The organism is Streptomyces violascens (genome assembly GCF_014649955.1).
Lineage (GTDB): Bacteria > Actinomycetota > Actinomycetes > Streptomycetales > Streptomycetaceae > Streptomyces > Streptomyces violascens.
The window spans coordinates 111,843-226,421 of record NZ_BMUA01000011.1; the positions used below are offsets into that span (position 1 = coordinate 111,843).

Here is a 114,579-nt window from a genome sequence, read left to right on the forward strand (position 1 = left end):
AGAGCACCATGTACCGCGGCCGACCTTGAACTCTGGATGCACGAGGGGCCCTTGCCTTTCGCCAATTGGCGGTCGGCAGGGGTCTTTTGCTGCGCGCCGCCATCCTCTCCGCAACGTCCCCCACCGTCACACCACCACCCGTCCAGGCGCCCACACATGGAATCATCGGCATCCACTATCTGTGGTGAGTCACCCATTGGGGCCCGGGGCCCGTCCGGCGAGCCGGCCGCACCGTACTACCGAACGGAACGCCCGGCGACCTCGTGGCGTGGGTGTTCTCGATGTCCAGAACGCTGCGACGCCTTCGAGGCGGACGTACGTCGGCTGCTCAAGGAGGCCTCGCCGTCGGGGCGGTTCTCCGAGCGGCAGCCGAGCACCGAGGTTTTCGTCTGGCGGAAGGGCCTCGCCGAGGCGTGAGACGGGGCCGGCTGGGGCTGGCCAGGGAGCTGGCAGCGGCTTTCCCGGGGAGATGTCCGTTCATGCGAGCGCCTCCCCGTCGAGCTCCGTCAGGAGCTCCTCGCCCGCCGTCATCAATTCGGTGTATTCAGGCGCAAAAGAAGCAGTCTCGGTCCTCACGCGGGCCACTCTGATCCCCATGCGCAGAACCGCCGTTCTGCCTCGACCCGGATACCCCCGGAGGGGTCTTGAAGAAGAAGGCATCCACCTACCTTGCCGTACCGCTGGCGCTCGGGCTTGCGTCGGCTGCCAGTACCGGCGCCGCGCCGGCCGCCGCCCAGCCCCACCTGCCCTCGGCCCACCACGCCGCCGCGGCGAAACGCGTGGTCCTGACCAACTCGGACGACGGCCGGCCCGTCGTTCTGGCGGTCGGCGACGACGTCGAGATCCGGCTCACCGGCTCCCGTTCCCAGGGGCTCAACTACACCTGGGGCGTCCCGCAGGCCGGCGACTCCGGGGCGCTCCGCAGGACCGCCGGCGGCACCGCACCAACGGGCGGTGCCAGCGCCGTTTTCCACGCCGAGAAGCCGGGCGTCGTCATGATCGGCTCCACGCGGTCCTGCCGCCCCGACCCCGGCCGCGTATGCCCCGACGTCGTCGTGCCCTGGAACGTCACAGCGAAGGTCACATGAGAGACGGGAGCCGCCCCCCTCGCCATGAGCAGGCGGCTCCCGGTCGGCCCCGGCGACCTCCGCGCCGCAGAGCCCGGCCGATCGACCACCCGGCACCGCAACCGCCCACGGACGACTGCCACTTGGGCCATCCCAAACGGCGCACAGCACAACGCCCGGCCATGCACAATGAGGCATGACCACGATGCTTGTATCCGCCGCCGCCCGCCGCACCCTCCCGGTCGCCGCGACCGGCCCCCGTGTGGCGCTCGCCGCCCGCGCCGCCGCCCAGCACGCGGGGCTCACCCCCGTCGCCCTCGACCGCGTCACGACGGCGGGTGACACGGTGCCCTCCGCGTCCGCGTTCCAGTCGGCGTTGTAGTGGCGCCGTACGGCTCGTGATGGCGCCGTACGACTCGTAGCAGCGGTGCGGACCGGCTCGCAGGGGCGGCGCCACCCGACTCATGGTGGCGTCGTCCCACATACCTGCCCTCCTCACCACCTAGGATCGGGCTCGATGATTGAGACCATCGTGCTCGACATAGGCGAAACACTGGTACGCGACGACCGCTACTGGGCATCCTGGGCCGACTGGATCGGCGTGCCCAGACACACCCTCGCCGCGCTCGTCGGGGCCGTCGTCATCCAAGGGCGTGACCCCGCCGACGCGCTGCGCATGCTCAAACCCGGCATAGACGTCCGCCAGGCGTACCTGGCCCGCGAGACGGCGGGCCGTGGTGAGCACCTCGACGAGACCGACCTGTACGACGACGTACGGCCCGCCCTCGGCGGGCTCCGCGAGCTCGGCATCCAGGTCATCGTCGCCGGGAACCAGACGGCCCGCGCCGGCGAACTCCTGCGCGGCCTCGACCTGCCCGCCGACCTGGTGGTCACCTCCGACGAATGGGGTGTCTCCAAGCCCCAACCCGCTTTCTTCGAGCGGTTGTTGGAGGTGGCCGAGTCGGCTCCGCACGAGACCGTGTACGTCGGCGACCACCCCGTGAACGACGTGTTCCCCGCCAAGGCGGCCGGGCTGCGTGTCGCACACCTGCGGCGCGGGCCCTGGGGGCACTGGTGGGCGGACGATGCGGAGGTCGTCGCGGCGGCGGACTGGCGGATCGACTCCCTCACACAGCTCGCGTCGATCGTTGCCGACGACCCGTCAACACCTCTGTAGGCAAACGGAGTTGGCGGCACGGAGTAGAGCAGGGCAAGGCCCCACCCCCTGGCCTGGGGGGGTGGGGCCCTGTTGCTTCAGAGGGGCCGTTCCGCGGCGCTACAGGGCGCGGTTGCTGCGCCCGTTGCAGGAGGACCAGTCGCCGGACTGCGAGACAGGGATGGTGCGGTACGGGGTGCGCACCCGGTGGGGCGAGTTGCGGACCCCGTGATGGTGACCTGGCCCTTGCATCAGTAGCCGGCGCGGCCCGGGCCGTCAACCGGGGGTTGGAACCGGGGTAAACCCGGCCGGTATGCCCCCGGTTGGGGGCGGACCGCGGTCAGGGATTGTTGAACGTCACCTCGGGGTTGGCGGCGGTCGGCCCTGCGAGGACCGGCCGGTCGAGGCCCCGCAGCTGCTGGTCGAAGAAGGCACCCACGTACGTCCGGACGAGGGCGACCGAGCGCTGCGCGGGCAGCGGCGAGTGCGGGAGGCCGAAGTGGTCGGCGACGACCGGCTCGTCGGAGAACGTCATGTGCTCGGCTCCGGCGACGGTCAGCCAGCGCTTCCAGCCGTCGAGGGCGGGCCACGTGGCGTCCCACGTCTTGTCCTTGCCGCCTGGGCGGTGCATCTCGTCGTCGGTGCCCAGCATCAGGAACGGCCGCCCGCCGAGCCCCTTGGGCGGCAGCGTGTCCCAGAACGCCCCGTCCATGTTGACCCCGGCGTCGATGCGCCCGTCGCGCGCCATGGCGGCGAGCGCGGCGGCCCCGCCGATGGAGTGACCCGCCATGCCGATGTGCCGCTTGTCGATCGCGGAGGAGTACCGCCAGGCCGGGTGCTTTCCGGTGAGGTGGTCCAGGAGGTACGACGTGTCGGCCGCGCGCGTCGCGGTGACCGTGCTGCCGGGTGTGCCGTCCTGCATGGCCTTGCAGGCGACACAGGTCAGCAGGCGGTCGCCGGGGAAGCTCGTGCCGAACGACTCGTAGGCGTGGTCCACGGACGCGACGACGTAGCCGCGGCTCGCGAGGTCCTCGGCGAGGGTGGTGAGCGAATAGCGCGGGGCGCCGAACCCCGGTGAGAGCACGATCAGCGGATGGCCGCCCCGCGCGGGCCGCACGCCGAGCCGCGCGTGTGTCCTCGTACCGGTGACCTCGCCCGCCCTCGCGGGGTCGATCCCGAGCTCCTTCAGGAGGACCGGAGCCTCGGCGGAGGTGGTGTACGGGGCGGGGTCTGCGGTGCCGGGGTGGGCCGCCGGGTAGGTGAGGGTCACCATGAGCTCGCGGTCCTGGCTCGGCACCCAGGGATCGCGGCGGGAGTGGTCGACGAGGTGCAGGGTGTCGGCGCCGATCGCGTACTGGCCGGTCGGGCCAGGGAGTTCGATCCGCTGGGCTGCGTGTGTCGAGGCGGCGGGCGTAGAGGCCGCGGGAGGCTTCGGCGGGGCGGCCTGGGCCGTGGTCGCGGCGGCGAGCGGCGCCGCGAGGGCTAAGGACAGGGCGACGGCCGTGGCCGCGCGGGAGATTTTGACCATGGACGACACGCTAGGCGGACCGTTCGTCCGCACACGTCCGCCTCAGGTGCCGGAACATGTCCGACTCCGGTGTCGGGAGGGGGGCGATTTATACGCCCGGGGTTGGATGCGGGCCGTCTGGATGTCGTGGGCCCGGGCTGGATGGGGCGCGGATGGATTGCGGGCCATGGGATGCGGTCGGGGGCGCGGCGATTTCACTCGGAAGGGCAGTCCTCACCGCGCCGCAAGGACGCACCCCCGGCCCGATCCACGGTTGCGGTACGGGCCGGCGGCTCTCGCCGGGCGGCGGGATTTAGAGCTTGTCCATGCGGGTGTACGGGCTGACGATTCGGGCCTGGCGGGAGCCGAAGTCGACGAGCATCGCGACGCCGTCCTCGACCCCGATGATGGTGCCCAGGCCGAACTGGTCGTGTGTGACCCGGTCTCCCAGGATGAAGTGCTTGGCCGCCGGAGCGTCCGGGGCTTTGAAGGGGCTGGTGGGCAGGTGGCGCCGGGGCGCGGATGGCTTCGTCATCGTCACCCCAGTATGCGCCGCGAAACGGCCTGAAGGGCAGGCCCGCCGGATGACGATGGGGAATCGATCCGGTATCTGCGCCGACCGGAACGCATCCTGGTGCGAAAATCGTCACGAATTGACACGCAACCCCCGGGTTGCAAATCTGGAAACGACACCGTGAAACGAGCGTGCGTACGCACACCGCCGGAGGCCCGCGTGGACGACGTCTTCAGGGCGCTGGCCGATGCCAGCCGGCGGCGGCTGCTCGACCGGCTCCGGGCGCGGAACGGGCAGACGCTGCGGGAGCTGTGCGAGGGCCTCGCCATGTCACGTCAGGCGGTGAGCAAGCACCTCGCGGTGCTCGAAACGGCGCGCCTTGTCACGTCCGTGCGGCGCGGCCGGGAGAAGATCCATTACCTGAATCCGGTGCCGATCCAGGAGCTGTCGGAGCGCTGGATCGGCAAGTACGAGCGCGGCAGACTCGACGCGCTCGGCAGGCTGAAGTGCGGTTTGGAGGAGCAACTCGCCATGGAAAAGCCCGAGTTCGTCTACGTCATCTATATCCGGACCACCCCCGAGCGCCTCTACGAGGCCCTGACGGACGCCGAGTTCGCGCAGGAGTACTTCGGTGGCTGGGGACCCATGTCCGACTGGAAGGTGGGCTCGCCGGTGCTGTGGAAGATGGGCCCGGACGGGGCGTACGAGGATCTCGGCCAGGCGGTGATAGAGGCGGTGCCGGGGCGGAAGCTCGCGTACACCTGGCACCGGCTGCTTCCGATGCACCGTCAGCTCTTCGACACGGAAGGAGAGTTCGAGAGTGCGCGCACCGAGCAGTCGCAGGTCGCGTTCGACATCCAGCGGGCCGAGACGCCCGCGCTCGGGGTGAAGCTGACCATCACGCACGACGGCTTCGACAGCGTGGACAGCGAGATGCTCAAGGGTGTCAGCGACGGCTGGGTCATGATCCTCTCCACGCTCAAGACGCTGCTCGAACGCGAGGACAGCGCGCGTTAGCCCACCGCATGCGTCCGGCCTCCGCTCCCCAGTGCGGGGGAACGGAGGCCGGACCGTATGGGTGGCTCGGGAAGCCGTGGCTCAGGAGGCCTGGAGGGGGCGGATCGCCGTGGGGGCGTGACCCGGCTCGGTGGCCAGCTCCTCGAACTCGGAGACGTCGCTGATGTCGGCCGTCTTGCTCATCGCGATGTTGGTGATGCGCTCCAGGATCGCCTCGACGACGACCGGGACGCGGAACTCGGCGGCCAGCTTCTTGGCCTCCTCGAACGCGGGCAGCAGCTGGTCCGGCTCGGTGACGCGGATCGCCTTGCAGCCCAGGCCCTCGATGACCTTGACGTGGTCGACGCCGTAGACGCCCAGCTCCGGGGAGTTGATGTTCTCGAACTCCAGGTTGACCTGGAAGTTGATGTCCAGGCCGATCTGCGCCTGACGGATCAGGCCCAGGTAGGCGTTGTTCACGAGCACGTGGACGTACGGAATCTTGTGCTGTGCGCCGACCGCCAGCTCCTCCAGCATGAACTGGAAGTCGTAGTCGCCGGACAGGGCGACGACCGGGACCTCCGGGTCGGCGGTCGCGGCACCCAGCGCGGCCGGGATGGTCCAGCCGAGCGGTCCCGCCTGGCCACAGTTGATCCAGTTGCGCGGCTTGTAGACGTGCAGCATCTGCGCGCCGGCGATCTGGGAGAGGCCGATGGTGGTGACGTAGCGCGTCTCCGGGCCGAAGGCCTTGTTCATCTCCTCGTAGACCCGCTGCGGCTTCATCGGCACGTTGTCGAAGTGCGTGCGGCGCTGGAGGGTGGCCTTGCGCTCCAGGTGGGAGGCGACCCAGGCGGAACGGTCGGGCAGCTTGCCCGCGGCCTTCAGCTCCTTGGCGACCTCGACGAAGAGCTCCAGGGCGGCCTTGGCGTCGGAGGCGATGCCGAAGTCCGGGGCGAAGATCTTGCCGATCTGGGTGGGCTCGATGTCGACGTGGACGAACTTGCGGTCGCCGCGGTAGACGTCCAGCTTGTAGCCGGTGTGGCGGTTGGCCCAGCGGTTGCCGATGCCCAGGACGAAGTCCGACTCCAGGAACGTGGCGTTGCCGTAGCGGTGCGCGGTCTGGACGCCCACCATGCCGGCGTTCAGCTCGTGGTCGTCGGCGATGGTGCCCCAGCCCATCAGGGTGGGGATGACCGGAGTGTTGGTGATCTCGGCGAACTCGACCAGGAGGTCGGAGGCGTCCGCGTTGATGATGCCGCCACCGGCGACGATCAGCGGGCGCTCGGACTCCAGCAGGAACTGGATCGCCTTCTCGGCCTGGGCGCGGGTCGCGGCCGGCTTGTAGACGGGCAGCGGCGCGTACGTCTCGGGGTCGAACTCGATCTCGGTCAGCTGGACGTCGATCGGCAGGTCGATGAGGACCGGGCCGGGACGGCCGGAGCGCATCAGGTGGAAGGCCTGCTGGAAGACGCCGGGGACCTGCGCGGCCTCCAGGACGGTCGTGGCGGCCTTGGTCACCGGCTTGGCGATCGAGGCGATGTCGACGGCCTGGAAGTCCTCGGTGTGCAGCTTGGCGACCGGCGCCTGGCCGGTGATGCACAGGATCGGGATCGAGTCGGCGATCGCCGAGTACAGGCCGGTGATCATGTCGGTGCCCGCGGGGCCCGACGTGCCGATGCAGACACCGATGTTGCCCGGGTTGGAGCGCGTGTAGCCCTCCGCCATGTGGGAGGCGCCTTCGACGTGGCGGGCGAGCGTGTGGTTGATGCCACCGCCCTCCTTGAGTGCCTTGTAGAAGGGGTTGATCGCCGCGCCCGGCACGCCGAAGGCGTGGCTGACGCCTTCGAGCTTGAGGATCTCAACTGCCGCTCGGGCAGCGGTCATACGAGGCATGGGGTGCTCCTGCTTCGGCCGGCGGACTCGGCTCCGGCGGGCCGCTGGCCTCGCCACCTTCGAGCCTTATTCCGTAATGCGGAAGTTTCATTCTGCTATGTGGAAGCAATGTAGGACGGGTTGGCCAGCGCGTCAAGGGAGAGCCGGGATGCGCGAATCGGCCACGCCGCCGTCGCCGTTGATGGACCATGGACCGCGGAACCCCCGGCCAGGCCACTTCGGGGGACCGCGTCGGGCGCGGAGCGGAACCCGTCCGGGGTCGCGTCGTCATGGAGGTGGGGGCGGATGAACGGTGACGGCGTACCGGTGCGCTGCCCGACCTGTCGGCGCGAGCACGTCTATGTCCCGCCGGCCTACCCCTGCGTCTGCGGGGTCCCACTGGCACCGCCCATCCAGCGGGGCGCCGCTCCCTCGCCGATCACGCATCGCACCTGGACGGACGCCTGGGTCACGGTCCGGTGCCGGGCGTGCGGGCGGCAGAGCCAGTGGCCGCAGCCCGAGCTCGGCTGCTCCTGCGGCTGCGTCCTGAAGGTGCCGGTACGGCCCGTGACGGCGCCGCCCGCGCCCGTGCAGGTCCCGCGGCCGTCGGGGGCGGCGGCCCGCACGGCGTTCCGGCCGCTCACGATCCGTAATGCGAGGGACGCGGTGACCGCGGCCGGGCTCTATCTGACCTGGCTCGGCTTCAGGGACGTACTGCAGGCCGAGCCGCCCCCGGCCTCCGGCATCGACCTGCGCGGCCGGGGCCTGGTGGCCCGGGTGGACCCCACGACGCGGCCCGTCTCACTGAAGGCCGTCGAGTGCCTGTGGCTGCACGGGGTGACCACGTCGGCGCGCAGCGTCCACTTCTCGCTCGCCGGGTACGCGCAGGACGCCAGGGCGCGCGCCGACCAGCTGCGCGTCCCGCTGTTCGTCCTGGACCTGACGGGCACGCCCCAGCCGGTGAACGACGCGGCTCAGGAACTCGTCGCGACAGGCGCCTGATCAGGCGCCGTAGCCCTCCCGCAGCTCCACCTTGCGGACCTTGCCGCTCACCGTCATCGGGAACGCGTCGAGAATCCGCAGGTGGCGGGGGACCTTGTAGTGGGCGAGCCGCTCCCGGCAGTACGCGGTGACCTCGTCCAGGGTGGGCGGGTCCGCCGGGTCGCGCGGGATGACGCAGGCCAGGATCTCCTCGCCGTACTTCTGGTCGGGGACCGCGACCACCTGCACGTCGGCGATCTTGGGATGCCGGTGGAGAAACTCCTCGATCTCGCGCGGGTACACGTTCTCGCCGCCCCGGATGATCATGTCCTTGATGCGGCCGACGATCTCGACGTAGCCGTCCTCGCGCATCACCGCGAGGTCACCGGTGTGCATCCAGCGCCCCGCGTCGATGGTCTCGGCGGTCCGCTCCGGCTCGTCCCAGTAGCCGAGCATCACGCTGTAGCCCCGGGTGCGCAGCTCGCCCGGTTCGCCGCGCGGGACGGTGACGCCGCTCGCCGGGTCGACGATCTTCACCTCGACGTGCGGCATGACCCGGCCGACGGTGCCGGTGCGCCGCTCCAGGTCGTCGTCCGTGCGGGTCTGGGTGGAGACCGGGGAGGTCTCGGTCATGCCGTAGCAGATGGACACCTCGGCCATGTGCATCTCGGCGACCACCCGCTTCATGACCTCGGCGGGGCACGGCGAGCCCGCCATGATGCCGGTACGCAGCGAGGAGAGGTCGTACGCGGCGAAGCCGGGGAGGTTCAGCTCGGCGATGAACATCGTGGGCACCCCGTACAGCGAGGTGCAGCGCTCCTGCTCGACGGCCCGCAGCGTCGCCTCCGGGTCGAAGGACGCGGCCGGGATCACCATGCAGGCGCCGTGCGAGGTGGCCGCGAGATTGCCCATGACCATGCCGAAGCAGTGGTAGAAGGGCACGGGAATGCAGATGCGGTCGGTCTCGGTGTAGGCGAGCAACTCACCCACGAAGTAACCGTTGTTGAGGACGTTGTGATGGGAGAGTGTGGCCCCCTTCGGGAAGCCGGTCGTGCCCGAGGTGTACTGGATGTTGACCGGGTCGTCGCAGGACAACTCGGCCTCGCGCGCCGCCAGTTCCGCGTGTGGCCGCCCCACACCGTCGGCCATGAGGCGGCCCCATCCGGGGTCGCCGATGAACACGGTCCGCCGCAATGCCGGGCAGTTGCCGCGCACTTGCTCGACCATCGCCCGGTAGTCGCTCGACTTGTGGGACAGCGAGGCGAAGAGCACGGAGATCCCGGCCTGGCGCAGCACGTACTCAAGCTCGTGCACACGATAGGCCGGGTTGATGTTGACCATGATCGCGCCGATCCGCGCGGTGGCGTACTGGACGAGCACCCACTCGGGGCAGTTCACCGCCCAGATCCCGACCCGGTCCCCCTTGGCGACGCCGGTCGCGAGCAGCGCGCAGGCCAACTGCTCGACGTCCGCACCGAATTGGGCGTACGTCCAGCGCCGGCCGGAGGCCACGTCGACGAGGGCCTCGCGCTCCCCGTACGCCTGGACCGCGCGGTCCAGATTGCCGCCGATCGTGTCGCCGAGCAGGGCGGTACCGCTCACCCCATGGGCGTACGAGCCAGTCACCATCGCAGCGCGCCTCACTTCCTCAGCCGAGTCCCCCAGCATGCCCCGACCGGCCCTGACCTGCCTAGGCTTGCGCGGGGGGAAGATCGACTCGGCGGGCGTCCAGTTCGTCGAGCCAGCGGGTGAACAGGGCGTGGACGGGGCCGGGCTGGTCGAGGTGGACGTTGTGGCCTGCTCCGTCGAGGACGGCGTACGTCATGCGCGGGTAGCGCTCCAGGAGCGCCAACTGGTCGCGCCAGCCGACGACATGGTCCTGGCGGCCTGTCACCAGGAGGTGCGGGCCGTCGTGGGTGGCGAAGCGGGTCTCCGGGGTGGCGGTGAGCATGAGGGAGCGCGCGAGTTCGGCGGCATCGCCCTGGTGGTGGGCACGGAGGCCGGGCAGCACGTGGTCACGGAAGGCAGCCCACCCCTCGGGGGTCTGCCAAGCCGCGATGCCGGAGAAGGCGGCGAGGTCCTCGGGGTCCAGGGAGCCCAGGAGCGCCTCGTCCCGCTCCAGGACCTGGCGTTCGGGCAGGTCGCGCTGCGCAAACGGCAGGACCGGCGGGGCGAACAGGCACATCCCCAGGACCTGGTCGCCGCGTTCGGCCAGGACGTGCCGGGCCAGCTGGGCGCCGAAGGAGATGCCGGCGACGGCGAAGGGAGCGGACCCGAACTGCTTGTCCACGAAGGTCATCAGTGATTCCGCGACGGTGTCGGCGGTGACCGGGCCCGGCTGCCGCGGCGACCGGCCCGAGCCGGGCAGGTCGACGTAGACGCGGCGCCAGTCCGCCCGGTCGGCGAACGCCGGTTCCAGGGGCAGCAGGAGGCGGTGGTCGATGGTGAACCCGTGCAGCATCAGCAGAGGGGTTCCGTCGCCGAATTCGACATGGTTGAGCATCGGTGAGGTCATGACCACACCGTCCAACCCTCACATATATGTCAGGGTCAAGTCTGTGCCCTCGCCGCACAACCGCCCGGGTGCCCCATCGCGTCAACTGGGGTTCGGATTCGGACCGTTCACTCCTGGTCGCCGCGCTCCGGTCGGGGCGGCCCGGCAGCCGACGCACCGTACAGAACGATGTCCCACACCTCGGCGAGCTGACCGATGACATCCCGGGGTGCTTCGGCGCTCGGGTCGGGCCCGGTGTGGGCGCGCAGGCGGAGGTGGGCGTCCACCCCCGTGACGAGGTGCGCGGTGAGCACCGCCACCGCCTCCGGATCCACCGAGCGGCTCAACTGGCCTTCTGCCCCTGCCTGTTCGAGGAGGTCGTGCAATTCCGGCAGCCATGCGGCCGTCCAGTCGGCCGCCTCGCACGGGCGCTCCCGGGTCAGCCGGGCGGCCGCGCGGACCTCGATCTCCGCCTCCAGGAGCCGGGCGACCGCCAGAAGCAGGGCCCGCGCCAGGCGCAGCGGCGAGGCCGGGAGCGCGAGGACCTGGGCCACAGCGGCCCGGGTCATCGCGCTGCCCCGGTCCTGGAGTTCGTCGGCCAAGGTGGACTTGGCCGGGAAGTGGAACGTGAGGGCGCCCAGCGAGATCCCGGCCGTGGCACAGATCCGGACCAGCGATGTGCCGGCGTAGCCGTCCCTGTCGATCTCGACGGCGGCCGCACGGAGCACGGCGGCGCGGGTGCGGGCCGCGCGCATCTGCTTCACCACGGCCACCGGCCGGCGCGGCGCCCGGGACAGGGGTGCGCCGCGAGCGTACCCGCGGAGCAGGGGCGGGGCGGGCAGCCGGGCCGGAACCTCCTCATCGCCGCGCACCGTCGGGTGCGTATCAACCTCGAACGCCTTTCTCTGTACCGGACTGCACAAGACGGACACCTTCCCCCGCCCGAGTTCCCGGCGGCAACGCCGACTTGCCGAAGTCGCAGTGGCGATCGACCACTCTGGCCAAAAAACAGAGAAAGCGTTCGCTATATTTTGAGCGTCGTGCCGGCCGTCGACGCTCAGAGGGGGATTCACCATGGCCGTACCGCAGCGAGCAGTCCTGCAGCAGCCTCGGTTCGCGGACGACTGCATGCCCGACTTATCGGGCTTCACGGAGGACGTCTTCGGCTATCTGCCCCGTGTCGACCAACGCCGTTGGGCCGACGCCTACTTGCGCGGGCTGCTCACGACCCCGGGCAAGAAGACGGTCTCCCAGATGGCCAAGGTGGCTTGGCTGCCGCCCGGCGCGGCGCAGGCGCTGCAGCAGTTCATCAGCGCCAGCCCGTGGGACTGGAGCGCGGCGCGCGAGTCGCTGGCCCGCAAGGCGGCCGCCCGGCTGCCCGGTCACAGCCTGACGGTCGGCACGACGCTGGTGGAGAAGCGCGGCGAGCACTCGGTCGGTGTGCACAAGCGGTTCGTGCCCGAGGCCGGCCGGACCATCAACTGCCAGGTCGGGATAGGTCTTTTCCTCACCTCCGAGTCGCAGAGCATCCCCGTCGAGTGGTCCCTGCTGATGGACGAGGCGTGGTGCGGCGACGAGGTGCGCAGACGCCGGGCCCGGGTCCCCGACACCGTACGGGCCGAGCCCTCGTGGGCGCATGTCCTGGACCTGACGGACCGGCTCGCCGCGCTGAAGGTGTCCGGCCCGGCTCCGCTGGTCGTCGACCAGCACTGCGCGGTCGATGCCACTCGCCTCGCGGCCCATCTGCATCTGCGCGAGCGGGACTTCGTGCTCGAGGTCCGGCCCGACCAGCCCGTGTTGCCCGCGCTCCACGCGGCATCCGGCATCGGCACCCGGCCGAGCCCGGCGGCCCGGCCGGTCAGCGCCCAGCAGTTCATGCGCGAGGGCGGGGGGCGCCACCCGTACGTCGTCGGCGTAGAGCAGGGCGGCCGGACGCGGCGCGTACAGGTGTACTCCGCGCCGGTCCGGCTGCCCGGCAGCTCCCCGGCCGCGCCCAGCACCCAGCGCGTCCACCGGCTGATCGCCGAGCAGTTCCCGGCGGGGCGGCGCCCGGCCCGGTTCTGGATCACGAGCCTCGGGGAGCGCCGGACGGACGAGGTGCTCTCGCTGCTGCACAGGCCCTCGCTGACCCACGCCGTCGTGCAGCACCTGGAGGACGACTTCGGGCTCCTCGACTTCGAGGGGCGCTCCTTCCCCGGCTGGCACCACCACATGACGATGTCGTCCGCCGCCTACCTCTACCGCAGCTTCCGGCACGGCGCGCGACGGCCCGCCCGCCTGTGACCCGGCGGGCCCGGGGGCGCCCGGGCACCGCGTCCGCGAGCCCCCGGAGAAACGAACCCGCGCCCTCGGCGGCGCCCCCACGCAAAGGACGAACGATGACCGCGCCCCCCCGCCGCACCGACGAGGTGCGCCCGCCCGGCGACGCACAGGAACCGGCGGAGGAATCCGCCCAGGATCGCGCGCGACGCTCCGAGCACGACGCCCAGGGCTACCGGCGCCGGCTCTCCGCACAGGCGTTGCGCCTGACCCGCAGCCCCGAGGACGCGGAAGACCTCGCGTTCCCGGCGCAGGACCGCCGGCAGGTCCGCGCTCAGCGGTACGGGGGCCAGGCCGGCGCTGACGCCGGTCTGCCGGGCCATCGTTCCTATGAGCACGCGAGGTCCTCCTGCCGTCGGCGGCGAACGCCGGACACCGCGGCATCGGGCCGCGGTGTCCGGCGTCGGCGTTCCTCAGGCGGCACTGCCGCGTTTGGCGGGGAATCCGTGGGCGCGGGCGGCCAGGACCACGATGAGGACCGGCGCCAGCAGGACCAGGATGCTCCAGGGGAAGGAGGTCGAGCCGAGCAGGTTCAGCAGGATGCCGCCGACGATGCCGCCTCCGGCCATCGCCACGTTCCACAGCGTCACCAGCATGGCCTGGGCCGCGTCCGCGTGCTCGCCGCCCGCGTCGCCGACCGCGGTCTGCAGCAGGGTCGGGGCGCCGCCCCAGCCGAGGCCCCACAGGGTGACGGCGACGTACACCATGGCGGTGCTGTCAGAGAGGACGGCGAGGATGGCGGCCGCTACGGCGATCAGCAGGGTGCTCGCGATCATCAGTGCCCGCAGCCGGCGGTTGATCTGCGCGCCGACCACCCAGATGCTCACCAGCGAGGCCGCGCCGAACACCAGGAGCACCAGGTCGGTGGAGTTGCCCATGCCGAGCTCGTCGAGGAAGGTCGCGATGAACGTGTAGAGGATGGTGTGGGCCAGCACGAAGACCAGGGTCACGAACAGGACCGGGGTGACTCCGGGGACCTTCAGCGCCGCGGCCATCGGCGTCTTCTCACTCTGCCGCTGACCCGGGTAGTCCGGGACCAGCGCGCCGATCCAGGCGAGCAGGAGCACGGTGAGCCCCGTCATGACCAGGAAGGCGACCTGCCAGTTGACGGCCTTGCCCAGGAAGGTTCCGGCCGGAACGCCCAGGGAGAGTGCGACCGGGATACCGGCCATCGCGATGGCGATCGCCTTGCCCTGCAGGTGCGCCGGCGCCATGCGGCGGGCGTATCCGGCGAGCAGTGCCCAGGCCAGACCTGCGGCCACACCGGCGACGAACCGGGCCACCATCGTCACGGAGTAGTTGCCCGAGAGGGCGGTCACCGTGTTGGCCACGGCGAACCCCGCCATCGACACAAGGAGCAGCCGCTTGCGCCGCCAGGCCGCGGTCGCGGCGGTCAGGGGGATCGCGGTGAGGGCCGTACCGATGGCGTAGATCGTGACCGTCTGGCCGGTCGCGGACTCGCTGACGTGCAGGTCCGAACTCATCGCGGGCAGCAGGCCCGCGGGCAGCGTCTCGGTCAGGCTCGTGATGAAGACCGCCGTGGCCAGCGCGAGCAGCGCGAGCAGGGGCAGTTTCTGGTCACTCTGATTCTTGATCCCGGCCTTGGGATCAACTGGGGTCTGCTTCTCGCTAATTGACATGGTGTGAATGCTCGAACCATCACACCTATGTGAAGGTCAACGGGAAGAAATGTGAGGTCGATCACATGCGTATCGGAGAGCTGTCGGAACGCACCGGCACGCCCCGCCGACTCCTGCGCTACTACGAGGAACAGCGGCTGATCGTCGCCGACCGCTCCGCCAACGGATACCGCGACTACGACGAGTTCTACGTCGACCGGGTCCTGCAGATCAGAGGCCTCCTGGAGGCCGGGCTGCCGACGCGGATCATCAAGCAGATCCTGCCCTGCCTGGAAACCACCCGGACCATCCATGTCCTGGGCGCGACACCGGAGATGATCGCCACGCTGGAACGCGAGCACCAGCGCATGACCGAACGCATCCAGGGCCTGACCCGCAACCGCGACGCCGTGGCCGGCTACCTCGCCACGGTCCGGGGCGAGGGCCGGCCTGACCCCACCACCCCTTCCCCGCGGGCCGCTTGAGCGCCCGTGCCGCCCCAGGGTTGTTCGCCCCGGGGCGGCACACGCCGATGTCCCGACCGCAGGTCACCTTGCGGTCCGGGGCGGAGTGGACGGCGGGGGGATGCGCCGGGCCAAGGGGGCCGCACCGGGCTGAACAGAATGGAAATTCTGCCGCCGAGGGCGTTACGCCGCGGTCCACCCGCCGTCCACCGGCATGGCAGCGCCGGTGACGAAGGTGGCGCGGTCGCTGCACAGCCAGGCCGCGGCCTGGGCGATCTCCACCGGGTCGGCCATCCGGCGCTGGACGGAGCGGGCCACGAAGCTCTCCTCCAGTTCCGGCGTCCCGGCCAGCACCTCCTCCATCAGCTCGCTGCGGGTGCTGCCCACCACCAGTGCGTTGACCCGGATCCCCTGTCGGCCGTAGTCCGCCGCGGCCGCCCGGGTCAGGCCCAACACCGCATGTTTGGCGGCCACATACGCAGCCGATGCGCCGGTGGCCTGGAGGCCCGCGACGCTGGAGGTGTTCACGATGGAACCGCCGCCCGCTTCGAGCATGGCGGGGATCTGGTGGCGCAGACAGTTCCACACGCCGCGCACGTTCACGTCCATGGTCCGCTCGAAGATCGCGGTGTCCGTCTCGTGCAGCGGCGTTCCCGCCGTGGCCCAGCCCGCGTTGTTGAACGCCCCGTCCAGACGGCCGAACCGGCCCACCGCGACCTTGACCGCGTTGGCCACGTCCTCTTCGCTGACCACGTCACCAGGGGCGGTCTCGGCCTTGCCGCCCGCCTCGACGATGTCGTGGGCGAGCGCGTCCAGCCGGTCCGCGCGGCGCGCCATCAGGACCACGGCGGCCCCTTCCGCCGCGAACAGCCGCGCCGCGGCCTCTCCGATGCCGCTGGAGGACCCGGTGATCAGAACGGTCCTGCCCGCGAGCATGCCGTGCGCTTCAGTCATGGTTCTTCTTCCCTCCGGTGCCGGTTTCCCGGCCGGTACGTCTCTATGTGTCCGGTGTCGGTGGTGTCGGTACGTGCGTGGGGTCTGCGTGTGTGGCGTCTGTATGTGTGTGGTGTCGCCACATGTGGGCCGGGCCCGCCCTTTCGGTGCAGCCCGGTGGGCGGCCGGGCGTGCGGCCCTGATTGCGGCCGCGTGCGACCCGGCGTGCGGCAGCTCAGCGGAAGGCCTCCGCATGGCGGGTGGCCCAGGCCCTGAAGGTGCCCGGGGGTCGGCCGATGGCTTCCCGGACACCATCGGTGACCTGTTCCTTCGCGCCCGCCGCCTGTCGTTCGGCGCGCCGGCCAGCAGGGCGCGGGCCAGCGGCTCCCCCAGCCGGTTCCGCCACCCCCGCAATGCCTGATCCGGCGTCAATTCCTCGTAGCGCACGGGGAGCTGGAGTGCCTCACCGAGTTGATCCGTCTGTTCGCGCGCGCTCAGCGCCTGCTGCCCGGTCAGCGCGTGGATCCTGCCCGCCTGGCCGCGGCCCACCAGGGACCGGGCGGCGGCCAGCGCCACGTCCTGCGGGTCGACGCAGGAGTTGCGCGAGGATCCGTACAGTGCCCGCACGACTCCCTCCTTGCGCACTCCCCCGGCCCAGCCCAGGGCGTTGGACATGAACGCCCGCGGCCGCAGCAGCGTCCAGGTCATGCCGGACGCCCTCACCTGCTCCTCCGTCTCACGCTGCCAGCAGGTGATCCGGTCCCGGGCCAGCGGGTCGGACACCGCCGCCGCGGACAGTTTCACCACATGCCTGACTCCGCCCGCCCGGGCGGCAGCCAGCGCGTTCGTGTCGTGCGTGGGACTCAGCGGGTCGAAGGTCACGAGCAGGAGGGCGTCCGCTCCCTCCATCGCGTGGCGCAGTGTGGCGGGGTCCCCGAGGTCCGCGCCCACGATGTGTCCGGCTACTTTGTCCCGGGCGGCTCGCGCCGGGTCCCTGGTCAGCGAACGTACGTCATGGTTCGGCGCCAGGAGACGAGCCACCTTGCCGCCCACGGTGCCGGAGGCCCCGGTGATGACCACACGCATGTGTCGCTCGTCGCCGAAGCTGCCATCCGGCTCCAAGTCGCCCTCGCCTGCCAGGGTTTCAGGGGCGTCATCCGGCCATAGGGTGCGTTCGTTCACGAGACACGCCCCCGCTCCGCGTCCAGGCTGATGCGGCGCGCGGCGCTGGGCACGGCGATGCCGGGAAGCAGCAGTTCCCACATCCGTACCGTGCGCTCGACGAGGTCCTCGCGGCCGTTCACCAGGTTCGCGTACAGCTGGATGCCGGTACACGCGCCGACCACGAACTCGGCGATGTCCGCGGGCACCACCCCCGGCATGAGTTCCTTGTCGCTCTCGGCGTCGGCCAGGCACCCGACCATGATCTCGCGCCACTCCAGGAACGTGGACGCGTCGTGCATGCCGAAACTGCCCTGTTCCACGGCGAGTCGGACGCCGGCACGCAGCAACGGGTCGACGCGCAGCTGGTGCGCCCAGACCAGAGTGATGTCGACAAGTCGCTGCAGTCCGCGCGCGTTCAGACCTGGCTCGATCCTGTGCCTCTGCGCGTTCATCACCGCGACGGCGAGGTCCTCCTTCGACTTGAAGTGGAAGTACATCGCCCCGGCCGTCAGCCCCGCCCGCGCGAGGATCTGGTTGATCAGAGCCGCCGCGTACCCCTTCTCGTCGAACTCCTCGGCCGCCGCCCGCAGGAGCACTTCACGGGTCCTCAGCGCCCGCTCCTGTCTGATTTCCGCCATCGCTTCCGCTCCCGAATGGGTTCGACAAAAATAGAGAACGCCTTTTATATTATCGGCCATCGGCGCAGTGGTCCATGATCACACTGACGCACCGACCGTTGACGACTTATGCCCGGGGGGCCGCATGATGTCGGGAATCCAGCGCGCGCTCGCCGCGCCGCGCCGGCCGGACGCCGGCCTGCCGAACGCCACCGACTACCGCGCCTGTTGCGGCAGTTGTCCCCGATCCCGTCCCGGCTCCTGTCCCGGCTCCCGGCCGTAGCCCGCCAGTCGCTCCCGCCCGGCGCCCCCTTTCACCCCACGCATCCCCACCCCTGAGCCCGTCGGCCCCTGCTGCCGCCCGGCCGTCTGTGAGGAGTACCCCCATGCCGCCGCTACCCGCATGCCCCTCGCCCCCCGTCGCCACCGTGCCCAGAGAACTGGTCCACAAGACGAACCCCGACGAGGTGCTGCTGACCGGATGGCACCGCACCGCGCCCGACGCCTTCACGGTGCAGGCCCGCTGGCCCGACGACCACCCCTTCTACGAGGTGCGCCACGGATTGCACGACCCGCTGATCCTGAGCGAGACGATCCGTCAGATCTTTCCGCTGCTCTCCCACACCGCGTACGACGTGCCGTTCGGGCACCACCTGTTGTGGGACCACTACCGCTTCACTCTGCACCCAGCCGCCCTGGACGCCGCGTTACTTCCGCCCACCGTCGACCTGCATGTCACCTGCCTGGAAGCCGTACGCCGCGGTCGGCGCACCAGCGCTCTGACGCTGCTCGTCCGGGCTTTCCGCGGCGGCATCCCGCTGGCCACCGCCCACACCCGCTTCACCATTCAGACGCCTGCCGTCTACCGCCGCCTGCGCGCCCAGTACGCCGACGCCCATCTGTGGCCCGCACCGCAACTCGCCCTGCCTGTGCCGCCCAGACGTGTGGCTCGCACCCATGCCCGCGACGTGGTGCTGTCGCCCAGCCACACTCCTGGCCGACACCGGCTCCGCATCGACCCACAGCACCGCATCCTCTTCGACCACCCCGTCGACCATGTGCCGGGCATGCTGCTCCTGGAGGCGGCCCGCCAAGCGGCCCATCATCTGCACCACCCGGAACCCATCGTCCCCATGGCCATGGACTGCCAGTTCCACCGCTACCTCGAACTCCACGCGCCCTGCTGGATCGACACCCGGCAACTCCCTCCGGACGCGCACGGCCGACCCCGCACCACCCTGACCTTCCACCAGAACAACACCCCGCACTTCACGGCCACCCTCACCCACCAGCGCATCGACTCCTTGAGCAGCAGCTGGCACGGGTGACCGGCCGGGCCCTCCCCATCCACACACACCGAACCCGGCTGCCCCGCCCCACACGGAGCGGCCGGGTCCACAGGGAGGGGTACGCCAACTCCCTTACTGGGAAGGTCAGTTGATCTCGCGGCCAACCCCCGACCAGTACGGCTCGCGGAGTTTGAACTTCTGGATCTTGCCGGTGGCAGTGCGCGGGATGGCCTCGCGGAACTCGACCGAGGTCGGCGCCTTGTAGCGGGCGAGGCGCTCCTTGCAGTACGCGATGATGTCGGCCTCCGTCACCGTGGCGCCTTCCGCGAGGACGATCAGCGCCTTGATCGTCTCGCCCCACTTCTCGTGCGGCACGCCGATGACGGCGACCTCGGCGACCGCCGGGTGACTGAAGATGGCGTCCTCCACCTCGATCGAGGACACGTTCTCGCCGCCCGTGATGATGACGTCCTTCTTGCGGTCCGAGATCGTCAGGGAGCCGTCGCTCTCGTCGATCGTGCCGCCGTCACCGGTGTGGAACCAGCCGTCCTCCAGGGCCGCCGCGGTCTCCTCCGGCTTCTCCCAGTAGCCGTCGAGCACCACGTTGGAGCGGGCGAGCACCTCGCCGGAGTCGGACACCTTCAACTTGACGCCGAGCGCGGGCACGCCGGCCCGGGACAGGTTGCGTGCCCGCTCGGCGGACGGCAGTTCCTTCTCGGCGGGCCGGGTCCGGTTCATGGTGAGCAGCGGGGACGTCTCGGTGAGCCCGTAGATCTGGGTGAACTCCCAGCCCAGTTCCTCGTCCATCCGCTGGATCATCCGGGTCGGCGGCGGCGCACCCGCGCAGACGACCCTCACGCGATCACGGCCCGGGATCTCGCCCTGCCAGGATGCCGCCGCGTCCAGGACCATGTTCCACACCGCGGGCGCCCCGCACATCAGCGTGACCCCGTGCTCCTCCACCCGCCGCAGGATCTCGGCGCCGTCGACCTTGCGCAGCACGACCTGTTTGACGCCGAGTCCGGCCATCACGTACGGCATGCCCCAGCCGTTGCAGTGGAACATCGGCAGGGTGTGCATATAGACGTCACCCTCCCAGGCCCGGGTGTGCAGTCCGAAGGTGAGGCCGTTGACCCAGATGTTGCGGTGGGTGAGCTGAACTCCCTTGGGGAGGGCGGTAGTTCCCGAGGTGTAGTTGATCGTGGCCGTCGCGTCCTCGTCCGGGTCGGACCACGGGCGCGGCTCCACCCCGAACCGCATCAGCTCGTTCTCGGTCTGCTCGCCGAGCACGAACCGGTGGCGGGCCTTGACGGCGGACAGCGCGTCCTCGACCTCCGGGTCGACCAGCAGGACCGAGGCCCCGCTCTGGCGCACCACGTACTCGATCTCCTGCGGCTTGAGGCGGAAGTTGACCGGTACGCAGATCCGGCCGCTCATCGGCACCGCGAACAACAGCTCCAGCATGCGCGCCGAGTTGTGGCTGACGACCGCCACCCGCTCGCCCTCGCCGACGCCGAGCGCGTCGAGGCCCGCCTGCCAGGCGCGCACCCGCTCGACGACCCGCCCATAGGTGAGACCGTGCACCGGTGGGGCCGGCTGGTCCGGCTCGTCGACGACGCCGGTACTGGAGGAGAACCCCAGTTCTGCCCGGTCGAGGAAGTCCGAGACCGTCATCGGAATCCGCATCGTTCTGCTCTCCTGTATCCGCAACATCAGCAACAGCCGTTAAGTCGGGAGTCTGGTACCTACCGACGCGCGCAGCGGCCGAAACCCCGAATCGACCTGCCGGGACCGCCGGCCGGGGGCCACCTTTCAGTGTTTTGCGGTGCCTTTCAGCGCAGACGGTGCAGCGCCGCCTCGGAGGCCGGGCCGTCCGGCAAATAGGCGAGGAAGTGGTGGCCGGGTTCGTCGACAGCGGCGAGTTTGACCGAGCGAAGGCGCAGCTCGCCCGCCGCCGGGTGCCGGAAGTGCTTGACGGCCGGGCGGAAGGCGGCGGTCTCCCGCTCGTCGAGCCAGCGCGCGGCGCAGGGGTCCGCGCGGATCGCCTCGATGATCTCGGCGTACCGGGGATCGTCGGGGTGGTGGGCGGCCCGGGCCCTGAACTGGCCGAGCAGGGAACGGGCCTCGGCCTCCCAGTCGGCGAGCAGCGTCCGGCACGGCGGCCAGCGGAACACCAGCCACAGCATGTTGCGTCGCTTGGGCGGCAGCCGCGCGAGGTCGGTCAGGAGGGCCGCGTACGAGGCGTTCCACGCGAGCAGGTCCCAGTGCGGGTCGATGACCATCGCGGGATGCGGAAGCATCGCGTCGACCAGGGAGCGCAGGTTCGGCGAGACCCAGCTGGCCGGGGCGGAGCCGGTCGGCGGCGCGTCCTCGACGAACGACAGCACGTGCGCGGTCTCGGCCGCGTCGAGATGAAGCGCCCGCGCGACCGACCGCAGCACCTGCTCGGAGGTCCGCACCCGGCCCTGCTCCAGCCACGCGTACCAGGAAGGGCTGATGCCGGCGGACTCGGCGACCTCCGCGCGGCGCAGGCCGGGGGTACGGCGCCGCGGTGCGACGGGCAGCCCGAGGGCGGCCGGCGCCAGGCGTTCGCGGCGCGAGCGCAGGAACGCGCCGAGTTCGGCGCGAGGGTCCGGTGAGTGCGTCACGGTGTGAGTGATGGTAATCGGCTGAGCCCACACAGCCGTTGGCACCCCTGCTGAGCTGGGGGCATGACCACTTCACCGCCCCGAGAGGGGCTGCTGTGCGCCGCCGGGTTCGTCAGCAACTTCGACCGTTTCTCCATCGCTCCGATGCTGGTGCTCATCGGCTCCGCGTTCGGTGTACCGCTCGGCACGGCCGCGCTCGCCGCGAGCGCGTACACCCTGGGTTACGGGCTCGCGCAGCCGGCCTGGGGCATGGCGAGCGACCGGTTCGGCAGAGTGCGGGTGATGCGCCTGTCGCTCGCGGCGTCCGCCGTGGGGGCGCTCGCGTCCGCGGCGGCGCCCGGCGCCTCGTCCCTCATCGTGGCACGGGGGTTCACGGGGGCCTGTTTCGCGGCCGCCATCGCGGGCTCGCTGACGTATGTGGGCGACACGGTCGCGCCGGACGGGCGGCAGCGTGCGCTCAGCACATTGATGACGGCGTTCGCGCTCGGCACCGCGCTTGCCACCGTCGTCGCCGGGGCGCTGGCCCACTGGGTGAGCTGGCGCCTGGTGTTCGCGCTGCCCGGACTGCTCGCCGGACATCTGGCGCTCGCCCTGCGCCGCCTGCCCGAACCGGAACTCGCCCCGCGCGAGGGCGGCGCGCTGCGCACCGTCCTGCGCTCGCGCTGGCAGTGGTACGTGATGGGGGTGGCCCTCCTCGAAGGAGGCGTGCTGCTCGGCTGCTTCACCTATCTGCCGTCGGCCCTCGAGTCGCTCGGCTCGGCTCCGGCCACCGCGGGCGCGGTGGCGGCGCTGTACGGGGCGGCGGCGATGGGCGGGGCCCAGGTGGTGCGGCGGCTCGCGGGCCGGCTCGGCCCGGTCGCGCTGATCGTGGCGGGCGGCGCCCAGCTGACCCTCGCGTACGCCGTCGCCGCGCTGCACCCGTCGCTGGTGACGCTCGGGCTGAGCGCGCTGCTGCTCGGCGGCGGCTGGGCGTTCCTGCACTCCACGGTGCAGGCCTGGGCGACTCTGCTCGTGCCGACCGCCCGCGCGACCGGGGTCGCCTTCTTCGGCGTCGCCCTCTACCTGGGCAGCGCGCTGGGCACGGCCCTGGCCGCCGATTCCGCCCAACTGGGCTGCTTCCAGTGCCTGTTCGGGGTGGCTGCCCTCATCTCCGTACCGCTGACGGCACTAGCGGCGTACGGTCGGCGCCGTTACGGGGACGGCGGCCCGCCGCGCCGGGGTCCCCGGCGGGCAGGCGGCCGACGGGCGGGGGGCCGGTTGCCGTCCGACCCCCGTGCGGACGGCCCGGCCCGGCGGCGGTGAACCGGGGGTGTGCGGGGCTACTTGTCGGCGATCAGCGTGCCCGCCGCGCCCCAGCTGTCCGTGGGGACCTCGTGGATCCACACCTGAACGGTCTCGGCCGGGATCTTGTACGCGTCGACGAAGGCGTCCGTGACCCGCTTGACCAGTTCGCGCTTGAGCTCGACGTCGCGGGGACCCTGCTGAATGGTGACGATGGGCATGGCCAACTCCTGTGTGGGCGGCGGCTTCCCGGCTTTTCCGGGCCGCTCACCGGCGTGACCTCAGTCCATCGGATCCGCCGGGTCCGACCAAGAAGCGGACCGCGACCGCAGCGATCAGATTTCGTGATCGTCGCTGGTCAGCGGCTGGTCATGGGGGTCGTAGCGGAGAACTTCACGGGAGTCGGCGTGGAGGACGTCGTGGAAGTCGGCATGGAGGTTGAGCACGCCTTCAGGAGCAGCTCCACGGCGGCGGGTATGTGGTCGGCACCCACTGCCAGGCCGGTGGTCAGTGCGAGGCCGGGGGCGCGTACCGGGCGGAAGGCCACACGGGGGCTGTGCAGCACGCGGGCATGGGCCTCGTACACCACGGTCCACGACCGGCCGAGCCCAATGGTGGCCAATGTGTCCTGGAGCGAGCCGCTGACCGGGCCCGGCACCGGCTCGAAGCCCGCGGCGTGACAGGCGCCCACGACCAGGTCGACGAGCGCGGGGTTGTTGCGGCGGGCGGTGATGCACAGGGGCAGCGCGGCCAGGTCCGGGAGCGCTGTCTCGTCCTGGCTCGCGAGCGGATGGGCCGCGGGGAGGGCCACGACCAGCGGGTCCTCCCACAGGGGCAGGATGCGCAGGCCCGGCGCGGGCTGCGGGGAGCGGACGAACGCGGCGTCGAGCCGCTCGTCGGCGACCTGGGCCAGGCGGTCGCGAGTGGGCGCCGAGACCAGTTCGACGGCGATGTCCGGGGCGATCCCGGCGAACGCCGCCAGCACCCGGTCGAGGTGCTCGCCGAGCCCGGTGCTGGTGCCGAGCCGCAGGGTGGTGCGCTCGCGGACGGCGGCCCGGGCCCGCTCGGCGGCGGCCAGGACCTCGCGCGCCTCGGGCAGCAGCCGCTCCCCCGCGCCGGTGAGCCGCACGTGCCGGGGCGACCGGTCGAAGAGGTCGGTCCCCAACTCCCGCTCCAGGCGCCGCACTTGCTGACTGACCGCCGACTGGACGATGTGCAGCCGCTCGGCGGCCCGCCCGAAGTGCAGTTCCTCGGCGACGGTGACGAAGTAGCTGAGCTGCCGCAGTTCCATGCGGGGACTGTATCCAGGGGGTCCGGGGCGTCCTCGAACGGACTGGGGGACGGCAGCCGCTGGTATGGGCGCGGCCCACAGTTGTGATGTCCCTACTCTGGGCCCGCACCACACAGGTGAGGTTGAATGCCACAATGGTGTCCACCGATCGCTTCCTCGCCTTCGCCGCGATGTCCCTGCTTGTGATCGTGATCCCCGGGCCGAGCGTCCTGTTCGTGATAGGCCGCGCGCTCGCACACGGCCGCCGCACCGCACTCGCGACGGTCCTTGGCAACGTCCTGGGCTCGTACGTCCTGGTGGTCGCGGTGGCGCTGGGCATCGGCGCGCTGGTGGCGCGTTCGGCGTCGGTGTTCATGGCGGTGAAGCTGGCGGGCGCCGCGTACCTCGTGCTGCTCGGGGTGCAGGCGTACCGGCACCGCAAGGACATGCGGCTCGGGGTGGCCGCCATCGGCGAGACCGTCGCCGAGCTCCGGCCGGCCCACGGTGATCTGCGGACCGTCGCGGACGGCGTCCTGGTGGGCGTCACCAACCCGAAGGGCATCGTGTTCTTCGCCGCGGTGCTTCCGCAGTTCGTGGACCACAGCGCCGGGCACCTGCCCTCCCAGATGCTGCTGCTCGGCCTGGTCCCCATCACGATCGGCCTGATCACGGACACCCTGTGGGGCCTGGGCGCGGCGGCCGCACGCGGCTGGTTCGCCCGCTCGGAGCGCCGCCTGTCGCTGATCGGCGGCGCGGGCGGCTTCGCGATGATCGGGCTCGGCGTGACGGTCGCGGCGACGGGGCGGGCGGACTGAGGCGCCCTCGGGCGGCGTGGGCGCTCGGACTGCGCGAGCACCCGGACTGCGCTCGGGCCGCGCGAGCGCTTGAGCCTCCCAGCCGCTTGGGCCTCCTGACCGCTCGGATCCCCTGACCGGCTGGACCTCCTGACCGCTCGGACTTCCCGACCTGGTGAGCTGCCTGGGCTCTCGGGCCACCCGAGCGGTGTGCCGCCACCCGGTGGGATGAAGTTGTCGTACGGGGCCGCCGCCACCCGCTCGGCGGGCCCGCCCGCGCCGACCTGCGCCAGGAGCGCGTCAAAATCCGGGGCGTCGGGGTCAATGCCGCGTCATGGCGGGACACCGGGCCGGTGCCGGGGGCATAACTTCAGGCGTACGGGCGCATGACGCGTACGGCATCCGACTTCCACACCGGAGGACACCATGGACACCCTCGCCATCGAGGACGCCGACCCCGAAGAACGCCGCCCGGCAGGGCCGCTGTACGTGCCGGTTCGGCTCGGCTCTGCCGGAGGACATCAACTGCGCTTCCTGCGCGACGAGTTCGGCGCGCGCACTGCCGTCGGATTCACCAGCCCGGACCGGCTGAACGCCGTGCTGGGCGGCGACCAGACCTGGATCCGCCTCGCCGAACCCGCCCTGCGGGCGCTGTCGGCGCCGCTCGGAGTGACACGGGTGACGGTCGACCCGCTGCTCGCCCCGCCCGCCCCGCGCAGGCGGCACGGCCAGAGCGCGTCCGGGTGCGCGCGCCGGGACCACGCGCTGAGCCGCTAGTTCTTTCCAGTACCGGAGCCCTCTTCCGCTCCGGAGCTCTCATCCGCTCCGGAGCCCTCTTCAGTTCCGGAGCTGCCTTCAGTTCCGGTTCACGAATTCCCCGAACCGTACGTCGTACGAAGTGGCCGAGGTCATGCAGGCGAGCAGCCGCGCGCCCTCCTCGGCCACGGCGGCACGCTGGGCCCTGCCGAGCGTGCCGAACAGCTGAACCGTGAGGAGCGTGGGGCTGCCCTTGCGCTCCTCGATCCGCCAGATCCCGGCGAGGAAGCCGTCGACGAGCAGGGTGCAGTGGGCCTGGTTGCCGGTCCAGCTGCGCCCCTTGTACTCGGGCGGAACGACCCGACTGCGGTCGGCGTGCGAGAGCAGCAGGTTGTCGAACTCGGGCAGGAAGCGCGGCGGCGCCGGGGTGTCCCCGTCCGGCCGGACGGCGTCCGGGAGATCGAAGAGTTCGACGCCGTTCTCGTCCCGGAACACCGCGAGCCCGGGCCGCAGCCGCTCGAAGGCGGCGCCGAGCCGGGTGAGCCCCGACCAGGTCTGCATGTCCTTGACCGAGGCGGGCCCAAAGGCGCCGAGGTAGCGCAGCACGGTCTCGTCGGGGGCGGGCACGGGCCCGGGCGAACGGCCGAGCCAGTGCTCGACGCCGGTCAGCGCGACCGGCCCGCTGCGGCCCCACACCCCGCGCGGGGTGACCTGGACGAGCGGGACCACACAGCGGGCTGCGAGGGACAGCGCCAGGGGCTCCGCGTCCGGCCACACCTTCAGAAGCTCCTCACGCAGCTCCTTCATGCTGTGCGGCCGCTCCTCGACCAGCGTGCGGACGATCCCGCCGAGCCGCTCCAGGTCGACCCCGACGAGCCCCTTGCGGAACGCGTTCAGCTCCCGGTCCCGGGCAGCCTGCACGAGCGGGCGCAGCGTGAGCGCATCGTCCGCGGTGTGCGTGTGGATGGTGGACCGCAGGGTGACGATCCGCACCACCTCGCGCGCCTCCATCAGCTCCGAGAGCGCCTGCGGCCGGAACCCGGCGAGCCGCGACCAGAGGGCGAAGTACGGCGGCTTCACGTTCTGCGCCTGGAGCCCGAGGAGGTGAGCGACGGCGTCCTTGGCCGAGAACGCCTCGCTGCGGCGCAGCAGGAGCTGGCGGTCCAGGGTGGCGCGGTTGAGGGCGCGGCGCGAGAGGACGGGGTGGTGGTGCGCGCTGGTGCCGGTCTTGGGAGCCATGGGGAGCAGGCTACTCAGCAAGAGGACAGATTCTGTCCGCATTGCATGGCGCATCAGATTCTGTCCGCATTGAAGGGCGCATCGCGAAGGGGACGGCTCTCTCCGGGCCACCGGACCACTGCGTTTCGGACCTCCGGACAACCGGGCTGCCGAGCCACCGGGCCGGTGCCATTTGAGCCGTATATCCTGCGCAGAGGCATTCACAAGAGGTATTCGTCAGAGGTGTCAGAGGCATTCCGAGGGCGTAGAGGCGAACGTTTCGACCGCCCGCCGGGCCGGTTGCAGAGCGGGAGGTGAGATCGTGCCCGAGCGACGGGACCGCCCCGCGCGGACGCCGAAGAAGCACTCGTGGCGCAGGCAGGCCCCCGCCGGCGCCCCGGTCCCCGCCGAGCCGGTACCCCCCGCGACCGGTCACGGGAAGGCCGTGCCCGTACCGGCAGGGAACGGAACGAGCGGCAGCATCGTGCAGTCGGCCCTGTACCGCGACGGCCGGCACATCGCCTCGCCGGGCTCCCTCGCCGAGACGTTCCGCCAGTTGCGGGAGACCCCCGAGGGCATGGCATGGATCGGCCTGCAACGCCCGTCGGAGGCCGAACTCCTTTCCCTGGCTGCCGAGTTCGACCTGCACGAGCTGGCCGTGGAGGACGCACTGGAGGCCCACCAGCGCCCGAAGCTGGAGCGCTACGGCGAGACCCTGTTCGTGGTGCTGCGCGCGGCCCGCTACCTGGACGCCCCCGAGGAGGTGGACTTCGGCGAACTCCATGTCTTCGTGGGCCGGGACTTCGTGATCACGGTCCGCCACGGCGCGGCCCCCGATCTCTCGGCGGTCCGCCGCCGGATGGAGGCGAACCCCGAACTCCTGGCCCTCGGCCCGGAAGCGGTCCTGTACGCCATCCTCGACGCGGTGGTGGACGGGTACGCCCCGGTCGTGGCGGGCGTACAGAACGACATCGACGAGATCGAGACAGAAGTCTTCCGCGGCGACCCGGAAGTCTCCCGCCGCATCTACGAACTCTCCCGCGAAATGGTCGAGTTCCAGCGAGCGACCCGCCCCCTGGTCGGCATGCTGCACGCCCTGATGGCGGGCTTCGCGAAGTACGGCACGGACGAGGAACTCCAGCGCTACCACCGCGACGTCGCCGACCACGTAACCCACATCAGCGAACGAGTGGACGGCTTCCGCCAGGCCCTTACCGACATCCTCACGGTGAACGCGACGCTGGTGACGCAACAACAGAACGCGGAAATGCGAGCGTTGGCGGAGGCGGGGTTCGAGCAGAACGAGGAGATCAAGAAGATCTCGTCCTGGGCGGCGATTCTGTTTGCTCCCACGCTGGTGGGAACGATCTACGGAATGAACTTCCACGAGATGCCCGAACTCAGCTGGGGCTTCGGGTATCCGTTTGCCATTCTGCTGATGGCTGTGGTGTGCGTGAGTCTGTATTTCGTGTTCAAGCGGCGGGATTGGCTGTAGCGGCAGCCATGAGAGCGGCAGTGCACGCAGATGCTGTTGACTGAGTCCGGGGGGGTACACGCGCACTAGGGGAGGACCCATGGGAACCGAGAAGTGCCGCAGCGACGGGGGAGGATCTTCCCTGCACCGCACGTACGACGTGCTACATCGAAGTCCATGAGGACGGCACGGTCACGCACGGGAACGGCCACGCCGCGTACGAGCGGGCGGTCGCCGGCAAGTCCTGCCTGTTCGCGGTGTGGCCCGGTGATGACATGCGGCTGCGCAATCCACGACGAACCTCAGCGGCTGAGGCAGGTGAGGTCGTTCGCATACCGGGCCTACCGGCGAGAGTGTTGTGCGGCGCCAGGAGGGCGTGGGGGCGGCCCCGGCCCTCACGACAACAAGCGAATACCGCGGGGGCGGAACATGCGACGCAAAGGCCATGTCTTTGATCAGTTCGAACCGGCAGCCCGCACCACACTCGCGTTCCTGACGGATGAACTCGGCTTCGACAGGCCCCTGTTGTCGATGAACCTCCTGCGTACGCTGACCTACATCCGCGGACAGCAGAAGATCCAGGTGCACTACCACCTCGGCGGGCACGGCCTGTTCACCAACGTGACGACCGCCTTCCAAGGAACCGAATACTCGGCGTCGTAGTCGCAGCTGGTCTTCGCGGCCGGTCTGGGACATCGCAATGCGGTGACCGTATCCGCCAACAACCTTCGCATGATGGATAAATCGCTGGAATCACAGGCCCATTACCTGCGCCTGCTGGCGCCCACCCTGCATGATCCGGCCGCTGCGGCTGAACTCATGTGCAGGGCAGGGGCGAAGCAGTGGGTTGTGGGAGGGGGTCTTCCGGGAGCGGGCCCGGCCCACCCGCTGTGGCAAGGTCGAGCCATGTCCTTCGATCACAACGACCACTATCACCGTCTGCTGTTGCGCCAGGTGCCGCCCTACTGCCGTACGGCATTGGACGTCGGCTGTGGGACCGGGCGGTTCGCGCGGCGGCTCGCCGGGCTCGGTATCAAGGTCGATGCGATCGATCCGTCGGAGGAGGTCATCGCGGAAGCCATCACGGAGGCGCGCAGGACGGCCACCGGGCCGACACCAGGTGTCCGCGGCCCGCGCTTCCGGCGTGCGGATGTCACCGGAGTCCAACTCCCCCGGGCGCACTACGACTTCATCTCCTGCCTCGCCAGCGTGCACCACATGCCGTTCGGCACTGTCGCCGCCTTGCGGGACGCGCTCGCGCCGGGAGGTGTCCTCGTGATCCTCGGCTGCTATCCGGAGCGGACCCCGCTCGACTGGGTCTGGAGCCTGGCGGCCGTTCCGGTCAACGCCGTTGTCAGGCTGACCGTCTTCGTGCGGGACAAGCTCGGCTCTGCCGCGGCTCATCACAAGCAGACGCAGGCACCCGTGGCCCAGCCGACCATGCCCTTGCCCCAGATCCGCCGGGAGGCCGCGGCGCTGCTGCCCGGATGCCGCATACGCAGGCTCCTCTTCTGGCGCTATCTGCTCGTCTTCCGGAAGGCGGCTGACCGTACACAAGGAGGAGGCCGCTGACCCCGGCCTCGCGTCGGGTGCCCCTCACATGTCCTCCGCCCCCGACCCCACCTGAGTCGGCACACACCCCAGCGCCGGCCGCAGCGTGAGCACCATCGTCATGCCCCCGCCCGGGGTGTCCTCCGCCGCCAGCGTGCCTCCTATCGCCTCGGCGAAGCCACGGGCCACCGCCAGGCCCAGGCCCACCCCCGCGCCCCGCGGGGCGTCCCCGTAGCGTTGGAACGGGGCGAAGATGCGGTCCTTCGCGGCATCGGGGACGCCGGGGCCCCGGTCCACCACGCGGACCTCGACCCGGTCGGCGATCGTGCTCGCCGAGACGAGGACGCGCTCACCCTCGGGGCTGTATTTCACCGCGTTCTCCACGATGTTGGCCATCGCCCGCTCCAGGAGGCCCGGGTCCGCGCTGACCATCGGGAGGTCCTCGGGGATGTCCAGTACGACACTGTCCTCGGGGACGCCGCCCAGGGCCATCGGCACGACCTCGTCGAGGTCCGTCTCACGCATTAGCGGGGTGACCGTGCCGGTCTGGAGGCGGGACATGTCGAGCAGGTTGCCCACGAGGTGGTCGAGGCGGTCGGCACCCTCCTCGATCCCTTCGAGCAGCTCGGCCTCGTCCGCCTCGGACCACTCCACGTCGTCCGAGCGGAGCGATGTGACGGATGCCTTGATCGAGGCCAAGGGGGTGCGCAGGTCGTGGCTCACCGCGGCGAGCAGTGCCGTACGGATGCGGTCGCCCTCCGCGTACAGCCTTGCCTGGTCGGCCTCTTCCTTCAGGCGGCGACGGTCAAGGACCACTGCCGCCTGCGCCGCGAACGCGCCCAGGACCCGGCGGTCCTCCGCGGGCAGTACGCGGCCCGACAGGGCCAGCGCCATGTGGTCGCCCACCGGCATGTCCACGTCCGCGTCCTCGGGGCGCTCCACCGGCCGGGGGCCCACGCTTGCCGAGCACGTCCAGGGAGCGACCTCGCTCGTACGCTCAAGGAGCGCCACCGATTCCATCGCGAACGTCTCCCGGACCCGCTCCAACAACGCGTCCAGACTCGTCTCGCCGCGCAGCACGCTGCCCGCCAGGAAGGACAGGATCTCCGACTCGGCGCGCAGCCGGGCCGCCTGCTGGGTGCGGCGGGCCGCGAGGTCCACGACGGAGGCGACCGACACCGCCACCGAGCCGAAGATGACGATGGCCACGATGTTGTGCGGGTCGCTGATGGTCAGACGGTGGACCGGCGGGGTGAAGTAGTAGTTCAGGAGGAGGGAGCCGACCGCCGCCGACGCCAGTGCCGGCAGGAGGCCGCCGAGGAGCGCCGCCGCCACCGTCAAGGAGAGGTAGAGCAGCATCTCGTTGGCCAGGCCCAGGTCCGTGTCGATGCCGGTCAGGAGCAGGGTGAGCAGGACGGGGCCGATCACCGCCGCCGCCCAGCCCCACATCGAGCGGGCCCGGCCCAGTCGGGCGCCGCGTGCCACCGGCAGGCCCCGGCCCTTGGCCGCCTCCTCGTGGGTGACGATGTGGACGTCGAGGTCGGGGCCCGAGTCGCGGGCCACGATCGCGCCCACCCCGGGGCCGAACACGTACTGCCACGTGCTGCGACGGCTCGAACCCAGCACGATCTGCGTCGCGTTGACGCCGCGCGCGAAGTCGAGCAGGGCAGAGGGGACGTCGTCTCCCACCACGTGGTGGAAGGTGCCTCCGACGTCCTCGACCAGCGTGCGCTGGACCGCCAGTTCCCTGGGGGAGGCGGAGGCCAGGCTGTCGCCCCTCGCCACGTACACCGCAAGTACCTCGCCGCCCGCGCCCTTTTCTGCGAGGCGGGCGGCGCGGCGGATGAGGGTACGGCCCTCGGGTCCGCCGGTCAGGCCGACGACGATGCGTTCGCGCGAGCCCCAGATCTTGGAGACGCTGTGCTCGCTGCGGTATTCCTGGAGGTATTCGTCGACCCGGTCCGCCACCCACAGCAGCGCCAACTCCCGCAGGGCGGTGAGGTTTCCGAGCCGGAAGAAGTTGGAGCGGGCCGCATCCACCTTGTCCGGCTTGTAGATGTTGCCGTGCGCCATGCGGCGGCGCAGCGCCTGCGGTGACATGTCGACGAGCTCGACCTGGTCGGCCCGCCGCACCACCTCGTCGGGTACGGTCTCGCGCTGGCGCACTCCCGTTATCGACTCGACGACATCGCCGAGGGATTCCAGGTGCTGGATGTTGACGGTGGAAACGACATCGATGCCCGCGTCGAGCAGTTCCTCGACGTCCTGCCAGCGCTTGACGTTGCGCGAACCCGGGATGTTGGTGTGCGCCAGCTCGTCCACGAGGGCCACGGCGGGCCGCCGCTCCAGGACCGCGTCCACGTCCATCTCGGTGAACTGCGATCCCCGGTAGGCGAGTTCACGCCGGGGAAGCTGTTCGATGCCGTGCAGCATCACCTCCGTACGCGGCCTGCCGTGGTGCTCGACCAGCGCGACCACACAGTCCGTGCCGCGCTCCACGCGCCGGTGCGCCTCGGACAGCATCGCGTAGGTCTTGCCGACACCCGGCGCCGCGCCGAGGTAGATCCGAAGCTTGCCGCGTGCCATGGTTGCGATCTCCGGGTACGAGGTGCACGGGGGTTACGACATCCGCGAAGGGGTCAGACCTCGAAGCGGTAGCCCATGCCCGGTGCCGTGATGAGGTATCGCGGATGTGAGGGGTCCGCTTCGAGTTTGCGTCTCAACTGGGCCATGTAGACCCTGAGATAGTTGCTCTGCGTACGGTAGCTGGGCCCCCACACCTCCTGCAGCAACTGGCGCTGGCTGACGAGGCGGCCACGGTTGCGGATCAGGACTTCCAGGAGGTGCCACTCGGTCGGGGTGAGCCGCACGTCGTTCCCGGCGCGCTTCGCCTTCTTCGCGAGGAGGTCGAGGGTGAACGACTTGGTGGTGACGACTCCCCCGTCGGCGCTCTTCGTGGCCGGTTCGACCCTGCGGGTCGCGACCCGCAGCCGGGCCAGGAGCTCGTCCATGCTGAACGGCTTGGTGATGTAGTCGTCCGCCCCCGAGTCGAGGGCCTCGACCTTCTCGTCGGAGGTGTTGCGCGCGGAGACCACCAGGATCGGCGCCCGGCACCAGCTCCGCAGCCGGCGCATCACCTCGATGCCGTCCATGTCGGGCAGTCCGAGATCGAGCAGGACCGCGTCCGGGGGCTGCACGGCGGCGAGCTGGAGGGCGGTGGCGCCGTCCGCCGCCGCGTCCACGTCGTATTTTCGCGCCTTCAGGTTGATCTCAAGAGCCCGTACGAGCTGTGGTTCGTCCTCCACCACCAGCACCCGGGTCATCGGCGTGCCGCCTTCCTGTTGTGCGCGGTCTTCATGACGCTGCCTGGCGGTGCGGGAGCCGGAGCCCGGAGGTCCTCCGGGGCCGGGGCTCCCGCCCGCCGTCGTAAGTGGCTCACTTCTGCGTGAGTTCCTTGAGTGCGATGTTCAGCTTGAGGACGCTGACGCCCGGCTCGCCCATGAAGCCGAGGATCCGGCCGCTGGTGTTGTCGGTGACGAGCTTCTCGACCTGCTTGACGTCGAGGTGGTTCCGCTCGGCGACCCGGTGGACCTGGATCTTGGCGTACGCCGGGGAGATCTGCGGGTCGAGGCCCGAGCCGGAGGAGGTGACCGCGTCGGCGGGCACATCGGCCGGGTTCACCTGGTAGCCGGCCGTCGAGTTGTCCTTGACGACGGCGTCCTTGGCGTCCTTGACCTGCTTGATCAGCTTCTCGTTGTCGCCGGAGAGGTTGGTCGCACCGGAGATGATCAGCTGGTACTGGGTGTTGAGGGTGTTCGTGCCGAGCCCGTTGGAGGGGCGCGGCTGGAACCACTTGAGGTCCGGCTGCGCGGCCTCGTCGGCGTTGTTCGGGTCCTTCTTCGGGAGGTTGTACGTCTGCCCGATGAGCTCGGAACCAACGACCTTCCCGCCGGACTTGATCTCGGACCCGTTGGCCTTGTCGCTGAAGGCCACCTGCGCGATGCCGGTCACCACGAGCGGGTAGATCACGCCGCAGACGATGGTCAGGACCAGGAGGGCGCGCAGGCCCGCGCCGAGCAACCGGGCTGTGTTTCCAACAGAGTTGTTCATCTTGGGTCAGCCGATTCCGGGGATGAGGGAGATGAGCAGGTCGATGATCTTGATGCCGATGAACGGGGCGACCAGACCGCCCAGGCCGTAGATGCCGAGGTTGCGGCGGAGCATCTTGTCGGCGCTGGTCGGCTTGTACTGCACGCCCTTCAGGGCCAGCGGTACGAGGGCGATGATGATGAGCGCGTTGAAGACGACCGCGGACAGGATGGCCGACTCGGGGCTGTGCAGGCTCATGATGTTGAGCTTGTCCAGGCCCGGGTAGACGACCGCGAACATCGCCGGGATGATCGCGAAGTACTTCGCGACGTCGTTGGCGATCGAGAACGTGGTCAACGCGCCCCGGGTGATGAGGAGTTGCTTGCCGATCTCGACGATCTCGATGAGCTTGGTCGGGTTCGAGTCGAGGTCGACCATGTTGCCGGCCTCCTTCGCGGCCGACGTGCCGGTGTTCATCGCGACACCGACATCGGCCTGGGCGAGCGCCGGGGCGTCGTTGGTGCCGTCACCGGTCATCGCGACCAGCTTGCCGCCGGCCTGCTCGCGCTTGATGAGCGCCATCTTGTCCTCGGGAGTGGCCTCCGCGAGGAAGTCGTCCACCCCGGCCTCTTCGGCGATCGCCTTCGCGGTCAGCGGGTTGTCACCCGTGATCATGACCGTCTTGATGCCCATCCGGCGCAGCTCGTCGAACCGCTCCCTCATGCCCTCCTTGACGACGTCCTTGAGGTGGATGACACCGAGGACACGCGCCCCGTCCGCGTCTTCCACAGCCACAAGCAGCGGCGTGCCACCAGCCTCGGAAATCCGGTCGGTGAGCGCCTGGGCGTCCTGTGCAACACTGCCGCCCTGCTCCTTGACCCATGTGACCACCGAACCGGCCGCACCCTTGCGGACCTTGCGTCCGTCCACGTCCACGCCCGACATGCGGGTCTGGGCGGTGAAGGCCACCCACTCCGCGCCGGTCAGCTCGCCCTGGTGACGCTCGCGAAGGCCGTACTTCTCCTTCGCGAGGACCACGATCGAGCGGCCCTCGGGCGTCTCGTCCGAGAGGGACGAGAGCTGGGCGGCATCGGCGACCTCGGCCTCGGTCGTGCCCTTGACCGGCACGAACTCGGAGGCCTGACGGTTGCCCAGGGTGATGGTGCCGGTCTTGTCGAGCAGCAGCGTCGACACGTCACCGGCGGCCTCGACCGCCCTGCCGGACATGGCCAGTACGTTGCGCTGGACCAGGCGGTCCATGCCCGCGATGCCGATCGCGGAGAGCAGCGCGCCGATGGTGGTCGGGATCAGACAGACCAGGAGCGCGGCAAGGACGATCATGGACTGCTCGGCCTTCGCGTACATCGCGAAGGGCTGCAACGTCACCACGGCCAGCAGGAAGACGATCGTCAGCGAGGCGAGCAGGATGTTGAGGGCGATCTCGTTCGGGGTCTTCTGCCTCGCCGCGCCCTCGACCAGGTTGATCATCCGGTCGATGAACGTCTCGCCCGGCTTCGTCGTGATCTTGATGACGACGCGGTCGGAGAGCACCTTCGTGCCGCCGGTGACCGCCGAGCGGTCACCGCCCGACTCCCGGATCACCGGGGCCGATTCACCCGTGATGGCCGACTCGTCGACGGATGCGACACCCTCGACGACGTCACCGTCGCCGGGGATGATGTCGCCCGCCTCGCAGACGACCAGGTCGCCGATCTTCAGCTCGGTGCCGGGGACCTGTTCCTCGGCACTCCCGTTCAGGCGGCGGGCGACGGTGTCGGTCTTGGCCTTGCGCAGGGTGTCGGCCTGCGCCTTGCCGCGGCCCTCGGCGACGGCCTCCGCCAGGTTGGCGAAGATCGTGGTCAGCCACAGCCACGCGGCGATCGCCCAGCCGAACCAGTCCCCCGGGCTCTTGATGGCCAGGACCGTGGTGAGTACGGATCCGATCTCGACCACGAACATGACCGGAGACTTGATCATGATGCGCGGGTCGAGCTTCCTGACCGCGTCCGGGAAGGACTTGACCAGCTGCTTCGGGTCGAACATGCCGCCCCCGACCCGTCCGGCATCGGGCTTGTGCCCGCTGGGGAGGTCGCTGTGGGGAGCGCGCGTGGGTGTTGCGGTGGACATGGAGCCGGGCTCCTCAGACTTCTTCGTGTCGGTGGTCATGACGCCAGCCCCTCGGCGAGCGGGCCGAGCGCCAGCGCCGGGAAGTAGGTCAGGCCCGCGACGATCATCACGGTGCCGACCAGCAGGCCGGTGAACAGCGGCTTCTCGGTGCGCAGGGTGCCCGCGGTCGCCGGAATCGGCTTCTGCTCGGCGAGCGAGCCGGCCAGGGCCAGGACGAACACCATCGGGACGAACCGGCCGAGCAGCATGGCCAGTCCGATGCTGGTGTTGAACCACGGCGTGTTCGCGTTCAGACCCGCGAACGCCGAGCCGTTGTTGTTGGCGCCCGAGGAGTACGCGTACAGGACCTCGGAGAAGCCGTGCGCGCCCGAGTTCGTCATCGAGGTCAGCGTCGACGGCATCGCCATCGCGATGGCCGTGAAGATCAGCACGAGGGCCGGGGTGACCAGGATGTAGCAGGCCGCGAACTTGATCTCGCGGGTGCCGATCTTCTTGCCCAGGTACTCGGGCGTACGCCCCACCATCAGGCCCGCGATGAACACCGCGATGATCGCCATGATCAGCATGCCGTAGAGACCGGAACCCGTACCACCGGGAGCGATCTCGCCGAGCTGCATGCCCAGCATCGTGATGCCGCCGCCGAAGCCGGTGAACGAGGAGTGGAAGGCGTCCACCGCACCGGTCGAGGTGAGGGTGGTGGCGACCGCGAAGATCGACGAGCCGCCGACTCCGAACCGGTTCTCCTTGCCCTCCATGGCGCCGCCCGCGATGTCGAACGCCGGGCCGCCGTGGTGGAACTCGGTCCACATCATCAGGGCGGTGAAGCCGACCCAGATCGTCACCATGGTGGCGAGGATCGCGTAGCCCTGCTTGACCGAGCCGACCATCTTGCCGAACGTGCGGGTCAGCGCGAACGGGATGACCAGGATCAGGAAGATCTCGAAGAGGTTGGTGAACCCGTTGGGGTTCTCGAAGGGATGGGCGGAGTTGGCGTTGAAGTAACCGCCGCCGTTCGTGCCCAGCTCCTTGATCGCCTCCTGCGAGGCGACCGCGCCGCCGTTCCACTGCTGCGAGCCACCCATGAACTGGCCGACCTCGTGAATGCCGGAGAAGTTCTGGATCGCACCGCACGCCACCAGGACGACCGCGCCGATCACCGAGATGGGCAGCAGGATGCGGACGGTGCCGCGCACCAGGTCCGACCAGAAGTTGCCCAGCTCACCGGTGCGCGAGCGGGCGAAGCCCCGCACCAGCGCGACGGCGACCGCGATGCCCACGGCGGCGGACACGAAGTTCTGCACCGCCAGGCCACCGGTCTGCACGACGTGGCCCATCGCCTGCTCGCCCGAGTACGACTGCCAGTTCGTGTTCGCCACGAAGGAGGCGGCCGTGTTGAAGGCCTGGTCGGCCGGGATCGAGACGAACCCGAGCGAGCCGGGCAGCGAGCCCTGCAGGCGCTGCATCAGGTAGAGGAAGAGGACGCTCACCGCGGAGAACGCGAGGACGCCGCGCAGATAGGCGGGCCAGCGCATCTCGGTGGACGGGTTGGCGCCGATGGCCTTGTAGATCCACTTCTCGACGCGCAGGTGCTTGTCGGAGGAGTAGACCCGGGCCATGTAGTCGCCGAGCGGACGGTATGCGAGGCCCAGTGCCACGGCCAGAGCCAGGAACTGGAGCACACCAGCAAGAACAGGAGACATGGCGGGGCTCAGAACCTCTCCGGGTACACGAGGGCGAGGACGAGGTAACCCAGGAGGGCGACGGCCACGATCAGGCCGACGATGTTCTCGGCAGTCACAGCTTTGCCACCCCCTTGGCGATGAGCGCCACCAGCGCGAAGACCGCGATCGTGGTGACGACGAAGGCCACGTCGGCCATCGTGAACTCCTGAAAGAGGCTCGGAGAAGAACGGACACCCTGAGGAAACCTCTTCACCGGGCGCTTTCGGCCGCCGTTGACGCCCCTCTTACGGCCCGCAGGGACTCCTTGACGGGACTCATACGCCCCTGGCCCCCGGAGACGGCCGGTCGGTCACGGGTGGCCGTTTCGGCCGTATTGTCGCGGCGTTGACACGGGTGGCATTCGCTGTCAGAGAGCCGTAAATACCCATGGAATCGGGTGAGTTGGGCCCCGGCGGTGACCTAGGTTTGCGTCCGGCCGCTCACAGGCTGTGTCCGAACCCCCGTCCGGCTGCCGGACCCTCCAGAAGGTCGTGCATGTCTCCCGCCGCCCCCCAGCAGGCCCCGACCGTCCTGGCCCCCAGTGGCCCGCCGCCCAGGAATCCGCCGGGGCCGCGGCCGCACCGGCCGAAGCGGCCCGCCGGACTCTTCGAACCCGTACAGCTCCTGACAGCGTTTCCCGATGCGCTGCGCAAGCTGCATCCGCGGGATCTGGTGCGTACGCCCGTGTTGTTCGTCGTGGCCATCGGGGCGGCCCTGACCACGCTGTCCGCGCTCGTCCACCCGTCGGTCTTCACGTGGGTCATCGGCATGTGGCTGTGGCTCACGGTGATCTTCGCCAACCTCGCGGAGGCCGTCGCCGAGGGCCGGGGCAAGGCGCAGGCCGAGTCGCTGCGCCGGGCCCGTACCGACACCGTCGCACTGCGGCTGCGGGACAACTGGCGGGTGGGCACCGATCTGGACCACGCCAGGACCGAGGCCGTCGCGGCCACCGGCCTCAAGCCGTTCGACTTCGTGCTCGTCGAAGCGGGCGAGCTGATTCCGGCGGACGGGGACGTGGTGGACGGCGTCGCGGCGGTCGACGAGTCGGCGGTGACCGGCGAGTCGGCGCCCGTGATCCGCGAGTCGGGCGGTGACCGCTCGGGCGTCACCGGCGGCACGACCGTCCTCTCGGACCGCATCGTCGTACGCGTCACCTCACGGCCCGGGCACTCCTTCCTGGACCGGATGATCGCGCTGGTGGAGGGCGCGGCCCGGCAGAAGACGCCGAACGAGATAGCGCTGAACATCCTGCTCGCGGCGCTGACCATCATCTTCGTCCTGGTGGTGGTCACGCTTCAGCCGATGGCCGAGTACGCGAACGCCGCGCAGTCCACCACCGTCCTGGTGGCGCTGCTCGTGACGCTGATCCCGACCACGATCGGGGCGCTGCTCTCCGCGATCGGCATCGCCGGCATGGACCGGCTCGTGCAGCGCAACGTCCTTGCCATGTCCGGGCGGGCGGTCGAGGCGGCGGGCGACATCAACACGCTGTTGCTCGACAAGACGGGCACGATCACGCTGGGCAACCGGGAGGCCTCGGCGTTCGTGCCGATGCCCGGAATCCAGGAGACGCATCTCGCGGACGCCGCCCAGCTGGCCTCGCTCGCGGACGAGACGCCCGAGGGCCGCTCGGTGGTGGTGCTCGCCAAGGAACGGTACGGGCTGCGCGAGCCGGCCGAGGGCGATCTGCGCGGCGCCCGCTTCGTGGAGTTCAGCGCGCAGACCCGGATGAGCGGGGTCGATCTGCGCTGGGAGAACGGCGCCGTGTCCCACATCCGCAAGGGCGCGGCCGCCCAGGTGATCGAGTGGGTGGCGATGTACGGCGGTCAAGTCCCGGACCAGGCACGGCGGTTCGCGGATTCCATCGCCGCCTCCGGTGGCACCCCACTGCTCGTCGGCGTGCACGACTGGAACGGGCCCCGCGTCCTCGGGGTGATCCACCTGAAGGACGTCGTCAAGGACGGCATCGCGGAACGCTTCTCGGAACTGCGCCGCATGGGCATCCGTACGGTCATGATCACCGGGGACAACCCGCTGACTGCCCGGGCCATCGCCCAGGAGGCCGGCGTGGACGACTTCCTCGCCGAGGCCACCCCCGAGGACAAGCTCGCCCTGATCAAGAAGGAGCAGGAGGGCGGCAAGCTGGTCGCGATGACGGGCGACGGGACCAACGACGCACCCGCGCTCGCCCAGGCCGATGTGGGCGTGGCGATGAACACCGGGACCTCGGCCGCGAAGGAGGCCGGCAACATGGTCGACCTCGACTCGAACCCGACGAAGCTGATCGAGATCGTCGAGATCGGCAAGCAACTCCTCATCACCCGGGGCGCGTTGACCACGTTCTCGATCACGAACGACGTGGCGAAGTACTTCGCGATCATCCCGGCGATGTTCGCCTCGGCCTATCCGGGGCTCGGCGCGCTGAACGTCATGGGCCTGCACAGCCCGACGTCCGCTATCACCTCGGCGATCATCTTCAACGCCCTGATCATCGTGGCCCTGATCCCGCTGGCCCTGCGCGGGGTGCGCTACACCCCGGCCTCGGCGCACGACCTGCTGCGCCGCAACCTGGCGGTGTACGGGCTCGGCGGGCTTGTTCTGCCGTTCGTCGGCATCAAGCTCATCGACCTGGTGGTGTCGACGGTGCCGGGCCTGGGGTGACCGGTTGCCGGCCGGCCACCCCGTGGGCGTCAGGCGGCGCGGCGGACCCGGGCGGCCTTGCGGGCCTCGGCCATTTCGCGGGTCTCGCCCGTGCGGCGCGAGCCGCCCGAACGGCCGCCGCCGGCCTGGCCGCGGGCGGTGCCGCGGCCGCGGAACGGGGCCTGGCCCCGCTGCTTGGGGCGCTCCGCCGGGGCCGCCGCGGGGGTGACCGGGATGCCGGAGGGGGCCTGGGCGCCGGTGATGCGGCTCAGCTCCGCCTCGCCGGAGCGGACCTGGGTGATGGTCGGGGTGATCCCGGCGGCCATCATCAGGCGGCTCATCTCGCGGCGCTGGTTGGGCAGGACGAGGGTGACGACGCTGCCGGACTCGCCCGCGCGGGCGGTGCGGCCTCCGCGGTGCAGGTAGTCCTTGTGGTCCGTCGGCGGGTCGACGTTGACCACGAGGTCGAGGTTGTCGACGTGGATGCCGCGCGCCGCGACGTTCGTCGCGACCAGGACGGACACGGCACCGGTCTTGAACTGGGCCAGGGTCCGGGTGCGCTGCGGCTGGGACTTGCCGCCGTGCAGGGCGGCCGCCCGCACACCGCTCTGGAGCAGGTGCTTGGTGAGCTGGTCGACGGCGTGCTTGGTGTCCAGGAACATGATCACCCGGCCGTCGCGGGCCGCGATCTCGGTGGTCGTGGCGTACTTGTCGGCGCTCTGCACGTGCAGTACGTGGTGCTCCATCGTGGTGACCGCACCGGCCGACGGGTCGACGGAGTGCACCACCGGGTCGTGCAGGTACTTGCGGACCAGGAGGTCGACGTTGCGGTCCAGGGTGGCCGAGAACAGCATCCGCTGGCCGTCCGGGCGCACCTGGTCGAGGAGCTCGGTGACCTGCGGCATGAAGCCCATGTCGGCCATCTGGTCGGCCTCGTCCAGGACCGTGATGTCCACCTGGTCCAGGCGGCAGTCGCGACGCTCGATGAGGTCCTTGAGCCGGCCCGGCGTAGCCACCACGACCTCCGCGCCGGAACGCAGCGCACCGGCCTGACGGCCGATCGACATGCCGCCGACGACAGTGGCCATCCGCAGCCGCAGGGCCTTGGCGTACGGGGTGAGCGCGTCGGTGACCTGCTGGGCCAGCTCGCGCGTGGGCACCAGGATCAGGGCGAGGGGCTTCTTGGAGTCGGCGCGGCGCCCGGCGGTGCGGACCAGCAGGGCGAGGCCGAAGGCGAGGGTCTTGCCGGAGCCGGTGCGGCCACGGCCCAGGACGTCGCGGCCCGCGAGCGAGTTCGGCAGGGTGGCGCCCTGGATCGGGAACGGCTCGGTCACGCCCAGGCCGGTCAGCACGTCGAGGACCTCGGTCGGCATGTCCAGGTCGCCGAAGTTCGCGACCGGCGGCAGGGCCGGGGTGATGGTGACGGGGAGGGCGAACTCGCCCTGCGGTGCGGCGGGCCTGCGGCCGCCGCCGGAGCGGTTCTGCCCCTGGGGCCGAAAGCGGGCCCCGCGGTCGGCGCCGCTCTTACGGGCGGCGGAGTAGCGGTCGTTCGTGCGAGCTGAACGGTTCAAGGAGAACCTTCCTCGATATGGCACGTATCGAGGGAGCCCGGCGAAATGGAACCGCCGGGACATCGCAAGAACGAGCCGAAAACAGAAGTTGAATTCCGATCCGGCCGCACGAGGGCGCGTAAATTCCCCGCCCGTTGTCGGAATGCCGGGCAGCCGCCGCCCGGGAGGGCGGGCGGGCCGGATCGGGACAGCGGGCAGATGCACACCCCGGCCGTGGCCGGGACGGTTCGTCCGCTGCGTGGCGGGACGGCCGGGCGGCGCCCGGCGTCCCGCGGGCCGTGAGAATGCCGTCACGCAGTGACGGCGGGCCCGGTGGAACAGCAACGGGCTGGGGCCCGCACCCCAAGGTGCGAGCCCCAGCCGCGTGCAGAAAACGCTTCAAGCGTCAGGCAGGCGTGATGTTCTCGGCCTGCGGGCCCTTCTGGCCCTGCGTGACGTCGAAGTTCACCTTCTGGCCTTCCTGAAGCTCACGGAAGCCAGAGGAGGCGATGTTCGAGTAGTGGGCGAAGACGTCCGGGCCGCCACCCTCCTGCTCGATGAAGCCGAAGCCCTTTTCCGCGTTGAACCACTTCACGGTGCCAGTAGCCATGTCATATCTCCTTCGGGGCAATGCCCGGGGGTCCGCACTGTGCTGACCCCGTCGTTACCGCGATGATTGCCCCGTCCGGAAAAAGTACCGGAAATACAAAAGTGCCTGACGGCATAAAACCATCAAGGCACTTGAAGTCTTTGGGAACCACAACTGCAACTGGGATCAACAGTAGCACGGATCCGGCAAGACGGCACGGCAAATACTACTATTTTGCGCGCGCCGCCAGGAAGCCTCGCCGGATTTTGCGTAAATTTCCGTGGCCGTGGCGACAAAAATTCAGGTTCCCCGGCCCTGACGCCCGCCTCAACAGAGTGTCCGAAGTGGCCAGTTATGGGCCCTCGCACTTGATCTTCGGCGGAGTCCGCGAACACTGGGCGGTGCGCGGACAGGTTCCGCGCGTCCCTTGCCGCCGGAGAAACGAGAGCCACCATGACCACTGTTCTGATCACCGGTGCGACCTCGGGCATCGGCGCCGCCTTCACGCACCGCTTCGCGGGCTTCGGGTGCGCGCTCGTCCTGGTCGCCCGTGACGAGGAGCGGTTGCTGAAGACGGCCGCGGAGCTGCGGTCCCGGTACGGCGTACGGGTCGAGACGCTGGCGGCGGATCTGGTCGATCCGGCGCAGTGCCGCCTGGTCGAGGAGCGGCTGGCGGCGACCGAGGATCCGGTGGACGTGCTGGTCAACAACGCGGGATCCGGCCTTCCCGCGCCGTTCCCGCACAGCCCCGTCGACGACGAGGAGCGGATGCTCGATCTCCTGGTGCGGGCCCCGCTGCGGCTCACGCACGCGGCCGTGCCGGGGATGACCGCGCGCAAGCGGGGCGTCATCCTCAACGTCTCCTCGGTGGCGGGTCTGCTGCCCACCGGCACGTACGGCGCCGCCAAGGCGTGGCTGACGGCGTTCAGCGAGTCGCTGCGGGTCGATCTCGCCCCGCACGGTGTCCGCGTCCTCGCGCTCGTGCCCGGTTTCACGCGGACGGAGTTCCAGAAGCGGGCCGGGATGGACGTGAGCTCGCTTCCCGAGTGGGCCTGGCTGGATGCCGAGAAGGTCGTGGAGCAGGCCCTGAAGGATCTGCGCCGCAGGCGTCCGGTCAGCATCACGGGGCTCCAGTACAAGGCGTATGCCTTCGCCGTACGTCATGTGCCGCGCACGGTCGCCGCGCGGATGGCCCGCTCGCGTACCCCTGCGAAGTGACGCGCGGTTGGTAGCGTCGCGGCGTGGGTCATCTGCGCGGTCCGGACGGCGGCGGCGCCCCTCCCTCGGCCCGGGCGGTCGGGGCGCTGCGGGCGGCCTCCGCCGTGCTGGTGCTCGGGGTGGCGGTGCCCACCTGCCTGACGGCCGGTGCCGCCGGGCGGCCCGCTGTCGCGCTCGCCCTCGCCGTGATGCAGGCCGTGGCCCTGTGGTGGGTGGTGGGCCGGCCCGGCGCCGTACTCGCGGTGTGCGCGCTGCTCGGGGCCGGGATGTGGCTGCTGTTCCCGGCGCTGAGCCTGACGGGCGCGCTGCTCGGGGCGCAGCTCGCCCTGTGCGTCCTTTCTGCGCTGCGGCCGGTGCGGGAGTCGCGCCGGTGGCTGCTCGGGACGCTCGCGCTTGCCCCACTCGCCTATGCGGGCGGCAGCACGCTGGTCCTCGTCAGCTACGTACTGGCCGTGACGCTGGCCTGGACGGCCGGGCAGTGGCGCAGGGCCCAGCAGGACCGGCTCGCCGCCGAGACGCGGCGGGCGGTGGCCGAGGAGCGGGCCAGGATCGCCCGCGAGGTGCACGACGTGGTGGCCCACACCGTGTCGGTGATGGTGATCCAGGCGAGCGCCGCCGAGGACGTGTTCACGGCACACCCCGAGCAGGCCAGGCAGGCCCTGCGCGCCATCGAGGGCGCGGGGCGCTCCGCGCTCGGGGAGCTGCGGGTCCTGCTGCGTACGGAATCCGGCGAGGACAGTGGCGAGGGGCGACGGCCGCCGCGCGGGCTCGGGGACCTCGCCGAGCTGGCCGCGAACGCGCGGGCCGCCGGGCTCGCCGTCGAGCTGCACGAGGAGGGCCGGGCGATCTCTCCGCCGTCCGCCGTGGACCTGGCGGGGTACCGGATCGTGCAGGAGGCGCTGACCAACACGCTGCGGCACGCGGGGGCCGGCCGGGTGCGGGTGTCGGTGTGCCGCGACGAGGAGGCGGTGCGCATCGAGGTGAGCGACAACGGCCGCCCCGGCAACCGGAGTTGGCGCTCCGCGGGTTCGGGGCGGGGCCTCGCGGGGATGCGCGAACGGGCCTCGCTGCTCGGCGGCACCCTGGAGGCGGGGCCCGGCCGGGACGGAGGTTTCGAGGTGCGGGCGGTGCTGCCGATAAGGTTCGGCCCGTGACGATCCGGGTGGTGGTGGCCGACGACCAGGCGCTGGTGCGCGGCGGGTTCCGCCTGATCATCGACGCCCGGGACGATCTCGAAGTGGTCGGCGAGGCGGCCGACGGGCAGCACGCGGTGCGCCTGGTCGAGGAGTTGAAGCCGGACGTCGTCCTGATGGACGTACGGATGCCCGTGATGGACGGCATCGACGCGACGCGGGCGATCGTCGCCTCGGGCAGCGCGGCCCGGGTCCTCGTCGTCACGACCTTCGACCTCGACGAGCACGTGGTGACCGCGCTGCGGGCCGGGGCCAGCGGCTTCCTCCTCAAGGACATCCGGCCCGCCGAGCTCGCCGAGGCGGTCCGGGTGGTGGCGCGCGGAGACGCGCTGCTCGCGCCGACCGTGACCCGCCGCATGCTCGACCGCTTCGCGCACATCGCACCCGCCCCGCTCCCGGCCCCGGCCGGGCCGGCCGGGTTGTCGCCACGGGAGCTCGAAGTGCTCACTCTGATCGGTCAGGCGCTGTCCAACGCCGAGATCGCGGCTCAGCTCCATCTGTCGGAGGCGACCGTCAAGACCCATGTGTCGGCGGTGCTGCGCAAGCTGCGGCTGCGCGACCGGGTACAGGCGGTGGTCGCCGCCTACGACCACGGGCTCGTCGAGCCGCGCCGCGCCTGACCGGCTCACTCATCCCGTGGGCCGAGCCGGCCGCGCACTCATCCCGTGGGCCCAGTGCGGACCCATCCGCCGGGTGGATCCGCGCGCGGCGCGCAATCCCTAGCGTCGGATTCATGACGCACACCCTGTACGGCCGGATGTATCTCGCGGCCTACGACACCGCCGCCGGAGCCCTGTACGACCGCACCCGGACCGGCTTTCTGCTCCGCTTCGCGGTCCTCGCCGAACTGGCCTCGCTGGGCTGCATCGCCGACTCGGCGGGCGAGGTGAGGGTCACGGACACCGGCCGCGCCGGCGATCCCGTGCTCGATCACGTCCTGGACGGCGTCGGCGCGCACCGGCGCACCTGGAAGGCGTGGGTCCGCTCCGACCGCCGGGAGACCCTGGATCACGTCGAGGACCGGCTCGCCGCCCTCGACGTGATCAGGGTGGAGGAGCGGCCCGTCTTCGCCCGCGCCGCGCGGCGCGAGGTGAGGGTGCTGGACGCGGCGGGCGTACGCGCGCTGCAGACGGGGCTCATCGAGCAGCTGCGGGGCGAGGGACCCGTCGAGCCGTACGACGCCGTCGTCCTGGCGCTCGTCTCTGCGGGCGGGGTGCGGCACCTCGTGTCGCATGCGGACGCCCGCGCCCACAAGGACCGCCTCGACGCGCTGACCGGCCGGCTCGACGCGATCGCACCCGCCCTGGGCAGGGCCGTGCGCGGTCTCGGGACCACGCTGGTCGCCGCGCAGGGCGGGATGGGCGGCGGCTGACCGGGCTGCTCGGACGCCCTCAGCCGGAGTGGAGGATCCGGAAGCGACCGGGTTCCGCCGGGTCCCGGTCGACGACCTGGACCGGCGTCCAGGCCCACTGCCACACGCTGATGCCCGGCGTCCGGGAGAACCGGATCCTCCCCCGGGTGCCCTCGACCGCGACGCGCGGCCAGGAGGCGGCGATGCGCGACCGGTCCGTGCCGTGCGAGCGAAGGACCTCGGCGAGAACGGCGACCGTGTCGTAGCCCTCGAAGGCGACGAAGGAGGGTGCCTCGGCAAGACGCTCGCGCAGCACCACCTCGACTCGTGCGCCGAGCGGGCCGAGGCGCTCGGGCAGGTAGCGCAGGAACGGGATCGCGGCGCCGTCGTCGCCGAGGAGCGCCGCCCATGAGGCGAACTCCGGCTGCCCGGCCGGAGCACCGATCAGGACCTCGGCGAGGCGCCGGTCCCGACGTACGGCCTTGACGACCGGCACGGCCGGGTCCGGGTGGCCGACCAGAAGGAGGAGGGCTGTCGCGCCGCTGTCGACGAGTGCGTCGCACACCGCCTCGGGGGTGAGCGCGCCCGTGTCGAGTTCGACGACGGTGCCGCCGCGCGGAGCGAGATGGTCCCGCAGAATGCGGGTCCCCGATGCCCAGTACACGCTCGACTGGGTCGCCACGGCTGTCCGGCGGTGACCGGCGCCGAGGAGGAAGTCCGCGTAGATCCGCCAGCCGTGGGACTGCGCCGGGGCGAGACGCGCGACCCGGTCCGTCGGGCGGTCCGTGAGCGCGTCGAGTACGGCTGACGAGCAGAGGAACGGCAGGCCGAGGGCGTCCGCCCGGGCGGCGGCGGCGCGGGCGACCACGCTGTGGTACTCCCCCGCCAAGGCGGCCACACCCAGGCGGGCCAGTTCGTCCACGGCCGCCGCGGCCTTCTCCGGATCGGCCGCGGTGTCCCGGACCACCAGTTCGAGCGGCCGTCCACCGATCCCGCCGGCGTCATTGACCTCGCATACGCCCAACTCCAGCCCGGCGAGCAGGTGTTGACCCGCCTCGGCCCAGCCGGGCCGGGTCAGCGGGACGAGGGCGCCGATCCGGACGGCCGATCCGTCGGTGCGCCGCGCTCCGGCCGGCGATGGCGTGTTCACGGAGTCTCGTCTCCCGAGGGGCGATCCGGTTGTCGGCCGGATCGCCGAGTGGACGTCAGGTCGCGGGCTACTGGGCGGGGCCCGTCAGGCGATGGTCGCCGGGGTGTCCCGCAGGGTGACGTTCGCGTGGCTCTCCTGGAAGCTCTGGTCGGAGACCAGCGTCAGCCGGGCCGTGGACTGGAATTCCGGCAGCGTCACGGAGCCGCACGAGACCATCGTGGTCTTGAGCTTGGCGATGGTGGTGGCGAGACCCTCGTTGAGGTCGCCCGCGTACGGGACGTAGCCGTCGACGCCCTCTTCGAAGATCAGCCCCTGGCCGCCCTGGCCGTAGCGCTGCCAGTTGCGGGCCCGGTTCGAGCCCTCGCCCCAGTACTCCTTCACGAAGCCGTCCCGGGTGGGGAGTTTGGCGCCGGCCGCCTGGTCGAAGCGGGCGAAGTAGCGGCCCATCATGACGAAGTCGGCTCCCATCGCGAGGGCCAGGGCCACGTGGTAGTCGTGCACCAGGCCGCCGTCGGAGCAGATCGGCACGTACTCGCCGGTGCGCTCGCAAAAGGCGTCCCTGGCCGCGGCGACGTCCAGGACGGCGCTCGCCTGGCCGCGCCCGATGCCCTTCTGATCGCGGGTGATGCAGATGGAGCCGCCGCCCACGCCGACCTTGACGAAGTCCGCGCCCGCCTCGGCGAGGAAGGTGAAGGCTTCGCCGTCGACCACGTTGCCGCCGCCGACCGGGATCTCCGGGTAGTGCTTCTTCACCCAGCTCAGCGCCTGGGCCTGCCAGTCGCTGTAGCCGTCGGAGGAGTCGAAGCACAGGGCGTCCGCGCCCGCCTCCAGGAGGGCGGGGACGCGCTCCTGGTAGTCGTGGGTGTTGACGCCCGCGCCCACGCGCAGGCGCTTCTCGGCGTCCACGGCCTGGTTCGGGAACCGCTTGTTGTCCGCGTAGTCGGAGCGGAACACCAGGTACTGCAGGTGGCCGTCGGTGCCGAGGACGGGGAGGCAGTCGAGGCGCTGGTCCCACAGCCGCGCGTTGGCCTCGGAGAGCGTGGTGTCGGCCTCCGCGTGGGGCAGCTCCGCGATGGCGGTCATCCGGCCGGCCACCGGCCCGTCGAGGTCGTGGCGCTGGGGGTGGAAGTCGCGGGAGGTCACGAGGCCGAGCAGGCGGCCGGTGGCGGTGCCGTCATGGGTGACCGCGGCGGTGCTGTGACCGGTGCGCCGCATGACGGAGACCAGGTGGCTCAGGGTGTCGTCGGGGCGGACGTTGGTGTCGCTGGTGACGAACCCGGCCTTGAAGTTCTTCACCTGGCGCACGGCCGCGGCCTGGTCCTGGACCGACTGGTTGTGGTGCAGGAAGCTCAGGCCGCCGTTGCGTGCCAGCGCGATCGCGAGGTCCGGGGTGCTGACGGCCTGCATGATCGCGGACGTGAACGGGGAGCCGAGTTCGATCGCCGACCGCTCGCCCGCGAGGTGCCGTACCAGGGGTGTGCGCAGGTCGACGGTCGCGGGCGAGCAGTCCGTCCGGGTCCGGTTCGGCAGGAGCAGAAACTCGTTGAACGTCCGTGAGACCTCGGCGATGACCTGTGCCACTGTTCCTCCTGCTGACCCCGTCGGCCGGGGCCCGACTGCCCCGCCGTGAAGATCGCCCCCGTGTTCCAGGGCCCGGGCGGGCAGGAGTCGGCACGACGGACGTGGAGGTGCCACGCACTGCGGCAGAGCCCTGACCGGCCCGTGGAATCGAACGGGATGCGGTCGTGACCAGGCACCTTATCGGCTGCCGGGCCGCCGCACGAATCGCGGTCCTCCCGGACGGAGCCGCCGCGGGTGTCCGATCCGGGCGGCCGCGCCCGGGACATGACGGGCCGTCAGTTGAAGGCGCGTCAGATGGCGGGGAAGCTGAACGTGTAGCCCTGCTGGGCCAGCCAGGGCAGCACTTCCTTCAGGGCGGCCACCGTCTGGGCGCGCTCGCCGCCACCGTCGTGGAAGAGCACGATCGGGCCGTTCTTGACCTCCTGCTTCACCGTCTTCACGATCGCCGCGGTGCCGGGCTGCTTCCAGTCCTTGGTGTCGACGTTCCAGCCGAGCGGGCGCATCCCATGACCGGCCGCGATGTGCCGGTTGTCCGGCGTGAAGGCGCCGCCGGGGGCACGGAAGTACTGCACCTTGGCGCCGCCGGCCGCGTCCTCGATCATTTTCTGGGCGTCGAGGACCTCGGAGCTCTGGTAGGCGACGGGCTTCTTGTTCATGGCCTCGTCGTGGCTGACCGTGTGGTCGCAGAGCCGGTGGCCGGCCGCGACGATCTGCTTGACCATGCCGGGGTTCGCCTTGGCCTGCGGGCCGATCATGCAGAAGGTCGCCTTGACGTCGTACTGCTTGAGGACGGCGAGGATCTTCGGCGTCCACACCGGGCTCGGTCCGTCGTCGATGGTGATCGAGACGGACTTGCCGCCGCTCTCGGTCTCGTGGTCGATCACTTCGGATATTCCGGCGGCACCGGGCGGCGCGGCGGGGCCGGTGGCGTCGCCGGAGCCGTCCGAGCCGTCCGGCGCGCTGTCGTCACCGGATGCCGAGGAGCCGGGCTTGCCGCTCGCGCGGCCGGGCTTGTCGTCGGACTTTCCGGTGGACTTGCCGGTCGAGGACGAGTGGGCGAGCGCGGGGCCCGGGCCGTCGGCGGAGGTGTCGCTGCCGAGGAACACCGCGGCGGCCACGCCGCCCGTCAGGACCACGGCCGTCGCTGCGGCCATCACGATGCGGCGTGTGTGGGCGGTCAGTCGCGCCATGTTTTCCCCATCCCCTCGGTACGTGCCGGTTCGGCAGCGGAGCTTCACCGGTTGGCCACGATCGCACGATCGCGCTCGAATCCCGAAATGTGAATTCTCCGGCCGGGCATCGAGGGAAAATACCCGATTTCCGGCAACTTCCCCGGAGGGCAAGGGGGTTGACGCGACCTCAGTGATACGAGGGGTTCGGTGCAGGTGCCGCACGCCGGGACTTTGGTCCCTAACGTGCAGGCAAAGACCCCTTCAAGGGGGCTTCCGGTTCCCGCTCCGAGCAGGCAGTTCGCCGAAGGACCTTCGCCCCGGCCCCCGCCGCCCCGGTACGAGAGCCTCGTCACTTCTGCGCGAAATCCCCCCGTATTCTCCCCCGGCTGCTCAGAACTCGTCGACGGTGTGCGGCAGTTCCGTGGTGCGCAGCGCCGCGTCCAGGGCCGCCGCCGCGCCCGCGGTGTGCTCGGTCACCAGGCCCGCGAGGACCAGGCGGCGGACCTCGGTGCCGCCGAGGTAGCAGGCGGCCAGGTCGCGCACGTCGAGGGTGAGGTCGGCCGGGGCCGGGGTCGGCTCGTACGTGCAGGCGTGCGGGGAGGTCGTCAGGCGGAAGCGGCCCGCGTTGGCCGGGATGCGGTCGTCGCGGACCTCCAGGACGAGCGCCGCCTCGGCCGCCCAGGAGCGGGCGGTGAGCGCGGCGCCGACGTCCACGAGGCGGATCCACAGCGCCGGGAACTCGGCGACGGCCTTGACCTGGTCCCGGTCGGTGGCGAACAGGAGCAGCGGGTCGTCCGGGGCCAGGCCCCAGGCGCGGACGGTGCCGGTGAGGTCGATGCCGGCGAGGTAGTTCCACAGCGCGGCCTCGGCCGCCGGGGTGTCGGCTTCCAGCTCGGCGACCTGGACGGTGCCGGGCCTTGCGGGGTCGTCCTCGCGCCGGGTGCGGTAGACGGCGTACCCGGCGAGCGGCTCGTCGGCGGCACCGAGGCCGACGATGCGGGGCGGGCCGAGCTCCTCGTCGTCCTCGTCGGTCTCGGGCAGCCACTCGCCGCGCCAGCGCCGGGTGTCGCGGGCGATGCGCCCGGCCCGGCGGGTGCGGGTCGCCTCGTAGTAGGGGCCCAGCTCGTCGGGCGCGTCGCCGGGGTCGATCAGGCGCAGGGGGCGGCGGTCGGCCTCGATGCGCAGGGCGAGCGGGCGGGTCGAGTTGATCTCGACCGAGGTGCCGTAGGTGGCCGCTCCGAAGCCGAAGCGGCCGTAGATGGCGGCTTCGGAGGCCCACAGCGCGACGATGGGCCTGCCGTGTCCGGCGCAGCGGCGGAACACCTCGGCGATCATGCCGGAGAGCACGCCGCGGCGGCGGTGCGTGGGGGCGACCGAGACGAAGGTGAGCCCGGGGCAAGGGAGTTCACCGCCCGGCACGGACAGGGTGAAGCGGTGGGCGACGAGGAAGCCGGCGAGCGCTTCGCCGTCGTACGCCCCGACGCGGTCGCAGCGCAGCACCATCGCGCGGTGGTAGGCGCGCTTCTCCTTCTCGTCGGGGCGGTCGTGGAAGACGAGCCACCAGAGCTCCAGGGCGCGGTCGACGTCGGACTCGGGCACGTCGCGGAACTGCAGCTCGCTCATGCGGCGACCCTAACCCGGCCGAAACGGGGCGTCACTCGCATACCGCCCGGTTCGGCGACGGCGCCCCGGACGCCGCACATCCGCTTGCCCTCCGGTTAAGCGACTGAGCCGATGCGTCCGACCGGCGTGTCCTTGCCGTCGTGGTGGATCGGGGTGTGTGCGCCGGTCAGCGAGATTCCGCTGCCGCCGCGCCGGTTGGCGACGATCTCCGCGGCGATGGACAGGGCGGTCTCCTCGGGCGTACGCGCGCCGAGGTCGAGGCCGATCGGGGAGCGCAGGCGGTTGAGTTCGAGCTCGGTGACGCCCACGTCGCGCAGCCGCTCGTTGCGGTCGAGGTGGGTGCGGCGCGAGCCCATCGCGCCGATGTAGGCGACCGGCAGTTTCAGCGCGGTCTCCAGGAGCGGGATGTCGAACTTGGCGTCGTGGGTCAGGACGCACAGGACCGTACGGGAGTCGGTGTTCGTCCGCTGAAGGTACTCGTGCGGCCACTCCACGACGATCTCGTCCGCCTCGGGGAAGCGGGTCTTCGTCGCGAAGACGGGCCGGGCGTCGCACACGGTGACGTGGTAGTTCAGGAACTTGCCGACCCTGACCAGGGCGGAGGCGAAGTCGATGGCGCCGAAGACGATCATCCGGGGGGCCGGGACGCTCGATTCGACGAGCACGGTGAGCGGCTGGCCGCACAGCCGGCCGTCGGCGCCCAGCGAAAGGGTGCCGGTGCGGCCCCCGTCCAGCATGGCGGCGGCCTCGTCGGCCACGGCTCGGTCGAGCTCGGGGTGTCCGCCGAGGGCGCCCTCGTAGGCGCCGTCCGGATGGACGAGGAGGGCGCGGCCCATGAGTTCGGCGGGGCCGTCGGTGATGCGGGCGACCGCGGCGGCCTCGCCGCTCGCGGCGGTGGCGAGCGCGGCCGCGAACACCTCGCGGGCGGGCGAGGTGGTGCGGACCGGGGTGACGAGTATGTCGATGATGCCGCCGCAGGTCAGGCCGACCGCGAAGGCGTCCTCGTCGCTGTAGCCGAAGCGTTCGAGGACGGTCTCGCCGTCCTCCAGGGCCTGCTGGCAGAGTTCGTAGACAGCGCCCTCCACACATCCGCCGGAAACCGAGCCGATCGCCGTGCCGTCGCTGTCGACGGCGAGGGCGGCTCCCGGCTGCCGGGGCGCACTGCCGCCGACGGCCACCACGGTGGCCACGGCGAACTCGCGTCCCTGCTCGACCCACCGGTTCAGCTCTTCGGCGATGTCCAGCATGTTCGGTCTCCTTACGGATGTGTGGAGGGCGTCAGCGGCACAGCCGCTACTTGACGCCGAGCCAGCTCTCGATGGGATGGAGGGCGAAGTAGATGGTGAAGACGGCTGTCAGGGCCCACATGAACCCGCCGATCTCGCGCCACTTGCCCTGTGCTGCCTTGATCACGGTGTAGGCGACGACGCCCGCGCCGACACCGGCCGTGATGTTGTACGTGAACGGCATCAGAGCCACGGTGAGGAACACCGGGATGGAGACCGAACGGTCGCTCCAGTCCACGTGCTTGGCGGCGCTCATCATCATCGAGCCGATGACGACGAGGGCGGCGGAGGCGACCTGGGCCGGCACCAGCTGGGTGACCGGGGTGAAGAACAGGCAGGCCGCGAAGAAGAGGCCGGTGACGACCGAGGAGAGGCCGGTACGGGCGCCCTCACCGGCGCCGGAGGCGGACTCGATGAACACGGTCTGGCCGGAGGCGCCGGTGACGCCGCCGATCGCGCCGCCCGCACCGTCGATGAACAGCGCCTTGGACAGGCCCGGCATGCGGCCCTTGTCGTCGGCGAGCTTGGCCTCCTGGCCGACGCCGATGATGGTGGCCATCGCGTCGAAGAAGCCGGCGAGCACCAGGGTGAAGACGATCATGCCGACGCTGATGGCGCCGATGGAGCCCCAGCCGCCGAACTCGACGTGGCCGAAGAGGCCGAAGTCGGGCGTGGAGACCGCGCTGCCGCTGAGGCCGGGGGCGGTGCCGCCCCAGTCCGCGTCGGTCAGTCCCGCGGCCTTGGTGACCACGAAGGCCAGGACGCTGCCGGAGACGATGCCGATCAGGATCGCGCCGGGCACCTTGCGGGCCTGCAGGGCGAAGATCAGCAGCAGGGTGATCGCGAAGAAGAAGACGGGCCAGCCGACGAGCTGTCCGGTGGCACCGAGGGTGACCGGCGGTCCGTGCTCGGGGCCCTTGCCCACGAATCCGGCCTTCACGAGGCCGAGCAGGGCGACGAACATGCCGATGCCCATGGTGATCGCGTGCTTGAGCGCCAGCGGGATGGCGTTCATGATCATCTCGCGGAGGCCGGTGACGACCAACAGCATGATCACGACGCCGTACATGACACACATGCCCATGGCCTGCGGCCACGTCATGTTCGGGACCACCTGGGTGGTCAGGGCCGCGGAGACGTTCAGTCCGGCGGCGAGTGCGAGCGGGACCTTGCCGATGAAGCCCATCAGCAGGGTGCTGGCCGCGGCGGCGAGCGCCGTGGCGGTCACCAGGCCCGCGTGGCCCAGCGTGTGCTTGTCGACATCGGGCGTCGAGAGGATCAGCGGGTTGAGCAGGAGGATGTAGCACATCGCCATGAAGGTGGTGATGCCGCCGCGCACTTCCTGCGCCAGCGTGGATCCCCGCTCGGATATGTGAAAGTACCGGTCGAGCCAAGACCTGCCGGCCTGGGGACGGGAGCCGGAGCCCGCGTCCTCAGCGGTGGTCTTCGGCTCCACAGACTGCTGGGTCATGGTGCCTACTCCCAAGGTTCACAGGGGCACCCGCATAAGACTTGAGTCCTCAGGTCAGACAAGCTGCGGGATTTGGGATGATGCGTGGGCTGCACGACCCGGGGGACGGCCCGAGACGAACGGTGTCTGCTCCTGCCGGGGTACCGGAACCGGTACCGCAGTGCAGATGGCTACGGGTGTTGCTGGTGTGACTCGGTTTTGCTGGTGGTGCTGGTACTGCGGGTGTTGCCGTTACTGCGAGGACCGCGAGCGGTGCGGTACTTGACTGCTCCGGGCGGTGCGGGCGACGGAATTGTGACGTTCCTGGGAGGCACGCACCGCCCGGAGGGATCTGGGGATCCCCGGGGTGGGATCAGGCTCCGGTACCGGTGAGGTGCTCGGGGCGGACCGGGGTCTTGTTGAGCTCCAGACCGGTCGCCGCCCGGATCGCCGCGAGGACGGCCGGGGTGGACGAGAGGGTCGGGGCCTCGCCGAGACCGCGCAGGCCGTACGGCGCGTTCGGGTCGGCGAGCTCCAGGACGTCGACCGGGATGGTCGGGGTGTCCAGGATCGTCGGGATGAGGTAGTCCGTGAAGGAGGGGTTGCGCACCTTCGCGGTCTTCGGGTCCACGATGATCTCTTCCATCACCGCGACGCCGAGGCCCTGGGTGGTACCACCCTGGATCTGGCCGACGACGGAGAGCATGTTGAGCGCCTTGCCGACGTCCTGGGCGGTGGCCAGCTCGACGACCTTGACGAGGCCGAGCTCGGTGTCCACCTCGACCACCGCGCGGTGCGCGGCGAACGTGTACTGGACGTGGCCGTTGCCCTGGCCTGTGACGAGGTCGAAGGCCTGGGTCGGGCGGTGCCGGAACTCCAGCTCGACGTCGATCTCCTCGCCCTCCAGGACGTCCGCCAGGTCGGCGAGGACCTCGCCGCCGTCGGTGACGACCTTGCCGCCTTCGAGCAGCAGCTCGGCGGTGGCCCAGGCGGGGTGGTAGGAGCCGAACTTGCGGCGGCCGATCTCCAGGACCTTGGCGCGGACGGCCTCGCAGGTGTTCTTCACCGCGCCACCGGTCATGTACGTCTGCCGGGAGGCGGACGTGGAACCGGCGGAGCCGACCTGGGTGTCGGCCGGGTGGATGGTCACCTGCGTGACACCCAGCTCCGTACGGGCGATCTGGGCGTGCACGGTGACACCGCCCTGGCCGACCTCCGCCATGGCCGTGTGGACCATCGCGACGGGCTCGCCGTTGATGACCTCCAGGCGCACCCGGGCGGTCGAGTAGTCGTCGAAGCCCTCGGAGAAGCCGACGTTCTTGATGCCGACCGCGTAACCGATGCCCCGTACGACCCCCTCGCCGTGCGTGGTGTTGGACAGGCCGCCGGGCAGGGCGCGGACGTCCGCGGCCTCTCCTGCCGCCAGCCACTGCTGCTCGGGCGGCAGCGGGCGGGCCTTGACCCGGCGCAGGAGCTCGGCGACCGGGGCCGGCGAGTCCACGACCTGGCCGGTCGGCATGATCGTGCCCTGCTCCATGGCGTTGAGCTGGCGGAACTCGACCGGGTCCATGCCCAGCTTCGCCGCCACCTTGTCCATCTGGGCCTCGTAGGCGAAGCAGGCCTGGACGGCGCCGAAGCCGCGCATCGCGCCACAGGGCGGGTTGTTCGTGTAGAGCGCGATCGCCTCGATGTCGACGTCGTCGATGACGTACGGGCCGACCGAGAGCGAGGAGGCGTTGCCGACGACCGCCGGGGAGGCCGACGCGTAGGCGCCGCCGTCCAGGACGATCTTGCACTTCATGTGCGTGAGCTTGCCGTCCTTGGTGGCGCCGTGCTCGTAGTAGAGCTTCGCCGGGTGGCGGTGCACATGGCCGAAGAAGGACTCGAACCGGTTGTAGACGATCTTGACCGGCTTGCCCGTGCGCAGCGCCAGGAGGCAGGCGTGGATCTGCATCGAGATGTCCTCGCGGCCACCGAAGGCACCGCCGACGCCGGAGAGCGTCATGCGGACCTTCTCCGGCGGCAGGCCGAGGACCGGGGCGATCTGCTGGAGGTCCGAGTGCAGCCACTGGGTGGCGACGTAGAGGTCGACGCCGCCGTCCTCGGCGGGCACGGCCAGGCCGGACTCCGGGCCGAGGAAGGCCTGGTCCTGCATGCCGAAGGTGTACTCGCCCTCGACGATCACGTCGGCGCGCTTGCGCGCCTCCTCCACGTTGCCGCGGATGATCGGCTGGCGGTGCACGATGTTCGGGTGCGGGACATGACCGGCGTGGTGGTCGTCGCGGCCCTCGTGGATCAGCGGCGCGTCGGCGGCGAGGGCGGAGGCCTCGTCGGTGACGACCGGCAGTTCCTTGTAGTCGATCTTGATCTTGGCGGCCGCGCGGCGGGCGGTCTCCGGGTGGTCGGCGGCCACGAGGGCGACCGGCTCACCGTGGTGGCGGACCCGGCCGTGGGCCAGGACGGGGGTGTCCTGGATCTCCAGGCCGTAGTTCTTCATCTTGGCCGGCAGGTCGTCGTAGGTGAGCACGGCGTAGACGCCGGGCATCGCGACGGCCTCGGAGATGTCGATGTTCTCGATCTCGGCGTGGGCCACGGTGGAGCGGAGCGTCTGGCCCCACAGCATGTCCTCGTGCCACATGTCCGAGGAGTACGCGAACTCACCGGTGACCTTGAGGGTGCCGTCCGGGCGGAGCGTCGACTCGCCGATGCCGCCCTTGGTGTGGTTCTGGGTGACGTTGGTGGGTGTACCGGCCGGAGTGGTGCGGGTGTTCTGCGCCATGATCAGACCGCCTCTTCCTGACGGGCGGCCGCGAGGCGGACCGCGTCGAGGATCTTCTCGTAACCGGTGCAGCGGCACAGGTTGCCGGAGAGCGCCTCGCGGATGTCCGCGTCGGACGGCTCGGAGTTGCGCTCCAGGAGCTCGTCGGCGGCGACCAGGAGGCCCGGGGTGCAGAAACCGCACTGCACGGCGCCTGCGTCGATGAACGCCTGCTGGATCGGCGAGAGCGCGCCGGCCTCTCCAGTCTGGCTGTCCTGGGGCTTGGCCTGCCACCGCTTGGCGGCGTCGATGGACGTACCGCAGGAGCCGGAGGCGCAGCCGCCGCCGGGGTGGGCGTCGGTGCGGTGGGCGGCGTAGTCGGCCAGTCCCTCCACGGTGACGACCTCGCGGCCCTCGACCTGCCCTGCCGCGACCAGACACGAACACACCGGAACACCGTCGAGGCGGACCGTGCAGGAACCGCACTCGCCCTGCTCACAGGCGTTCTTCGACCCCGGAAGCCCCATGCGCTCGCGCAGGACGTAGAGAAGGCTCTCGCCCTCCCACACGTCGTCGGCCTCCTGCTTACGGCCATTGACCGTGAAATTGACGCGCATGGTTATGCAGCTCCTTCAAGGGTGCGGCCGTTGCCGCCGCGGTACGTCTCCCAGGTCCACATCAGCGTGCGGCGCGCCATGACGCCGACGGCGTGACGGCGGTAGTTCGCGGTGCCGCGGACGTCGTCGATCGGGTTGCACGCGCCCGAGGCGAGCGTGGCGAACTCCTTCGCGACCGACGGGGTGATGATCTTGCCGTTGTCCCAGAAGCCGCCCTCTTCGAGCGCCGCGTTCAGGAACTCCTCCGCCGCCTTCGCCCGGATGGGGGTCGGAGCGGCCGAGCCGATGCCGGTGCGGACCGTACGGGTCTCGGGGTGCAGCGCCAGGCCGAACGCGCAGACCGCGATGACCATGGCGTTGCGGGTGCCGACCTTGGAGAACTGCTGGGGGCCGTCCGCCTTGGGGATGTGGATGGCCTTGATCAGCTCGTCCGCCTCGAGGGCGTTGCGCTTCACACCCTTGTAGAACTCGTCGATCGGGATGAGCCGCACGCCGCGCGCCTGCGACTCGACCTCCACGTCGGCGCCCGAGGACAGCAGCGAGGGGTGCGCGTCACCGGCCGGCGAGGCGCAGCCGAGGTTGCCGCCGACACCGCCGCGGTTGCGGATCTGCGGGGAGGCGACGGTGTGCGAGGCGAGCGCGAGGCCCGGCAGCTCCGTCCGCAGGTTCTCCATGATCTTGGTGTACGGGACGGAGGGTCCGAGCCGGACGCTGTCCTCCCCGACCTCCCACTGGGCCAACTCGCCGATGCGGTTCAGGTCCAGGAGGTACTCGGGCCGCCGGTGGTCGAAGTTGATCTCGACCATCACATCGGTGCCACCCGCAATGGGCACAGCGGTGGGGTGCTCTGCCTTGGCGGCGAGCGCCTCCTCCCAGCTGGCGGGGCGAAGGAAGTCCATGAGTGGCTCTCTTCCGATTCTCAAATTCGGGGTCGTTCGCGCGGGTCCCGGGGACGGCAGGCCCTCGACATCTCAGTCGTTCATGTGCTGTTAACGCGGTGTGGAATCAGTACACAAGCCCGCATCCCTCGGGTGCAGTCACCGAAACCATGAAGGAGTTGGCTGGTCTCCGCTCACGTCTTGTAGATTCGTATGAAAGGCGGTGCTCCGTTACCTCACCGCTTTCCAACGGCAACATCAAGACAGATCGGCGGCGACACGCGATGCGGCTGCGCGCACTTCTGGAAACCGACGCGCTGGGGCTGCGGCTGCTCGGCGGCGAGGACGAGCTGGACCGCACGGTGCGGGGAGTCATGACCACTGACCTGCGGGATCCGAGCCGCTACCTCACGGGTGGCGAGCTGGTTCTGACGGGTCTCGCCTGGCGCCGGGACGCCGAAGATTCCGAGCCATTCGTACGCATCCTCGCGAGTGCCGGTGTGGCGGGCCTGGCGGCCGGTGAGGCCGAGCTCGGCGCCATTCCCGACGATCTCGTTCTGGCTTGTTCTCGCCATCGGCTCCCGCTCTTCGCGGTGAACGAGTCGGTCGCGTTCGCAACCATCACCGAGCACGTCGTACGACAGGTCTCGGGCGAGCGCGCGGGCGACCTCGCGGCGGTCGTGGACCGCCACCGCAGGCTGATGACGTCGGGCCCGGCGGGCGGCGGCCCCGAGGTGGTCCTCGACCTGCTCGGCTCCGACCTGGACCTGCGGGCCTGGGTGCTTTCTCCGACCGGCCGCCAGATCGCGGGCGCCGGCGACGCACTGACCCCGGCGGTCGGCGCGGCGCTGGCCGCCGAGCACCTGGGAGCCACCCGCACCGGCCGCCGGGGCCCGCACCGGGCCACCGTCGACGGCGTGACCTACTCGCTGTTCCCGATCCGCAACAACGGGCGGGGCGCGGCGCCCGCCGCCCGCGACGTGCGCGAGACGGTGCTTTCGGACTGGCTGCTCGCCGTCGAGGCCGACGCGGGCGACTGGCCGGCCGCACGGCTCGACCTGCTCCAGGGCGTCACCCAGCTCATCGCGGTCGAGCGCGACCGGCGCGACGCGGCCCGCACGGTGCGCCGCCGGCTCGCCCAGGAGGTCCTGGAGCTGGTGCAGACCGGCGCCGCGCCCGCCGAGATCGCGGCCCGACTCAGAGTCGCGGCCCCGGTGCTGCTGCCCGGCCTCGGCTCGGCGCCGCACTGGCAGGTCGTGGTGGCCCGGGTGGACTGGGAGCGCACCTTGGGTGCGGAGATCGAGGGCGGCCCGGTCGCCCAGTCGCTCCTGGAGGAGATCCTGGTCGACCCCGCGGTGGTCGGCCCCGAGTCCTCCGACCGGATCGCGGTGGCCCACGCGGGCGACGAGGCGATCGCACTCGTGCCGCTGCCCGCGGTCACGCCCGAGGGCGCCGAGGGCGGTCTGCACGCCGACGCGCTCCTGGCCTCCGTCCGCACCCCGCTCTCTGCGGGCCTGGCGGACGACGGCCGCCTGACACTGGGTGTCAGCGCCGCGGTGCACTCCGCCGAGGGGCTGCGCGGCGCCCTGGAGGAGGCCCGGCACGCCCGCCGGGTCGCCGCCGCCCGCCCCGGCCGGGTGTGCGCGGCCGGCCACCACGAGCTGGCCTCGCACGTGCTGCTGCTTCCGTTCGTGCCGGACGACGTACGGCGCGCCTTCACGGCCCGGCTGCTCGACCCGCTGCGCGACTACGACCGGCGCCACCGGGCCGAACTCATCCCGACCCTGGAGGCCTTCCTCGACTGCGACGGATCCTGGACGCGGTGCGCCACACGACTGCACCTGCACGTCAACACGCTGCGCTACCGGGTGGGCAGGATCGAGCAGTTGACGGCCCGTGACCTGTCCCGACTCGAGGACAAGCTGGACTTCTTCCTGGCGCTTCGTATGAGCTGACAGTCGATCCCGGCCAGTGTCGGACGATTGTGAACTCATTCACGCACCCCCCTTGGCCCGGCGTGCCATTCCGTGTTGAGATGCGGATCTACTCAGCAGCTCGATGGCGCGCTCGGGGAGGGCAACGTGGCGCATACCGCCATGTCTGGTTCCGGAACGACTGCAGATGACGGGGATCCGCTCCAGACCGCGGTATGGCGGCTGCGCTCGCGCGGCTGCTGGACGGACGCCGCCGCTCTGCTCGAACCGCATGCGGGCGCGGCGGCCGGCGCGCTCCAGCGCACGGCCCTGCTGACCGAGCGCTGCGTCTACACCGAGTCCGGCTGGGCGGAGGCCGACGAGGCGCTGCGCGGCGCCGAGGCGGTCGCCCGCAGCGACGAGGAGCGCGGCGCCGCCGCCTGCGAGCGCGGCTATCTCGCCTACGCCTCAACGCTGTTCGGGGTACGGGACCGGGCGGACGAGGCGCGCTCCGCCTTCGGCCGGGCCGCCGCGCTGACCGCGCTCACGGGGCGCGGCCGGGCGCTGCTCGACTTCCGGCGGGGGCTGCTCGCCGAGAACGTCGCCGACGCGCCGCAGGCCGCCCGCGCCGCCTACCGTCGCGCCCACGAGGGCGCCGCCGCCCACGGCGACACCCTGCTGCTCTCGTTCACCTGGCGCCATCTGGCCGGACTCGCCCTGCGCGACGGCGAGTTGGCGGAGGCGCGGCACGGCTTCACCGAGTCGCTGCGCATCCGCGAGGAGCTCGGCTACCTCATCGGCACGGCCCCGGCGCTCGCCTCGCTCGCCGACACCGAGGAGGAGCCGGTCTCGACCCGGCTGCGCACGGAGGCGGCCCGCCTCGTACGCCTCCTCGGCGTCCCCACCTGGCTCGCGGCCCATCTGGGGGCCGCGCCGCCCCGGCCCGCCGCGATGTGACGGCTCGTCACCCGACAGAAGTGATCATCTCTGACAGTTCGTCAATTACCTGAACGCGCGTCGTCGATCAGCGAGTCGAGATGGCTCCAGGCGTGCTGGGCGAATCCCCACAGGGAGGCCCGCACGTCGGGGTGGCCCGCGAGGTAGACGACCGCCGCGATCAGCAGGACGAGCTGGATCAGTCCGGTGAGACGGCCCGAGGAGCCGCGCGGCACCGAACCGTGGGCGAAGCGCTGATGCGCGTCACGTCCGTAGTCGCAGGCGCGCCGGGCCGAGTCCGCGGCCTGCCGGCTCTGCCATTGCTGTTGCTGCATCTGCTGCTGTTGCATCCACGGATCCGGCATGGTGGCCCCCCGGCGCGCGATTGTTCAAGTACCCGCTGGGACGCGGCAGTTGACGGCACGGGTTCCTCGCGGTGTGAGCTGTTGCACAGCGCGGACGCGGCCGTGACCGCCCGGGGTCCAGCGGCACGGTCGTTCAGCGGCGCGACCTCAGAGCGCGGAGCCCGTGAAGTGCTCCCGTACGAGCGACTGGACGACCGGCAGGTTCTGGGCACACAGGGCGTCCAGGAGGGCCAGGTGTTCGGCCGCGTCGGCGACCAGATCTCCGCGGCGCGCGACCGGCGCCGCGGTCAGCGGCCATTGGGCGCGCCGGTGCAGGTCGTCGGCGACCTGGACGAGCTGCTGGTTGCCCGCGAGCGCGAGGAGCGCCCGGTGGAAGGCGCGGTCGCACTCGGCGTAGCCCGCGCGGTCGCCGGTCGCGGCGGCCTCGGTGGTGGCCACGGCGAGCGGGCGCAGCTCGGCCCAGCGCGCCGCCGGGGCGGTACGGGCAAGCCGCAGCATCACCGGGACCTCGATCATGGCCCGCACCTCGGCGAGCTCCGCGAGCTCGCGGGCGCTGCGCTCGGTGACCCTGAAGCCCCGGTTGGGCACGACCTCGACGGCGCCCTCGATGCTGAGCTGCTGCATCGCCTCGCGCACGGGGGTCGCGGAGACCCCGAACCGCTCACCGAGCGCCGGCGCCGAGTACACCTCACCCGGTACGAGATCGCCGTCGACCAGGGCGGTGCGCAGCGCGGCCAGGATCTGGCCGCGCACCGAGTGGCGGTGGACGGTGCGGGGGGCCGGCGGCTCGCTGTGGGTGTGTTCGCCGCGGGCGTCGCCGAGGCGCTCACCGACCCTGGCCTGACCGGGAACGCGGGGTGGCCCGTACGCGGGCACCACTGCCTCGCGCGCTCTGCCCTGTTCCACCCCGGCCTCCTACGACTCCGCCTGCCCCACACAGACCATAGGCGGACAAAGCGCGAGTTCAAACATCGGCTTCATCCGCTAAGGTAAGGCTTACCTGTCAACGATCGTGATTCGGTGGTCCCGCATGGCCGTCTCCGCCTTGCTGCCCAGCCCCGCGCCGAGCCCCGTCGCGGACTCCTACGCCCGCCTGGCCGAGGTCTTTCCCGGACTGGGAATCAGGGAGCTGACCGGGACCGAGCAGGCGCCCGGAGGCGCGGGCTGGGTCGGCGCCGCGGAGCTCGCCGCGGGCGGTGCCGCCCTCGACGCCTTCCTGGCCTGGGACAACGCCCAGGTCGTCCAGGACTACGGGCACCAGGCCCGCCCCGATGTCGTGGCCTCCTTCGGCTTCCACCGCTACGCCTGGCCCGTCTGCCTCCTCGTGACGGTGCCGTGGTTTCTGCACCGCAGGGTGCCGCGGGTGCCGGTCGCCGATGTGACGTTCCATCGCGCGCTTGGCCAACTCGCCGTACGGGTAAGGGAGTTCGCCTGCCTTCCGGGAGACCCGGCGGCCCGGCTCCCCGGCGCCCGCGTCGTACCGGACGAAGAGGCGCTGCGCGGCGAGGTGCGGGCGGCGGTGGCCGAGCACCTCGGGGCGGTGCTCGACGGATTCGGCCCGCGCATGCGGCGCGGCAGGCGGGCACTGTGGGGCATGGCGACGGACGAGATCGTCGAGGGGCTCTGGTACATCGGCTCGCTGCTCGGCGAGGAGCCGCGCGCGATGGCCGAGCTCGACGCGCTGCTCCCCGGCACCGCGAAGCCGTATGTGGGCACGCCCGGCTTCCGTGAGCTGACCGCGCCCGACGGGCGGCGCCTGCCGACCCGCGACCGGGCGAGCTGCTGCTTCTTCTACACCGTGCGCCCCGAGGACACCTGCGTGACCTGTCCGCGCACCTGCGACGCCGAGCGCGTGGAGAGGCTCAGCGCCGCCTCCTGAGAGCCCGCGTCCGGGTCCGGTCGGGGTTCGGGCAGGGGCCCGGGATCCATGCCACCCGTCCGGGTGAGCGCCAGTCGAACTCAACTCGCGCGCCGGGCACGGCAGTTCGATCGAATCCCCCCTATCCGACTGTCCTGCGCGTTCGTTGGCGCCCTCTTGCCCCGAAAGCCCCTGCCGCCCCGTACGGCAGGAGCAGTATGGCGGCCGATACGCCCTACGCGATGCAAGGGACACCGCATGCGACTGACCGACATATCGCTGGACTGGCTGCTTCCGGGCGGCGTGATGATCGTGGGGGTCGTCGTGGCTCTGGTAGTGCTCGCGCGCGGCAAGCGCGCCGGTGACAACGCCACCGGCGACGACTCCTGGGAACGCAGTGAGGAGCGCCGCAGAAGGAAGGAAGCGGTGTACGGCTCCGCTTCCTATGTGCTCCTGTTCTGCTGCGCGGCGGTGGCCGCCGCGCTCTCCTTCCACGGCTTGGTCGGCTTCGGCCGGCAGAACCTCAATCTGACGGACGGCTGGGAGTACCTGGTCCCGTTCGGCCTCGACGGCGCGGCCATGTTCTGCTCCGTACTCGCGGTGCGCGAGGCCAGCCACGGCGACGCGGCACTCGGCTCGCGCCTCCTGGTGTGGACGTTCGCGGGCGCCGCGGCGTGGTTCAACTGGGTGCACGCGCCGCGCGGCATGGCCCACGCGGGCGCCCCGCAGTTCTTCGCCGGGATGTCGCTCTCGGCGGCGGTCCTCTTCGACCGCGCCCTGAAGCAGACCCGCCGGGCGGCCCTGCGCGAGCAGGGCCTGGTGCCGCGGCCGCTGCCGCAGATCCGGATCGTACGGTGGCTGCGGGCCCCCAGGGAGACCTTCGGCGCCTGGTCGCTGATGCTCCTGGAGGGCGTACGCACCCTGGACGAGGCCGTCGAAGAGGTGCGCGAGGACAAGCGCGCCAAGGAGGAGAACAAGCTCCGCAGGCGTGACCAGGAGAAGCTGGACCGGGCGCACTTCCGGGCGCTCACCCGGCAGAACCGGGCCTGGGGGCGCGGCAGGGGCGCCCGCCAGGTCGGCGTCCCGGCGCTCGGCTCCGGCCAGGGTTCCGCGCAGCCCAAAGCTGTCGCGGAGCCGGCCATAGCCGAGCCAGGACAGCTGCCCCTGCGCACCCGGCACTCCCTCGCGGCCCTCGGAACCGCTGACGCTTCGGCGGCCCGGACCGTGGACCTCACCGCCGAGGACGACACCCAGGCGCTGCCCCGGCTCGACTCCCTGGAGCGCAAGCTCAAGGACCTTGAGCAGCAGTTCGGCTAGGCGTCGGCACCTAGAACTGCGGCGCCGCCCCGTTGCAGCCGAGTTCGAACCAGACCACCTTCCCCATCCCGTGCTCGTGCACACCCCAGGCGTCCGCCAGCGCCTGGACGAGCAGCAGGCCCCTGCCATGCGTACCGTCGTCGGCGGACGGTACGTACGGCGTGGGAAGCGCGGCCACGAAATCCCGGACCTCCACACGAAGGCCGGCCTCGCCGACCGTCGCCGTCACCACCGCACCGTGATCGGTGTGGACGAGGGCGTTGGTCACCAGCTCGCTGGTGAGCAGTTCGGCCACGTCCGCCGCCCCCGAATGCCTCGACGGGCCGAGAAGTTCCCTCAGCGCCCGGCGTATGTCCCCCACGGCACTCAGATCCGCCTGCCCCACTCTCCTGCGCAGCAGACGCTGGTCCCCCTGCTGCGCATCAGGTGTCCGGACGGGCCCGCTCCCCGCGGGGCCGAGCCCTGCCTGATGCCTTGTCATAACCCCCACCTGCACGTTGTGACGACCTTCCTCCCTCGAACATGCACACGGGATGCATGCCCCGTCGGGCGTCGGTCACGCATGGTGATTCCTCAACAACCGAACGGGAAACCCTTCAGTGAGCTGCTGGAGGAGAAGCGATGCATGATGACCGATCGCTGGTCGAGGGACGCCTGGAGCGGGCCATGCGCCAGTTCGTGCGCCCCGCGCAGTACGCCGCCCGGGTGCCGCTGACCCTGGCCGTCTGGCACGCGCCGGGCGAACCGGTGCCCGTCGCCGAGGCGTTGACGGCGGCATACGAGCCGTTCGAGGCCGGTACCCAGTGGGGCCGGCCATGGTCGACGAGCTGGTTCCGGATCGAAGGACGGGTGCCCGGGGCGTGGGCGGGACGCAGGGTCGAGGCGGTCATCGACCCCGGTTTCGCCGGAGCGGGGCCGGGCTTCCAGGCGGAGGGCCTGGTGTACGACAGCTCGGGCGTCCCGCTCAAGGGCATCCATCCGCGCAACCGGCATATCCCGGTGGCAGCGCCTGCGGCGGGCGGGGAGGAGGTCTCCCTGCTCCTGGAGGCGGCCGCGAATCCGGCGGTGCTGCACGACTTCGAACCGACCCCGCTGGGAGACGTACTGACCGCCGGGCCTGCGCCCATCTACCGATTCGCGGCTGCCGAGCTCGCCGTACTCGACGACCAGGTGTGGCACCTGGTGCTGGATGTGGAGGTGTTGTCGGAGCTGATGCCGGAGCTGCCGGCCGACCGGGCCCGCCGGCATGAGATCCTGCGGGCGCTCGAGCGCATGCTGGACGCGCTCGATCTGCACGATGTGGCGGGCACGGCGGTGGCGGCGCGTGCCGAGCTGGCCGACGTGCTGTCCCGTCCGGCGGGTCCCAGCGCCCACCGCGTCTCGGCGGCCGGTCACGCGCACATCGACTCGGCGTGGCTGTGGCCACTGCGCGAGACGGTCCGCAAGGCGGCGCGCACCTTCGCCAATGTGACCGCACTGGCCGCCGACTACCCCGAGCTGGTCTTCGCCTGCTCGCAGGCCCAGCAGTACGCCTGGGTCCGCGATCACCAGCCGCACATCTGGCAGCGCATCAAAAAGGCTGTGGAGCAGGGGAACTGGGCTCCGGTCGGATCGATGTGGGTGGAGTCGGACGCCAACATGCCGGGCGGCGAGGCGCTGGCCCGGCAGATCGTGCACGGCAAGCGCTTCTTCCTGGACGAGCTCGGCGTGGAGACCGAGGAGATCTGGCTGCCCGACTCATTCGGCTACACCGCGGCCTTTCCGCAGCTCGCGAAGCTGGCCGGGGTGAAGTGGTTCCTCACCCAGAAGCTGTCGTGGAACCAGACCAACCGGATGCCGCATCACACGTTCTGGTGGGAGGGCATCGACGGCACCCGGGTCTTCATGCACTTCCCGCCGGTGGACACCTACAACTCCCAGTTCCACGGGGCCGAACTCGCCCACGCCGAGCGGAACTTCAGCGAGAAGGGGCTCGCCACGCGCTCCCTCGTCCCGTTCGGCTGGGGCGACGGCGGGGGCGGCCCGACCAGGGAGATGATGGAGAAGGCGCGCCGGCTGCGCGATCTGGAGGGCTCGCCCCGGGTCACCGTCGAGAGGCCGTCGGCGTTCTTCGAGGCCGCGCACGCCGAGTACGGGGAGCGGGCACCGGTGTGGTCGGGCGAGCTCTATCTGGAGCTGCACCGGGCGACCTATACGACCCAGGCCAAGACCAAGCAGGGCAACCGCCGCAGTGAACACCTGCTGCGCGAGGCGGAGTTGTGGGTGACGGCCGCAGCCCTGCGCTCCCCCGATTACAGCGTCCCGTACGACGATCTCGACCGGTTGTGGAAGACGGTGCTGCTGCATCAGTTTCACGACATCCTGCCCGGCTCGTCCATCGCCTGGGTCCACCGGGAGGCGCGCGAGACGTATGAACGGGTACGCGCGGAGCTGGAGGCCGTCGTCGCGGGCGCGGTCTCGGCGCTGGGCGAGGCGCGGGGGCCCGCCGTGCTCAACCCGTCGCCGTACGCGCGGAACGCGGTGGTCGAGACCGCGGCCGAGAACGCGCCGGGCGGCCAGGCGTTGCCCGGCGGCCGGGCGCTGCTCGCCGTCCACGCGCCGCCGCTCGCGTCGACGGCCCTGGCCCGGGCGGCCCTTGCGGAGCCGCCGGTGAGCGTGGTGCGGGACGGCTCAACTCTCGTACTGGACAACGCGGTTGCGCGGATCTCGGTGGACCACGAGGGGCTGCTGACCTCGGTCCGCGACCTCGTCGCCGGCCGGGAGGTGCTCGCCCCGGGCAGCCGGGGCAACCTCCTTCAGCTGCATCCCGATCACCCCAACCAGTGGGACGCCTGGGACATCGACCGGCACTACCGGCGTCGGCACACCGATCTCACCGACGCCGACTCGGTCGAGCTCGTCGAGGAGGGGCCGCTGCGGGCCGCCGTGCGGGTGGTGCGGAGCTTCGGGAGTTCGCGGATCACCCAGGAGATCCGGCTCACCTGCGGCAGCCCGCGCGTCGACATCGTCACCGAAGTCGACTGGCGCGAGTCGGAGAAGGTGCTCAAGGCGGCGTTCCCGCTCGACGTGCACGCCGAACGGTCCACCGCCGAGATCCAGTTCGGGCATGTGCACCGCGCGACGCATGTCAACACGGGCTGGGACGCGGCCCGGTTCGAGGTCTGCGCGCACCGCTGGCTGCGGGTCGCCGAGCCCTCGTACGGGGTGGCCGTGCTCAACGACTCGACGTACGGGCACGACGTCACCCGGGTGCCGCACGAAGCCGGGCTCGGCACGACCGTACGGCTGACGCTCCTTCGGGCGCCGCACAGCCCGGATCCGGCCACCGATGTCGATGTGCACCGCTTCACCTATGCGCTGCTTGCCGGGGCCGAGGTGACCGATGCCGTCGCGGAGGGGCTCGCGCTGAATCTGCCGCTGCGGGTCGCCCCCGCCGCCGAGGCCGCCCCGCTGGTCACCGTGGACCACCCGGCGGTCACCGTCGAGGCGGTGAAGCTCGCGGAGGACCGGGGCGGTGATGTGGTGGTCCGGCTCTACGAGTCGGCGGGCAGCCGGGCACGGGCGGTGCTGCGGCCCGGATTCCCCTGTGGGCGTGCCGAGTTCACCGATCTCCTGGAACGGCCGCTGGGCGAGGCTCCCATCTCTGCGGCGGGGATCGCCCTGGAGCTGCGGCCGTTCCAGATCGTCACACTGCGACTGCGGCGCGGAGACCGGGAGCCGTCGCGTGCTTAGTACGGCACCGTGCCGCACCAGGTCTCCGCCCAGGCCGAGGCTCCGTACTTGTTGGCGGCGCGTACCGCGAAACAGATCTCGTCACCGGAGAACGGGCCCGTGACCGTGTAGTTGAGGGAGCCGGTGGAATAGGTGGTGTCGACGCTCTTCTTCGTGAAGTTGCTGCCCTTGTTGGTGTAGTGGATGTCGTACCGGGTCGCTCCGGAGACCGCCGGCCAGCTCACCGCGACCGGCATGGAACACGCGCCGACACAGGAGTTGGTGTACTCGAGCTTGTAGGCCTTCATGTCGGGCGGCGGGGACCCCTGGGATGTGCCGCCGGAGCCGGACTGCCCCGAAGACCCGGACGCCCCTGCCGACCCCGCCCCCGACGACGAGCCGGTACCGCCGCCGGCGCCGCCCCCGGCGCCTCTCGTGGAGCCGCCGCCACCGGGCTGGCTGCCGCCCCCGCCGCCCGGCGGCTGCGCCGGACTCCCGCCGTCGGACGGGGCGTTGGGTCCCCCACCGGGCTTGGCGTCCGGGCCCTTCGGGGTCGCGTTGGCCGGCGCGCTCGCCCCCGGCGAGGCGGGACTGCTCGGGGCGCCGGGCGAGTTGCTTGCCAAGGGCGTGGCGCTGGAGCCCGCGCGGTCACCGCCGCTCGCGCTCGCGCCGGCGGCCGGGGGCTTGGCCTGAGCTCCGCCGCCACCGTCGCTCGCGAAGGGCTGGAGCACGGCGATGGTGCCGCCGCCGACGGTGAGCACGGCGACAACCGGCAGCACGATGAGCTTGCGGCGGCGCCGGGGCCGCTCTTCGGGCTCCCGCTTGGTGGCACCAAGGCTCGCCACGACGGCCTCCGGAGCCCCAGGGTCCCCGGCCGGTGCCCGCAGCCCGATGGTCGCCCGGTCCACGGGCTCTTCACGCAGCGGCTCCGCCTCGGCGTCGAGCAGCCGCGCGGACTGCTGGGCCAGGCGGGCGACGACGCGGGCGGGCAGCCAGGCGCCGCGCGCGGAGCGCGGACGTGTCCGCTCCGGGTCCGCCAACAGCTCGTCCACGCCGGGACGTTCGTCGATGTCCTTCGCCAGACACCGGGATATCAGGGCCCGCAGCGCGTCGTCCTCGACGCCCGTCAGATCGGGCTCGCCCTCCACGATCTGGAACATCACCGCGTGCTGGTTGCTGGCCCCGTGCCCGAAGGGCAGCTGCCCGGTCGCCGCATACGTCAGCACGCACCCGAGGGTGAACACATCGCTCTTGACCCCGGCACTCTGCCCCCGCACCTGCTCCGGCGACATGAAACCGGGAGAGCCGACCGCCATCCCCGTACTGGTGAGGAGGGACTCCACGGACGTCTCGAGGGCGCGCGCGATCCCGAAGTCGATGACCTTCGTACCGTCCACGGTGAGCATCACGTTGGACGGCTTCAGGTCGCGGTGCACGATTCCCGCGCCGTGGATGTCCCGGAGCGCCTTCAGGAGTTCCTCGGCGAGGGCGTGCAGGGACTCGGCCGGCAGCGGCCCGTGGCGCCGCACGATCTGTTCGAGCGAGAGCCCGGGCACGTACCCCGTCGCGACCCACGGCGGCTCGTCGCCCGGGCCCGCGTCGAGCACCGGCGCCGTGTACCGCTCCCCGACCTTGCGCGCCGCCTCGATCTCCCGCCGGAACCGCGCCCTGAACTGCTCGTCGGACACGTGCTCTTCGTGCACGACCTTCACGGCGACGGTGCGCCCGCTGTCCGAACGGGCGAGGAACACCCGCCCCATGCCGCCGGCACCGAGCCGCCCGAGGAGCAGATACGGCCCGATGCGCACCGGATCGCTCGCCGCGAGCGGTTTGATGCCGCCCTCCAGGTAGTCGTCCTTCTCGCCGTTTCCGTCCCCGTTGGTACCACTCATGATGGTGTGACTCCCCCGGCCCTTCTCGCCTGGTCATCGGCGTAACCCGGTTGAGACTAGTCGTTGGTACGGACCGGGTGAAGGCGGGGACGCACGGAAGGAGCCGGCCGGTTCTGAGGAGCACGGTGAAGAAGTGGTGTTCCTTGCTGCCGCCGCCCGGCCCTTTCAAGGCCTCGGCACGTTACGGAGGTTGGAGCGGGCCATCTGGAGCATGCGGCCCACCCCGCCGTCCAGGACGATCTTGCTGGCGGACAGCGCGAAGCCCGACACCATCTCGGCGCTGATCTTCGGCGGGATGGACAGCGCGTTGGGGTCGGTGACGATGTCGACCAGGGCCGGACCCTTGTGCTTGAAGGCGTCCTTGAGCGCGCCCGCGAGCTGCTTGGGCTTCTCGACGCGCACCCCGTACGCCCCGGCCGCCCGGGCGATGGCCGCGAAGTCGGGGTTGCGGTTGGCCGTCCCGTACGAGGGCAGGCCTGCGACCAGCATCTCCAGCTCGACCATGCCGAGCGAGGAGTTGTTGAACAGCACGATTTTTACCGGCAGTTCGTACTGGATCAGGGTCAGGAAGTCCCCCATCAGCATGGAGAACCCGCCGTCGCCGGACATCGAGATCACTTGACGGTTCCGGTCGAGGAACTGGGCCCCGATGGCCTGCGGCAGCGCGTTGGCCATCGAGCCGTGGCTGAACGAACCGATGATCCGGCGCCTTCCGTTGGGCGAGATGTAGCGGGCCGCCCAGACATTGCACATGCCGGTGTCGACGGTGAACACGGCGTCGTCGTCCGCGAGTTCGTCCAGTACCGAGGCCACGTACTCGGGGTGGATCGGAACGTGCTTCTCCACCTTGCGGGTGTACGCCTTGACGACGCCCTCCAGCGCGTCCGCGTGCTTCTTCAGCATCTTGTCGAGGAACCGGCGGTCGCTCTTGGCCTGCACGCGCGGGATCAGACAGCGCAGCGTCTCCTTCACGTCGCCCCACACCGCGAGGTCCAGCTTCGAGCGGCGGCCCAGGTGTTCGGGGCGCACGTCCACCTGGACGATCTTGACGTCGTCGGGCAGGAAGGCGTTGTACGGGAAGTCGGTGCCGAGCAGGATCAGCAGATCGCACTCGTGGGTCGCCTCGTAGGCCGCGCCGTAGCCGAGCAGCCCGCTCATGCCGACGTCGTACGGGTTGTCGTACTGGATCCACTCCTTGCCGCGCAGCGCGTGCCCGACGGGCGACTTGATCCGCTCGGCGAACTCCATGACCTCCGCGTGCGCCCCGGCGGTGCCGCTGCCGCAGAACAGGGTGACGCGCTTCGCCCTGTCGATCAGGCCGGCGAGCTTGTCGATCTCGCTGTCGCCGGGCCGCACCGAGGGCAGCGAGGTGACGAGGGCGTGGTCGATCGCCTTGTCGGGAGCCTGCTCGGAAGCGATGTCGCCGGGCAGCGCGAGGACGCTGACGCCGCCGCGGCCGATCGCGTGCTGGATCGCGGTCTGGAGCACGCGGGGCATCTGCTGCGGGTTGGAGATCAGCTCGCTGTAGTGGGAGCACTCGCGGAACAGCTGGTCGGGGTGGGTCTCCTGGAAGTAGCCGAGACCGATCTCGGAGGACGGGATGTGCGAGGCCAGGGCCAGGACGGGGGCCATCGAGCGGTGCGCGTCGTACAGGCCGTTGATGAGGTGGAGGTTGCCGGGCCCGCACGAGCCGGCACACGCGGCCAGCTTGCCGGTGAGCTGGGCCTCGGCGCCGGCCGCGAACGCGGCGACCTCCTCGTGCCTGACCTGGATCCAGTCGATGGCCGCGTTGCGGCGGATGGCGTCGACGACGGGGTTCAGACTGTCGCCGACGACTCCGTACAGCCGCTTCACGCCCGCGCGGGTGAGGATGTCGACGAACTGCTCTGCAACGTTCTGCTTGGCCATGGGTCCATCAACCCATGGCCTCTGCGGTTACGCCTCCCAGACTGCGACAGCCGTACGGTCGTCGGCGTACCCCTTCACCCTCAGCGTCACGTCGGCGAGGAAAGCGGCGAGCCCCGGCGGCTCGGGGCGGGCCCAGCGTTCGGCGAGTTCCTTGGCGAGGGCGGCCTCGCCGCGCAGGGGTTCGGCCAGGCCCCCGCTGCACAGCAGGAGGGTGTCGCCCGGACGGGCCACCGAGGCCCGGAAGCGGAACGGTTCGCCGGGCGGCGCGGGCGGGTCGATGTAGGGGCGGGCGGGCTCGACGGTGTTCAGGTCCATGGTGAGGCGGTCGCCCTGCGGGGTCTCGGCGGGGGCCGAGCCGAAGCCGACCACCGGCTCGCCGTAGACGGCACCCGCGTCGGGCACGGCGGGCTCGATGTCCTGCCAGACGCCGCCGCGCAGCCGGAACAGGCCGCCGTGGCCGATGCCGAAGAACACCCGGGTGCGGCAGGCGGGGTCGGCGGAGAGCAGCAGACAGCGCAGGCTCGCGGTGTACTCCTCGGGCTCTGCGCCGAGCTCGGCGGCGCGGGCCCGCAGCATGCCGTAGCTGCGGTCGGTGAGGCGGTGAAGGCCCGACTTGAGGTCGCCGCGCCGGCCCGCCCTTATGTCCTCGGCGAGGCGGACGTGGCTGCGGCCGATGGCGCCGCCGATCCAGTGGCAGGCGTCGGCGGCCGCGAGGTGGGCCCGGTCGCTGGTCCGCGCACCGCTCGCGACGGCCACCAGGACCAGGGCGTTCTCGCCGGTGCCGAAGCGGGCGGTGAGCAGGGCGTCGCGGCGCGGCTCGCCCCGGTAGCGCGCGGAGTCCCCGCGCGAGGAGGAGGCCCGCAGGACGTAGGCGCCGTAGCGGGCCCCGTCGAGGACGGTGTCGGCGACGAGGTCGTCGAGCTCGTCGGGCCGGGCGGCGGGCAGCGCCGTGGGTTCGGCGTCGTAGGTGGGCGGCCCCTCACCCACATGGCCGGTACGGGGCCGGGGCACCGGCGCGAACTGCTCGGGCGGCGCGGTCTTCGGCGGCCCGAACTGCTCGTCGGGGGCGACGGCGGGCGGGACGGGGGTTTCCACGGTGGGGGTGTGCGGGCCCTGCGGGGCGCGCGACTCATGGGTGGCGGCACGGGGCGGATCGGGCGGCGCGGTGAGGGGCGCCGGGCGCCGGCCCTCGACGGGGTGAGCCGTCTCGGCCGGATCCGGCGGGGCACCCTCCGTCCAGCCGGGCGGCAGATCGGGCAGCGGGGCCGGGGCCGTGGGTGGCGGCGGGGCCGCGGGGACGGTCTCCCACCAGGCGGCGGGTTTGCGCGGTGCGGGCGGGGTTTCGGGCGGCTCCCAAGGCGCCCGGGGGCGCGGCGAGGCGCTGGGTGCGGCGGGCGGCGCGGCGCGTTCCACCCTGGGTAAACCGGCCGGGTTCCGGCCGGCAACGCCCGAACCCGTCGGGGTGAGACCCGCCGAGTCCGGACCCGTCACGCCCGAACCCGTCGCGTCGGGACCCACCACGTCCGAGGCCCCCGGGGGCGGACCCGCCGTCTCCGCGTCCTCCGCGCCCGAAGATCCCAGCGGCTTCGCATCCGCCGCGGCCGAACCCACCGCGGCGGAACCCGCCGAGCCCGAACTCACCGTCCCCGAGGCCGAGTTGAAGCGGTCGTCGAGGCTGTCGCGCGAACCGTCGGGACCGGCGTCCGGGACCGACTCGTCGTACAGCCGGTTCCACCAGTCGTCGTCCCGGGTCGGCCTCTCCCCCTGCTGGCTCATGCCCTTATTGTCCACCGCCTGAGGCGTACGAAAACGGGGCATCGGGAAAATGTCCGCAACGCAGGAGCGGGGCGAGGAAAGCCGAAGTCCGCCGGGCGGCCCCACCCCCCACGGGGAAGCCGCCCGGCGGACCGGCTGCGTGGCTAACGCACTGCGTATGCGTTCACCACGGTCTGGGTGACCGCATTGCCGTCGGCGTCGGTCAGTTCGGCCTTCAGGGTCACGTTCTTGGCGGCGGCGCCCGCGTGGTTCACCGTCGCCGTCCAACTGCCGCCCTGCTGTGTGGACTTGGCCTCGGTCCAGGTGGTGCCGCCGTCGTAGGAGTACGACAGCTTGGCCGAGACCAGGGCGGCCGGGGTGTAGCCCGCGTGCCCGGTGACGGTGAGGCCGATCTTCTGGCCGTCGGCCGCCGGGACCGTCTTGAGGCCGTCCTCGGGGACGCCGTAGTGCGGGAAGAGCAGCGGAATGCCCTGCGAGTAGACGTGTCCGTCGAGGTGCGAGCGGAACTTCCAGCTCGTGGTGACCTCCTGCGAGCGCTTCCACACCGCGCCGGAGGGGCCGATCTTCTGGTTGTCGCTGATCAGCTCGTACGCCGCGTCGTCCGCGGGGACGGTGAACACCCCCGACGGCCAGCCGCTGCTGTCGTAGTCCTGGCCGTTGCGGCGCAGGAGCAGCGAGCCGATGTCGCCGAACGAGCCCGGCTGGGCGCTGTGTTCGGAGTCGGCCCACATGCCGGGCGCGAAGCCGATCAGGTTGCCCTGGCGCTCGGCGGCGAGCAGCGGCCTGCCCCCGGCGTCGCGTCCGGCGTCGGGGCCGACGACCCCGTCGTACCAGCTCTCCTCGGTCTGCTTGCCCGGCTTGTAGGCCTTGGCCGGGGACAGCATGAACTCGCCGAAGGGGAAGCTGGACGAGACGAAGTGGTCCCAGGTGGTGCCGCCCGCCGTGTAGTACTCGGTGCGGGTGGAGGGGACGGCCACCAGGTCGATGCCGGAGACGCCGACCGGGCCGGCGCCGCTGGGCCGGTGGGCGGCGACGCCGTCGACGAAGTCGGCCGGTACGCCCATCGAGTGGTACGTGGACACGTTGCGGCCGAGCTGTCCGTCACGCACCCGGTAGGTGTGGTCGGAGCCGAAGCCGCCGTCCTCCTGGAAGCCCAGGTTGTAGACGTAGCCGCTCTTCGCGGTGGCCTTCCAGCGCAGCGTCACCGGCCCGTTGGAGAGCCGGCCTGCGAGCGCCTCGGCCTCGGCCGCCTCGACGGCGAGGGTCGGCAGCGAGCCCCCCGCGAAGCCGTACGTGGGCAGCCAGCGGCCGGCCGAGGGGCGGTGCACGACGAGCGCCTTGGCGCCCGCGGCCTTGGCGTCCCTGCCGAGGGTCAGGGCCGAGGCGTCGCCGTCCGGCACCGCGACGAACGCGATCCTTCCGTTCACCCCGGCCGCCTTGAGCTCGTCCGGGGTGCCGTGACCCGCGTCGACGAGCGCCGCCTCGCCAGTGCCGTCGAGGTTGTCGGAGCCGAGGCTCGCGGTGAGCGGGTGCAGCTCGGGCCCGCCGACCGCGGAGAGGCTGTCGAACTGCGGGGCGTACGCGCGCCAGTAACTGCCGAACTCGAACTCGCCGGCACGGGCGCTGCCCTGGACGTCCGCGAAGTAGTCCTTGATCAGCCGGGAGCCGGTGATCGAGCCCGAGTGCAGCCACTGGCCGCCCCAGGAGCGGGCGAAGTCGAGGGTGGTGGTGCGGACTTCGCTCGGCCGGTCGGTCCTGACGGAGAGGCGGTGCGCGTTGCGGGCGTCGAGGACGAGGGTGGTGTCCTTCTTCAGGTCGAGCTGCGGGCGGCCGAGATAGCTGACGGAGCCGATGTTCGCGCCGGTCGCGTCTCCCGGGTCGGCCGAGGCGACGAACGAGGACACGAAGTAGGCGCCGGGGCGCAGCCGGTAGACCTGATCGGCGGCGCCCTCGTTGAAGCGGCGCTCGCCGGTCGCGGTGTCGGTGCCGATGACGTCGAGGGACGAGGGACCCGCGGCGGGCTTGCCCTGGCGGTCGACGAGCTTGACGCGCAGGGTGAGCGTCTCGGGCTCGACGTACAGCGAGAAGGGGGTGGACACCGTGACGCCATGGGACGTGGCGAGCACGCGGCCGGTGATGTCGCCGTACTGGGCGGCCTTGAGGCGGGCGGTCGGGTCGACGGCGAGCGGCACCTTGACGGTGGCGCCGGCCGGAACGGTGACCGAGCCCGAACTCAACTTCACGACAAGGGAGTTGACGGCAGAGCCGTCGTTGCCGGTGACGCCCGCGACCTTGAGGTCGAGCTTCACGGGCCCGTCGCAGACGTTGGTGTAGGGCACGTCGACGGTGGTGCGGTCGCTCTTGTCCTGCGGCCAGTCGAAGGTGCCGGCCTGCACGGCGGGCGCGCCGAGGACCGTCTCGTCGATGGCGGCCTTGACGTCGAGCCGCCCGCCACCGGTCTCGCGCACGTCCCCCGGGATGTGGCTGTCGGCGGACGAGACGAGCGCCGCCTTGATCTGCTGCGCGGTCCAGTCGGGGTGGCGCTGCTTGACGATGGCGGCGGCGCCCGCGGCGTGCGGGGTGGCCATCGAAGTGCCGGACATCGTCCGGTACGCGTAGATGCCGCGGCCGCCCGCGTTGGCGGCCGAGATGCCGACGCCGGGGGCGGTGATCTCCGGCTTCGGGGTGTGCGTGAAGGGGGCCGGGCCGCGGCTGGAGAAGCTCGCGGTGGTGTCGTCGCGGTCGACGGCGCCGACGGTCAGGACGCCGGGCGCGCAGCCGGGCGAGGACACGGTGTTCAGGCTCGGCCCGGAGTTGCCGGCCGCGACGACGAACAGGGTGTGCGTGGCCTCGGTCGCGAGCTGCTGTGCCGCGGTGCTCATCGGGTCGGTGCAGTCGGTGGGGACCGGACTGCCGAGCGACATCGAGACGACGTCGGCCTTGTTGTCGACGGCCCACTGCATTCCGGCGATGATCCATGAACTGTCGCCGGAGCCCGAGTCGTTGAGGACCTTCCCCACCAGGAGGCCGGTGCCGGGCGCGATGCCCTTCTTCTTGCCGTCGTCGGCCGCGCCCGAACCGCCGACCGTGGACGTGGTGTGGGTGCCGTGGCCCTGGCGGTCCTCGGTGTCGGGCGAGTCGGTGAAGTTCTTGGAGGCGGTGATGCGGCCCTTGAGATCGGGGTGTTCGGCGTCCACACCGGTGTCGAGGACGGCGACCTTGGTGCCCTTGCCGTCGTATCCGGCGGCCCAGGCGAGGTCGGCGCGTATCTGCTTGGCCGACCGGTCCAGGGAGGCCGTCACCTTCCGGTCGAGCCACAGCTTCTTGATTCCCGAACCGGCCGATCGCGTACGGGAGTTGGAGACGTCGGCCCACAGCCGGGCGGTCTTCGCCTTGTCCGCGGTCAGCGCCATGCCATGGACCGCGGGCAGGCTCAGCCCGGCCTTGGCGCCGCGCGGCACGGGCGGAGCCGACCTCGCCACGGCGGTGTCGTACACCGCGATGAGCGGAATCGTCTTGGTGTGCGCGTCGTCGTAGCCCTGGCGGATGAGCCCGGAGACGTTGAACAGCTCGTCGTCGACCTGCCCGGCGGCGAGCGCCCGAGCCGCGTCGCCGGGGTAGACGTACAGCTCTTTGCCCGACCGCCGGGTCTGGACGAGCGGTACGGAACCGTCCTCGCGCGGCAGGGCGGTGACGCCGGTGGGCGTGCCGGAGCCGTCCCTGCTCACCACGACCTTGTCGCCGGTGACCAGGGTGACGGTGGCCGGTGTCCCCGTGCTGCTCGCGGCGCTGCCGACGAGCGGTCTCTTGGCGGTTTCTGCAGTGTCGGCGGTCCGTGGCGCTGCCACGGACGGCGCCACCGCGGTGACGGCGAGGGCGGCGGTGGTCGCCACTCCCAGAGCCGTACGCGATATCGGGCGCATCGCTCTCCCCAGGTGAATCCGGAACAAAAGACACCGCGCCCCCAAAGAACGCACATGCCCTGTATCCGGAGGCTGTTGGTGCTGCGGTGGCTCGACATTGGCAGAGCGACGGGAGATACGGGGATGATGTTGTGAGGCGGGTTTGCGCCGGGGCGGTTTCCCGCCACCGCGCAGCTGAGGGAGGCGGTCCGTGGTGCTGGGAGCGATAGGTCTCGACGAGACGCAGGAGTCGGCGTACCGCGCCCTGGTCGCGGTCGGCGCGGCCGAGGTGAGCGACCTCGCGCACCGGCTCGCGCTGCCCGAGAACGAGACCGAGCGCGCGCTGCGCCGCCTGGAGCGCCAGGGCCTGGCCGCCCAGTCCTCGGCGCGCACCGGGCGCTGGGTGGCGGCCCCGCCCGGCGTCGCGCTCGGCGCGCTGCTCACCCAGCAGCGCCACGAGCTGGACCAGGCCGAGCTGGCGGCGGCGCTGCTCGCCGCGGAGTACCGTGCCGAGGCCGCCGAGCCGGCCGTGCACGACCTCGTCGAGGTGGTGACCGGCGCGAGCGCGGTCGCCCACCGCTTCCACCAGTTGCAGCTGGGCGCGGCCGAGGAGGTGTGCGCGCTGGTGACGGGCAAGCCGGTCGCGGTCACCGGGATGGACAACGAGTCCGAGGAGCGGGCCTCGATCCGCGGGGTCGCCTACCGGGTGGTGATCGAGCGCGAGGTGCTCTCGCTGCCCGCCGGAATCGTCGAGCTGTCCGCGGCGCTCGGCCGCGACGAGCAGGTGCGGACGGTGGACCGGGTGCCGACCAAGCTCGTCGTGGCGGACCGCAGCCTCGCGATGGTGCCGCTGACCGGCCGGGGCGCCGAGCCGGCCGCGCTCGTGGTGCACGCCAGCGGGCTGCTCGAATCGCTGATGGGCCTCTTCGAGGCGGTGTGGAAGGACGCACTGCCGCTGCGGCTGGGCGGCGCGGGCCGCGGCATCGTCGAGGAGGCGCACGGCCCGGACGCGACCGACCTGGAGATCCTGTCGCTGCTGCTCGCCGGGATGACGGACGCCAGCGCCGCCAAGCAGCTGGAGCTCGGCCTGCGGACCGTGCAGCGCCGGGTCAAGGGCCTGATGGAGCTCACCGGGGTCACCACCCGCCTCCAGCTGGGCTGGCACGCGTACGAGCGGGGCTGGGTGGCCCGCTGAGCGCTGCCGCGAGGGGCCCGGGACTGCGGGAACGGGCGGTTTCCTGCACCCTTGGCAGATGGGCGTGTGGCAGCTCCTCGCGGTCGGGACGGTGATGCTGACGGGCCTGTGCGGCGTCCTCGTCCCGGGCGTCCCCGGGCAGGCGATCGTGTGGGCCGCCGCCGCATGGTGGGCGCTCGACGACACCACCGCGGCCGCCTGGGGCGTCCTGGCGGGGGCCACCGGTGTGCTCCTGCTGAACCAGGCCCTGCGGCCCTTCCTGCCCGCCCGCCGCTTCAAAGCGGCCGGAGTGGCCAGGAGGTCGGTCCTCGTCGCGGGCGCGGCCGCCGTCGCGGGGTTCTTCGTGCTGCCCGTGGTGGGCGGGATCGCCGGGTTCGTCGGCGGGCTCTACGGCGCGGAACGGGTACGCCTCGGCAGCCGCGGGGACGCCTTGGCCTCGGCCCGTACGGTCCTTCGCGCGGGCGGCTACTCGGTGATGGCCGAGCTCTTCGCCTGCCTGCTCGTGGTCGGGGCGTGGCTGGGCGCCGTGATCTGGGGCTGAGCGCCCGGCCGCAGGATCTGGGTCCACGGCCCGATGACGGGGTGGTGGCGGGCGTGTGAGGGTGGCCGCATGACGGGATTCAGCGAGGCGGAACGCACGTATCTCAAGAGCCAGCGCCTCGGGCGGCTCGCCACCGTGGACGGGAACGGCCAGCCGCAGGCCAACCCCGTCGGGTTCTTCCCGCAGGACGACGGGACGATCCTCATCGGCGGGTACGCCCTTGGCACCACCAAGAAGTGGCGCAACCTCCAGGGCAACCCGAAGGCGGCCCTGGTGGTCGACGATGTCGTGAGCGTACGGCCGTGGAAGGTGCGCGGGGTCGAGATCCGCGGAGTGGCCGAACTCCTCACCGGCGCCCACGAGTTGGGCCCGCACTTCAGTGAGGAGCTCATCCGCATCCACCCGCACAAGATCCACAGCTGGGGTCTCGGCTAGGGGGCCTTACGCCGTCTTCAGCTCCGGCTTGTACAGGTCGAGCCAGATCGCCAGGTCGAGCGTGCGCTCCAGGCCGCGGCGCGACGCCTGGTGGATCTGCGGGGCGCTCACCTCGGCGGCCCGGCGCAGGCCGTCCCGGTCGATGAGGTCGAAGACCGGGTGCGAGGGCCGGGCCAGCAGGTCCTTGGCGTGGCCCTGGAGGGCGATGGCGTACTTCGGGTCCTGCGTGGACGGGTACGGGCTCTTGACCCGGTCGTACACGGACTGCGGGATGACGTCCTTGGCCGCCTCGCGCAGCAGGCTCTTCTCGCGGCCGTCGAAGGACTTCACCGACCAGGGCGCGTTGTATACGTACTCGACGAGCCGGTGGTCGCAGAACGGCACCCGCACTTCGAGCCCGACGGCCATGCTCGCGCGGTCCTTGCGGTCGAGCAGGACGCGCACGAAGCGGGTCAGGTGGAGGTAGCAGATCTTGCGCATCCGGTACTCGAAGTCGCTCTCGCCGTCCAGGCGCTGGATGCCGGCGACGGCGGTGTCGTAGGAATCCTTGACATAGGCGGGGACGTTCAGCGCGGCCGCGAGGTCGGGGCGCAGCAGGCCGGAGTCGTCGCCGAACTGCTCGGCGAACCTGACGAGCCAGGGGAAGGTGTCGGCGCTTCGGGCCTCCTCGTCGAAGAACTGCTTGTAGCCGCCGAAGACCTCGTCCGCGGACTCGCCGGACAGGGCGACCGTGGAGTGTTCGCGGATCGACTTGAACAGCAGGTAGAGCGAGGTGTCCATGTCGCCGAAGCCCATGGGGATGTCGCGGGCCCGGATGACCTTGGCGCGCACCTCGGGGTCGGCGAGCGACTGGGCGTCCAGGACGATGTCCTGATGGATCGTGCCGGAGCCGCGGGCCACGTCGTGGACGTAGGGGGTGTCGGGGGTGGCGCGGAGTTCGTCGGCGACGAAGTTCTCGGTCTGGCCGACGAAGTCCACGGCGAAGCTGCGCACCTGCTGGCCCACTTCGCCGAGCTGGCGGGCGGCGAGCGCGGTCAGCGCGGAGGAGTCGAGACCGCCGGAGAGCAGCATGCAGCGCGGCACGTCGGCGACGAGCTGGCGCCGGACGATGTCGTCGAGCAGCTCGCGGACGTGGGCGATGCTGGTGGCGCGGTCGTCCTCGTGCGGGCGGGTTTCGAGCGACCAGTAGGTGTGGGTGCGCAGGCCGCCGCGGTCGAGAGTGACGACGGTGCCGGGCTCGACCTCCTTCATGCCGTCCCACACGGCGTGGCCGGGCGTCTTGACGAAGGTGAACAGCTCGCGCAGGCCGTCGAGCGAGACCGAGCGGCCGGCCAGCGGGTTGGCGAGGATCGCCTTGGGCTCGGAGCCGAAGAGCACGCCGTCGGCGGTCTCGTAGTAGTAGAAGGGCTTGATGCCCATCCGGTCGCGGATCATGACGAGGCGCTGGACGCGCTCGTCCCAGATCGCGAAGGCGTACATGCCGTTGAGGCGTTCGGCGACGGCCTCGCCCCATTCGAGGTAGCCGTGCAGGACGACCTCGGTGTCGGAGTCGGTGGTGAACCGGTGCCCGCGGGCGACGAGTTCGGCCCTCAGCTCGGTGAAGTTGTAGGCCTCGCCCGAGTAGACGAGGACGACGGCCTTGCCGTCCGCTTCGACGGTCATGGGCTGGCGCCCGCCCGGAAGGTCGATGATGGCGAGCCTGCGGTGGCCGAGAGCGGCCGGGCCGTCGGCCCAGACGCCGCGGTCGTCGGGACCGCGGCATTCCATCGTCTCGGTCATCGCGTTCAGGGTGTCCCGCTCGGCGCGCAGTTCACGGTCGAAGGAGATCCAGCCGGTGATGCCACACATGGTGCCTCCTGCTTGGCCTGTCCGGCCGGAGGGGGGACGTACCGCCGGCCGAATCAGATGTATTGAGCAACTACCTACCTCTCGATCGTGTTCCTCGGCAGGCGGTCCGTCAACATGGGCGTAACACCGGTGGCTTGAACGCACCGCTTAGTCGGCCGGGAACGTATGCGGAACGAGGCCTCCTTCAGGGACTGATCGCGAGCACGATGTACGCGGCGAACAGCGAGAGGTGCACCCCGCCCTGCATAAGGGTGGCGCGGCCCGGCACGACGGTGAGGATGCCGACGGCGACCGTCAGCGCGAGCAGCACCATGTGGCTCGCGCCGAGGCCGAGGACCAGCGGCCCGGACAGCCAGATCGTCGCGAGCGCGACGGCCGGAATGGTCAGGCCGATGCTGGCCATGGCCGAGCCGAGGGCCAGGTTGAGGCTGGTCTGCACGCGGTCGCGGCGGGCCGCCCGCACCGCGGCGATGGTCTCGGGGAGCAGCACGAGCAGCGCGATCACGACGCCGACGACCGAGGCGGGAAGGCCGGCCGCGGCGACCCCGCTCTCGATGGTGGGCGAGACCCCCTTGGCCAGGCCCACCACCGCGACGAGGGCGACGCCGAGCAGGGCGAGGCTGGTCCATGCGGTGCGCGCGGAGGGCGGGTTGGCGTGGGCGTCGTCCCGCATGACCTCGCCCTGCTGCGTCACCGGCAGGAAGTAGTCGCGGTGGCGCACGGTCTGGGTGGCGACGAAGAGCCCGTACAGGAAGACCGAGGCGATCGCGGCGAAGACCAGCTGGGCGGCCGAGAACTCGGGGCCCGGCTTGCTGGTGGTGAAGGTCGGCAGGGCGAGGCTGAGGCCCGCGAGGGTGGTGACCGTCGCGAAGGCGGTGACGGTGCCCTCGGCGTTGAAGACGGCGTATCGGCGGCGCAGGGCGCCGACCAGCAGGCACAGACCGACGATGCCGTTGCAGGTGATCATCACGGCGGCGAACACGGTGTCGCGGGCGAGCGAGGCACTCTTGTCGCCGCCGTCCGACATCAGAGTGACGATGAGCGCCACCTCGATGACCGTCACAGCGACCGCGAGCACCAGCGACCCGAACGGTTCACCGACCCGGTGGGCGACCACCTCCGCGTGGTGCACCGCGGCGAGCACCGCGCCCGCAAGGAAGCACGCGACCAGGGCCACGAGCCCGGCGGGCAGCGTGCGCCCCCAGGTCAGCGCGAGCAGCACGACGGCGAGCAGCGGCAGCAGCGCCGACCAGCGGTCCAGGGGCAGGCGCGCGAGACGGATCATGCCTTCGACGTTCTCAGAAGTGGCCCGCCCCCGCCCGTCGGGTTACTTCCCCCTGCCCGCCTCGACGTCGAGGTGGCGGCGGGCGTAGGAACGCCAGGGCCGCCAGGCGTCCTCCCCCGCTTCCGGCCCCACGTCCGGGTCGCCGAGCGCCCGCGCGCGGATCACCGCAACGGTCTCCTCCCCCATGCCGGGCAGCGTGCGCAGGATGCGCGCGGCCTCGTCGCGGTCGGCGCCGGCATCCAGGCGCAGGGTCGCGTCGGCGAGCGCGGTGGCCAGGGCGGCGAGGTGCGGATCGGGGTGGCCGGCGAGCACCGCGGGCTCGGGGAACAGGTGGGTGAGCGTGCCGCAGGGCACGTCGAGCCGCTTGCCGTACGTCCCGACGAGCGCCGCCGCGCCCTCCCTCCCCACCAGCGCCCGCACCGCGCACTCGTCGGGATCGGCGGCGCCCGGCGAGCGCAGACCCGGGGTGCGCGCGACGAGCGGAGCGAGCCGGGGGTCCGCGCCGAGCCTCTCGTCGACGGCGTACGGGTCGGCGTCCAGGTCGAAAAGGCGGCGCAGGCGCTGCACCGCGGTGGTGAGATCGCGCAGGTCGGTGAGGTGGATCCGGGCGTCGAGCCAGCCCTGGCGGGCCGCGGTGTGCGCGGGAGCGGCCTCGTCGACGGCCACGACGGCCGTGCCGTGGGGCAGCCGCAGAGTGCGACGGTAGATGCGGGCACCGGCCTCGCCGACGACCTCTTCGACGTGCTCGACAGCCTCGCCGGCCAGCAGATCGAAGGTCTCCGCCGTGGCGTACGGGCCCCGGTAGGCGAGCCTCAGCGGGATTCCGGCGGCCGCCGTGACGCGGGGCTCGGTGGCCCGGGTGCCGGCCTCCTCGCGCAGACCGCTGGGGGTACGGGCGTAGATCTGCCGGATCGTGTCGTTGAACTGGCGCACGCTGGCGAACCCGGAGGCGAAGGCGATCTCGGTGACCGGCAGCGAGGTGGTCTGGAGCAGCACCCGGGCCGAGTGGGCGCGCTGAGCCCGGGCCAGGGCGACCGGGCCCGCGCCCACTTCCGCGGTGAGCTGGCGCTGCACCTGCCGAGTGCTGTAGCCGAGCCGGGTCGCGAGCCCGGGCACGCCCTCGCGGTCCACCACGCCGTCCCCGATCATGCGCATGGCCCGGCCCACGACGTCGGCCCGCGCGTTCCACTCGGCGGAGCCGGGCACGGCGTCCGGGCGGCAGCGGCGACAGGCCCGGAAGCCGTGGCCCTGTGCGGCGGCGGCGCTGGGGAAGAACCGGACGTTCTTGCGTCTCGGGGTGACCGCGGGGCAGCTCGGGCGGCAGTAGATGCCGGTGGTTGCCACGGCGAAGAAGAACTCCCCGTCGAACCGGGCGTCCCTGCTGCTGACGGCTTCGTACCGCGTGTCCTCGTCCATCACGCTTCCAGTGTGCGGGGTCCCCTGCGGGGCGGCTGGCGGGTTTCGGACGGGGAGGTCTCAGTGCCCTGGGGCTCCGCCCCGGACCCCGTTCGCGCCTGAAGGGCGCTCGTCCTCGAACGCCGGACGGGCTGAAGATGCCCGCCTGCCGGCATCGACGCTGCTGGGGGCGCGGGGAACCGCGCGACGAGCCACCCACGGTCCGCAGCCGAACGACCACATGGAACGGGGTCCGGGGCAGCGCCCCGGGAATGGGCCTCGAGCCGCGGTGTGTCGCAGCGGGATGGGGCCCCGGGGCGGAGCCCCCAGGATGGTCAGCGCAGCCGGCCCCGCTTGGCCTGCATGTTGGCTCGGCCCTCCGCGCCCTTCGCCTTCCAGTCCCGCCGGATCTCCGCCCGAAGCCGCGCGTCCGTCTTCGCCACGATGCGCTGGTTCTCGCGCAGAAGCTTGCGGTAGCTGTCCAGGCGGCGTTCCGCGAGCGACCCGTCCTCGATGGCGGCCAGCACCGCGCACCCCGGCTCCGCCAGGTGCGCGCAATCGTGGAAGCGGCAGTCCGCGGCCAGTTCCTCGATCTCGGCGAAGACCTGGCCGACTCCGGACTCAGCGTCGTACAGACCGACGCCCCGCAGCCCGGGGGTGTCGATGAGCACGCCGCCGCCCGGCAGCACGAGCAGGTTGCGGGTGGTCGTGGTGTGGCGGCCCTTGCCGTCGACCTCGCGGGCCGCCTGCACCGCCATCACCTCCTCGCCGAGCAGCGCGTTGGCCAGCGTGGACTTGCCGGCGCCGGACTGCCCGAGCAGCACGCTCGTACCGCCCGCGACGACCGCCGCGAGGATCTCGACGCCCTCGCCGGTGGTCGCGCTGACCGGCAGCACCTGCACGCCGGGCGCGGTGGTCTCCACGTCCTGGACGAGGTAGGAGAGCCCGGCCGGGTCGGGGACCAGGTCGGCCTTGGTGAGCACGACGAGCGGCTGCGCGCCCGATTCCCAGGCCAGTGCCAGGAAGCGCTCGATGCGGCCGAGGTCGAGCTCGACGGCCAGCGACACCGCGATGATCGCGTGGTCGACATTGGCCGCGAGGATCTGCGCCTCGGACCGGTTGGAGGAGGTGCTGCGCACGAACGCGGTCCGGCGCGGCAGATACGTACGGACGAACCGGGGGTCGCCCACCGGCTCGACGGCGGCCCAGTCGCCGGTGCAGATGACCCGCATCGGGTCGTGCGGGGTGACGAACGCGGTGTCGGCGCGCAGGGTGCCGTCGGCGGTCACCACGTCGCACTGGCCTCGGTCGACCCGGACGACCCGCCCGGGCACCAGGCCCTGTTCGGCGTACGGGGCGAACTCGGCCGCCCAGGCGTCGTCCCAGCCGTACGCGGCGAGCGGGCGTGACGAAGCGGAGGTGTTGAGCTCGGAGCTGTTGAACTCGGCGGTGTGGAAAGCGGAGTTGTCGAGCGAAGAGTGTGAAGAGCGGAACGAGGAAGACAAGGGGAACCCTTCGAAGGGCGGCCCCGGCGCCACGCGCTCGGGCGTGGAGGAAGAGGTGGGTCAGCCGGTGGCCACGGGGATGCGTTGGATGAACTTCGGAATGCGGGCAGCGCCCTTCGCAACGACAGCCATCGTTCACACCTCCCCAACCAGGTCACTTCACCGGCGACAACCCTCGGTCGTCACTCGAACAGGCTCGACTTTAGACACGAGTGGTGCGCGGCGCCAGTCAATTGATTCACCCGCCCCGACGCGGCCCTGCGGGACTACGACGACGCGGTCCGTCCCCCGCCTGCCGCCCAGGCCCGCGGAGTAGCACGGGCCGGGCCCGGGTATCGCGTAGGCACTTCGTCGTGTGGTGAACGGGGGCACAGGGATGAGCGGGAACCCGTACTTCTTACGGGACAGGGATCGGGGCAGGGATCTGTCGCCGCGCGGTGCGCAGCGGGCGGCCAGGGGGCGCGTCCTGGCCGGTGCCGGGTGGGCCCTGCGGGTGATCGGCACGGTCGTCGGCCTGCTGAGCTTCTTCGAGTTCAAGGAGAGCGTCAAGGACGCCCATTCTTCGTCTCCGGCCTCACCCACGAAGAGGCCCTGGTCCGCCGCTTCCGGCAGTTCGGCCGGGTCGTCGCCATCGGCAGGCCCGGCGAGAACCTTCCGCTGCCCGGCGCGACCCGCGCCTACCTTCCGCTGGACGACTGGAAGGGCACGGTGAGCGAGCTGATCGCGGGCGCGCACGTGGTGCTGCTGTCGGCGGGCCCGGGGCCGGGGACGGTGTGGGAATTCACCGAGGCGCTGCGCCTCCTGCCGCCCGACCGGCTCGTCCTGCTCGCCTACTGCGACGCGGCGACGTACGACCGGTTCCGGGAGGCCGTCGCCGTGGAGTACGACCGGCGCTCGCGCACCGAGCCGGGATCGCCCGGGACGGGGCTGTGGCCGCCGCTTCCGGCGCTGCCCGGCTACCCGCCGCCCGCGCGCCCCGAGCGGCCCCACTGGCAGGTGCTCCTGAACGGCGGCCGCAAGCGACTGCGCTGGGACTTCGTCCTGAAGGGGCTCGTCGTCTTCGGCCCTCGCTGGGAGGCGACGTTCATCCGGTTCGATCCGACGACCCTGAAGCTTCCCACCGTATGGTCTCTGCACAAGCTGGTGAAGCGTGAACTTCAGCCGGTCCAGGCACAGTTGGAAGCCCTGGACTCCCGGAACTGAACCGCCCCCGCACCCCTTATTTGCGTATCAGTGCAAGAAGCGGCAGACTGCACGAGTCACTGGAAACCGCGTCACCGAAGGGGGCAGCCATGGACGCAGATCCTCCCAGTCCGCGCCGCCCCGCCGGGCGTCCCTGACCCTTCCCGTCACCCCCTCGGCACCGGGCCGGGGCGACGGCGCGGTGGGCCCGGATTCACCGGGCTTCGCACCCCCCTCCCCCCTTTTTCTTTCTCACCACGTCGGGCTCCGCCGCGCCGGGGTGCGCGGTCGCGCCCCCGGGACTCCTGTGCCCACAGTGTGGTCGGAGGTTTCTTGTGATGTCGTTCCGGACGAGCCCCGCAACGCGGGTCACCTCCGGCTTCGCCGGGCGCCTGGCCCGGCTGAGCTGGGTCGACGCGGTGGTCGCCGCGGCCGTGCTGGTGCTCTTCTACGTCGTGCTCCAGGTGGGCCACGGGACCACGGTCCGCTTCTCCACCGATCAGTCGATCAAGGTCGACACGGATCCCGGCCGGCTGCCGTACGACGCCGCGCGCTCGCTGCTCCGCATGTTCATCGCGCTCGCCGCCTCGATCGTCTTCACGTTCGGGTACGCGCTGGCCGCCGCCAAGAGCAGGCGCCTGGAACGCATTCTGATCCCGGCGCTCGACATCCTCCAGTCGGTGCCGGTGCTCGGCTTCCTGACGGTCGCCGTCACCGGCTTCATCGCCCTGTTCCCCGGCTCCATGCTCGGCCTGGAATGCGCGTCGATCTTCGCGATCTTCACCTCGCAGGCCTGGAACATGACGTTCGGCTTCTACCACTCGCTGACCTCGCTTCCCCGCGAACTCGACGAATTGTCACGGTCGTTCAGGTTCACGCGGTGGATGCGGTTCTGGAGGGTGGAGGTGCCCTCGGGGATGATCAGCCTCGTCTGGAACGGCATGCTGAGCTTCGGCGGCGGCTGGTTCTTCCTCGTGGCCTCCGAGGCGATCAGCGTCAACAACAAGGACTACGCGTTGCCCGGCGTCGGCTCGTACGCGGGCGCCGCCGTCACCGACGGCGACCTCGGCAAGGTCGGCTGGGCCATCCTGACCATGGCCGTAATGGTCATCGGCGTGAACTTCCTGTTCTGGCGGCCGCTGACCGCCTGGGCCGAGAAGTTCAAGAACGAGCAGTCCGAGGCGAGCGAGGTCCAGCGCTCGGTCGTCCTGGACTTCCTGCGCCGCTCCAACTGGCCCCGGCTGCTCGGCACGGTGCTGCGTCCGGTGGGCCGGGCGCTGAGCGGCGCGGGCCGCGTCTTCGGCACCGACGACCGGCCGCTGCACGTCGACGGGGCGCGTCGGCGCACCGGCGACATCACCTTCACCGTCGTCGCGGGCGCCCTCATCCTGTGGGGCCTGTTCGACCTCGGCCGCTACCTCCACGACGAGACCGGCCTCGGCGTCTTCGGAGAGCCGCTGCTGCTCGGTCTCGCGACGCTGGCCCGGGTGGTCGTTCTGGTGGCCGTGGCCACCGTCGTCTGGGTGCCGATCGGCGTGAAGATCGGTTTCTCGCCACGCCTTACCCGCATCGCCCAGCCCGTCGTACAGGTCCTCGCGAGCTTCCCCGCCAACTTCCTCTTCCCGCTGGCCGTCTGGTTCTTCCTCAAGACGGGCCTGTCGATCAACATCGGCGGCATCCTGCTGATGGCGCTCGGCGCCCAGTGGTACATCCTCTTCAACACCATCGCGGGCGCCATGTCGATCCCGAGCGATCTGCGCGAGGCCATGGACGACCTCGGCGTACGGGGCCTTCAGCGCTGGAAGCGGCTGATCCTGCCCGGCGTCTTCCCCTCGTACGTCACCGGCGGCATCACCGCGTCGGGCGGTGCCTGGAACGCCTCGATCGTCGCGGAGGTCGTCACCTTCGGCGGCACGACCCTGACGGCCACCGGCCTCGGCGCCTACATCGCCAAGGCCACCGCCTCCGGCGACTTCCCCCACCTGCTCGCGGGCGTGGCGGTGATGAGCCTGTACGTCGTCGGCCTCAACCGTCTGCTGTGGCGCCGCCTGTACCGGCTCGCCGACACCCGCTTTGCCCTCTGACACCCCTGAGCTTTCCTGGAGCCCCCTCATGGTTCTGAACACCCTTCGCACCCTGCGCAACGCACGGCACGCGGTCGCCGCCCCCGCGCCCCGCCCGGCCGACGGCGAGGTCCTGCTCGAAACGGTCGGCCTGACCAAGGCGTACGCCGGCGCCGACGGCGAGCTGCCCGTCCTCGGCGGGATCGACCTCCAGGTGCGGGCCGGCGAGGTCGTCGCGCTGCTCGGCAAGTCGGGCTCGGGCAAGTCGACGCTGCTGCGCTGCCTGGCCGGGCTCGTGCCGCCGAGCTCCGGCACGGTGTCCTACCGGGGCGCCCCGCTGACCGGCGCGAACCCGGGCACCGCCATGGTGTTCCAGACCTTCGCGCTGCTGCCCTGGCTGACGGTGCTCCAGAACGTCGAGCTGGGCCTGGAGGCCCGGGGCGTACCGGCGGACGCCCGCTCCGACGCGGCCCGCCAGGCCATCGACCTGATCGGCCTCGACGGTTTCGAGTCCGCCTACCCCAAGGAGCTGTCGGGCGGCATGCGCCAGCGCGTCGGCTTCGCGCGGGCGCTGGTCGTCGAGCCGGACGTCCTGATGATGGACGAGCCGTTCTCCGCGCTCGACGTGCTGACGGCGGAGAACCTGCGCGGCGAGCTGATGGAGCTGTGGGAGTCGGGTCAGTTCCCGACCCGGGCGATCGTCCTGGTCACGCACAACATCGAGGAGGCGGTCCTGATGGCGGACCGGATCGTGGTGCTCGGCTCGCGGCCGTACGGCACGATCCGCGAGACCTTCGAGGTGGGGCTCGACCGGCCCCGCGACCGCAACGCACCCGCCTTCGAGGAGCTCATCGACCGGGTCTACCGCACGATGACGGGCCGCGCGAAGGAAACCCGGCTCCCCGGCCGCCCCGAGGGCCTCGAACCCGACCGGCGCACCCCGGCGAACACCCCGCTGCCGGGGGCGAGCGTGGACGGTCTGTCCGGCCTCGCCGAGATGGTCGCGCACCGCGGCGGGAGCTGCGACCTGGCGGACCTCGCCGACGACCTCGGCCTGGAGATCGACGACGTCCTGCCGCTGGTGGACGCCCTCGAACTGCTCGGCTTCGCGGCCGTCAGCGGCGACGACCTGGTCCTGACCGACCGGGGCACGACGTTCGCGGGCGCGGACGTGCGGCGCTCGAAGGAGATCTTCGCGGCGGCCGCGCCGGACGCCCCCCTGGTCCGCCTGATCACGACCAGCCTGCGCCAGAGCCCCGACGGCACGCTGCGAGCGGGCTTCTTCCGCGATGTGCTGGCGCACCACTACACGAGCGAGCAGGTGGCCCAGCAGCTGGAGACGGCGACGGACTGGGGGCGGTATGCGGAGCTGTACGGGTACGACGCGGAGCGCGAGGAGTACCGGCTGGACGCGGGGGCCACGGCGTAGCCCCGGGCCGCCCCGTCGCCTTCCGCTCCGCGGGGACGCGGTATTCGACGGCGGGCCGGGATTGCTTCACGAACAGCGCGGGTGTTCGTCTGCGGGCCGACTGTGGCCGGTCGCGCAGTTCCCCGCGCCCCTTGACGGCATGGTTGCGCCGGGGAGTCCGCCAGCGGGCTGGATCACGATCCGCCGAGCCTCGCGGTGCTGGGGAAAATCAGCCCCTCCGGCGTTTGAGGAGCGGGGGCTTGGGGGCCGACCCCCCAAGCAGGGTGGGTACTACTCGGCGACCGGGCGCGGGGCTCTGGCCCTGCGAGTGGCTCGGACCGGGGCGGCGGCCTCGGCGGCAGGGGCCGGAGCAACGCCCTCGGCCGATGCGGCGAGGGCCACCACGGACGCCTCCTCCAGCAGGGCCCGTACGCCCGGCCCCGCCGCGCGGTAGAAGATCCGCGTGCCGTCGCGCCGCGACGTGACAAGCCCGGCGGAACGGAGCTTGGCCAGGTGCTGCGACGTCGCGGCGACATGCGCCCCGAGCAGCTCCGCCAGCGCGCTCACCGGCAGCTCGGCCCCGCTGAGCGCCCACAGCAGGCGGTACCGCGAGGGGTCCGCGACCGCCTTCAGGACGGTGACCGCCCGGTCGGCCCGCTCCGCGTCCCAGCTCTCCATTTGCGCTCCCATGCAAATAGCGTAACGGAGCCGGGATGCGGCGTCGCAGGCAAGCCGCACCCCACACGGGGGCCAACCGCTCCCCTCAGGGTGGCCAAACCTTGTCAAAGCCCGCGTTCCGCTCGTAACCGGAATCCGGCCATGGCCGGTTGTGCCGGGCATGAGTCTGCTGCGCAAGATCCGTGAGACCGGGCGGGTGGCGGAGGACGCCCCGCCGCGCCCGAAGCCCGGGGACTTCCCCGCGCTGGCCGGATCGGCGCAGGTCCGCTGCGTGGACGCCGGATCGTGCAATGGCTGCGAGATCGAGATCGCCGCGGCCTTCGGGCCGGTGTACGACGCCGAGCGGTACGGCGCCCACCTGGTGCCGTCGCCGCGGCACGCGGACGTCGTCCTGGTGACGGGCCCGGTCACGCGCAACATGAAGGTGCCGCTGCGCCGCACGGTGGCCGCGACGGCGGAGCCGAACGTGGTCGTGGCGGTCGGCGACTGCGCCCTCGACTGCGGTGAATTCAGCGGGGGTTACGGGATCGAGGGAGCCGTCGCCGATGTCGTGGACGTCGACCTCACGGTGCCCGGCTGCCCACCGCGCCCGGAACAGATCGTCGCGGCCCTGCGCACGGTGACGGGCCGGTGAGCGCGGCCGGCGGCACGCTGACCGCCGGAGTGGGGGCAGCCGGCCTCGCCGCGGGCGTGGCCGCGCTCGGCGGCGGGCACTGGAGTGCCGACCTGCCCTGGCTGCTTCCGCTCGGCGGGGTGCGCCTGGAGGTGGACGCCCTTTCGGGCCTGTTCATGGCCGTCGCGGGCGCGGTGGTGCTCGCGGTCGCCATGTACGCGGCCGGGTATGGGCGTGCGTCGCGGACCGCGAGCTGGGTCCTGCCGGGGTTCGGTGCCGTCCTCGTGCTCGTCCCGGCCGCCGGTTCCGTCTCGACGTTCCTGCTCCTGTGGGAGCTGATGGCGATCGGCTCGCTGGTCCTGGTGCTCGGCGAGCACCGGCAGAGGCGCGCGGTACGCGAGGCCGGGGTCTGGTACGCGGTACTGACCCAGCTCGGCTTCGTGGCCCTGCTCGGCGGGCTCGCGCTGTTCGCCGCATTGGCCGGCGGCCAGACCTTCCCCGAACTGCGCGCAGCGGCAGGTGAGTTGGGGCCCACCTGGCGCGGCACGGTCTTCGCGCTGCTCGCCGTGGCGTTCACCTCGAAGGCCGGGATCGCCCCGCTGCACGCCTGGCTGCCGCGCGCCTACACCGAATCGCCGGACCCCGTCTCGGCGCTGATGAGCGCGACGATGGTCAACCTCGGGGTGTACGGGATCATCCGTTTCGGGCTCGACCTGCTCGGCGGGGGCTCGCCCTGGTGGTGGCTCGTACTGATGGGCACGGGCGGAGTGTCCGCCGTGTACGGGATTCTGCACGCCGCGATGGCATCCGACCTCAAGCGGCTGCTCGCGTACTCCTCCAGCGAGAACATGGGTCTGGTGCTCGTCGGGGTCGGCGCAGGAGGCCTGTTCGCGGCCGACGGCGACAGGCGCCTGGCCGGTCTCGCCCTCGCCGCGGCGCTGCTCCACCTCGTCAACCACTCCGCGTTCAAGGGCCTGTTGTTCTGCGCGGCCGGCTCGGTGGTGCGCGCGACGGGCGTACGTGATCTGGACATGCTGGGCGGTCTGCGCGCCCGGATGCCGGTCACGGCGGCGCTGTTCGCGGTGGGCGCGCTCGGCGCGGTGGCGCTGCCGCCCGGCAACGGCTTCGCCGGGGAGTGGCTGCTGCTCCAGTCGCTGATCCACGGCCTCGCGGTGCCGGGCATGGCGACGGCCGTGGTGCTGCCGCTCGCGGTCGCGGTGATCGCGCTGAGCGCCGGGCTCTCGGCGGCCGTCTTCGTGAAGGCGTTCGGCGTCGGGTTCTTCGCCCGGCCGCGCGGCGAGGCGGCGGCCGGGGCCGAGGAGAGCCCGCCCGCGGTGCTCGCCGGAATGGGACTGCTCGCCCTCGCCTGTGCCGCTCTCGCCCTGTTTCCCGGGGAGTTGGGGCCTGCGCTCGACCGGGTGGTGATCGTCGCGGGCGCCGAGCCGGCGGTCGGCGGGGGCGCCGGGGTGCGGCTGCGGACCGTCTCCGGTGGGCTCGCGCCGCTGTGGATCGCGCTCGCCCTCACCCTCGCCGCCCTTGCCACGGCCACCCTCGTACGCCTGGTGGCGCGGCGGCCCCGGCGCACCGGCGCCAAGCTGTGGGACTGCGGGGGCGGTGCGCCGACGGCCCGTATGACGTACACGGCGACGTCGTTCGCCGAGCCGCTGCAACGCGTCTTCCAGCATGTGCTCGCGCCCGAGCAGGACGTCAGCGTCACGCCGGTACGGGAGTTCGCCTACCTGGAGGAACGGGTGCGGTTCAGACACCGGGTGCCCGACCGGATCGAGCACCGGCTCTACCGTCCGGTCCTCGCAGCCCTGGCCGCCGCCGGGCGGTCTGCTCGACGCCTGGCCACCGGGTCGATCCACCTCTATCTCGGCTACGGCTTCTTCGGCCTGGTCTCGCTGCTTCTCGTTCTGGCGGTGGGCTGGTGAGCGTCATCGGAGCGGCCGCGGTGGCCGTACAGGTGGGCGGTGTCGTGGCCGGTGCGCCGCTGCTCTGCGGGCTGATGCGGCAGGTGCGGGCGAGGCTGGAGGGGCGGGCCGGGGCCGGTGTCGGCCAGCCCTGGCGGGACCTGCGCAAGCTCCTGCGCAAGGAGGCGGTGACCTCGCTCGGCACGGGCCCGGCGTTCCGCGCGGCCCCCGTGCTCCTGGTCGCGACGACCGCCGTGGTCGCGGCGCTGGTGCCGTTGGCCTCGACCGCCACGGTGGTGAGCGGGAGTTCGGACCTTATCGTGGTGGTGGCGCTGCTCGCGCTCGGCACGGTCACGCTCGCGCTGGCCGGGCTCGACAGCGGGACGGCGTTCGGCGGGATGGGCGCGTCCCGCGAGATGACCCTGGCCGCGCTCGTCGAACCGACCATCCTGGTCTCGGTGTTCGCCCTGTCGCTGCCGACCGGCTCGACCAACCTTCCGGCGATCGTCTCGGGCGCGCTCTCGGACCCCGACCGGCTCGTCTCGCCCGCCGGGCTGCTCGCCACGGCCGCCCTCGCGGTGGCCGTACTCGCCGAGACCGGGCGCCTGCCCGTCGACAACCCCTCCACCCACCTCGAACTGACCATGGTGCACGAGGCGATGGTCCTGGAGTACGCGGGCCCCGACCTTGCGCTCGTCGAACTCGGCGCCCAGATGCGGCTCACCGTGCTGCTCGGCCTGCTCGCCTCGTTGTTCGCGCCCTGGGGCATCGCCACGACCGCCTCGGCGGGCGCGCTGGCCATCGGCCTCGCGGTGTGCGCGGGGAAGGTGGCGCTGCTCGGGGCCGTGCTCGCGGCGGCGGAGGTGTTCTGGGCGAAGCTGCGGCTCTTCCGGGTGCCCGAGCTTCTCGCCGGTTCGTTCCTGCTGTCGCTGCTCGCGGTGACGGCTTCGTACTTTCTGAGCGGGGCGTGAGCCGGTGCTGAGCGACACGCTGTTCACCAAGCTGCTCGACCTGTGCTGCGGGGCCTTCCTGCTCGCGGCGGTGCTCATGCTGTGGCGGCGCGAACTCGCCGCGGAGGTAAGAGCGTTCACCCTTCAAGGCGTGGCCCTGGCGGGCGTCGCGGCGCTCATCGGCCTGCACGAGACACGCTGGGACCTGGTCTCGGTGTCCGTCGGCATCGGACTGCTCCGGGCCGGGGCGCTCCCCTACCTGCTGCGCCGCGCCCTCGCCGGCAGCGGCACCCCCGAGGAAACACAGCCCCTGGTCAACGGGGCGGGCTCGCTCCTCACGGCCGCTGCCCTGACGCTCCTCGCGTACGTGGTCGCCCGGCCGCTCGTGGCGCTGAACCCGAACCCGGTCACCCGGGCGCTGCCGGTGGGCCTCGCGGTCGTCCTGATCGGCTTCTTCGTCCTGGCCACCCGGCGGCACGCGGCCGCCCAGGTCATCGGGTTCCTGCTGCTCGACAACGGGATCACGGCGATCGCGTTCCTCGCGGCGTCCGGGGTGCCGCTGATCGTCGAACTCGGGGTGTCCTTCGACCTGTTGCTCGCGGTGCTCGTGCTGCACATCCTCACGACGCGGATGCGGGACGCGTTCGGGTCGGCGGCACGGATCGACGACCTTCAGGGGCTGCACGATTGAGTTTCCCCCACCCCACCCCTTCCCGCTGCGACACTGTGCGGCTCCGCCGCGCGGGGGCGCCGCCCCAGACCCCGCTCCTCGATCGCCGGAGGGGCCGCATGTCGCGACTGACGAGGTTCGCATGTTCACCACCCTGCTGCTGGTAACCCCCGTGGCCGTCCCGCTCACCGTCTGCGCGGGGCACGCCCTGGCCGCCGGGCGGGCCGATACGCACGTGCGTATTCCGGCCGCCCGCAAGGCGCCGGTACGTGTTCTGGCTCGTGTCGGCTCGGGCGGCGCCGCATCTCCCGACCGCGCCTTGCCGGCCGGCCCGGAGCCGTCACCGCCCCCACCCCGGACCAGAGGCTGGGCAGGACTCGTCTCCCCCGCCTCGATGCTCGCATCCGGGGTCGCACTCGCCTCCCACGTCTCCTCCACCGGGCCCGTGTCGGCGTTCGGCGAGGTGCTGCGGGCGGACGCGCTCACCGTGTGGATGCTGCTCGTCGTCGGGGCCGTGGCGGCTCTCGCCGTCGCGGCGGGGCCCGCCCATCTGGCCGGGGAGCGGGCGGCCGGGCGGGCCGCCGACCGGACCGTGCACCGCTACCACCTCCTGGTGCACGCCTTCCTCGCCGCGATGTGCCTGGCCGTACTCGCCGGAAATCTGGGCGTGTTGTGGGTGGCGGTGGAGGCGACCACCGTCGTCACCGCGTTCCTCGTCGGTCACCGCCGCACCCGCACCTCCGTCGAGGCGGCCTGGAAGTACGTGGTGATCTGCTCGGCGGGCATCGCGCTCGCCTTCCTCGGCACCGTGCTCATCTATTACGCCGCCCGCCGGGCCGGCATCCCGGAGGCAGGCGCGCTCGACTGGCGGGTCCTGGTCGCGCACGCGGGCAGCCTCGACCCGAACGTCACCCGGCTCGGCATCGCCCTGGTCGTGCTCGGCTACGGCGCCAAGGCCGGGCTCGTACCGCTGCACGCCTGGCTTCCGGACGCGCACAGCCAGGCGCCCTCGCCCGTGTCGGCGCTGATGTCCGGGGTGCTGCTCGCGGTGTCGTTCTGCGCGGTGCTGCGGTTCAAGGTGATCGGAGACCTGGCTCTCGGCACCGGCTTCGCCCGCGGGCTGCTCGCCGCTATCGCGCTGCTCACCCTCGCGCTTGCGGCCGGGCTGCTGCTCGCGCAGCGCGACTGCAAGCGGATGCTGGCGTATTCGAGCATGGAGCACATGGGGCTCATCGCGCTCGGCGCCTCGTTCGGCGGGCCGCTCGCCCTGTCGGCGGTGCTGCTGCACATCGCCGGTCACGGGCTCGCCAAGACCGTGGCGTTCTGCGCGTCCGGGCAACTGCTCCAGCTGCGGGGGACCTCGCGGATCGGCCGGGTCCGGGGGCTGATCGCGCTCTCGCCGGGGCTCGGCGGGGCGCTCGCGCTGTCCGTCGTGGCGCTGCTCGGGCTGCCGCCGTTCGCCCTGTTCGCCTCCGAACTCGGCCTGGCACGGGCCGGTTTCGCGGCCGGGATGGGGTGGCCGCTCGCCGTCGCCCTGCTGCTCGCCCTGGTCGCGTTCGCGGCTCTCGCCGCCCGCACCGCCAAGATGGTGCTCGGCCCGGCCCCGGGTGATCTCACCGCGCCGGTACGGATCGGCGCGGCCCGCGGGCTGCCGCTCGGCGCCGGACTGCTGTGCTGTGCCGCGCTCGGCCTGACCGTACAACCGCTGCTTCCGCTGCTCACCGCGGCCGCGGACATCGCCGCGGGGGCCGCCCGATGAACCGCAGGACCGAGGAGATCGGCGCTCCCGAACTCCCTTGCCAGGTACGTAAGTTGCTCGATTCGGGGCAGCGGCTCGCGCTGGTGGCCGCGCACCACGACGAGGGCGCCGTACGGGTGGTGTACCTGTTCGTCTCGGGGCCGCCGGACACCCGTACCGAACTCCACGTACGCCTCGATCCGGACCAGCCGTCCGTGCCCACGCTGGCCCACCTCTCCTTCCCCGCCGGGCGGTTCGAGCGCGAGATGCGGGATCTGCACGGCGTGGTGCCGCGCGAGCACCCGCTCCCGCACCGGCTGGTACGCCACTACCACTGGCCGCGCGGCTGGTACCCGATGCGGCCCGACGCCGGGGCCGCGCCGCCGTTCGGCGAGCAGGAGGGGCCCTATCCGTTCCTGGCGGTCGAGGGGGACGGGGTGTACGAGATCCCGGTGGGTCCCGTGCACGCCGGGCTCATCGAGCCGGGGCACTTCCGGTTCTCGGTGGTCGGCGAGACCATCATCCGGCTCAAGGCGCGGCTCTGGTTCGTGCACAAGGGGATCGAGAAGCTCTTCGAGGGGCGGGACGCGGCGGGCGGGATGCGGCTCGCCGAGCGCGTCAGCGGGGACACCGCGGTCGGGCACGGGCTCGCGTACTGCCTCGCGGTGGAGGAGGCGTACGGCGTCGAGGTGTCCGAGGAGGCCCGCCGGGCTCGGGCGCTGGTGCTCGAACTGGAGCGGCTGCACAATCACGTCGCCGACCTCGGGGCGCTCTGCAACGACGTCGGCCACGGTGTCCTCAACTCCCATGCGCAGCGCATCCGGGAGCAGTTGCTGCGGCTGGCCGACGCGACGACGGGCCACCGGCTGCTGCGCGGCGCGGTCGTGCCCGGCGGTGCCCGCCTCGCCTCGGTGCCGGACCCGGCGCTGCTGGCGCGGGTCGCCGTGGACCTCGGGGAGATCACGGATCTCGCCCTCGGCCACGCGACGGTACGCGACCGGTTCACCGGCACGGCCGCGCTCGGCGCGCAGGCGGCGCGGGACCTGGGGTGCCTGGGCTATGTGGCGCGGGCGAGCGGTCTGAGCGCCGACGCGCGCTTCGGCCATCCCTTCACCACCGAGGGCCGCCCGCAGGTGCCCGCGACGCAGGCCTCGGGCGATGTCCTCGCCCGGTTCCTGGTGCGGGCCGAGGAAGCGCAGGCCTCGCTCGAACTCGCGGCGCGGCTCGCGGCGGAGCTGCGTCCCGGCGACATGACGGTGCCGCTGCCGAGGCGCCCCGCGGGCACCAGCGGAACCGGGATCGCCGAGGGCTGGCGCGGGGCGATCACCACGCGCGTCGAACTCACCCCCGACGGCACGCTGACCCGCGTGAAGCCGGTGGACCCGTCGTTCTTCAACTGGCCGGCGCTGCCGGTCGCCCTGGCGGACACGATCGTCCCGGACTTCCCCCTCGCCAACAAGAGCTTCAACCTGTCGTACGCGGGCAACGACCTGTGACGGCCGCCGCGTGTCCGTTTCGTACAAGACCCGCCTCGGCCTCGCTGCCTACGGTGAGGGCATGACTCCACGACTCGACGCCATCGGCCTGGTAGCGGCCGACATGGCCGCATCGCTCGCCTTCTACCGCCGCCTCGGCCTGGACGTCCCGGCCGACGCGGACACCCAGCCGCATGTGGAGTGCACGCTCCCCGGCGGCACGCGCGTCCTGTGGGACACCGAGGAAACCATCCGCTCCTTCGACCCCGACTGGACGCGCCCCGAGGGCGGCGGCCGTACGGGCCTCGCCTTCGCCTGCGACTCGCCCGCCGAGGTCGACGCCACGTACGAGGCGCTGATGGCGGCCGGGTACGACGGCCACCTCAAGCCGTGGGACGCGTTCTGGGGCCAGCGCTACGCGGTCGTCCACGACCCGGACGGCGTGGAGGTCTCGCTGTTCGCGGCGCTCGCGTAGTCGGTCAGCGTCATCCCGGCCAGCGCGCGCATCTCGCGGGCGAGGTGCGCCTGGTCGGCGCAGCCGGCGGCGAGAGCGGCCTCGGCGTACGGCACGCCCCGGCGTACGAGGTCCAGGGCGCGCTGGAGGCGCAGGATGCGGGCCAGCGTCTTCGGCCCGTAGCCGAAGGCGTCGAGGCAGCGGCGGTGCAGCTGGCGGGCGCCGAGCCCGGCCTCGGCGGCGGTGGCCCGCACGCTCCATCCGGCGGCAAGGCGGTCCGCCACCGCGCGGGTCAGCGGGTCGGGTCCTGGCGTCTTCGTCAGGGCGACGGCTTCGAGGGCGGCGGCCGGGTGGGCTGCCTCCCCGATCCGTTCGGCAAGGGCGCGCACCTCGGCGCCGGGCCAGATCCCGTCGAGCGCCACCCGGGTGTCGCGCAGCTCGTGGGCCCGGACGCCGAAGACGGCGGGGCCGGCACCGGGCGCGAACCGGATCCCCGCATACCTCGTGCCGGGGGCCGCTTCGGGCACGTACGCGTGGGTGTCGGGGCCCGCCACCAGGAGGCGGCCCTCGCACCAGAGCAGATCCATGCAGCCGTCCGGAAGGACGGGGCGCGCGTCGTCGCCGGCCACGGTCCGGGTCCACACGAAGGCGCCGCACAGCCGTGACGGCCGCTCTCGGTACATGCTTCGAGGGTAGTCCCGGGCCTGTCACGCCTGCCCGTCAGTCGTGGTCGCGCGAGGGCTTCTCCTGAGGCTTGTCCTCGGGCTTCTTCGCGGTGTGCAGGCGGGACTTCACGTCGTCCGGGGGCAGGAACCTCGACCAGCGCTCGGGGAACTCGGACGGCATCCCCGGGTCGCCCGCCTCGTCGCCGTCCTCACCGTCGTCGAAGAGCATCGGCTGGACCGGCTGGGAGCGGGCCACGAGCTGGGCGGCCTGCGCGGTGCGCACCCGGTCGCTGGCGGCGCGGGCGGCGGCCGTGGCGACCGACGGCCAGACCCGGTCGATGGCCGCGTTGACGGCCGCGCCGACCAGGACCGCGAACGCCGAGATGCCGATCCACAGCAGCACCGCGATGGGGGCCGCGAGCGAGCCGTAGATGGTGGGACCTTCGACCGTGCTGGTCAGATAGATCCGCAGCAGGAACGAGCCGAGCACCCACATCGCGAGAGCCACCAGGGCGCCCGGCACGTCCTCGATCCACGGCGAGCGGACCGGCACCGAGACGTGGAAGAGGGTGGTCAGGAACGCGATGGACAGCAGGATCATCGTCGGCCAGTACAGGAAACTGATCACGTCCGTGCCCCACGGGACCAGCTCCACCACCCGGTCCGGGCCGACCACCGCGAGCGGCAGCACGACGGCGCCGATCAGGAGCGCGACGATGTACAGGAGCAGCGAGAGCAGCCGGGTCTTGACGATGCCGCGGTGCCCGTCGAGCCCGTACATCACGGTGATGGTGTCGATGAAGACGTTGACCGCGCGCGAGCCCGACCACAGGGCAATGGCGAAGCCGATGGAGACGATTTCCGGGCGTTTGCCCTTGGTGACGTCGTCGAGGAGCGGCTGGGCGAACTCGTGCACCCCGCGGTCGGACAGGACGGTTCCGGCCGCGTTCAGGATGTTCTGCTCGATGCTGGCGACGGTGTGGGTGCTCGTCCAGCCGTCCACGTAACCGAGCAGGGCGATGACACTGAGCAGCAGCGGAGGCAGCGAGAGGAGCGTGAAGAAGGCGGCCTCGGCAGCCAGGCCCAGGATGCGGTACTCGACGCAGGAGTTGACGGTGTCCTTGAGGAGCAGCCAGCCCAATTTCCGCTTCGAGACGTTGCGGTAGAGGACGCGGGCCCGATGGAGGCGGCCGGATGTCCGCTCGGGTGTTTCATTTGCTGGCTGCACGTCCTTACCGTATCGGCATGGCAGCCACCACCCACACAGTGACCAACCAGGCTCCGCCCCTGGTGGGGTACGACGTCTTCACCGCCGACCGGGCCCTGGCCGAGGCGGTCGAGCGGCACACCGCACCGGAGCTCGTCGACGAGGTACGAGAGGAGCTCGCGGGCCTCGGAAAGACCGCGGGATCGGCCCAGGCCCAGGAGTGGGGTGTGCTGGCGAACGAGAACCCGCCGAAGCTGCGCACCCACGACCGGTACGGCAACCGCGTCGACGAGGTCGAGTTCCATCCCAGCTGGCACCGGCTGCTCGGCAAGGCCGTGTCCGCCGGGCTCACCGACGCCTGGGGGCGGCCCGCCGGGCATGTGCGGCGGGCGGCCGGGTTCCTGGTGTGGACGCAGGCCGAGGGCGGGCACGGATGCCCCGTCTCCATGACGCACGCGGCGGTGCCCGCGCTGCGCACCGACCCGGCGCTCGCCGCCGAGTGGGAGCCGCGGCTCACCTCGCACGTGTACGAGGAGGGGCTGCGGCCCGCCGCCGAGAAGGGCGGGGTGCTCTTCGGGATGGGCATGACGGAGAAGCAGGGCGGCAGCGACGTACGGGCGAACACGACGTCCGCGGTGCCGCTCTCCGCCGACGGCGAGTACGTCCTGACCGGGCACAAGTGGTTCTGTTCGGCGCCGATGAGCGACGGCTTCCTGGTGCTCGCGCAGGCGCCGGGCGGGCTCACGTGCTTCCTGGTGCCGCGCGTCCTGGCGGACGGCACGCGCAATGTGTTCGCGATCCAGCGGCTCAAGGACAAGCTGGGCAACAGGTCGAACGCGTCGAGCGAGGTCGAGTTCGACGGGACGTGGGCGCGCCGGGTCGGTGAGGAGGGGCGCGGGGTGCGCACCATCATCGAGATGGTCGCGGCGACCCGGCTCGACTGCGTGATCGGCTCGGCCGCGATCATGCGGCAGGCCGTCGCGCAGGCGGTCCACCACGCCTCGTACCGAAGTGCGTTCGGTGGGTTGCTCGTCGAGAAGCCGCTGATGCGCAACGTGCTCGCCGATCTGGCCCTGGAGTCGGAGGCGGCGACCACGCTCGCGCTGCGGCTCGCGGCCGCCTATGACGCCGACACCGAGGAGGAGCGGGCGTTTCTGCGGCTCGCGGTGCCTGCCGCGAAGTACTGGGTCACCAAGCGGTGCACGCCGGTGGCGGGCGAGGCGCTCGAATGCCTCGGCGGCAACGGGTACGTCGAGGAGTCCGGGATGCCGCGGCTGCTGCGGGAGGCTCCGCTGAACTCGATCTGGGAGGGCTCGGGCAACGTCCAGGCCCTGGACGTGCTGCGGGCGCTCCAGCGCGAGCCGCAGGCGATCAACGCGTTCCTCCAGGAGGTCGGCAAGGCGCGCGGCGCGGACCACCGCCTGGACGCGGCGATCAAGGACCTGCTGACCGAACTGTCCGACCTGGACGGCATCGAGGCGCGGGCGCGGCGCCTGGTGGAGCGGATGGCCCTTGTGCTCCAGGGTTCGCTGCTCGTGCGCTGGGCTCCGCCTCAGGTCGCGGACGCGTTCTGTGCCTCGCGGCTCGGCGGCGACTGGGGGGCGGCGTTCGGGACGCTGCCGCACTCGCTGGATCTGGCGTCCGTGGTGGAGCGGGCCCGCGCCGAGGTGTGAGAGGAAGGCCGCACCGCGGCCGGAAGGGTCCGTCGGGGGTGGTGCTGCGCCGACACGGCACCACCCCCGCGCTCTCATGCGTCCACGGGGGGAGCATGACGACCGGACTTCCGGTGCTCTCCCACTTTCGTACCCCCGCGGGGCCGTTCGCGAGAGTTGCAAAGGGTTGCAACCATGTGGGGCATATCGCCCCGCGCCAACTCCCGGACGGGCACGATGAATTCAGGACACGCGGGGCTCAGTACCTGACGGACGCCGGTGTCGACAGCAGGAGGATTCCGTGGAGACCAACACGCTCGACGTGGCCCGGCTGGCCGCGATGGACTCCCGGGAGGCGACCCGGCTCCTCAAAAGCATGCGCGCGGCCGCCCTCGAGGGGCGGCGCACCAAGGTGGTGCCGCGTACGGACATCGAGGAGTCCTGGCGGCGGGTGCTCGACAGCGGGCTCAGTCCGGACGGGGAGAACCACGCCGGGCTGCTTTCCCTGGCCGAGGTCGAACGGCGCAGGCAGCACTCGCCGTTGACCGAGGTCCTTCCGGTGCTGCGGGACGCTCTGGTGTCGGTCGCGGACGCCGCGCAGCACATCATGGTGGTCTCGGACGCCGAGGGACGGCTGCTGTGGCGCGAGGGGCACCCCTCGGTCCTGAAGCTGGCCGACACCCTGGGCTTCGAGGTGGGCGCCGACTGGAGCGAGGCGGTCGTCGGCACCAACGGGGTGGGCACCCCGCTCGTGACCGGCCGCCCGGTGCAGGTGTTCTCGGCCGAGCACTTCGTCGCCGCCCACCACGCGTGGACCTGCGCGGGCGCGCCCATCGTCGACCCGCGCGACGGTCGGCTGCTGGGGGTGGTGGACATCAGCGGGCCGCTCAGCAGCATGCATCCGGCCACACTGTCCTTCGTGACGTCGGTGACCCGGCTCGCCACGGCCGAGCTGCGCAACCGGCACTTCGCCGCCCTGGAGCGGCTGCGCACGGTGGCCGCGCCGGTCCTGTGCCGGATCGGCGGGCGTGCGCTCGCCGTCGACGACAACGGCTGGGTGGCCGCGGTCACCGGCATGCCGCCCACCGACCGGCTCACGCTGCCGAGGTCGCCGCGCTCGGGCCGGGTGTGGCTGCCCTCGCTCGGCATGTGCACCATCGAGCCGCTGCCCGGCGGCCGGCTCGTCCAGGTCGACGGGGAGGGCGGCGGCGCGGGCGCCTCGAAGGACCGGCGGGTCGTGCTCGACCTCAGCCGGGCCCGGCGCTGCTCGGTGACCGTCTCGGGCGACGCGGGCAGCTGGACGCAGGAGCTCAGCCCCCGCCACGCCGAGCTGCTGTTCGTCCTGGCCCAGAACCGGGAGGGCCGCAGCGCCGCCCAGCTCGCGCAGGACATCTTCGAGGACCCGACGCGCACGGTGACCGTACGGGCCGAGATGTCACGCCTTCGCCGCGGTCTCGCCGAGGTCCTCGCGCACCGCCCGTACCGCTTCAGCGAGGACGTACGCGTGGAGGTGATCCGGCCGGAGCGCGCGGCGGACCTGCTCCCCCACTCCTCGTCCCCGGCGGTGAAACTGGCCCGGGGCCGCCGCCCCTGACCTGCGTTGGAAGCATCGCGCGCCGCATGATTGCCTGGCCCGCATGAGTATCACCGTGACCACCTGGTCCCTCGAGCAGACCTCCGTCGACGATCTGCGGCCCGCCGCCGAGCCGTCCGGCGACCTCACGATCGTGCGCGCCGAGGTCCCCTCGCCGGAGTTCAGCCGCTTCCTCTATACAGCGGTCGGCGGCGACATCATGTGGACCGACCGCCTGGGCATGTCGTACGCCGAGTGGGAGCAGGCCCTGGCGAAACCGGGCACGGAGACCTGGGTGGCCTACGACCGGGGGACGCCCGCGGGCTACGTCGAGCTGGAGGCTCAGCCCGGCGGCTCGGTGGAGATCGTCTACTTCGGCCTGATCCCCGCCTTCCGCGGCCGGCGGATCGGCGGCCATCTCCTGTCGTACGGGATCCGCCGGGCCTGGGACCTGGCCGAGCGCTGGCCGGAACTGCCCGCCACCGAGCGGGTGTGGCTGCACACCTGCTCACTGGACGGGGAGCACGCCATGGACAACTATCTGCGGCGCGGCTTCAAGCTCTTCGAGACCAAGGAGGAGCAGGCCGAGGAGGCGGTCGCGCCGGGTCCGTGGCCGGGGGCGTTCTGAGCCGCGCGGGCACGCCCCCGGGTGACCCGGGACACACCGTCCCATCATTCGGGACACCAATGTCCACATTCTGGATAGTGGTGGACTGGGTCTAAAGTCCCGTGACACGCTTCCGTCATGTCTGGAACTGGAATTGCCTTGGTGAGTCGGCGGCACGTCGACCTCGGCCGCATGTCCAGCGCCATCTGTCCGGCACGCTGACGCCTCCAGCAACGCCGCGATCTCTTTCCCTCAGTACCTGACTGCGCACCGCCGCGCCGAAGCGCGAGTGTGCAGGTCAGAGCCGCCCACCTGCAGTCCCGAAGGACATATGCCATGGCCGCCACCCCAGAAAACCCTGCCCCCACGACGCCCCGCCGCAAGCCGGGCCGCCACCGTGGTGAAGGCCAGTGGGCCGCCGGCCATTTCACGCCCCTCAACGGGAACGAGCAGTTCAAGAAGGACGACGACGGTCTCAATGTGCGGACACGCATTGAGACGATCTACTCCAAGCGCGGCTTCGACTCGATCGACCCCAACGACCTGCGCGGCCGGATGCGCTGGTGGGGGCTCTACACCCAGCGCCGGCAGGGCATCGACGGCGGCAAGACCGCGATCCTGGAGCCGGAGGAGCTGGACGACGAGTACTTCATGCTCCGCGTCCGCGTCGACGGCGGCCGGCTGACCACCGAGCAGCTGCGGGTGATCGGCGAGATCTCGCAGGAGTTCGCGCGCGGCACCGCCGACCTCACCGACCGGCAGAACATCCAGTACCACTGGATCCGCATCGAGGACGTCCCGGAGATCTGGAACCGCCTCGAAGCGGTCGGCCTGTCCACCACCGAGGCCTGCGGCGACACCCCGCGTGTCATCCTCGGCTCGCCCGTCGCCGGGATCGCCGCGGACGAGATCATCGACGGCACCCCGGCCATCGACGAGATCCAGCGCCGCTTCATCGGCAACCCGGCCTTCTCCAACCTGCCCCGCAAGTTCAAGTCGGCCGTCTCGGGCTCCCCGCAGCTGGACGTCGCGCACGAGATCAACGACATCGCGTTCGTCGGCGTCGAACACCCCGAGCACGGGCCCGGCTTCGACCTGTGGGTCGGCGGCGGCCTGTCCACCAACCCCAAGCTCGGCGTGCGGCTCGGCGCCTGGGTGCCCCTGGACGAGGTGCCGGACGTCTTCGAGGGCGTCATCTCGATCTTCCGCGACTACGGCTACCGCCGCCTGCGCACCCGCGCCCGTCTGAAGTTCCTGGTCGCCGACTGGGGCCCGGAGAAGTTCCGCCAGGTCCTCCAGGACGAGTACCTCAAGCGCGAGCTGCTCGACGGGCCCGCGCCCGAGCAGCCGGGGGAGGTCTGGCGCGACCACCTCGGAGTGCACCGCCAGAACGACGGCCGCTTCTACGTCGGCTTCGCGCCCCGCGTCGGACGCGTCGACGGCGCCACCCTGAGCAAGATCGCCGAGCTCGCCGAGACGCACGGCTCGGGCCGCCTGCGTACCACCGCCGAGCAGAAGCTGATCGTGCTCGACGTCGCGGAGGACCGCGTCGACTCGCTCGTGGCCGGTCTGGAGGCGCTCGGCCTCAAGGTCAACGCCTCGCCGTTCCGGCGCGGCACCATGGCCTGCACCGGCATCGAGTTCTGCAAGCTGGCCATCGTCGAGACGAAGGCGCGCGGCGCCTCGCTCATCGACGAACTGGAGCGCCGCATCCCGGAGTTCGACGAGCCCATCACCATCAACATCAACGGCTGCCCCAACTCCTGCGCCCGCATCCAGGTCGCCGACATCGGTCTCAAGGGCCAGCTGGTCCTGGACAGCGAGGGCAACCAGGTCGAGGGCTTCCAGGTGCACCTGGGCGGCGCGCTCGGACTGGAGGCCGGCTTCGGCCGCAAGGTCCGCGGCCTCAAGGTCACTTCGGCCGAGCTGCCCGACTACGTCGAGCGGGTCCTCACGCGCTTCCAGGCGGAGCGCACCGAGGGCGAGCGGTTCGCCGCCTGGACCGCCCGCGCGAGCGAGGAGGCCCTGTCATGAGCGAGCGTGCGGCCCCCTTCCACTGCCCGTACTGCGGTGACGAGGACCTGCGTCCCAACGAGACCGGACACGGCGCGTGGGAATGCGCGGCGTGCAACCGGGCCTTCCAGCTGAAGTTCCTCGGGCTGCTCGCCCGTGGAGTTCAGCGCAACGAGCGTGGAGGGGAAGCGATATGACGGCCACTCGGACCGATGAGCGCACCGCCGGAGAGCTCAAGGCGCTCGCCGAGCAGGCGGGCCGGGACCTCGAAGAGGCCTCGCCCCTGGAGATCCTGCGGTGGGCGGCCGACACCTTCGGCAAGCGGTTCTGCGTCACGTCCTCGATGGAGGACGCGGTCGTGGCCCACCTCGCCTCGCGCGCGATGCCCGGCGTGGACGTGGTGTTCCTCGACACCGGCTACCACTTCCCCGAGACCATCGGCACCCGGGACGCGGTCGCCGAGGTGATGGACGTCAACGTCATCACGCTGACCCCGCGCCAGAGCGTCGCCGAGCAGGACGCCGAGTACGGCCCTGGGCTGCACGACCGCGACCCCGACCTGTGCTGCGCCCTGCGCAAGATCAAGCCCCTGGAGGAGGGCCTCGGCGCGTACGCCGCCTGGGCCACCGGGCTGCGCCGCGACGAGTCCCCGACCCGGGCGAACACCCCGGTCGTCGGCTGGGACGAGAAGCGGCAGAAGGTCAAGGTGTCGCCGATCGCCCGCTGGACGCAGGACGACGTGGACGCCTACATCGCGGAGCACGGTGTGATCACCAACCTCCTCCTCATGGACGGCTACCCGTCGATCGGCTGCGCGCCCTGCACCCGCCGGGTCGCCGAGGGCGAGGACGCCCGCGCGGGGCGCTGGGCCGGACGCAACAAGACCGAGTGCGGGCTGCACGGATGACGGACCGTCAAAAGAGTGATCAGGAGACTTCGATGAGCGTGACGGAGGCGGGAGCCACCATCTGGCTGACCGGTCTGCCGAGCGCCGGCAAGACCACCATCGCGTACGAGCTCGCGGGCAGGCTGCGCGAGGGCGGCCACCGGGTGGAGGTGCTCGACGGCGACGAGATCCGCGAGTTCCTCTCGGCGGGCCTCGGCTTCAGCCGCGAGGACCGGCACACCAATGTGCAGCGGATCGGCTTCGTCGCCGAACTGCTCGCCGCCAACGGCGTGAAGGCGCTCGTCCCGGTGATCGCCCCTTACGCCGACAGCCGCGCGGCCGTCCGCAAGCGCCACCAGAGCGAGGGCACCGCCTATCTGGAGGTGCACGTCGCGACGCCGGTGGAGGTCTGCTCCGTACGCGATGTGAAGGGCCTGTACGCCAAGCAGGCTGCGGGCGAGATCAGCGGTCTGACCGGCGTCGACGACCCGTACGAGGCGCCCGATGCGCCGGATCTGCGGATCGAGTCGCACACCCAGACCGTGCAGGAGTCCGCGGCATCGCTTCTCGCGCTGCTCACCGAGAGGGGCCTGGCATGACGTCGGCAGTCACCGTGGGCGAGGGCGTCGACAGCCCGTACGCGCTCAGCCACCTGGACGCGCTGGAGTCCGAAGCGGTGCACATCTTCCGTGAGGTGGCGGGTGAGTTCGAGCGGCCGGTGATCCTTTTCTCCGGTGGCAAGGACTCGATCGTCATGCTGCACCTGGCGCTGAAGGCGTTCACTCCGGCGGCCGTGCCCTTCACCCTGCTGCACGTGGACACCGGGCACAACTTCCCCGAGGTCCTCGCCTACCGCGACCGGGTGGTGGCCGAGCACGGTCTTCGCCTGCACGTCGCCTCGGTGCAGGAGTACATCGACGCCGGCAAGCTGCGTGAGCGGCCCGACGGCACGCGCAACCCGCTGCAGACGGTGCCGCTGACGGAGGCCATCCAGCAGCACCGCTTCGACGCGGTGTTCGGCGGCGGCCGCCGGGACGAGGAGAAGGCCCGCGCCAAGGAGCGGGTGTTCTCGCTGCGCGACGAGTTCTCGCAGTGGGACCCGCGGCGCCAGCGCCCCGAGCTGTGGCAGCTCTACAACGGCCGGCACGCCCCCGGCGAGCACGTCCGCGTGTTCCCGCTGTCCAACTGGACCGAGCTGGACGTGTGGCAGTACATCGCCCGCGAGGACATCGACCTGCCGGAGATCTACTTCGCCCACGAGCGCGAGGTGTTCCAGCGGTCCGGGATGTGGCTGACCGCCGGCGAGTGGGGCGGCCCCAAGGCCGACGAGACGGTCGAGACCCGCCTGGTGCGCTACCGCACCGTCGGCGACATGTCCTGCACCGGCGCCGTCGACTCCGACGCCACGACGCTGGACGCCGTCATCACCGAGATCGCCGCATCGAGGCTCACCGAGCGGGGCGCCACCCGCGCCGACGACAAGATGTCCGAGGCCGCGATGGAAGACCGCAAGCGCGAGGGGTACTTCTAAATGTCCAACTCCGTTGACACTGCGGTGCAGTTGGCCGATCTGTCGGCCACCACCCTGCTGCGCTTCGCGACCGCCGGGTCCGTCGACGACGGCAAGTCCACCCTGGTGGGCCGGCTCCTGCACGACTCCAAGTCGGTCCTGACCGACCAGCTCGAAGCCGTCGAGGCGGCCTCGCTCAAGCGCGGCCAGGAGGCGCCGGACCTTGCGCTGCTCACCGACGGCCTGCGGGCCGAGCGCGAGCAGGGCATCACCATCGACGTGGCCTACCGCTACTTCGCGACCCCGCGGCGCAGGTTCATCCTGGCCGACACCCCGGGGCACGTGCAGTACACCCGCAACATGGTGACCGGCGCCTCCACCGCCGACCTCGCCGTGGTCCTGGTCGACGCCCGCAACGGCGTCATCGAGCAGACCCGCCGGCACGCTGCGGTCGCCGCCCTGCTCCGCGTCCCGCACGTGGTCCTCGCCGTCAACAAGATGGACCTGGTGGCGTACGAGGAGAAGGTCTTCGCGAAGATCGCGGAGGAATTCACCGCGTACGCGAGCGAGTTGGGCGTCCCCGAGATCACGGCGATTCCGATCTCGGCCCTCGCCGGGGACAACGTGGTGGAGCCCAGCGCCAACATGGACTGGTACGGCGGCCCCACCGTTCTGGAGCACCTGGAGACGGTGCCGGTCAGCCACGACCTGACCTCCTGCCACGCGCGGCTCCCCGTGCAGTACGTGATCCGGCCGCAGACCGCCGAGCTCCCGGACTACCGGGGTTACGCGGGCCAGATCGCCGCCGGTACGTTCCGGGTCGGCGAGCCGGTGACCGTGCTCCCCTCGGGGCGCACCAGCAGGATCGCGGGCATCGACCTGCTCGGCGAGTCCGTCGACATCGCGTGGACGCCGCAGTCCGTCACCCTCCTCCTGGAGGACGACATCGACATCTCGCGCGGCGACCTGATCGTGCCGAGCGGGGACGCGCCCGCCACCACCCAGGACGTCGAGGCGACCGTCTGCCACGTGGCCGACCAGCCCCTGACGGTGGGTCAGCGGGTGCTGCTCAAGCACACCACCCGCACGGTCAAGGCGATCGTCAAGGAGATCCCGTCCCGGCTCACCCTGGACGACCTCTCCCAGCACCCCGACCCCGGCCAGCTCGTCGCCAACGACATCGGCCGGGTCAAGGTGCGCACCGCCGAGCCGCTCGCGCTCGACTCGTACGCCGACTCGCGGCGCACCGGCTCGTTCCTGCTGATCGACCCGGCCGACGGCACCACGCTCTCGGCCGGCATGGCGGGCGAGTCGTTCGCCACCCACAAGGTTCTCCACACCGTCGAGGACGAAGCGGGCTGGGACTTCTGATGCTGCGACCTCTCCTGCACAGTCACGACGTCTACTCGACCTTCGCGAAGGAGGGCGGCCGCGTGGGCAGCGGCGCCCTCGGCAGCGGTCAGGGCGGGGTTGCCCGATGTGCGCGATGACGTACGCGCACCGCTCGCGCGCCCGGATGCACCATCCACCCCTGCACCGAAGACCTGCCGACTTCCCGGCCGCGTCCCGGAGTTGAGACTCCGCCGGACGTAAGCACCGGGCCTCCGAGAGGACACCCTCCCGTGCCTGCCAGCCCCGCTTTGAGGCGCAGCCTGATAGCCGCCGCCACCCTGCCCCTGCTGTTCGGGGCGCTCGCCGCCTGCGGCTACGGCTCCGCCGCCGACAAGGACGCCGGGAAAGCCGCGCCCGCCGCGGACGGCAAGAAGCTCTCCGCCGACTCCGTGAAGATCGGCTACTTCCCTAACCTGACCCACGCCACGGCGCTGGTCGGCGTGCAGGAGGGGCTGTTCCAGAAGGAGCTGGGCGGCACCGCGGTCAAGACGTCCACCTTCAACGCGGGACCCTCCGAGATCGAGGCCCTCAACGCGGGCTCGATCGACATCGGCTGGATCGGTCCCTCGCCTGCCATCAACGGCTTCACCAAGTCGAAGGGGCAGAGCCTGCGCATCATCGGCGGCTCGGCCTCCGGCGGTGTGAAGCTGGTCGTCAACCCCAGCAGGATCAAGTCGGTGGACGAGCTCAAGGGCAAGAACATCGCGACCCCGCAGCTCGGCAACACCCAGGACGTGGCGTTCCTGAACTGGCTGGCCGACAAGGGCTGGAAGGTCGACGCGCAGAGCGGCAAGGGCGACGTCAACGTGGTCCGCACCGACAACAAGATCACCCCGGACGCCTACAAGTCCGGCTCGATCGACGGCGCCTGGGTGCCCGAGCCGACCGCGTCCAAGCTGGTCCAGGAGGGCGGCAAGGTCCTCGTGGACGAGTCCGACCTGTGGCCGGACCACCAGTTCGTGATCACCAACATCATCGTGTCGCAGAAGTTCCTCAAGGAGCACCCCGACGTCGTCGAGGCGGTCCTGCGCGGCTCGGTGAAGACCAACGAGTGGATCGCCACCCACCCCGACCAGGCGAAGGCCTCCGCGAACGCCGCGCTCAAGAAGCTCTCCGGCAAGGAGCTGCCGACGGACGTCATCGACCCGGCGTGGAAGTCCATCCAGACCCTGGACGACCCGCTGGCGGCCAGCCTCCAGGCGCAGGCCGACCACGCGGTGAAGGCCGGCCTCCTCAAGAAGCCCGACCTCAAGGGCATCTACGACCTGGATCCGCTCAACAAGGTCCTCAAGTCCCTGGGCAGGCCCGAGGTCGGCGACGCCGGTCTCGGCGTCAACTAGTCCCCGTATCAGGCCGGTTCACAGGTTTCCCAGGAGGTGACGACCATGGCCACCGCACTCGCCAAGGCCACGGACCGCACGGCGGCAGCGCACGAGTACGCCGCCCGGATCGGGCATGTCTCGAAGTCCTTCAACGGTCCCGCGGGACCGCAGCTCGTCCTCGACGACATCTCTCTCGATGTCGCGCCGGGCGAGTTCGTCACCCTCCTGGGCGCCTCCGGCTGCGGAAAGTCGACGCTCCTCAACCTGGTGGCGGGCCTGGACGCGCCGACCGCGGGCACCATCGAGACGCCCGGCGGGCGGCCCGCCCTGATGTTCCAGGAGCACGCCCTGTTCCCGTGGCTGACCGCGGGCAAGAACATCGAGCTCGCCCTCAGGCTGCGCGGGGTGCCCAAGAACGACCGGCGCGAGCGGGCCGAGGAGCTCCTCGCCCTGGTCCGCCTCCAGGGCGCGTACGGCAAGCGCGTGCACGAACTGTCCGGCGGCATGCGCCAGCGCGTCGCGATGGCCCGCGCGATCGCCCAGGACTCCCAGCTCCTCCTGATGGACGAGCCGTTCGCGGCGCTCGACGCGATCACCCGCGACGTCCTGCACGACGAGCTGACCCGCATCTGGCGCGAGACGAACCTGTCCGTTCTGTTCGTGACGCACAACGTGCGCGAGGCGGTCCGGCTCGCGCAGCGCGTGGTGCTGCTCTCCTCGCGGCCCGGCCGGGTGGCCCACGAGTGGACGGTGGACATCGACCAGCCGCGCCGCATCGAGGACGCCGAAGTGGCGGAGCTCTCCGTCGAGATCACTGAACAACTGCGTGGGGAGATCCGCCGCCATGGCCAGCACTGAGACCACTGACGTCAAGGACTCCCCCGGCCTGGGCAGCCTCGAAGCGGGGCTCGACGCGCTCGAAACCGTCCAGACCCACCGCACCCCCGTGCGCGAGGTGCTGGTCAAGAAGGTGCTGCCCCCACTGACCGCGGTCGCCCTCGTCCTGGTGGTGTGGCAGGTCCTGGTCTCGGCGAAGGTCACCGACGAGTACAAGCTGCCCGCGCCGTCCGCGGTGCTTTCGAGCCTGAAGGACATGTGGCTCCAGGGCACCCTGCTCGACATCGTGTGGACCAGCGTGTCGCGCGGCCTGCTCGGCTTCCTGCTCGCGCTCGCCATCGGCACGCCGCTCGGTCTGATCGTGGCCCGGGTCAAGTTCGTGCGGGCGGCGATCGGCCCGATCCTGTCCGGCCTCCAGTCGCTGCCGTCGGTGGCCTGGGTCCCGCCGGCCGTGCTCTGGCTCGGCCTGAACGACTCGATGATGTACGCCGTGATCCTGCTCGGTGCGGTCCCCTCGATCGCCAACGGCCTGGTCTCGGGCGTCGACCAGGTGCCGCCGCTGTATCTGCGCGCGGGCCGCACGCTTGGCGCGACCGGGGTGCGCGGGGCCTGGCACATCCTGATGCCGGCCGCACTGCCCGGCTACCTCGCCGGTCTGAAGCAGGGCTGGGCGTTCTCCTGGCGTTCGCTGATGGCCGCGGAGATCATCGCCTCGTCGCCCGATCTCGGCCTCGGGCTCGGCCAGTTGCTGGAGAACGGCCGCAACAACTCGGACATGCCCGGCATCTTCCTCGCGATCATCCTGATCCTGATCGTCGGCATCGCCATCGACCTGCTGATCTTCAGCCCGCTGGAGCGCAGGGTGCTGCGCGGCCGCGGTCTGCTCGTGAAGGGCTGAGCCGCCCGTGCACCGCCCGGTCCTCCTCGTCATAGCCCACGGCAGCCGCGATCCCCGGCACGCCGCGACGGTGCACGCCCTGGTGAGGCGGGTGCGCTTGCTGCGGCCGGGGGT

General features: G+C 71.4%; 97 protein-coding genes and 2 pseudogenes (1 of these 99 cut by a window edge). 52 read left to right on the forward strand and 47 right to left on the reverse strand.

Going from position 1 to position 114,579, the window contains the following annotated elements; all coding sequences use genetic code 11:
* Positions 1-206: 206 nt before the first annotated feature.
* The 4 genes and pseudogenes from IE206_RS42535 to IE206_RS22275 all read left to right on the forward strand — a co-directional run.
* Positions 207-417, forward strand: a pseudogene (locus IE206_RS42535) (SAM-dependent methyltransferase); the annotation flags it as partial.
* Positions 418-644: 227 nt separating this feature from the next.
* Positions 645-1,088 (forward strand): hypothetical protein, encoded by a 444-nt coding sequence (locus IE206_RS22265; RefSeq protein WP_189964706.1) that lies wholly within the window; start codon positions 645-647, stop codon positions 1,086-1,088.
* A 175-nt stretch (positions 1,089-1,263) separates the two neighbouring features.
* The gene (locus tag IE206_RS22270; RefSeq protein WP_189964708.1) at positions 1,264-1,449 is read left to right on the forward strand and encodes a hypothetical protein; all 186 of its coding nucleotides are present in this window, start codon (positions 1,264-1,266) and stop codon (positions 1,447-1,449) included.
* Between the two features lie 135 nt (positions 1,450-1,584).
* Positions 1,585-2,244 (forward strand): HAD family hydrolase, encoded by a 660-nt coding sequence (locus tag IE206_RS22275; RefSeq protein ID WP_189964710.1) that lies wholly within the window; start codon positions 1,585-1,587, stop codon positions 2,242-2,244.
* A 319-nt stretch (positions 2,245-2,563) separates the two neighbouring features.
* Here the strand turns inward: IE206_RS22275 and IE206_RS22280 are convergent, their stop codons facing one another.
* On the reverse strand, positions 2,564-3,751 hold the full coding sequence (locus IE206_RS22280) for an alpha/beta hydrolase family protein (RefSeq protein ID WP_189964712.1): 1,188 nt from the start codon (positions 3,749-3,751) through the stop codon (positions 2,564-2,566).
* Between the two features lie 292 nt (positions 3,752-4,043).
* Positions 4,044-4,265: a hypothetical protein gene (locus tag IE206_RS22285; RefSeq protein ID WP_053725806.1), complete on the reverse strand. Its 222-nt coding sequence runs from the start codon at positions 4,263-4,265 to the stop codon at positions 4,044-4,046.
* 198 nt (positions 4,266-4,463) lie between these two features.
* Here IE206_RS22285 and IE206_RS22290 point away from each other — a divergent pair, with 198 nt between their 5' ends.
* Complete coding sequence (locus tag IE206_RS22290) at positions 4,464-5,261, forward strand: ArsR/SmtB family transcription factor (RefSeq protein WP_189964713.1); 798 nt, start codon at positions 4,464-4,466, stop codon at positions 5,259-5,261.
* A gap of 81 nt (positions 5,262-5,342) precedes the next feature.
* Here IE206_RS22290 and gcl read toward each other — a convergent pair whose 3' ends face one another.
* Entirely contained in the window at positions 5,343-7,133 is a 1,791-nt protein-coding gene (gcl, locus tag IE206_RS22295; protein ID WP_189964716.1) for a glyoxylate carboligase, read from the reverse strand.
* 285 nt (positions 7,134-7,418) lie between these two features.
* On the opposite strand from gcl, the gene IE206_RS22300 reads away from it, so the two are divergent.
* On the forward strand, positions 7,419-8,114 hold the full coding sequence (locus IE206_RS22300) for a hypothetical protein (RefSeq protein WP_189964718.1): 696 nt from the start codon (positions 7,419-7,421) through the stop codon (positions 8,112-8,114).
* Here the strand turns inward: IE206_RS22300 and IE206_RS22305 are convergent, their stop codons facing one another.
* The 3 genes from IE206_RS22305 to IE206_RS22315 all read right to left on the reverse strand — a co-directional run bounded on the left by IE206_RS22305 (position 8,115) and on the right by IE206_RS22315 (position 11,459).
* Positions 8,115-9,722, reverse strand: a complete 1,608-nt coding sequence (locus tag IE206_RS22305; RefSeq protein WP_189964720.1) for an AMP-binding protein — start codon at positions 9,720-9,722, stop codon at positions 8,115-8,117.
* Positions 9,723-9,783: 61 nt separating this feature from the next.
* Positions 9,784-10,608 carry an alpha/beta fold hydrolase gene (locus IE206_RS22310; protein ID WP_189964722.1) on the reverse strand — a complete coding sequence of 275 codons (825 nt, stop codon included), beginning with the start codon at positions 10,606-10,608 and terminating at the stop codon, positions 9,784-9,786.
* Between the two features lie 107 nt (positions 10,609-10,715).
* Positions 10,716-11,459, reverse strand: coding sequence for a TetR family transcriptional regulator (locus tag IE206_RS22315; RefSeq protein ID WP_226599755.1), 744 nt, complete (start codon positions 11,457-11,459; stop codon positions 10,716-10,718).
* A gap of 202 nt (positions 11,460-11,661) precedes the next feature.
* On the opposite strand from IE206_RS22315, the gene IE206_RS22320 reads away from it, so the two are divergent.
* A complete protein-coding gene (locus IE206_RS22320; protein ID WP_226599756.1) occupies positions 11,662-12,870 on the forward strand; it encodes an IS701 family transposase in 1,209 nt (402 codons plus the stop codon).
* 449 nt (positions 12,871-13,319) lie between these two features.
* Here IE206_RS22320 and IE206_RS22325 read toward each other — a convergent pair whose 3' ends face one another.
* On the reverse strand, positions 13,320-14,546 hold the full coding sequence (locus IE206_RS22325) for an MFS transporter (protein ID WP_189964725.1): 1,227 nt from the start codon (positions 14,544-14,546) through the stop codon (positions 13,320-13,322).
* Positions 14,547-14,611: 65 nt separating this feature from the next.
* On the opposite strand from IE206_RS22325, the gene IE206_RS22330 reads away from it, so the two are divergent.
* A complete protein-coding gene (locus tag IE206_RS22330) occupies positions 14,612-15,010 on the forward strand; it encodes a MerR family transcriptional regulator (RefSeq protein WP_189964727.1) in 399 nt (132 codons plus the stop codon).
* Between the two features lie 162 nt (positions 15,011-15,172).
* On the opposite strand, the gene IE206_RS22335 is transcribed toward IE206_RS22330, so the two are convergent.
* From IE206_RS22335 to IE206_RS22345, 3 genes and pseudogenes are all read right to left on the reverse strand, one after another.
* Positions 15,173-15,925, reverse strand: coding sequence for an SDR family NAD(P)-dependent oxidoreductase (locus IE206_RS22335; RefSeq protein WP_189964948.1), 753 nt, complete (start codon positions 15,923-15,925; stop codon positions 15,173-15,175).
* A 711-nt stretch (positions 15,926-16,636) separates the two neighbouring features.
* Positions 16,637-17,008: pseudogene (locus IE206_RS42540) on the reverse strand (SDR family oxidoreductase); the annotation flags it as partial.
* A gap of 92 nt (positions 17,009-17,100) precedes the next feature.
* Positions 17,101-17,724, reverse strand: a complete 624-nt coding sequence (locus IE206_RS22345) for a ScbR family autoregulator-binding transcription factor (protein WP_189964729.1) — start codon at positions 17,722-17,724, stop codon at positions 17,101-17,103.
* A 365-nt stretch (positions 17,725-18,089) separates the two neighbouring features.
* On the opposite strand from IE206_RS22345, the gene IE206_RS22350 reads away from it, so the two are divergent.
* Positions 18,090-19,031 (forward strand): ScbA/BarX family gamma-butyrolactone biosynthesis protein, encoded by a 942-nt coding sequence (locus IE206_RS22350; RefSeq protein ID WP_189964731.1) that lies wholly within the window; start codon positions 18,090-18,092, stop codon positions 19,029-19,031.
* A 105-nt stretch (positions 19,032-19,136) separates the two neighbouring features.
* Here the strand turns inward: IE206_RS22350 and IE206_RS22355 are convergent, their stop codons facing one another.
* The gene (locus tag IE206_RS22355; protein ID WP_189964733.1) at positions 19,137-20,678 is read right to left on the reverse strand and encodes an AMP-binding protein; all 1,542 of its coding nucleotides are present in this window, start codon (positions 20,676-20,678) and stop codon (positions 19,137-19,139) included.
* A gap of 146 nt (positions 20,679-20,824) precedes the next feature.
* Positions 20,825-21,640, reverse strand: coding sequence for a helix-turn-helix domain-containing protein (locus IE206_RS22360; RefSeq protein WP_189964735.1), 816 nt, complete (start codon positions 21,638-21,640; stop codon positions 20,825-20,827).
* A 63-nt stretch (positions 21,641-21,703) separates the two neighbouring features.
* Between IE206_RS22360 and IE206_RS22365 the strand changes: the two genes are divergently transcribed.
* Positions 21,704-22,942, forward strand: coding sequence for an MFS transporter (locus IE206_RS22365; RefSeq protein ID WP_189964737.1), 1,239 nt, complete (start codon positions 21,704-21,706; stop codon positions 22,940-22,942).
* A gap of 17 nt (positions 22,943-22,959) precedes the next feature.
* On the opposite strand, the gene dmpI is transcribed toward IE206_RS22365, so the two are convergent.
* Both dmpI and IE206_RS22375 read right to left on the reverse strand, forming a co-directional pair.
* The gene (gene dmpI, locus IE206_RS22370; RefSeq protein WP_030160756.1) at positions 22,960-23,142 is read right to left on the reverse strand and encodes a 4-oxalocrotonate tautomerase DmpI; all 183 of its coding nucleotides are present in this window, start codon (positions 23,140-23,142) and stop codon (positions 22,960-22,962) included.
* Between the two features lie 137 nt (positions 23,143-23,279).
* Positions 23,280-24,212, reverse strand: a complete 933-nt coding sequence (locus tag IE206_RS22375) for a LysR family transcriptional regulator (RefSeq protein ID WP_189964739.1) — start codon at positions 24,210-24,212, stop codon at positions 23,280-23,282.
* Between the two features lie 134 nt (positions 24,213-24,346).
* Here IE206_RS22375 and IE206_RS22380 point away from each other — a divergent pair, with 134 nt between their 5' ends.
* Both IE206_RS22380 and IE206_RS22385 read left to right on the forward strand, forming a co-directional pair.
* On the forward strand, positions 24,347-25,006 hold the full coding sequence (locus IE206_RS22380) for a LysE family translocator (RefSeq protein WP_189964741.1): 660 nt from the start codon (positions 24,347-24,349) through the stop codon (positions 25,004-25,006).
* 405 nt (positions 25,007-25,411) lie between these two features.
* On the forward strand, positions 25,412-25,762 hold the full coding sequence (locus IE206_RS22385) for an SAV_915 family protein (protein ID WP_189964743.1): 351 nt from the start codon (positions 25,412-25,414) through the stop codon (positions 25,760-25,762).
* 78 nt (positions 25,763-25,840) lie between these two features.
* On the opposite strand, the gene IE206_RS22390 is transcribed toward IE206_RS22385, so the two are convergent.
* Complete coding sequence (locus tag IE206_RS22390; protein WP_189964745.1) at positions 25,841-26,980, reverse strand: winged helix DNA-binding domain-containing protein; 1,140 nt, start codon at positions 26,978-26,980, stop codon at positions 25,841-25,843.
* 301 nt (positions 26,981-27,281) lie between these two features.
* Between IE206_RS22390 and IE206_RS22395 the strand changes: the two genes are divergently transcribed.
* The 3 genes from IE206_RS22395 to IE206_RS22405 all read left to right on the forward strand — a co-directional run bounded on the left by IE206_RS22395 (position 27,282) and on the right by IE206_RS22405 (position 30,005).
* The gene (locus IE206_RS22395; protein ID WP_189964747.1) at positions 27,282-28,454 is read left to right on the forward strand and encodes a magnesium and cobalt transport protein CorA; all 1,173 of its coding nucleotides are present in this window, start codon (positions 27,282-27,284) and stop codon (positions 28,452-28,454) included.
* A gap of 408 nt (positions 28,455-28,862) precedes the next feature.
* Positions 28,863-29,096 carry a hypothetical protein gene (locus tag IE206_RS22400; protein ID WP_189964749.1) on the forward strand — a complete coding sequence of 78 codons (234 nt, stop codon included), beginning with the start codon at positions 28,863-28,865 and terminating at the stop codon, positions 29,094-29,096.
* A 243-nt stretch (positions 29,097-29,339) separates the two neighbouring features.
* The gene (locus IE206_RS22405) at positions 29,340-30,005 is read left to right on the forward strand and encodes a class I SAM-dependent methyltransferase (RefSeq protein ID WP_189964751.1); all 666 of its coding nucleotides are present in this window, start codon (positions 29,340-29,342) and stop codon (positions 30,003-30,005) included.
* Positions 30,006-30,029: 24 nt separating this feature from the next.
* Here the strand turns inward: IE206_RS22405 and IE206_RS22410 are convergent, their stop codons facing one another.
* The 7 genes from IE206_RS22410 to IE206_RS22440 all read right to left on the reverse strand — a co-directional run bounded on the left by IE206_RS22410 (position 30,030) and on the right by IE206_RS22440 (position 38,135).
* Positions 30,030-32,570, reverse strand: coding sequence for a DUF4118 domain-containing protein (locus tag IE206_RS22410; protein ID WP_189964753.1), 2,541 nt, complete (start codon positions 32,568-32,570; stop codon positions 30,030-30,032).
* A gap of 53 nt (positions 32,571-32,623) precedes the next feature.
* Positions 32,624-33,307: a response regulator gene (locus IE206_RS22415; protein WP_189964755.1), complete on the reverse strand. Its 684-nt coding sequence runs from the start codon at positions 33,305-33,307 to the stop codon at positions 32,624-32,626.
* A 112-nt stretch (positions 33,308-33,419) separates the two neighbouring features.
* On the reverse strand, positions 33,420-34,094 hold the full coding sequence (locus IE206_RS22420; RefSeq protein ID WP_189964757.1) for a potassium-transporting ATPase subunit C: 675 nt from the start codon (positions 34,092-34,094) through the stop codon (positions 33,420-33,422).
* A 6-nt stretch (positions 34,095-34,100) separates the two neighbouring features.
* Positions 34,101-36,239, reverse strand: a complete 2,139-nt coding sequence (gene kdpB / locus IE206_RS22425; protein WP_189964759.1) for a potassium-transporting ATPase subunit KdpB — start codon at positions 36,237-36,239, stop codon at positions 34,101-34,103.
* On the reverse strand, positions 36,236-37,900 hold the full coding sequence (gene kdpA / locus IE206_RS22430) for a potassium-transporting ATPase subunit KdpA (RefSeq protein ID WP_189964761.1): 1,665 nt from the start codon (positions 37,898-37,900) through the stop codon (positions 36,236-36,238). The genes kdpB (IE206_RS22425) and kdpA overlap by 4 nt, the downstream gene beginning before the upstream one ends.
* 8 nt (positions 37,901-37,908) lie before the next feature.
* Complete coding sequence (gene kdpF, locus IE206_RS22435) at positions 37,909-37,998, reverse strand: K(+)-transporting ATPase subunit F (protein WP_063801986.1); 90 nt, start codon at positions 37,996-37,998, stop codon at positions 37,909-37,911.
* Positions 37,995-38,135: a hypothetical protein gene (locus tag IE206_RS22440; protein WP_189964763.1), complete on the reverse strand. Its 141-nt coding sequence runs from the start codon at positions 38,133-38,135 to the stop codon at positions 37,995-37,997. Before IE206_RS22440 ends, kdpF begins: the two co-directional genes overlap by 4 nt.
* Positions 38,136-38,416: 281 nt before the next feature.
* Between IE206_RS22440 and kdpB (IE206_RS22445) the strand changes: the two genes are divergently transcribed.
* Positions 38,417-40,582 (forward strand): potassium-transporting ATPase subunit KdpB, encoded by a 2,166-nt coding sequence (gene kdpB, locus IE206_RS22445; protein ID WP_189964765.1) that lies wholly within the window; start codon positions 38,417-38,419, stop codon positions 40,580-40,582.
* 29 nt (positions 40,583-40,611) lie between these two features.
* On the opposite strand, the gene IE206_RS22450 is transcribed toward kdpB (IE206_RS22445), so the two are convergent.
* Both IE206_RS22450 and IE206_RS22455 read right to left on the reverse strand, forming a co-directional pair.
* Entirely contained in the window at positions 40,612-42,132 is a 1,521-nt protein-coding gene (locus IE206_RS22450) for a DEAD/DEAH box helicase (protein ID WP_226599757.1), read from the reverse strand.
* A 385-nt stretch (positions 42,133-42,517) separates the two neighbouring features.
* A complete protein-coding gene (locus IE206_RS22455) occupies positions 42,518-42,721 on the reverse strand; it encodes a cold-shock protein (RefSeq protein ID WP_053726075.1) in 204 nt (67 codons plus the stop codon).
* A gap of 432 nt (positions 42,722-43,153) precedes the next feature.
* Here IE206_RS22455 and IE206_RS22460 point away from each other — a divergent pair, with 432 nt between their 5' ends.
* From IE206_RS22460 to IE206_RS22475, 4 genes are all read left to right on the forward strand, one after another.
* The gene (locus IE206_RS22460; protein ID WP_189964768.1) at positions 43,154-43,918 is read left to right on the forward strand and encodes an SDR family NAD(P)-dependent oxidoreductase; all 765 of its coding nucleotides are present in this window, start codon (positions 43,154-43,156) and stop codon (positions 43,916-43,918) included.
* Positions 43,919-43,941: 23 nt separating this feature from the next.
* Positions 43,942-45,072, forward strand: a complete 1,131-nt coding sequence (locus tag IE206_RS22465) for an ATP-binding protein (protein WP_226599758.1) — start codon at positions 43,942-43,944, stop codon at positions 45,070-45,072.
* Positions 45,069-45,731 (forward strand): response regulator, encoded by a 663-nt coding sequence (locus tag IE206_RS22470; RefSeq protein ID WP_189964770.1) that lies wholly within the window; start codon positions 45,069-45,071, stop codon positions 45,729-45,731. Before IE206_RS22465 ends, IE206_RS22470 begins: the two co-directional genes overlap by 4 nt.
* Positions 45,732-45,844: 113 nt before the next feature.
* A complete protein-coding gene (locus IE206_RS22475) occupies positions 45,845-46,483 on the forward strand; it encodes a GOLPH3/VPS74 family protein (RefSeq protein WP_189964772.1) in 639 nt (212 codons plus the stop codon).
* Positions 46,484-46,502: 19 nt separating this feature from the next.
* On the opposite strand, the gene IE206_RS22480 is transcribed toward IE206_RS22475, so the two are convergent.
* The 9 genes from IE206_RS22480 to IE206_RS22520 all read right to left on the reverse strand — a co-directional run bounded on the left by IE206_RS22480 (position 46,503) and on the right by IE206_RS22520 (position 58,998).
* Positions 46,503-47,612 (reverse strand): ABC transporter substrate-binding protein, encoded by a 1,110-nt coding sequence (locus IE206_RS22480; protein ID WP_189964774.1) that lies wholly within the window; start codon positions 47,610-47,612, stop codon positions 46,503-46,505.
* An 84-nt stretch (positions 47,613-47,696) separates the two neighbouring features.
* Entirely contained in the window at positions 47,697-49,193 is a 1,497-nt protein-coding gene (locus tag IE206_RS22485) for an IMP dehydrogenase (protein WP_189964776.1), read from the reverse strand.
* Between the two features lie 290 nt (positions 49,194-49,483).
* Positions 49,484-50,383, reverse strand: a complete 900-nt coding sequence (locus tag IE206_RS22490; protein ID WP_226599759.1) for a polysaccharide deacetylase family protein — start codon at positions 50,381-50,383, stop codon at positions 49,484-49,486.
* A 372-nt stretch (positions 50,384-50,755) separates the two neighbouring features.
* Positions 50,756-51,988: a GNAT family N-acetyltransferase gene (locus IE206_RS22495; protein WP_189964778.1), complete on the reverse strand. Its 1,233-nt coding sequence runs from the start codon at positions 51,986-51,988 to the stop codon at positions 50,756-50,758.
* A 95-nt stretch (positions 51,989-52,083) separates the two neighbouring features.
* A complete protein-coding gene (locus tag IE206_RS22500; RefSeq protein WP_189964779.1) occupies positions 52,084-53,235 on the reverse strand; it encodes an XdhC family protein in 1,152 nt (383 codons plus the stop codon).
* A gap of 46 nt (positions 53,236-53,281) precedes the next feature.
* Positions 53,282-54,745 (reverse strand): NCS2 family permease, encoded by a 1,464-nt coding sequence (locus tag IE206_RS22505; protein WP_189964781.1) that lies wholly within the window; start codon positions 54,743-54,745, stop codon positions 53,282-53,284.
* A gap of 352 nt (positions 54,746-55,097) precedes the next feature.
* Complete coding sequence (pucD, locus tag IE206_RS22510; protein WP_189964784.1) at positions 55,098-57,503, reverse strand: xanthine dehydrogenase subunit D; 2,406 nt, start codon at positions 57,501-57,503, stop codon at positions 55,098-55,100.
* Positions 57,504-57,505: 2 nt separating this feature from the next.
* Positions 57,506-58,099 carry a (2Fe-2S)-binding protein gene (locus IE206_RS22515; RefSeq protein ID WP_189964786.1) on the reverse strand — a complete coding sequence of 198 codons (594 nt, stop codon included), beginning with the start codon at positions 58,097-58,099 and terminating at the stop codon, positions 57,506-57,508.
* A 2-nt stretch (positions 58,100-58,101) separates the two neighbouring features.
* A complete protein-coding gene (locus IE206_RS22520; RefSeq protein ID WP_189964788.1) occupies positions 58,102-58,998 on the reverse strand; it encodes an FAD binding domain-containing protein in 897 nt (298 codons plus the stop codon).
* A 263-nt stretch (positions 58,999-59,261) separates the two neighbouring features.
* On the opposite strand from IE206_RS22520, the gene IE206_RS22525 reads away from it, so the two are divergent.
* Positions 59,262-60,932 carry a PucR family transcriptional regulator gene (locus tag IE206_RS22525; RefSeq protein ID WP_189964790.1) on the forward strand — a complete coding sequence of 557 codons (1,671 nt, stop codon included), beginning with the start codon at positions 59,262-59,264 and terminating at the stop codon, positions 60,930-60,932.
* A gap of 141 nt (positions 60,933-61,073) precedes the next feature.
* Positions 61,074-61,847 (forward strand): hypothetical protein, encoded by a 774-nt coding sequence (locus IE206_RS22530; RefSeq protein WP_189964953.1) that lies wholly within the window; start codon positions 61,074-61,076, stop codon positions 61,845-61,847.
* Positions 61,848-61,888: 41 nt separating this feature from the next.
* On the opposite strand, the gene IE206_RS22535 is transcribed toward IE206_RS22530, so the two are convergent.
* Both IE206_RS22535 and IE206_RS22540 read right to left on the reverse strand, forming a co-directional pair.
* Positions 61,889-62,176, reverse strand: coding sequence for a hypothetical protein (locus IE206_RS22535; RefSeq protein ID WP_189964793.1), 288 nt, complete (start codon positions 62,174-62,176; stop codon positions 61,889-61,891).
* Positions 62,177-62,338: 162 nt separating this feature from the next.
* Entirely contained in the window at positions 62,339-63,097 is a 759-nt protein-coding gene (locus IE206_RS22540) for a GntR family transcriptional regulator (RefSeq protein WP_189964795.1), read from the reverse strand.
* 124 nt (positions 63,098-63,221) lie between these two features.
* Here IE206_RS22540 and IE206_RS22545 point away from each other — a divergent pair, with 124 nt between their 5' ends.
* Positions 63,222-64,070 (forward strand): (2Fe-2S)-binding protein, encoded by an 849-nt coding sequence (locus tag IE206_RS22545; protein WP_189964797.1) that lies wholly within the window; start codon positions 63,222-63,224, stop codon positions 64,068-64,070.
* A 237-nt stretch (positions 64,071-64,307) separates the two neighbouring features.
* A complete protein-coding gene (locus IE206_RS22550) occupies positions 64,308-65,366 on the forward strand; it encodes a DUF2637 domain-containing protein (RefSeq protein WP_189964799.1) in 1,059 nt (352 codons plus the stop codon).
* Between the two features lie 10 nt (positions 65,367-65,376).
* Here IE206_RS22550 and IE206_RS22555 read toward each other — a convergent pair whose 3' ends face one another.
* Positions 65,377-65,847 (reverse strand): ATP-binding protein, encoded by a 471-nt coding sequence (locus IE206_RS22555; RefSeq protein ID WP_189964801.1) that lies wholly within the window; start codon positions 65,845-65,847, stop codon positions 65,377-65,379.
* Positions 65,848-65,987: 140 nt separating this feature from the next.
* Here IE206_RS22555 and IE206_RS22560 point away from each other — a divergent pair, with 140 nt between their 5' ends.
* The gene (locus IE206_RS22560; RefSeq protein ID WP_189964803.1) at positions 65,988-69,098 is read left to right on the forward strand and encodes an alpha-mannosidase; all 3,111 of its coding nucleotides are present in this window, start codon (positions 65,988-65,990) and stop codon (positions 69,096-69,098) included.
* On the opposite strand, the gene IE206_RS22565 is transcribed toward IE206_RS22560, so the two are convergent.
* The 4 genes from IE206_RS22565 to IE206_RS22580 all read right to left on the reverse strand — a co-directional run bounded on the left by IE206_RS22565 (position 69,095) and on the right by IE206_RS22580 (position 78,576).
* Positions 69,095-70,969, reverse strand: a complete 1,875-nt coding sequence (locus IE206_RS22565; protein ID WP_189964805.1) for a protein kinase domain-containing protein — start codon at positions 70,967-70,969, stop codon at positions 69,095-69,097. The two genes, IE206_RS22560 and IE206_RS22565, sit on opposite strands and share 4 nt — an antisense overlap.
* 165 nt (positions 70,970-71,134) lie before the next feature.
* A complete protein-coding gene (locus tag IE206_RS22570; RefSeq protein WP_189964806.1) occupies positions 71,135-72,877 on the reverse strand; it encodes a pyruvate dehydrogenase in 1,743 nt (580 codons plus the stop codon).
* A 27-nt stretch (positions 72,878-72,904) separates the two neighbouring features.
* Positions 72,905-74,653, reverse strand: coding sequence for a protein phosphatase 2C domain-containing protein (locus IE206_RS22575; RefSeq protein ID WP_189964808.1), 1,749 nt, complete (start codon positions 74,651-74,653; stop codon positions 72,905-72,907).
* Between the two features lie 143 nt (positions 74,654-74,796).
* The gene (locus IE206_RS22580; RefSeq protein ID WP_189964810.1) at positions 74,797-78,576 is read right to left on the reverse strand and encodes a S8 family peptidase; all 3,780 of its coding nucleotides are present in this window, start codon (positions 78,574-78,576) and stop codon (positions 74,797-74,799) included.
* A gap of 193 nt (positions 78,577-78,769) precedes the next feature.
* Here IE206_RS22580 and IE206_RS22585 point away from each other — a divergent pair, with 193 nt between their 5' ends.
* The 3 genes from IE206_RS22585 to IE206_RS22595 all read left to right on the forward strand — a co-directional run bounded on the left by IE206_RS22585 (position 78,770) and on the right by IE206_RS22595 (position 80,726).
* Positions 78,770-79,750, forward strand: coding sequence for a helix-turn-helix domain-containing protein (locus IE206_RS22585; protein WP_189964955.1), 981 nt, complete (start codon positions 78,770-78,772; stop codon positions 79,748-79,750).
* A 58-nt stretch (positions 79,751-79,808) separates the two neighbouring features.
* Positions 79,809-80,291: a DUF456 domain-containing protein gene (locus IE206_RS22590; protein ID WP_189964812.1), complete on the forward strand. Its 483-nt coding sequence runs from the start codon at positions 79,809-79,811 to the stop codon at positions 80,289-80,291.
* A gap of 69 nt (positions 80,292-80,360) precedes the next feature.
* Positions 80,361-80,726, forward strand: a complete 366-nt coding sequence (locus tag IE206_RS22595; protein ID WP_189964814.1) for a PPOX class F420-dependent oxidoreductase — start codon at positions 80,361-80,363, stop codon at positions 80,724-80,726.
* Between the two features lie 6 nt (positions 80,727-80,732).
* Here the strand turns inward: IE206_RS22595 and asnB are convergent, their stop codons facing one another.
* The 4 genes from asnB to rsgA form a co-directional block, all read right to left on the reverse strand.
* Positions 80,733-82,574, reverse strand: a complete 1,842-nt coding sequence (gene asnB / locus IE206_RS22600; protein WP_189964816.1) for an asparagine synthase (glutamine-hydrolyzing) — start codon at positions 82,572-82,574, stop codon at positions 80,733-80,735.
* Positions 82,575-82,758: 184 nt separating this feature from the next.
* Complete coding sequence (locus IE206_RS22605; RefSeq protein WP_189964817.1) at positions 82,759-83,859, reverse strand: calcium:cation antiporter; 1,101 nt, start codon at positions 83,857-83,859, stop codon at positions 82,759-82,761.
* Between the two features lie 42 nt (positions 83,860-83,901).
* Positions 83,902-85,275 carry a bifunctional transcriptional activator/DNA repair enzyme AdaA gene (locus IE206_RS22610; RefSeq protein ID WP_189964957.1) on the reverse strand — a complete coding sequence of 458 codons (1,374 nt, stop codon included), beginning with the start codon at positions 85,273-85,275 and terminating at the stop codon, positions 83,902-83,904.
* A gap of 314 nt (positions 85,276-85,589) precedes the next feature.
* On the reverse strand, positions 85,590-86,759 hold the full coding sequence (gene rsgA, locus IE206_RS22615; RefSeq protein WP_189964818.1) for a ribosome small subunit-dependent GTPase A: 1,170 nt from the start codon (positions 86,757-86,759) through the stop codon (positions 85,590-85,592).
* Between the two features lie 480 nt (positions 86,760-87,239).
* Here rsgA and IE206_RS22620 point away from each other — a divergent pair, with 480 nt between their 5' ends.
* The 3 genes from IE206_RS22620 to IE206_RS22630 all read left to right on the forward strand — a co-directional run bounded on the left by IE206_RS22620 (position 87,240) and on the right by IE206_RS22630 (position 91,433).
* A complete protein-coding gene (locus IE206_RS22620) occupies positions 87,240-87,962 on the forward strand; it encodes a hypothetical protein (protein WP_189964819.1) in 723 nt (240 codons plus the stop codon).
* Between the two features lie 317 nt (positions 87,963-88,279).
* The gene (locus tag IE206_RS22625) at positions 88,280-90,025 is read left to right on the forward strand and encodes an ABC transporter permease (protein ID WP_189964821.1); all 1,746 of its coding nucleotides are present in this window, start codon (positions 88,280-88,282) and stop codon (positions 90,023-90,025) included.
* A 28-nt stretch (positions 90,026-90,053) separates the two neighbouring features.
* The gene (locus IE206_RS22630; protein WP_189964823.1) at positions 90,054-91,433 is read left to right on the forward strand and encodes an ABC transporter ATP-binding protein; all 1,380 of its coding nucleotides are present in this window, start codon (positions 90,054-90,056) and stop codon (positions 91,431-91,433) included.
* Positions 91,434-91,703: 270 nt separating this feature from the next.
* On the opposite strand, the gene IE206_RS22635 is transcribed toward IE206_RS22630, so the two are convergent.
* Complete coding sequence (locus IE206_RS22635; protein WP_189964825.1) at positions 91,704-92,102, reverse strand: ArsR/SmtB family transcription factor; 399 nt, start codon at positions 92,100-92,102, stop codon at positions 91,704-91,706.
* Between the two features lie 148 nt (positions 92,103-92,250).
* Between IE206_RS22635 and IE206_RS22640 the strand changes: the two genes are divergently transcribed.
* The 7 genes from IE206_RS22640 (at position 92,251) to IE206_RS22670 (ending at position 99,924) form a co-directional block, all read left to right on the forward strand.
* Positions 92,251-92,724, forward strand: a complete 474-nt coding sequence (locus IE206_RS22640; RefSeq protein ID WP_189964827.1) for an NADH-quinone oxidoreductase subunit B family protein — start codon at positions 92,251-92,253, stop codon at positions 92,722-92,724.
* A complete protein-coding gene (locus tag IE206_RS22645) occupies positions 92,721-94,637 on the forward strand; it encodes a proton-conducting transporter transmembrane domain-containing protein (RefSeq protein ID WP_226599760.1) in 1,917 nt (638 codons plus the stop codon). Before IE206_RS22640 ends, IE206_RS22645 begins: the two co-directional genes overlap by 4 nt.
* Complete coding sequence (locus IE206_RS22650; RefSeq protein WP_189964829.1) at positions 94,634-95,587, forward strand: respiratory chain complex I subunit 1 family protein; 954 nt, start codon at positions 94,634-94,636, stop codon at positions 95,585-95,587. The genes IE206_RS22645 and IE206_RS22650 overlap by 4 nt, the downstream gene beginning before the upstream one ends.
* A gap of 4 nt (positions 95,588-95,591) precedes the next feature.
* Entirely contained in the window at positions 95,592-96,257 is a 666-nt protein-coding gene (locus tag IE206_RS22655; protein WP_226599761.1) for a hypothetical protein, read from the forward strand.
* 121 nt (positions 96,258-96,378) lie between these two features.
* Complete coding sequence (locus IE206_RS22660; RefSeq protein WP_189964831.1) at positions 96,379-97,995, forward strand: proton-conducting transporter transmembrane domain-containing protein; 1,617 nt, start codon at positions 96,379-96,381, stop codon at positions 97,993-97,995.
* Positions 97,992-99,470, forward strand: a complete 1,479-nt coding sequence (locus IE206_RS22665) for a hydrogenase large subunit (protein ID WP_189964833.1) — start codon at positions 97,992-97,994, stop codon at positions 99,468-99,470. The genes IE206_RS22660 and IE206_RS22665 overlap by 4 nt, the downstream gene beginning before the upstream one ends.
* A gap of 61 nt (positions 99,471-99,531) precedes the next feature.
* Complete coding sequence (locus tag IE206_RS22670; RefSeq protein WP_189964836.1) at positions 99,532-99,924, forward strand: VOC family protein; 393 nt, start codon at positions 99,532-99,534, stop codon at positions 99,922-99,924.
* Here the strand turns inward: IE206_RS22670 and IE206_RS22675 are convergent.
* Together IE206_RS22675 and IE206_RS22680 are read right to left on the reverse strand one after the other, a co-directional pair.
* Positions 99,864-100,586 (reverse strand): helix-turn-helix domain-containing protein, encoded by a 723-nt coding sequence (locus IE206_RS22675; RefSeq protein WP_189964838.1) that lies wholly within the window; start codon positions 100,584-100,586, stop codon positions 99,864-99,866. The two genes, IE206_RS22670 and IE206_RS22675, sit on opposite strands and share 61 nt — an antisense overlap.
* 37 nt (positions 100,587-100,623) lie before the next feature.
* Positions 100,624-101,796, reverse strand: a complete 1,173-nt coding sequence (locus tag IE206_RS22680) for a YihY/virulence factor BrkB family protein (RefSeq protein ID WP_189964840.1) — start codon at positions 101,794-101,796, stop codon at positions 100,624-100,626.
* A gap of 17 nt (positions 101,797-101,813) precedes the next feature.
* Between IE206_RS22680 and IE206_RS22685 the strand changes: the two genes are divergently transcribed.
* The 14 genes from IE206_RS22685 to IE206_RS22745 all read left to right on the forward strand — a co-directional run.
* Positions 101,814-103,448: an acyl-CoA dehydrogenase family protein gene (locus IE206_RS22685; protein ID WP_189964843.1), complete on the forward strand. Its 1,635-nt coding sequence runs from the start codon at positions 101,814-101,816 to the stop codon at positions 103,446-103,448.
* 319 nt (positions 103,449-103,767) lie between these two features.
* The gene (locus IE206_RS22690) at positions 103,768-105,021 is read left to right on the forward strand and encodes a helix-turn-helix domain-containing protein (RefSeq protein ID WP_189964962.1); all 1,254 of its coding nucleotides are present in this window, start codon (positions 103,768-103,770) and stop codon (positions 105,019-105,021) included.
* 43 nt (positions 105,022-105,064) lie between these two features.
* Positions 105,065-105,628, forward strand: a complete 564-nt coding sequence (locus IE206_RS22695) for a GNAT family N-acetyltransferase (RefSeq protein ID WP_189964844.1) — start codon at positions 105,065-105,067, stop codon at positions 105,626-105,628.
* Positions 105,629-105,745: 117 nt separating this feature from the next.
* The gene (locus IE206_RS43595; RefSeq protein ID WP_310591794.1) at positions 105,746-105,829 is read left to right on the forward strand and encodes a putative leader peptide; all 84 of its coding nucleotides are present in this window, start codon (positions 105,746-105,748) and stop codon (positions 105,827-105,829) included.
* A 114-nt stretch (positions 105,830-105,943) separates the two neighbouring features.
* On the forward strand, positions 105,944-107,641 hold the full coding sequence (locus tag IE206_RS22700) for a nitrite/sulfite reductase (RefSeq protein ID WP_189964846.1): 1,698 nt from the start codon (positions 105,944-105,946) through the stop codon (positions 107,639-107,641).
* Positions 107,638-107,817, forward strand: coding sequence for a hypothetical protein (locus IE206_RS22705; protein WP_189964848.1), 180 nt, complete (start codon positions 107,638-107,640; stop codon positions 107,815-107,817). Before IE206_RS22700 ends, IE206_RS22705 begins: the two co-directional genes overlap by 4 nt.
* The gene (locus tag IE206_RS22710) at positions 107,814-108,527 is read left to right on the forward strand and encodes a phosphoadenylyl-sulfate reductase (protein WP_189964850.1); all 714 of its coding nucleotides are present in this window, start codon (positions 107,814-107,816) and stop codon (positions 108,525-108,527) included. The genes IE206_RS22705 and IE206_RS22710 overlap by 4 nt, the downstream gene beginning before the upstream one ends.
* Before the next feature lie 32 nt (positions 108,528-108,559).
* The gene (gene cysC / locus IE206_RS22715; RefSeq protein ID WP_189964851.1) at positions 108,560-109,105 is read left to right on the forward strand and encodes an adenylyl-sulfate kinase; all 546 of its coding nucleotides are present in this window, start codon (positions 108,560-108,562) and stop codon (positions 109,103-109,105) included.
* Positions 109,102-110,037: a sulfate adenylyltransferase subunit CysD gene (cysD, locus tag IE206_RS22720; RefSeq protein WP_189964853.1), complete on the forward strand. Its 936-nt coding sequence runs from the start codon at positions 109,102-109,104 to the stop codon at positions 110,035-110,037. Before cysC ends, cysD begins: the two co-directional genes overlap by 4 nt.
* Positions 110,038-111,387 carry a sulfate adenylyltransferase subunit 1 gene (locus IE206_RS22725; RefSeq protein WP_189964855.1) on the forward strand — a complete coding sequence of 450 codons (1,350 nt, stop codon included), beginning with the start codon at positions 110,038-110,040 and terminating at the stop codon, positions 111,385-111,387.
* A gap of 251 nt (positions 111,388-111,638) precedes the next feature.
* Positions 111,639-112,748 carry an aliphatic sulfonate ABC transporter substrate-binding protein gene (locus tag IE206_RS22730; protein ID WP_189964857.1) on the forward strand — a complete coding sequence of 370 codons (1,110 nt, stop codon included), beginning with the start codon at positions 111,639-111,641 and terminating at the stop codon, positions 112,746-112,748.
* Positions 112,749-112,793: 45 nt separating this feature from the next.
* Complete coding sequence (locus tag IE206_RS22735; protein WP_053726031.1) at positions 112,794-113,588, forward strand: ABC transporter ATP-binding protein; 795 nt, start codon at positions 112,794-112,796, stop codon at positions 113,586-113,588.
* Entirely contained in the window at positions 113,575-114,465 is an 891-nt protein-coding gene (locus tag IE206_RS22740) for an ABC transporter permease (protein WP_189964859.1), read from the forward strand. Before IE206_RS22735 ends, IE206_RS22740 begins: the two co-directional genes overlap by 14 nt.
* A 7-nt stretch (positions 114,466-114,472) precedes the next feature.
* Positions 114,473-114,579, forward strand: partial view of a sirohydrochlorin chelatase gene (locus IE206_RS22745; RefSeq protein WP_189964861.1) — the start only. The gene runs 634 nt beyond the window's last position; the window shows 107 of its 741 coding nt (coding positions 1-107); it begins with the start codon at positions 114,473-114,475; its stop codon lies beyond the right edge, outside the window.

Excerpts from the sequence above, each read along its gene's own strand:
- IE206_RS22270 (WP_189964708.1), top strand. The coding sequence starts at position 1,264 with ATGACCACGATGCTTGTATCCGCCGCCGCCCGCCGCACCCTCCCGGTC.
- IE206_RS22275 (WP_189964710.1), top strand. The coding sequence starts at position 1,585 with ATGATTGAGACCATCGTGCTCGACATAGGCGAAACACTGGTACGCGAC.
- IE206_RS22280 (WP_189964712.1), bottom strand. The coding sequence starts at position 3,751 with ATGGTCAAAATCTCCCGCGCGGCCACGGCCGTCGCCCTGTCCTTAGCC.
- IE206_RS22285 (WP_053725806.1), bottom strand. The coding sequence starts at position 4,265 with ATGACGAAGCCATCCGCGCCCCGGCGCCACCTGCCCACCAGCCCCTTC.
- gcl (WP_189964716.1), bottom strand. The coding sequence starts at position 7,133 with ATGCCTCGTATGACCGCTGCCCGAGCGGCAGTTGAGATCCTCAAGCTC.
- IE206_RS22300 (WP_189964718.1), top strand. The coding sequence starts at position 7,419 with ATGAACGGTGACGGCGTACCGGTGCGCTGCCCGACCTGTCGGCGCGAG.
- IE206_RS22305 (WP_189964720.1), bottom strand. The coding sequence starts at position 9,722 with ATGGTGACTGGCTCGTACGCCCATGGGGTGAGCGGTACCGCCCTGCTC.
- IE206_RS22310 (WP_189964722.1), bottom strand. The coding sequence starts at position 10,608 with ATGACCTCACCGATGCTCAACCATGTCGAATTCGGCGACGGAACCCCT.
- IE206_RS22320 (WP_226599756.1), top strand. The coding sequence starts at position 11,662 with ATGGCCGTACCGCAGCGAGCAGTCCTGCAGCAGCCTCGGTTCGCGGAC.
- IE206_RS22325 (WP_189964725.1), bottom strand. The coding sequence starts at position 14,546 with ATGTCAATTAGCGAGAAGCAGACCCCAGTTGATCCCAAGGCCGGGATC.
- IE206_RS22330 (WP_189964727.1), top strand. The coding sequence starts at position 14,612 with ATGCGTATCGGAGAGCTGTCGGAACGCACCGGCACGCCCCGCCGACTC.
- IE206_RS22335 (WP_189964948.1), bottom strand. The coding sequence starts at position 15,925 with ATGCTCGCGGGCAGGACCGTTCTGATCACCGGGTCCTCCAGCGGCATC.
- IE206_RS22345 (WP_189964729.1), bottom strand. The coding sequence starts at position 17,724 with ATGGCGGAAATCAGACAGGAGCGGGCGCTGAGGACCCGTGAAGTGCTC.
- IE206_RS22350 (WP_189964731.1), top strand. The coding sequence starts at position 18,090 with ATGCCGCCGCTACCCGCATGCCCCTCGCCCCCCGTCGCCACCGTGCCC.
- IE206_RS22355 (WP_189964733.1), bottom strand. The coding sequence starts at position 20,678 with ATGCGGATTCCGATGACGGTCTCGGACTTCCTCGACCGGGCAGAACTG.
- IE206_RS22365 (WP_189964737.1), top strand. The coding sequence starts at position 21,704 with ATGACCACTTCACCGCCCCGAGAGGGGCTGCTGTGCGCCGCCGGGTTC.
- dmpI (WP_030160756.1), bottom strand. The coding sequence starts at position 23,142 with ATGCCCATCGTCACCATTCAGCAGGGTCCCCGCGACGTCGAGCTCAAG.
- IE206_RS22375 (WP_189964739.1), bottom strand. The coding sequence starts at position 24,212 with ATGGAACTGCGGCAGCTCAGCTACTTCGTCACCGTCGCCGAGGAACTG.
- IE206_RS22380 (WP_189964741.1), top strand. The coding sequence starts at position 24,347 with ATGGTGTCCACCGATCGCTTCCTCGCCTTCGCCGCGATGTCCCTGCTT.
- IE206_RS22385 (WP_189964743.1), top strand. The coding sequence starts at position 25,412 with ATGGACACCCTCGCCATCGAGGACGCCGACCCCGAAGAACGCCGCCCG.
- IE206_RS22390 (WP_189964745.1), bottom strand. The coding sequence starts at position 26,980 with ATGGCTCCCAAGACCGGCACCAGCGCGCACCACCACCCCGTCCTCTCG.
- IE206_RS22400 (WP_189964749.1), top strand. The coding sequence starts at position 28,863 with ATGCGACGCAAAGGCCATGTCTTTGATCAGTTCGAACCGGCAGCCCGC.
- IE206_RS22405 (WP_189964751.1), top strand. The coding sequence starts at position 29,340 with ATGTCCTTCGATCACAACGACCACTATCACCGTCTGCTGTTGCGCCAG.
- IE206_RS22410 (WP_189964753.1), bottom strand. The coding sequence starts at position 32,570 with ATGGCACGCGGCAAGCTTCGGATCTACCTCGGCGCGGCGCCGGGTGTC.
- IE206_RS22415 (WP_189964755.1), bottom strand. The coding sequence starts at position 33,307 with ATGACCCGGGTGCTGGTGGTGGAGGACGAACCACAGCTCGTACGGGCT.
- IE206_RS22420 (WP_189964757.1), bottom strand. The coding sequence starts at position 34,094 with ATGAACAACTCTGTTGGAAACACAGCCCGGTTGCTCGGCGCGGGCCTG.
- kdpB (WP_189964759.1), bottom strand. The coding sequence starts at position 36,239 with ATGACCACCGACACGAAGAAGTCTGAGGAGCCCGGCTCCATGTCCACC.
- kdpA (WP_189964761.1), bottom strand. The coding sequence starts at position 37,900 with ATGTCTCCTGTTCTTGCTGGTGTGCTCCAGTTCCTGGCTCTGGCCGTG.
- kdpB (WP_189964765.1), top strand. The coding sequence starts at position 38,417 with ATGTCTCCCGCCGCCCCCCAGCAGGCCCCGACCGTCCTGGCCCCCAGT.
- IE206_RS22455 (WP_053726075.1), bottom strand. The coding sequence starts at position 42,721 with ATGGCTACTGGCACCGTGAAGTGGTTCAACGCGGAAAAGGGCTTCGGC.
- IE206_RS22460 (WP_189964768.1), top strand. The coding sequence starts at position 43,154 with ATGACCACTGTTCTGATCACCGGTGCGACCTCGGGCATCGGCGCCGCC.
- IE206_RS22475 (WP_189964772.1), top strand. The coding sequence starts at position 45,845 with ATGACGCACACCCTGTACGGCCGGATGTATCTCGCGGCCTACGACACC.
- IE206_RS22490 (WP_226599759.1), bottom strand. The coding sequence starts at position 50,383 with ATGGCGCGACTGACCGCCCACACACGCCGCATCGTGATGGCCGCAGCG.
- IE206_RS22495 (WP_189964778.1), bottom strand. The coding sequence starts at position 51,988 with ATGAGCGAGCTGCAGTTCCGCGACGTGCCCGAGTCCGACGTCGACCGC.
- IE206_RS22500 (WP_189964779.1), bottom strand. The coding sequence starts at position 53,235 with ATGCTGGACATCGCCGAAGAGCTGAACCGGTGGGTCGAGCAGGGACGC.
- IE206_RS22505 (WP_189964781.1), bottom strand. The coding sequence starts at position 54,745 with ATGACCCAGCAGTCTGTGGAGCCGAAGACCACCGCTGAGGACGCGGGC.
- pucD (WP_189964784.1), bottom strand. The coding sequence starts at position 57,503 with ATGGCGCAGAACACCCGCACCACTCCGGCCGGTACACCCACCAACGTC.
- IE206_RS22515 (WP_189964786.1), bottom strand. The coding sequence starts at position 58,099 with ATGCGCGTCAATTTCACGGTCAATGGCCGTAAGCAGGAGGCCGACGAC.
- IE206_RS22520 (WP_189964788.1), bottom strand. The coding sequence starts at position 58,998 with ATGGACTTCCTTCGCCCCGCCAGCTGGGAGGAGGCGCTCGCCGCCAAG.
- IE206_RS22525 (WP_189964790.1), top strand. The coding sequence starts at position 59,262 with ATGCGGCTGCGCGCACTTCTGGAAACCGACGCGCTGGGGCTGCGGCTG.
- IE206_RS22530 (WP_189964953.1), top strand. The coding sequence starts at position 61,074 with ATGTCTGGTTCCGGAACGACTGCAGATGACGGGGATCCGCTCCAGACC.
- IE206_RS22535 (WP_189964793.1), bottom strand. The coding sequence starts at position 62,176 with ATGCAACAGCAGCAGATGCAGCAACAGCAATGGCAGAGCCGGCAGGCC.
- IE206_RS22545 (WP_189964797.1), top strand. The coding sequence starts at position 63,222 with ATGGCCGTCTCCGCCTTGCTGCCCAGCCCCGCGCCGAGCCCCGTCGCG.
- IE206_RS22550 (WP_189964799.1), top strand. The coding sequence starts at position 64,308 with ATGCGACTGACCGACATATCGCTGGACTGGCTGCTTCCGGGCGGCGTG.
- IE206_RS22555 (WP_189964801.1), bottom strand. The coding sequence starts at position 65,847 with ATGACAAGGCATCAGGCAGGGCTCGGCCCCGCGGGGAGCGGGCCCGTC.
- IE206_RS22560 (WP_189964803.1), top strand. The coding sequence starts at position 65,988 with ATGCATGATGACCGATCGCTGGTCGAGGGACGCCTGGAGCGGGCCATG.
- IE206_RS22565 (WP_189964805.1), bottom strand. The coding sequence starts at position 70,969 with ATGAGTGGTACCAACGGGGACGGAAACGGCGAGAAGGACGACTACCTG.
- IE206_RS22570 (WP_189964806.1), bottom strand. The coding sequence starts at position 72,877 with ATGGCCAAGCAGAACGTTGCAGAGCAGTTCGTCGACATCCTCACCCGC.
- IE206_RS22575 (WP_189964808.1), bottom strand. The coding sequence starts at position 74,653 with ATGAGCCAGCAGGGGGAGAGGCCGACCCGGGACGACGACTGGTGGAAC.
- IE206_RS22580 (WP_189964810.1), bottom strand. The coding sequence starts at position 78,576 with ATGCGCCCGATATCGCGTACGGCTCTGGGAGTGGCGACCACCGCCGCC.
- IE206_RS22590 (WP_189964812.1), top strand. The coding sequence starts at position 79,809 with ATGGGCGTGTGGCAGCTCCTCGCGGTCGGGACGGTGATGCTGACGGGC.
- IE206_RS22595 (WP_189964814.1), top strand. The coding sequence starts at position 80,361 with ATGACGGGATTCAGCGAGGCGGAACGCACGTATCTCAAGAGCCAGCGC.
- asnB (WP_189964816.1), bottom strand. The coding sequence starts at position 82,574 with ATGTGTGGCATCACCGGCTGGATCTCCTTCGACCGTGAACTGCGCGCC.
- IE206_RS22605 (WP_189964817.1), bottom strand. The coding sequence starts at position 83,859 with ATGATCCGTCTCGCGCGCCTGCCCCTGGACCGCTGGTCGGCGCTGCTG.
- IE206_RS22610 (WP_189964957.1), bottom strand. The coding sequence starts at position 85,275 with ATGGACGAGGACACGCGGTACGAAGCCGTCAGCAGCAGGGACGCCCGG.
- IE206_RS22625 (WP_189964821.1), top strand. The coding sequence starts at position 88,280 with ATGTCGTTCCGGACGAGCCCCGCAACGCGGGTCACCTCCGGCTTCGCC.
- IE206_RS22630 (WP_189964823.1), top strand. The coding sequence starts at position 90,054 with ATGGTTCTGAACACCCTTCGCACCCTGCGCAACGCACGGCACGCGGTC.
- IE206_RS22635 (WP_189964825.1), bottom strand. The coding sequence starts at position 92,102 with ATGGGAGCGCAAATGGAGAGCTGGGACGCGGAGCGGGCCGACCGGGCG.
- IE206_RS22640 (WP_189964827.1), top strand. The coding sequence starts at position 92,251 with ATGAGTCTGCTGCGCAAGATCCGTGAGACCGGGCGGGTGGCGGAGGAC.
- IE206_RS22660 (WP_189964831.1), top strand. The coding sequence starts at position 96,379 with ATGTTCACCACCCTGCTGCTGGTAACCCCCGTGGCCGTCCCGCTCACC.
- IE206_RS22665 (WP_189964833.1), top strand. The coding sequence starts at position 97,992 with ATGAACCGCAGGACCGAGGAGATCGGCGCTCCCGAACTCCCTTGCCAG.
- IE206_RS22670 (WP_189964836.1), top strand. The coding sequence starts at position 99,532 with ATGACTCCACGACTCGACGCCATCGGCCTGGTAGCGGCCGACATGGCC.
- IE206_RS22675 (WP_189964838.1), bottom strand. The coding sequence starts at position 100,586 with ATGTACCGAGAGCGGCCGTCACGGCTGTGCGGCGCCTTCGTGTGGACC.
- IE206_RS22685 (WP_189964843.1), top strand. The coding sequence starts at position 101,814 with ATGGCAGCCACCACCCACACAGTGACCAACCAGGCTCCGCCCCTGGTG.
- IE206_RS22690 (WP_189964962.1), top strand. The coding sequence starts at position 103,768 with ATGGACTCCCGGGAGGCGACCCGGCTCCTCAAAAGCATGCGCGCGGCC.
- IE206_RS22695 (WP_189964844.1), top strand. The coding sequence starts at position 105,065 with ATGAGTATCACCGTGACCACCTGGTCCCTCGAGCAGACCTCCGTCGAC.
- IE206_RS43595 (WP_310591794.1), top strand. The coding sequence starts at position 105,746 with ATGTCTGGAACTGGAATTGCCTTGGTGAGTCGGCGGCACGTCGACCTC.
- IE206_RS22700 (WP_189964846.1), top strand. The coding sequence starts at position 105,944 with ATGGCCGCCACCCCAGAAAACCCTGCCCCCACGACGCCCCGCCGCAAG.
- IE206_RS22705 (WP_189964848.1), top strand. The coding sequence starts at position 107,638 with ATGAGCGAGCGTGCGGCCCCCTTCCACTGCCCGTACTGCGGTGACGAG.
- IE206_RS22710 (WP_189964850.1), top strand. The coding sequence starts at position 107,814 with ATGACGGCCACTCGGACCGATGAGCGCACCGCCGGAGAGCTCAAGGCG.
- cysC (WP_189964851.1), top strand. The coding sequence starts at position 108,560 with ATGAGCGTGACGGAGGCGGGAGCCACCATCTGGCTGACCGGTCTGCCG.
- cysD (WP_189964853.1), top strand. The coding sequence starts at position 109,102 with ATGACGTCGGCAGTCACCGTGGGCGAGGGCGTCGACAGCCCGTACGCG.
- IE206_RS22725 (WP_189964855.1), top strand. The coding sequence starts at position 110,038 with ATGTCCAACTCCGTTGACACTGCGGTGCAGTTGGCCGATCTGTCGGCC.
- IE206_RS22735 (WP_053726031.1), top strand. The coding sequence starts at position 112,794 with ATGGCCACCGCACTCGCCAAGGCCACGGACCGCACGGCGGCAGCGCAC.
- IE206_RS22740 (WP_189964859.1), top strand. The coding sequence starts at position 113,575 with ATGGCCAGCACTGAGACCACTGACGTCAAGGACTCCCCCGGCCTGGGC.